This window comes from Fibrobacter sp. UWB2, from assembly GCF_002210425.1.
In the GTDB taxonomy this organism is placed as follows: domain Bacteria; phylum Fibrobacterota; class Fibrobacteria; order Fibrobacterales; family Fibrobacteraceae; genus Fibrobacter; species Fibrobacter elongatus.
The window spans coordinates 346,027-461,369 of record NZ_MWQK01000003.1; the positions used below are offsets into that span (position 1 = coordinate 346,027).

Sequence of the window (115,343 nt, forward strand, 5' to 3'; positions counted from 1 at the left end):
CAAATGGAAACTCGTCTTTAGAAGCACGACCAACGAAAAGGACAACATCCCGGTCATGGGCGATTCCATCAAGCTCGTCCCGAATGTCCACATGGACCTTCTCCACAGAAGCACAGACCCGAGAAATCCGTTTGTCCGAATTTCCGGTGAACAGAAGGTTGTCGTGACAAGCGCCCCAGTCGTGACCATCGGCGAATCCGATTCTTCTAGAGCCATCATCTCGAGCCCGACACCGACTGTCCCGAAGCTTGTACAAGACGACAAGCCGATGACAGCAAAGGAAGTCGCACAGAGCTATGGTTCCCAGGGCCACTACCTTGGCGATCTGAGCATCTCGAGCCTCGTAAAGGATGAAGTCACCGACCTCGGCGCGGCCATCAAGAATTTCAACGCAAAGAGCATTGAAACCGGCGGCCCGCATCTCGAAGAGGTCATTACGCTAGTCCAGACAGGACAAATGAGCATCGATCAGGCAAACAAGACGTATCACCTCGGTGATAACATCGTGAACGCCTACAAGAACGGCGTCATCACGGCAACTGACGTGACCGGCATCGCAAACGGTAACTCCTCGGTTATCGAAAAGGTGACCAGGGAACTTGCCGCCCAGACGACGCTCGAATACAAGACCCAATACTTTACAAGTCTTGGTATGTTCGTGAACAGCACCTCGGGGTCGTTCTCCTGCACAGACCAGTTCTACAACGGAAACTGCCTCGACACCCATAACGACGGCAAGATATTCCTCGCCTGGAACATGAAATCGAAAAACGGCCGACTGGTCGGAACGGGCGTCTATATTGCAAGATTGACGTACAAGATCAGGATCGGCAACAGAGTCATCGTCGACCGCACGCAAGACTTCCTCTGGGGTGTGCGTCACGGCAAGACCAAGGGATTCGAAATCGACCTGAATTACTAGGACTTCCTCCTCTCTCTAAAGACGCCTGCGTGGCAGGCGTCTTTTTTTGTATAAAATTTTAAGGATAAATGCTATAAAGGAGATTCCCGCTCGGAGGCGGGAATGACAATGCAAAAAAAATCCCGGCCAAGCCGGGACTTTTTGCGTTTAACGCGGGAATGTCTGCGCGAGAATCGCGGATGACAACTTATGCGAAGTTGTACAAATCCGTGATATCTTCGTTGTTCTTGTCGTACATCCAGAACTGGTTGATGTGGGCATATTCATCTTCCACGAGGGAAATCTTGATGTTATGCTTGTATTCCAGATAGTTGAACATACGGTTCAAGTCCTTGCAAAGCACATCGATGACCGGAGCGCTCACGACGAGAGTGACTTCGCGAAGACGGCCCTTGGTATGGGCGCGGGCGAGCCAGCGGTCGATCATGCCGAGCGTCGATTCGAGCGTTGCAATGCGGCCACTGCCGTTGCAAACCGGGCAGCATTCGGTCTTTTCGGTCATCAGGTTCACGCGGACGCGCTTACGGGTGACTTCCATGAGGCCGAACTGGCTGATCGGGGCCGGGCTAATCGGGGCCTTGTCGCGGCGGATAGCCTTGCGGAATTCCTGATAGACGGCTTCGCGGTCTTCATCGGTTTCCATATCAATGAAGTCGATGATGATGAGGCCGCCCACATCGCGGAGGCGCAGCTGCTTTGCGATTTCGTGGCAAGCATCGAGGTTTGTCTCGAGGATGATCTTGCCCTGGTCCTTGCCATGAACCTTCGGACCCGTGTTCACGTCGATAGAGACGAGAGCTTCGGTCTGTTCGATGACGAGGTTGCCACCGCGCGGAAGCGGTACCTGACGCTGCAAGGAGCGAGCGTAGTCGTTTTCAATCTTAAAGTATTCGAACAAGCTTTCGCTAGAGCTCCAGAGCTTGACCTTATCAAGCTTATCCGGAGAGAGAACCTTCAGGTAATCGCGGAGAGCAAAGTACTCGTCGCGGTTGTCGATATACACGTAGTCCGTGTTGTCGCCGAAGTATTCGCGAACCGTCTGTTCGATGGAATCGGATTCTTCGTAGATGCAGGTCTCGGGCGGCATGGTTTCGAAGTTGTACTTCGTCTGTTCCCACTTGCTTTCGAGTTCGCGCATCTGCTTATTGATTTCGAATTCGGATTCGTTGAGGCCGTTGGTGCGGACGATGTAGCCCACGTCGCGGCCCTTGAGGCGGCGTACGACCTTCTTGAACTCGCGGCGCTTGACCGGATCGCGTTCACGCTTCGAGACGCCGACGAAATTTGTACCCGGCATGCAGACCAGGAAGCGGCCAGCAAAGCTCAAGTGTGTCGTCAAACGAGCACCCTTGGTACTGATCGGTTCCTTGACCACCTGCACCATGATTTCTTGGCCTTCCTGGAGAATTTCGTCAATCGAAATTTCCTTAGAGGCATCGCCTTCATCATCATCGTCACCATATTCGCGGCGCAACAGTTCGTTGCGGTCCATGGCGTCTTCCTGATGCAAAAAGCCAGCCTTCTCAAGACCAATGTCAATGAATGCCGCCTTGAGTGCGGGGAGCACCTTCTGAACGACACCCTTATAAATATTGCCCAGAACTCGATTAGAGGAAACACCTTCAACAACCAATTCCGCAAGTTCGCCATCTTCCATGATAGCGATGCGCTTTTCGTACGGTGTTTTGCTAATCAAGATTCCGCGCTTACACTTATTTGCCATTAAAACTCCTAAAGGGTAAAGCAAAACTTGATAGAAATCCCCAAGACCAGTCCAAAAGTATGGACCGTGTCCGAGCTCCCGATGTTTCTTGACGGAAAGTACCGCCCGCCTGCAAAGCAGAGCCTGGGGACCTTAAATATAATAAGTGGTTGGTGGTTAGTGGTTAATGGCTAGTGGAAATACGGGGAGAAATAGCAAATGAAAGAAATTATATTTATTCGCAATGGGAAATTGCACCGAAAATCAAGCTGAAGAATCTCTAGAAGCGTTCAAGAAACGCATTCACAAACTTTCGTACGATGAGCTTTATGACGAGCTCGACGCCGCCGAAAAAGCAGAATCCGAAGAACGCATTGCAATCGTCGAAAAACGGATTGACGAACTTGAGCCTATTGAAAAAAAGAAAAAGGAGCTCCAAGAAGAAGAGGAAAAACTCAAAAGAGCCATTGGATTGTGGCCGCTATTCACTGTTTTTGGAGGCGCTTATGTGGCAAAACAAATTGCTTTTTTCTTGCAAAACAAGCAGTTTGGTTCATCAGAAGCTCTCAAAACAATCAGCAACCTCGAAGTCTTGCCATACGTTCCTTACGCAAGCGCAGTCGTCGGCATTATTATAGCTTACTCATGGAGCTATCTGCGCCAAAAGAAAAGAACTTTAGACTTGGGCATCACCGGATTTTGTTTATCTAAAGCATCAGCGGGCTTGTTCTTTGGGAGCTATCCTGGATTTTTCGTAACGCCGGGAGCCACTCTTTCTCGAGTTATCGCGGGTATCGTCATGACGCTTTCGCTGGTATTTATGTACAACATATTCACCAGAAAACACACTGGGCGTTTTTTCGATAACGCATGGCCATTGCTGTTGATAACTACCGCCGTTGAACAAATCGGCTGGTTGGAATATTTATAACCAATAGCTACAGACCATCAACTAACGGCTATTTTGTAATAAAGTAATCTTCCGGGTTGACAGGGGTACCGTTCACGCGGATTTCGTAATGCAGGCCGAGACTCGACTGGAGCCCGCTCTTGCCAATAAGCGCAATCGGATCGCCACGACGAACTTTAGCGCCTTGTTTCACAAGCGTTTCACCGAGATGCGCATAGAACGTCTTCACATGTTCCATATGCTCAATCTTCATCGAAAGTCCAAAGCCACGATGCTTGCGGACTTCGACAACAGTACCGGCACCTGGCGCATAGACCGTATCGCCTTCGGCAGCCAAGAAGTCCACACCTCTGTGCGGGAGCTCCTGATCCGTGAACGCATCGAAAACCATTTCAAAACGGCTCTTGATATCGTGATGGTTCTTGAGCGGATGTAAAACAGGAACGTGCGCCGCGAGCGCGGAATCCGCTTCAAGCTTGTTGAGTGTCTTACGGAACGTCGACCTCATCGCATGCAAATTCTTTTTCGGAGCTTCGTCGTCGGCGACGTTTTCGAGCGTAAAGCCGAGACCGCCCAATTTGAGGGTACTGTCGCGGACAATGCGCGTCTCTTCAATCTTTAAAATCGTCGTATCGACCACCGTGCGGATTTTCTTGATTTCGTTCTTGATGACCGAATTCTGGTGATAGACATCCATCAGGTTGCCGTTCGACAAGTTCTCCACAATTTGCACCGGCGAGAACATAATAAATCCAAGAATGGCGCAGACAGTTAAAACAAAGTAAATAATTACTTTCCGTACAGAGAAAGTAACGGTTTTCCCGCGCGATTCCTTGTTAGGATAAATGTGGACCTCAAGCTTTTTCACTTGGACCTTCAGCCTTGTTCAATTTCTGTTCGAGCTCGGCAACCTGTTTCTTGATTTCGAAGATGGCGCCCACGGTCTCGACAGCGGACGGGTCGTCCTTGATTTCGTCCAGACGGCCTTCCTGAATCGCTTCGTAGACCTTTTGTCCGAGCAGTTGGAACTTGTTTTTGAGCTTGCACTCTACCATCGACAATTCAACACGGGAAAGCACGTTTGCCGCGCAGTCCTTAGCCGTATTTTTCAGCTTATTTAGAGTATTTTCGTTCATAATATCTACCGACTAGCCTTTAAAATAGTAGATTTTTCGTTATAAAACAATGGAGAATTTTCTATGAGTCGCAGCGATCGCAGAAGAGCAAAGCAAAACGTCAAAAATTTCGTTCCAAAAAAGTCAAATGCGCTGGATAAACGAGTCATCGTGCTCCTCGCAATCATCGTCGTTGTATTTTTCGTAGGAACAATGATCATCCAGAGAGGCTAATTCATGAAGTTTACGATTCAAAAGAATGTGTTGCAGGACGCTCTGCAGGCAGCGATTAGCGCCGTCCCGAACAAGTCCACCATCCAGATTCTCAACAACTTTTCGCTCCGCCTCGAAGGAAACTTCCTCGAAGTGAGTGCCACCGACCTCGACCTCGGTATCAGGGTCAAGGTGGAAGTGCAGGGCGAACGTGATGGCGCAGTCGTCATCAACGCACGTAAGCTGTTCGATCAGGTGAAGAGCCTCGTGGACCCGAGCATCACGAACATCACTTTTGACGCACAGGATTACCTGGTCAAAATCCAGTGGAGCGAACGCGGTAAGGCAAGCATCATCGGCTTTGACGCAAACGACTTTCCGCCGTTCCCGGAAATCGAAAATGGCGAAACATTGAACATCGCCGCAAGCGAACTTGCATTCCTCGCCGAAAAGACATTGTTCGCCACTTCTACCGACTCCACGCGCTTGAGCTTGAACGGCGTGTTCCTCGAAGCAAAGGACGGCAAGATTTCCATGGTCGCAACAGACGGTCACCGTTTGGGCCGCGCAGCAATCGACCAGGAAGGCGCAGAACTTTCGAACGGCGTCATCATCCCGCACAAGGCTTTGCAGCACATCTTGCACATGGCTAAGGGCGATTCCACGGTTGAAGTCCGTACCTCTGCAACGCACATCCTCTTCAACACGGGTTCCATCCAGGTCATCTCGAAGCTTTACGAAGGACCGTATCCGAGCTACCGCTCTGTGATCCCGCAGCAGTTCGAACGTACCGCACAGGCCAACACCACGGAATTCCAGAACAAGATTCGCAGCGTGATTTCTATGGCTAACGCACGTACCCGCAAGATCCGCTTGCAGTTCGACGGCAACATCCTCGAACTCAGCGCCACGGACCCGGATGTCGGCGGCGATTCTCGCGAAGCACTCGCCATCACGCACAACGGCGAAGGCAGCTTCTGCATTGGCTTCAACGGCCAGTTCCTCGCAGAAATCCTTGGCATGTGCAAGAGCGAAGAAGTCATCATGAAAATGAACAACCCGCTTGGCGCTTGCATCATCGAACCGGTTGGCGAAAACATGAACTTCTCGTTCCTGTTGATGCCGACGCACCTCACCGACAACTAGTCGCGGTCGTGAAAAATTTAAAGGCTCTCGAGAGAGAGCCTTTTTTGTTGAAATGTATCTGCTATGGAACTGCGCCAAGTTTAATCGTGAACTGCCGCGAGAATTAATCAGGAACCGCCGCACACTTTGGATAAAGTAATTATGTCGAGTCAAATTCGCAAGAGAGTCAATAAGAAAATCACGAAAGCCATTCACGACTTCAATTTGATTGAAGACGGAGACCGCGTGCTCATCGCCACAAGCGGCGGCAAGGATTCTAGCGTGCTGTTGATGGAACTCGCCGCACGACTCGGCAAATTCGGGCCAAAATGCGAACTTGCCGCCATCCACATCCAAAGCGATTTTGCAGACAAGGCTCCCCGCGAATTTTTGCAACGAATGGCAGAAGAATACCCGCAAGTGCCGTTCTACTTTAAAGACGTCGCCGTAGAAGCACGTCTCAAGGAAGGTCGCAAGCTCAATTGCTACTGGTGCAGCACGCAGCGCCGCACGGAACTCATCAAGTTCGCAAGCGAAAACAACTTCAACAAGATCGCACTCGGCCACCACATGGACGACATCGTCGAAACGCTTTTGATGAACATGCTGTACAAAGGCGAGTTTAGCGGGATGCCGCCAATGGTGCCGTACGAAAAGTATCCGTGCAGCATTATCCGTCCGCTCTGCTACTGCGAAGAAAGCGAAATCATCGCTTACGCCGAAGACGCAGACATTCGCAAGTTCACCTGTACCTGCGAATTCTCGAAAGCAAGCCACCGCAAGACCATCCGCGAAGAAATCAAGAGCTTGACAAAAGGAAGCTCCACGCTCAAGGCAAACTTGTTCGAAAGCATGCGAAATATTAGAATGGATTATTTATTGTAAGACCGCTTTATTGCAAGGGGAACTGCGCATGGAAAGCAAAAAGAACCGCGCGCGCCCGACATTGTCATGCCCGCCTCCGAGCGGGCACCTCCTTTATGGCATTACACATCTTACGGATCGATAGTCAGCCTTCGCGAACGAATTTAAACTCGCCGCATCACTGCTGAACGACAAGAATAAATAGAATGCATTCGATTCTGGATTTTCAGAATCTTCGGTCGCGCTCCAGAAATACGCGTAACCGCCGATGCCATCGAACTTGCCGCCAGAAATTGTGCCGTCATCTGCTTTCGAGATTGCGCCGCGATAGCCCGCCGGGAGAGCATTGAATCCGAATTCATCCGTGCCGTTACCTTTTTTGAACCAGCCATCGCGAGATTTTAATTTTGCGCCAGTTTCATTCGAGACAACGCCGGGTTCGCCATCATGAGACTGCGCGAGGATTTGCGCAAAATCTTCATTCGTCGGGAGGCGCCAGCCATCAGGGCAAACTGTTTTCGCCTCCGCCCATGTATAAAGCCGCCCCAACCGTTTGCAATTGCGAGAATCACCATCCGGACAAGCACTCCCCTCTGTTGCATAATTCAAATTCTCCGCCATCCATGTCTGCTCGCCAATTTTCACGACACCATAAGACTGCCCGTCACGCGAATCCGTGAAAGACTCGGAACAAGCGGAGAAGAGAAAAGCAAACGCAGCAATAGCGAAAGAGGAATGGAGAGTGAAACGCATAGGGAGAATTTAAAAAAAATCATTGCGAGTTAGATATTTTTGCTTTTATCACTACGATGAACCATTTCAAATACATTGACAAACACTTTTGTAAGCGGTCCCATAATGCTATTTATCAAACAACCCGCTTAACAGTGTATGCCAAATTCAACAGATTCACGCCCACAACGCGCTCGTGCAAACTCTCATCCATTTCATTAAAACCGCGGTCTATGAATTCTTTTCGCCATTTCTGCAGACCATTGTACCATGATGGACGACAACACGAATTTTGCGATTTTTGAAGACAAAACAAAACCGCAATATCTAGAAGCCGCTTATTCTTATATCTTTTTACGCTTTCAATAAATTTTTGAACATTGGTATCGTTGTCCGCTGTATAAGTCAGAGCCCAAAAGCTTTTGTTATTGGCATCTATTCCCAAAGTCAATCCTATTAATGGAGCTATACTTTTCATATCTTCTTGAAACAGCACTATCTTTTTATCAATAGTATATGCAGGAACCCAACCTCCAGTACACATCACAGGAGCCATTACATCAAAGCTAAAAACAATAGCCTTGACATCTTTATTTGCGTTTTTCGTAGAAAACGCTTTCTCGCACACACTTATTTCTTTTTTCAAGTCGTTTAAGGCTATGACATCTCTTTCTTTCGTCGTCTCCACCATATCATATAAAAGATTTTTGTCAGCACCATCACTAGAAAGAATTTTCTCTAAAAATTCGATGGATGTCTTTTTATGAAAATATTCATAGCTCATCGCCCTATAATGCAACTGAAGAACCACTTCATCGTCAAAAATTGTTATCGGTTTATCGATTCTATTAAAAAGTTGCGTATCGTGGTGATTACAAAAGCCTTCAAACGTAGAAGCTTTTTTAATTGTCCATGGTTCAAAAGATGTTTTTACAGAGCCTTCACTTTCATCCATTAAATGAAAGCATTTAGAAATACTACCATTCCAAACACAGACTTTGTCACTTTCAGCTATAAGCTTTAACTGTTCCGACCTTGCAATAGAATGCGATGAAATTGGACCACCCGAACAATTTGCTGCATCAAAACTATGCGCAATACAGGTCTGGTTCGCCTTAATTTTCTGATCTAATTCTTCAAGTTCTTTTCTTGTCACTTTCTTTCCTTAAAATTCAACACAACTTTTTAATCATTTGGAAAAAAATCCCTCTTTAAACACAAGCGCAAATGAATATCCCAATCCAAAACCATATTTTTTATCTTCAATAAATTGAGGCCCAATCGAACAGCCTGTACCTAATTGCATTGTTGAATAACCATAAGGAACAGCCTCCATCCACCCCAGTCTCTTATAAACATCAAAAGCTAACACACTCAACGGATTCAGAACTATATATACGCATTGGTTTGGTTTTGGGTCTGAAGGGAAAGCCAATCCCGTAACCTCTTCAAATAGCATAACTAATTGCGCTCTAGTCGGACGCGTATCAAACAATGCGTCCCACAAACATTTAATCGCATCATCATGCTCTTTTAATACGGCATAAATTATTTCATCCAATTTTTCCTGTTTTTTTTCAGCATCCGCCGCAATTGCTGCGGATACGAACGGCACATAAGAACCAATTGCGTTACATATAAAATGAAGCGTAGTAACACTTTTTGCAGAAGTAAACGCATTTACAATTTGGTTTAATTTATCCGCTGTTTCATCGGCCATATTTTTCCTCATTTTGTATAAAATCACAATTCTCGTATTCAATAACACAGGTAAAATAACTTATTTTACCTGCATTTGCTACAAAGTAAGAAAAGAATAACTTTTTACTCCACGCCCAGAGCCTTAAACACGGCATCTTCGGCGGAGTTATAGAAAATGAGGTTGAAACTTCCGATGAGTTCAGACGGCACGCTTCCCAAGTCGGGTGCAGATGTAATTGGCAGCAGCACTTTTTTCGCTCCGCTGTCAAGGCATACCTGCAAGGCGTTCGCCAAGTTTTCAACTTTCATCAATGTACCGCTCATGCTGATGTCGCCAAGTACAGCGAGCAACCCCAGAGTCGGCTTATCCAAGGCAATGGAGCAGAGCGCAACCAATGACGGCAAAGCCAAAGTTGCCGTCATGCCGATACCCTGCAAATCTTGATAGTTGATAATGTAGTCCTTGGTCGTCGTGCTGATGGAACCGCTTATGCGATTTCCGTTAGCCTTCAAGAAATTGAAAGCCGCAGCCGACGATTCCTTGGCATCGCGATCGTTTCCAAGTCCTGTGCGGTCGAATTTTCCATTGCCGGGAAGCATCTGGCTTTCCAGGCGGAATACGCCAATCATTCCGGACTTTCCCGGGCTTATGGTATAGACCTGCCCTGGGCTGCATACGCCATCGGGAATGAGCTTGCCTCCGCCCTGTTCCGGGACTGAGACGTAATGCTCTTCAAATGTTTCGTTGTCGATGTACGAGAAATTCACGTCATAGAATTCCATGCCGCCCAATTTCTTGAGTTGTTCCTTGACGCGCCTACGCATTTCCAACGCGAACCTGAGAATTTCTTCGACATCGCTCTTTTCAAATTCGCCGTTCGGATAAACTAGCTTTATCAAGCCATCAACGGTTCTGCGGACAGCGATAGTATCGCGCTGGTTCAGATTTTTGCCTAGATGGAAATAACGGTCCAATGCATCGCCGTATTGTTCCTTGCGCAATTCACGCACAAATGCGGCGAGATAATCGGTAATAAAGCCGTAATCGCCAGTAAAATGCTCTGGACGGAACTTCGGAATTTCCCAGCCAGGAATATAACAGTGTATTCTGTCGAGGAATGCCGTATCTGTTCCCATTTCAGGTGGGAACGGATCGAACAGGCTCGATGTTTTCAGCAACACATCGACGCTTTGGTTGATGTTTCCCACAAACACCATGGACGCACTCGCAGCCTTTTCTTCCTTGCCGCGAGCGAAAGAACCCGATGCCATGTAGTCTTTCATTATCTGGACGCCGTCTTTATCCTTGAAGTTGATTCCGGCAACTTCATCAAAGGCGACGCAATCCCACAAGCCGACAAGCCCTACCGTCTTTCGGCCCATGTTGTAGAACAAATTTGCGACAGTCGTCTGGCCGCCAGAAACAAGAATACTGTTCGGCGAAATTTCTTTGTAGATATGGCTCTTGCCTGTGCTTCGCGGGCCCAATTCGCAAAGGTTGTAGTTGTTTTCGACAAGCGGAATCATTCGCGCCATCAGGAGCCACTTTTCACGCGGTTTCAATGAATCGGGTTCCATTCCGGTAGAACGGAGCATTACGTCTATCCACTCTTCCTTGGTAAACGCCTTGCGGCCGTTCTTGAGTTCGCCTATATCGACGCTCGGCATCTGGATAGGAGTCAGTTTACGGACATGAATGGGCGATTCTCCACGTTCTTCTTCAATAAATTCGTATTCAAGCTGGACAATGCACCAGATACCTCCGCAAAGCAGGCGGTCGTACTTTTGCGGATATTCGTCCGGCATTATGATGTCGCGCAATCCGAGGTTCGAAAATTCGGAATGGTAGCGGTCATCACGAGTATTCAACGCGACAGAAATCTTGTCGATGACGGTGTAGGACCCCTTTGTACGGAGAAGGGAAAGAATCTTCTGCGATTCGTCGGGACGAACAAAATTATCGGAGAGGATTTTCTTGACCTGCTGCACGCCCTGTTCAATCACCGATTCGTCATCGGAACTGCAGTACTGGCCCAGAAGAAATTCCAGCACGTAAACCGGAACGTTCGCACCTTCCTTTATTTTTTTTGTCAGGTCCTTGCGGACAATCTTCCCTGCGAAATTCTCGCGGAGTTTCGCCTTTATGGTTTCACGTTCGTCATTCATTTCGTTTTCCATACATCAGCCCGCTATGCAAAAAAGTTGAAGTCGTCCGTTGCAAAAGGAATGTCTATCTGGAATGAAATTTTATTGATTTCCAGTCCGCTATCGTCAGCAATGACCAAGTAATAAACATCCGTATTGCTGTATTTCCCCTGCTTCAGGTTGAACCTAATCTTGAACGGTTTCTGCTTGTCTTCTTCGGTCTTCTTGTCTGCAATAATGCGTCTCGGCTCACAAATCTTGTTGCCGATTTCATCGGTAAAATACACTTGGTATTCGGCCTTCTCGCGATTATCCGAAACAAGCGTTTCCTGGAAGAAGTCCAGATTGAAAATAAGGTTGCTCACCTTGCGGCCCGTGGAAAGCAATCCTATTGTCACGGGCTTTGTTTCGTACTTGGAGCGGTTCTGCAAGAGTTCCTTGTTGTCGCCACGGAGGAAATAGCATTCCACCACCGGCACGACCATTTCTTGCAGGCTTATGCCGCCATGGACAAAATTCCCGTCGTTGCCACGCATCTTGATTCGTGTATTTTCGCGCGGAGCAAACGCATCCATTTCATCGTTGTAAAGGAATTTCACCGGCATCAGGTATTCCGGCGTGGAACCCTTCTGCATAATGGCATAGCGGCGGCCATATTCAATATCTTGGGAACTGTCGGTGGTCTTGTCCACCTTTTCGTCTTCTGTCAGAGCGTCCCTTGTATAAAGGAAGCCGTGGTCCGCCGTGACATACACATTGGGCGCACGAAACATGTTAATTACACGCTTCATCAAGTCCATGATTTCGCGGACCGCAGTATCACAAGCCGTAAAGACATCGCCCTTATGCCCCGCTTCGTCTATGGTATCGTGATAGATATACACGACATCCATGCCATTTAATCTCGGAGTCAATTCTTCGCGCTTTAGGCTCTTGAATTCACTAGCCTTGATAGCTACGCTCTTCGGGTTCGTCGCCTTCAAGACGGCTTCCCTGTTCCCGGCATCTGTCGCCATGCCGTCGGCAAGCACGACCAACCGCTCGGTCTTGTCGTTTCCCTTGAGTTCTACAGAAAGCTTTTTATGCGGGAGCAATGCCGCCATACCGAACTTGGTAATGGTCGGGAATACCGCCTGCATACTGTGCAATTTCACTTGGCACAGCGCCTCCTTTTTCAAGGATTCTTCGAGAGAAGTCGCAACACCGTAACGGAGCGCATCAGAAACAATCACAAACACGCGATTCTTTGCCGGGGCGACATAGCGGTCGTAAAAATCGCTCTGCCTTTCGATACCGTCAATGTAGCCAAGCTTTTGCAGCTGTTCCGCCGCAGAATTGCTCCAGTTAGTCCCCAGCTCACCCAGGAACCAGTTCTTGTACAAGTTTTCGACAAGTGTCGCGACACGCTTGAACAAGTCATCCAATTCAGCGTTATAGGAATATTTCGCATAACTCGCCATGAATTGGCGGTAACACGCATCCATCTTATAGTATTCACTGGTATAGGCCTCCCAGATGGCCTTGGGCTCTACGACATGGAAACCGTCCGAACAGTGCGCCATGTAAAAGTCCTGCATATTCGCCACCTGGAACAGAGCTTCGTACATCGGTTCCCACTCGTCAAACCAGGTCAGTGTCCGCCTGGCTTCTACCGTGCGCCGAATAAGTTCAGAATCAATGTTGCTGTCAGCAATATCAGCCATCAGCTTGCCGAGGACAACCTCGTTTACGCATGGGAGGCACTCGACACGTTGCAAATCATTTATATCGAGTTTTCGGAGAACTTCGGTAAGTTGGACATCTTTTTCTATCTCGAAAGCGATATCCTTTAATGAATCGACATCGTCCGAATGCATCCATTCCGTCACAATCTCGTGGCAGAGCTGCTGGTGCGCCTCCGAAATATACTGCTCCAGCCCGGCCATATTTTCGGCCCTCAAAACGTGGCTTGCCGCAGTGAGCAACAGTTGCGTTGCCAGATGGCGTAAATCCATGTCCGTTTCGCCGTAGCCCGCACCATTTGCAATCCGCGCAAAGTCAGCTTCGGCACCAAACTTGACCAAATCCGCATAGAACGAATTGTTCTTGGTGTCAAGGCCCGCAATCAGGACCTTTCGGAAGATATTCTTGGCATTGCAGGAATCCATATTGCCTAAAGCGGCTATAATGGCAAGGATAATCTGCCCCGGAGAATTGAGCTTGACCTTGAGCCTAGACACTCGCTCGCGGCGTTCCTTGGCGGCAAAGAACTTGCGGTAACGCTTGACGATTTCGCGCAAGTTCGGCGAATCTTCGATATGCAGCTCTTCCATCCATATCGAAACCATGTCCGCACGGAATTCTTCGCTATAAAGCTCCACATCCATGAGCCAGTTGTCATCCGGGCGTTCATATGCAATCGGATTGTACAGCAGGATATCGCCTTCCGTATCATCGACGGCAATAATCTTCTTGACCTCGAAGTTGTTGCTGCCGGTAAGCTTGATTACGCGAACAGCATCCAGCGACAAGCCGTCAACATCATTTTCGAATTCACGGTCGGCATCGTACCACACGACAATACGGCGGCGGTAAAATTCCGGCAGAGGCTGGGCGAACTTCTTCTTCAGTTCCTGTACAATCTGTTCAATATCCATATTTAAACTCTAAATTTAACTTGGGACAAAACTTGGGACAAATCGGTCGAATTTAGCCTTCTATCAAATAACCATCAAATAAAAAAGTGCCGTTTTTATGCAAATTTCGCCGTTTTTCCATTTTCTTGAGCCTTTTTATCAAATAACCGTCAAATAAGATTAACTTGGGACACGACTTGGGACAGCTACTTATCAACCTTTTCAAAGCGAGCCAGCAATTCATAAGTTGAGTCCTTCACTTTGTACTGTTGATATCGGCTATTCGGCTTATCAGGAATAGTCATTTCAATCAAGCCCAAAGAGAGTAGCGGAGAAAGCAGTTTTTTTCTAAAACGGCTTCTGTTGGATTCGTGAGCGGCATGCATCAAATTTGATATCGGCTGAGGCCCTTCCATGGCATAAATCACATCAACCATACCAGCAATATCTTCTATGGAACCTTTATCACTCAAAATGTAATTTTTCAAGCACGTCTGCAAACGCTCGCGGGTAAAGCGATTCTTATCCAACAGATAGGCCTTATAAAACTCCGGATGACACGGAATGTCTATCAAGAAATAGGAACGTTCCTCATCCGTTTCTATTTTGGCTTTTGCCGAACCATTAACAGACAAAACCTTCTGTATCGTAGGAATTCCCGTGGCACGCCCTTCTGTCAAATCCAGTTCCTTGAGGAATTCACCGAGTCTTCGATTTCGATACCTTCTGGACCGGAGAACTTTGGCCTCAAGAATCGCTTCTTTTGAAATAGACCTATCCGGTCCAGAATGACTCAAAATACTGATTTTATCCGGCTCTATCGTAATTTCGACAGGTTCACGCTCTTGATAGTCTCGATGATAAAGAGCATTAACCACAGCTTCTTCCAAAGCCTGATAAGGATAATTAAAATACCGGAGAGAAAGTTCGCTATCTTTTTGTTTGACTACAGCCTCCTTGACCACATTTGTTTTGAGATAAGTCAAGGAGTCCTGAATCATCTTGGGTACAGGACCTTCAATCGGAGGGAGTTCAATGATAGTGTCGGGATCCTCTTCGCGACCATTAGGGAAAATCACTATTTCAACTCTTGAAACAGGGAAAAATTTCTGGGGGTTTTCACAAAACATCATGGCCGCAACATTTTTGATGGTTCGATTTTCTACAGGGCCATCAAAAAGGTTCATCTGTTCCAGAACCTCATTCATTTTGGCAGATTCGAAAGTAGCACCAAGTTTACTATTCACTTTGCGAAGATAGTCATATACAAGAACTGGCGAAATATCGGAAACAGTTATATTTGCATTACCCCGTTCGTCAAAGGGAATGCGACTGGCCATATCCCTTAGTTCTACTAGGACTTCACCTTTAGCCTCAATAGAACTTGTTCCTGTTCGAACATAAAATGCCTTTGGGCACCCTTTACTTACAGTTACATTCGTAGGAATTTCATACGGCCTATTTGCTCCCGATGGCACCCATATTGCAAGAACATATTTATCATCAACTTCTTCAACAGAAATGCGAGGCAAATAATAGGGATTAAATTTATTATTATAACCAACCATTTCCTTTTGAATAGAGTCCAATCTATCCCCGGAAATGCCCAATACAGGTCTCTTTGCAACGCCATTTTCCTCTTCAACGCCGACCAATATATATCCACCGCCAAGATTATCCAAATCATTGGCAAAGGCGCAAATAGAATGATAAATTGTATCAGGATTCCAACCCGCCTTAAATTCTACACGGGGGCCCTCAATTTTCCGACGGTTCAACAAATCTTCTACATCTATTGGTAATGCCATACAACAAACCTACTTAATTTTGGCCAGAACGTCCTTGAACTTGGCGTAGTTTACCTTTACTCCGTCATCGAGGTCGATGGGTATCATCTGGTCGGCGAGGTGGTGGATTTTTTCTTCGTAGGTGTGGAGTTCTTCTTTTTGGCCTGTCAGCTTGGCAAGTTGCTTTTTGAGGCGCACCTGTTCGTTAGAACTGATGACCTCGTTCAGGCGGGAATTGATACCGTCGATAGCGGTATCGTAGCGGCTCTGCTGTTCGTGAACATAGTCGGTGCGGATACGGGCGATGGTATCGGGCCTGTAGCGGTGCATATACACAAGACACTTGAAGCCGTTCTTTTTGCCGCTGTCGAACAGCCAGTAGATGGGGCGCTTGCCCGAACCCGTAACCTGGTAGGTGTTGCAGTGGTCCTTGAAAAAGTCGTCCAAAAAGTACTTGCGGATGATTTCACGGGAAGAACCCTTGCCGCCCAGAGCGTTCGCGATGAACTGCAAGTTGTCTTCTAGGGTAGATTCGCCATAGACGACCTTGACGAATTCAATGAAACGACCGACGATATCGTCTTCGAAGTATTCGTCGTCGCAAATCGGGATGATGTTGTCTGCATCAGCCTCGAAGGTCTTGTACTTGGAGGCGTCCCAGTCGCCGCCGGCGTAGGCAAGGCCAGGAACGTCGAGGCTGTAGCGGCCGAACATGCAACCCACGGCATAGCTGATAAGGCTCTTGATGTCGCGTTCAAGGTCCGCCTTGCGGACGGTCACGTCCTTGTCTTCGACATCGGGGGTAAGCTCGTCTTGCAAGCCGTAGATGTCGATAAAGATGCGGTTGAGTTCTTCTTCGTTGGCCTTGAGCGTGTTGAAACGAGTTTCGCATTCCTGCGCCCAGCGGTCATAACAATCCGCAATTAAAGCAGAAGGTGTTGAAGGTAACAGCGGATGCTTCGCGAAGTCCCAAGAGGTTTCAAAGGAGTCCCAGTCTGTTTTACATATTTGTATATTATTTTCAACCAAATTATCAACATTCTCTTTCTCATTCTTGTTCAATATCATCGGGACCCGAGACATTGGGCCCTCATGATAATCTAGTGTTGGCGAAAGAATCAACAACATACAGTCAATAACTTTAGTATTCGTCAAACCAAGTAAATATTTCAGATTGTTCGGATCCTTTAAAAAGCAGACTGACCCCTTACTTTCAAATAAAAAACCTTGCGGACTATACCGCATTGATAATGCTTGGCCACCAAGAGATGACCAAGTAATGCCTTCTTTAAAATAAAATTGTGGATTACGAATGACAGAGCCATTAAAACTTTTCATTTCAAGTCCGTCATTTGCCCAATTTGCCAAGTAGTTATTGTTTCCATACCATCGACGAAAACCACCTCCTTTATTGCAAGGAATCCACTTTGCCTTATCAGGATTTGGCTGATCTAACGAACTTTTCAATGAAATTTTTTTCCAATCAGGTTCAAACCATAGCCGCAAGAATCTTGGATTATTGCCTGTAGCAAAACCTTGTTTTGGATAACCATAATCACCTATTAGCAAATTATTAAAAGCCGATATAACTTTTTCAGAAGCCCAATATGCATATGGACTCCCTGGAATACGTGTGAAATTTTCTTGCTGAGCAACATACCGGCATTGACCAGACAAAAATAAATCTTCTTTACTCTGTTGCGAATTTGCATTTGTCAATCTCAAAAACAGAGCATTATAATTAGAACTTACACTTTTCTTCAAAACAAATGAAGTCGTTTGGACTACTTCACCACCAATTTCCTCAAAAGCTCGGACACCCAAATGAGCCATGTTTATAACATTACAATTCGATAACAGTAATTCTCTTAATTTCTTGAAACTTCCCAAAAACATCCATTGGTGTTGCGTTATCATCGCTTGCAAACCATCTTTTTTCAATAAATGTCCGCATTGTTCAATGAATACAGAAAATAAATCCGTTTTACTATTAGGGAAATTTTGAATAACATAATCAACAAGTTTTCCGCAGCAATCGCTAACGGCTCTATATGGCGGATTGGTCACAACCACATCGTATTTCTGCGCCATGGTCTGTGCAATCTGCACAAAGGGCAAAAGCGTGTTGATGGCAGGCAACTGGTAGATGCTCGCATCCGTTCTGATTTCTTCGAATCGGGCATAGAGAGCCTCAAAATCCACGTTGGTCACATTCAATATGGAACCGTATTCCTTGGCATCGTGCAACTCGCTTACCAAACGGTCCATCGCCTTCGTCAATTTTTCGTCGCCGTTCTCGAAATACTCCACCAGGTTACGGTCAAACCCGTTGCTCTCCATGATAGAATAGATATGGGGCTGGATTCCGCGATTCAGGAACCGGCTATCGTATTGCCTTGCCTTCATCATCACGGCAAAGTAGGCCAGCTGTGCCGCACGGTCATCGATATCCAAACCGTATAGGTTGTTCTTCACGATGCTTGCCACCGCATCGGTCGCCGTGTAGCCATACGCCATGTAAATCTGCACCAGCACATCGAACATATAAACGACAATGTGGCCGCTTCCCTCGCAAGGGTCAATGCAGCGTAAATCCTGCGGCTTTATCTTCGCGTATTCTACGCGTATTTTTGCAAGTTCCTCCTTTACGGAATCTTCCTGTTCGGCCTCGTCCAGGTAATACTTCCACTTGGGCTTGAGCAAGTCCGCATGCTGGGGGTGACCTTCGAGCCACAGGCGGCCAAGGCTGTTTTCCACCATGTATCGAACAATCCAGTCCGGAGTAAACAGCTGCGTTGCCGCAGGTATTTTTTCCTTGGTAATCTTGATGTTGTCGTCAAGGTCCTTGAAAACTTTCGCCTTGGGTTCCGTGTTGTAATACTGGTAAAGCCAACCAATAATCTGCACGGCGTCTTTCCAGTCCTCTTCGGGAATATCGTTCACGAGCCTGCCCACGGCACTGTTTGGCTCCAGCAGGTAATCCGGGAAAAGCAGTTCCGTGTAGTCCGCAATCCTCTGGAACATGCCCGGCAACAGCTTGTTCAGTGCGTTGCACTGCGTTATCACCAGGTACTTGAAGAGTTCGCCGTCCTGGTCGTTTTCCTTGAACGCATAGACCTTTTGCATGTCGAGCCCATCCATCTCCAAGTTGATGGCCTCGGCCATAATCTGCGGCTTGAAGGCCCCGGCATCGTCGCTGAACACGCGAACATGGCTCGGCAGATAGTCGTTCACCTCCATAAAGCGGAGCGCACAAAAGCGGTTGAACCAGGTGTAGGCCACTTCTTCTATCACCTGCTCAAAACTCTCGCTGCGGATTTTCTGAATCAAGGCAGAACGCTGCTGTTTTTCGACATTCGTAAGCACGCGCCCATTCACCGTACTCGCGTTCGGGTCGCCCACGGAACCTTTCTCGATGCCATACTGCAAAGCCTTCTGGCTCACGCGTGCAATCAGTTCGTTACGAGCCCAAATAGCGTAATTCTTAATAGCGTTCTTGTCCATAGTACAATCAAATCCTAGTTCAGTTCAATTCCGTCGTTACCTTTCAGCAAATCGAGCATCTGCTTGCGGATTTCGGCCACGTAGGCATCGATTTCGCTTTCGCTTTCGAGTCGCTTGGGGCGGAACACCTGCTGGCGAGACACGCGCACATATTTTTTTTCGGTTTTCGGCGGTTCGCCACCTTCCGTCGTGGGGGCTGCAGCGGGTTTCAAAGCCTCTTCAATCCGCAAACGATAATCATCCACACGAGACGTAATCTGGGGAATCAGGGAGTCAATCAAGGCGAGATTCTTGAGGGTTTCCACCTTTTGCTTGCGAGCATCCAGGAATATTTTCGCCTCGCTTACAAGGTGTGCCACCTTGCTATTGCCCTGGGCAGCGTCTTCAATCAGTTTCGCATTTTCGGCAATGGTGTTGAGCACGGCCATACGTTTTTCCTTGAGCATTTCGCTATGGGCCGTCTTTATGCGAGATATCAGTTCGTTCAGTTCGGGAATGCGCCCGTATGCATAGGGGCCGCTTGCCGGAATTTCAATAATAGACTTGAGTTCTTCCATGGCGTGGCGGGCATCCGCATTTTCGGCGATGTAGTCCGCATCGTCTTTCAGGTCATCTGCAACCTTGACCGCGGAATCGAACACCGACACCTGACTATTGAAGAAGTTGACGACCTTCTCCATGTTTTCGCGGGAGTCCAGCAACTCTTCCTGTTTTTTCAGGAGACAATCTACCAGCGCGATGTTGTCGGACTTTTGCGAAAGGATATCTTCCATCAAATCGCAAGCCTTGCTCACAACGCCCCGATCGGGGTAATTATGGCCGATGTAACGGTCTTTATAGCGGTCGTACAAATTTTTCTTGAGGTCGATATTGTCGATGATGAACTTCACGAGCCCATCTTCGTCGTTCGGGACCGACATGGCATGCATATAGTCGCGCAAGAACGCAACGGCATTCTTTATTTTCACGCCCGATACTGAAATGCGCTTGCTTACAACAGTCTTGCCTACTTCGCTCTTGCGGTGAAGCAGGTCCAGCTTTTGGGCAAGTTCGTCGGGCTGCACCGTGTTGCCCGCATATTTGATTGTCACCTTCTGCGCAGACACCAAAGTCGCAACAATCGCCGCGATGTCTATTTCGCGCCAACCGTAAGGCTTATCGCCATATTGACGCAAAATATCTGCCATGGAGACCGTCATCTTCTGGCGGTCCTTCATTTCGAGGAATTCCTCGACCTTCGCCACAGCCGCCGCGTTAGGGCAAGAACCTTCGAATGTCGGGTTTTCAAGAATAGAAAGCAAGTCCAAGTCGGAATCGTAATTGTGCTCAATCAGCCCAAGATGCCTATAGACATGGCCGACCAATACATCGAGCGCCTGGTTCAGTTTTTTCTTGGCATCTCCGGTGCATTCTATACGGTTGCCATCGACAAAGAAAACGGCCTTTTCAATCGCTTCCGAAATATACTCCATCGCCTCCTGCTCAAGGCTTGCGGCAATGTCGCTCTGGCTGCGGATAATATCCTGCATGGATTTTGGCAGCTGGGTCACGTTGCGCTGCTTTATGTACTTGCGGATTTTAATCGCATTTTCAAGGCGGTTGTAGTAGTCGATATCGGCAAGCACTACCACTGCCCTGCCGCTAGACGAGCTCATCAAAATGTTGTCACGCTTCTCAAGCACATCTGTTGCAGCCGTCAGAATCTGCAACACCATGCCGCCGGACCCGTTCGAAATCGCCTGGTTATCGACAAAGCGGTCGAAATCGAAATCGTATTTGCCATTACCGTAGCGGAACTTGCGGATGTCGTATATCTGGTCGAAAATAATGGAACCGATTTTGCCTACGACATCAGAAGTATCCACGGGTGTCATCTTGATTTCTCGCTGGATATCCTGTTCCTCGTTCGTGAGGAAGTTGTAGGTCTCGCCCGTGCGACCAATGTAGTTCTGCGAAAGCAGACGGTCAAGGCTCTTCTGCACCTCGTCACGCTTGGTAATTTTATCAAGCTGTATATTGTCCGCCATCAAGATGATGATGTTATCGAGGTTCGCCTTCACGTCATCTACATAACGGATAAGGTATAGCAACTTAAGAACGTCAACATCTTGCGCCTCAATTCCATTGCCTTTTTCGGATGCTTCCTGGCAACGTTCTATCACGCGACGGATATCGCTATTCAAGAAACTGCTAACCGTATCGTAGAACAGGTAGAACGGCGCAAGTGCAAATTCGTTTTCGTTCTGAATACGTTGAGCCGCCTCCTGGAACCCCGAAAGCATCGAACGTTCGCCACCCGCCAAGTGGGTGCCAGAATTTCCGTGCTTGCGAATTTCACCGAAGACCTTCTGCAAAAGCCTGAACTGGTATGGAACAAACGGGAAATTTCTTGCAAAATCTTCTGCCCCGGTGAATCCCTTGATATCAAGCACGCAATCCTTGAACGAGAACAGGTTTCGCAAAACAGAATCGTTCGTCTCGTAAATAGAGCGCAACGCTTCGGCTGCCTCGGGAGTCTTTTTCAGGATACGTTCCTGAATGACTTCGTCTGCCGCACTGGACGACAGTGAAAGACGGGTCTTGAAACGCGCCTGGATTCGGGAGAATTCGTTTTCGCGAGCCTTGATGATTTCGTCAATCGCCTCTTGCCCGGTGCATACCACCCAAACCTTGCCCTGACACTTGCTCCCGATTTCTTCGACAAGCGATTGCAAGTTCAAAAGCAAATCGGTATCCGCGCCCACATACTGGCCGACTTCATCGACCATAAAGAGCAGGCGGTAATCCTTGGGCTTTTGAGAAACATATTCCTGAATTTCTTTAACAAGTGCAGCGATGCTGAGCTCCGTTTCCGTCTTGTCGGTCACCCATTTTGACGCTTCGTCTTCGGACATGCCAAGAACCTGAGACATCGTTTGCACAACTGCCTTACGCTTGAACGCAAGAGCCGACTTACGTGCAGAAACCCAATCCTTGCCTGCAATCTTTTCAAATGCGTCCCGGAACTGCTGCGTCTTGCCTTCGGATTCTATGTATTGTTCCAAGCGGGCAACTTTCAAGTCTTCGCCATAAAAGCCCAAGAAACTGTAGAACATCTTGGCAAAAACGCGCAAGACGGCAGTCCTGTCCTTGTTCGTAAAGCCTTCGACATCGATGTTGAAAAGAATCGCGTCGGTAGGGGCCTTTGATGCCCTGTCCATATCCATGAACGACGCCGGATCTTCCCACTTGCTACGGAAAACATCTACAGCCTTCTTGCCGCCAAACTCGACATTCGAAAGAATGAACGAAAGTATTTTCAAGAAATGAGATTTACCGGAACCGAAAAAGCCCGATATCCAGACGCCGATATTATCGGTCGGTTCGTTAAACGCATCGGCATAGGCCCCAAAGAACTTGGCAAAATGCTTGCGGAGTTCGCGGGTCACGACGTATTCTTCCAGTTCTTGGGCAAGAACTGCATCCGTCTTTTCGCCAACCTTGACAACACCACCAATGATTCGGTTGATATTGTCCCTGAACATGTCCCTGATAATCATCGCCATAAATTTTTCCCAACTAAATGATATTGAACGCGCGGTAGTAGGAATTCGGTTCAAAACGGTTGAAAAGTTTCAAGTTGCGTCCGTCGAATTTTCCCGGATACATCACCACAACAGGAATGTCCGAAAATTTCGGCTGAATCGCTTCCAAAAGCGCATGCACCCGCATGAACGGATAAACTTCGCCTATACCCGTCAAGAGCAATACATCGCCTATCTTGTGATTATCGTATTGCATCTTTTGAACGAACATCTTGTTGTCAGCAGTACGTTGCAAGTTCTCGAGCATGTAATCGCGGCCATCTTCGGCTTCAATGCCTGCAATCTCATCCATAATTCCTTCGTCTTCACAAATAGAAAGGAATATGCGGTACAAGTTGCGTTCAATCAAGTTGCATTTTACCGATGAGTCGGCAACCGTCTGAGCAACAAAGTGGCGAACTACCATTTCGTCTTCGGGTTCGTAACAGAAAATACTGATATTCACTTCGTTGCCAAGACCGCGCCCATGCAGGAAATCGTCATCTTGCAATTTAGTGCGTAGCCGGTCAAGCCTTTGCAAAATATCGTTCATCTAATCACCTACGAAAAACAGTTGAATGCAGGAAGAATATTCTTTTCGTCATTTGCACGAATTACATTTTCCAAATTCGGATACAAATAAACCGGTTCGAGTTTGCCTGCCCGTGGATTTTTCAAATAGCCATTTTCGACCAAGAGCCCAACCAGTACTCCTCGGATTTTTTTTGTCGAGGAATCGCTCCAAGACGCCACCGATTCATTCTGTTCTTTAAGACGCATCAAATAATTCGCCGCAACTTTTGTATTCCACGAGAAATCCAAAGTCCTGAATTTTTCGCCAACAACAGTAACCATAAAATCCAGCACCAGCCGATGTTCCTTCATCAAAGCATACAGGCAAACCTGCTTAGCCTCTTCCACAGGGCCATGCGCCAATACTGAAACAAGATTAGAAGTTCCCAGACCGCCAGCACGGGCAACACAGGCCCGAGCCATACGCCGGACCGACTTTTCAGTCGGGTACTGGAACAAGTTCTTTTTTACGACAGAATCAACAACAGCAGTCTTTTCCATACCCTTCTCCAAGAGACGGCACACCGTGCGCATCTCGTAGAAAAGAAAGGGTTCCCTGGTCAAGGAAGCTTTGTAAAGAACTGGGGCCATAGGGTATCGTTTAAATTTCAAAAGAACTGTTTCCAAATCTATAAATATTCCATAGAGAATATAAGTTTTATACAACTGAGCATCAATAAACAATCGAAATCGAAGACTCTTTTACTTTTAAATCCTTTTTAATATCATTTTTTTCGCAAAATTTTTCCCATAACATTTTAACAGCCTTTTCCCTCAAGGCAAAATTTGACGATTTTGGAAGACAAATATTTTTTATGCATCTAATAGCATGATCTTTGAAAATGGGGACTTTTACAAAAGGGATAAGTCCATTGGCAGTTTCTTTAAAATCAAGAAAATCTGCATCAGGATTAAGAAAAATCATTCGCCACTCTTTTTCTTCTTTCCAACATTTCTCTTTTATAAAAAGCGATAAAATCAAAATGCCTACAAGAAAGTATCTTTTCATAATTTTTTCTATTTCCCCTTTTTGTTTAGGAAATCTTTTATACATTTCTTCAATCATTTCGTAATACCGCACTAAATACATCAGCATCATTTTCTTTTGCTCGTCCTCATCATAAATCACTTTACCTATAAAAGGTAATCCAAAATTATTTTCATCTGTTTTTAAATTAGCTACATCATAACCAACAACAACCGAATTATATTCATTACCATATCCACGCCATAAACTTAACTTGTCTTTTTCTTCAGAAAAACACAGCACATAAACATCTATGTTAAACGAAATATCATTATTTAACTTGGATACATATTTCTCCAAAACACTAAAATAATCAGCATTAGATGTAAACCTCTCTATCTGTTTTATCCTTGAAAAAACGATATGCGCAATTTCAATTCCCCTTTTTAGTTCTTTAGCATCATTCAGATACGCCCAATGCGTTGCCCACAGATTGTTACCTTCAACAACACCTTTAAATGCAGAGATCGAAGAATATCGGTAAAAAGTTCTTGGTCGCTTACACTTTATCAAAAAGATTCTTAACGCCCAACAAAAGCACTCGACACATTCTTTAGCAGCCACATTCTTATAATCGTCCATCATTTCCTAGACACCATTTATTAGAATAACAAGTTATCGTTTTTTATTTCAATGAACGCAAATTTTGGTTCCCAAGCAAAAACGGGCATCATTCCACTCAGAATGCCCCCCCTACCGACAATGTTTCTTTAGCGCTGCGATGTACGCTTCGGCATAGCGTGATTTGGTGACGCCTTTGCGCATCACGTAACCGACGGTCATCTTGTCGTGGACATCAAGGCGCTTTGCAATGATGTTCTTGCCGTTGAGTTTGTGGCTAATGACACCAGAGCAAATCGTGTAGCCGTCAAGGCCGATGAGCAAGTTGAAAAGTGTAGCGCGATCGCGGACTTTGATGTTTCGCGGGCAATCGAAATCGATAGCGGTGAGCGGTTCTTCGGCAAAGTAGAACGAGTTGAAATCGCCCTGTTCGTAGGTCAAGTACGGAAACGGTTTGAGATCCGCAAGTGTGATTTTTTCTTTTTTCGCAAGCGGATTCTTCGATGACATGAACACGTGAAGCGGTGTTGCAAAAAGCGGTTCAAACACAAGATTGTTCTTTTGAATGAGCTTGGTGATGACCTTTTCGTTTTTGTCACTGAGGTAAAGCACGCCCATTTCGCTTTTCATTTTGGCGACATCGTCAATGATTTCGTTAGTTTGCGTTTCGCGAAGCGTAAAATCGTAGCTCGGGCCGCCAAACTTGCGGATAACATCGACAAACGCATTCACGGCAAAAGAATAGTGCTGGCAACTGACGGAGAAAATCATATTGCCGCCCTTGCTGCCTTTATAGCGGTCTTCCAAGAGCGTCGCCTGTTCCAAAACCTGCCTTGCATACGAGAGGAATTCATCGCCTTCGTTTGTGATGGTCACGCCTTTGTTGGAGCGGTTGAAAATCGTGACACCCATTTCTTCTTCAAGTTCGTGGATAGCAGCGGTAAGGCTTGGCTGCGAAATAAACACTCGCTTAGACGCTTCGGTGATGTTTCGCGTGTCCGCAATAGCAATGGCGTATTTAAGTTGTTGTAGAGTCATAAGTTTTCCTTATCGCTAGTTATAAATCACCATAGGAAAAATCTATGGTGAACGCATAAAAAATAGTATTTTACCAATGATAAAAAGTGAGGTATATTTGGAGCGTTCAAAAAAAACAAAGTAAAAAGGTAGGTAAAACACTATGAGCATTAAAACATCTGTAATTGGTTTCCCGCGTATCGGTAAGAATCGTGAACTCAAGTTCGCTAGCGAAAAGTTCTTCAAGGGCGATATCTCCGAAGCTGAACTCCAGAAGGTCGCCGCAGAAATCCGCCAGTACGGTTGGCAGAAGCAGAAGGCCGCAGGCATCGACTTCATTCCGTCCAACGACTTCTCGTTCTACGATAACGTTCTCGACACTGCATTTTTGCTGAACGTCATTCCGGAACGCTACAGCAGCCTCGAATTGAGCACGCTCGAAAAGTATTTCGCCGCCGCCCACGGCTATCAGGGCGCAAAGGGCGATGTGAAGGCCCTCCCGATGAAGAAGTGGTTCAATACGAACTATCATTACATTGTTCCGGAAATCGATGACGCTACCGATCTCAAGCTCGTCGGCAAGAAGCCGGTTGAAGAATTCAACGAAGCCAAATCGGCCGGAATTGAATCCATTCCGACGCTTATCGGCGCATACACATTCCTCCGCCTCGCCCGCTACAACGGCAACAAGAAGGCCAAGGACTTCGCCGCAGCAGCTGTCAACGCTTACGCAGAACTCGCTGAAAAGCTCGCCGCCGCAGGCGCCAAGTGGATTTCTTTCGCAGAACCGGCTCTCGTCTTCGACGTGACTGCAGAAGAACGCGAACTCTTCAAGACGATTTACGCAGAACTCTTGAGAAAGATTGGCGAAAAGAAGAACCTCAAGATTGCATTGCAGACTTACTTCGGCGACATCCGCGATGTTTATCAGGATGTGGCCGCACTCGGCTTTGACGCTATCGGTTTGGATTTCGTCGAAGGGCTTAAGTCTCTTGAACTTTTGAAGACGGGTTTCCCAAAGAACACGCTCCTCTTAGCAGGCGTTGTAAACGGCAAGAACATCTGGCGCGCCGATTACGCACAGAAGAATGCAATTCTCGACGAAATCAAGAAGTATGTCGCTGCAGAAAACGTTGTTGTTGGCACTTCTTGCTCTCTCCTGCATGTGCCCTACACGGTTGCTGCAGAACAGAAGCTTTCAGCCGACATTCTCAAGCACTTCGCATTCGCCGAAGAAAAGCTCGTGGAACTTGCAGAACTCGCAAGCGCTGACGCAGATGCACTCGCCAAGAACAAGGCTTTGTTCGCAACCGCTCGCGTTCAAGCAAACGCAAAGGTTCAGGCAGAACTCGCAGCACTCACCGCTGCTGATTTCGAACGCAAGCCGAGCCGCCTCGATCGTCGCGAAGTGCAGAAGGCAGAATTCAAGTTGCCGGCATTCCCGACAACGACAATCGGTTCCTTCCCGCAGACTGCCGAAGTTCGCGCCAACCGTGCCGCATTCCGCAAGGGCGAAATTTCCAAGGAACAGTATGTGGAATTCAACCAGAAGAAGATTGCCGAATGCATCAAGTTGCAGGAAGAAATTGGCCTCGACGTGATTGTCCACGGTGAATTTGAACGTAATGACATGGTGGAATATTTCGGTTCCAAGATTGACGGCTTTGTGTTCACGCAGAACGCCTGGGTGCAGAGCTACGGTACCCGTTGCGTGAAGCCGCCTGTCGTTTGGGGTGACGTGAGCCGCAGCGCTCCGATTACGGTTGAATGGTCCGTTTTCGCACAAAGTTGCACCAAGAAGCCGGTGAAGGGCATGCTTACAGGCCCCGTCACAATTCTCAACTGGTCCTTCCCGCGCGAAGACATTTCGCTCAAGACGCAGGCTCAAGAAATCGGCCTTGCCATCCGTGACGAAGTTTTGGACCTCGAAAAGAACGGCATCAGAATCATCCAGATTGACGAAGCCGCTCTTCGCGAAAAGTTGCCGCTCCGCAAGAGCGACTGGCACAAGGAATACCTCGACTGGGCAATCCCTGCATTCCGCCTAGTTCACGCCAAGGTCAAGCCCGAAACGCAGATTCACACGCACATGTGCTATAGCGAATTCAACGACATCGTCCGCGACATCGACAACATGGACGCCGACGTAATCACATTCGAAGCCAGCCGTTCCGACCTCAAGCTGCTCGACGCCTTGAACGACGCCAAGTTCGAAACACAGGTGGGCCCGGGTGTTTACGATATCCACTCTCCGCGTGTGCCGTCGGAACAGGAAATCGTCGATGCTCTGCACAAGATCATCGCGAAAGTCCCGCAGCAGAATGTGTGGGTGAACCCGGATTGCGGTCTCAAGACTCGTGGCGAAACTGAAACGACGGCAAGCCTCAAGAACCTCGTCGCCGCCGCCAAGAAACTGCGCGAAGAAAAGTAAAGCTAGAACGCACTGGGATCCTATCGGCCTATGGCCTCCAGGATGACAGTGCGCCATTCGCAAAAAACTTACACCTCTACTGTCGTTGCAAGGAACACCTCTCTTTACTGATAGACAGATTCCAAGTTCGCTCTCGTCTATCCTTCCCCCTTGCGATGGCGGTAAACGAACTAATCCCCGCGTGCGTAATGCCGCGGGGATTTCCATTTATACACAAATTTCATCAAAAACAATCTCTAACCAAATTCTATCACCAAAGCGTCTCTATAGCAAAAATCTATAACAGAGCATAAAAAAGTAGTATATATAATAGGTCTTGCGACCACCCCACCCCATTGCTATCTTTGTGCCGCATTTGAAAGAAACATCAAAAAACAAATGCAAGAAATAATGGTTCCTATCGCCTTCGGCTTCAGGATGACGAAAGCGAAGCGACAAACGAAAGAGACAACAGGAGGTGCAACATGGAAAAACGCACAGGACTTTTTGCAAATGGAATTATATGGTTTGGCGTCGCCATTTCCGTCTCCGAAATTGAAGCCGGTATAGAAATTGGCGCTGCCGCAGCAAGGGATTCGCTCTGGCTCCCGCTCGTACTCGGACACATTCTGGGCGGCATTTTGCTCTTTTTCGTAGGCCTCATCGGAGCACGCGTTCGCTTGAACGCCATGGAAACAACAAAATCCTCATTCGGCAAATACGGTTCCAAGTTCTTCGCCGCGCTGAACACATTCCAGTTGCTCGCCTGGGTCGCCGTCTTGAACGCTCAGGGCGCTTCGGCCTTGGCAGGGCTCAACTTGCCGATTTCATTCCCCTTGACTTGCGTGATTCTCGCTGCTCTTATCGCCGCTTGGGTCTATGTGGGCATCCGCCGTTCTGCAAACGTGACGACCGTCGTGATGGCCGCTCTTACTATTTTGCTCGCCATTCTTTCTGTGAAGTTGTTCGGACTAGATAGTTCGTCTGCAACAACCGCCGGAAACGCAGCAACCGCTACCGCTCTCAAGTTCTGGAACATTTTCGAGATTTCAATCGCGATGCCGATTTCTTGGTTGCCCGTGATTTCGGACTACACGAAGGACGCCGAAAAGCCCGTAAAGGCAACAGCAATTTCTGCCATCGCTTACACATTCGCAAGTCTCTGGATGTACATTATCGGTATTGAAATTTCGGGCATTGGCGCAAGCAATAACATCGCGCAGGCCATTCTCCTCGCAGGTCTCGGCCTCCCCGGAATCATCATCGTAGTACTCTCGACAGTAACAACAAACTTCCTTGCGGCAAACTCCGCTGGCGAATCTTCCAAGGCGATTTACAGTAAAATAAATCCAAAAATTGCAGGTGTCGTCGTGAGTTTCTTGAGCGCAGCGCTCGCTATTTCGGGAATCATGGAGCACTACATCAGCTTCCTTTACTTGATTGCCTCAGTATTCGCCCCGATGGCCGCAGTCCTTTTGGTTTCGTTCTACTTCTCCAAAGATCGCACTGAATCGCTCGGCGTTTGGCTCTGGAACATTTTTGCTTGGCTCGCGGGCTTTATCGCTTACCAGGTAGCGGAACATTTCGATTCCGTTTTCCTCGGCCCCACGCTTCTTGCGGTGATTGTATCAGCGGCATTCGCGTCCGTGCGCGTACTCTCGGAGAATAAAGGAGATTCCCGATCAAGTCGGGAATGACACCTTCATTTTTAATTTTTAATTTTTACTCGTCATGGCTCAGAAGAAAATTGCGTTAATCAATGATATCACAGGATTCGGCCGTTGCTCAATTGCCGTCATGGCTCCGATTGTCTCGGCCATGAAAATCCAGGCCGTGGCAGTGCCCACCGCCATCCTTTCTACGCACACGCAATTTAGCGAATACTATTTCGACGACTACACGCCGAAAATGCGTGACTACATTCAGACGTATAAAAATCTGAACATGTCGTTCGATGCTATCGCCACAGGTTTTTTGGGTTCCGAAGAACAGGTTGATATCGTCATCGATTTCTTCAAGACATTCAAGAAAAAAGGCGTGTTTACCTTGGTGGACCCTGTGATGGGCGACTACGGCATTCTTTACGAGACCTATACGCCTACTTTGTGCGAAAAGATGAAAGCGCTTGTCCACTATGCCGACATCTTGACGCCGAACTTGACGGAACTTTGCACATTGACCGATACTGAATATCGTACAGAAGGTTTCACAGACGCACAACTCGGTGAAATGTGCAGCAAGCTCGCGGAACAAGGCCCGGAACACATCGTCGTCACGGGCATTCCGTACAACAGTAAGCAAATCATGAACTACGTCTACAGCAAGGGCGAAGAGCCTCGAATTGTGATGGTCGACCGCATCGGCGGTGACCGCAGCGGAACTGGAGACGTCATCAGTTCAATCATCGCGGGCATGTACATGAACGGCCACGACTTTTACGAATCAGTCAAAAAGGCCGCAGAATTTGTAACAAAGTGCATCCGCTACTGCGAAGACAATAACGTTCCCACGCATTGGGGACTTTGCTTCGAGATGTACCTTCGTGACTTGATGGAGGATTAAAATGGTTGTTTATACTGTAACAGGAAACGTTGGACAAGCAGGCTACCTCGACATCGCAGGTAGCGGCGACATCACCGGCAAGAATATTTATGTGAACATGACAAACCGCTGCCCGTGCAGTTGCGTTTTTTGCTTGCGCCAGACAAAGAAAATGATGGAAGGCAATTCGCTCTGGCTCAGAGGCGGCGAACCGAGTGTCAACGGCGTCATGAGCATTTTCGACAAGTACGACCTTTCCGTCATCAACGAACTCGTCTTTTGCGGCTACGGCGAGCCACTCGAACGTCTCCACGACGTGTGCAAAGTCATCGACCAACTGCACGGCAAATACCCGAAATTAAAAGTCCGCCTCAATACGAACGGACTTGCAAACCTGATCCACGGCAGAGACGTAACGCCCGATCTTGAAGGCCGTTTCAACACCGTTTCCATCTCGATGAACGCCCCGGATGCCGAAGAATTCCTGGAACTCACGCGCTCGAGATTCGGAATCCAGTCCTTCGACGCGCTGAAGGAATTCGCTGTGCTAGCGAAAGAGCACGTGCCAAACGTGGTCATGACCGTCGTCGAGAAAGTGATGCCCGAAGAAAAAATCGAACGCTGCCGCAAGATTTGCGAAGAGCTCGGCGTCACGCTGAGAGTTCGCCCCTTCGAAAGCTAAGGAATAAAGCTAAGAAATGCTGCCGCCGACAAGATCGGCGGCATTTTTTTTACTCTTTTTCTTAAAATTAGAGCTATATTAAAATTAAATCGGAGGGGCTAGAATGTTAATAGCATTATTATCAATTCTTCTCGTATGCTTTTTCACACTGATGGTTGTCATCGGTATCCACTGCAGAAAACACGCAACGGACGTAAACGGATTCGTGCTCGGCGGTAGAGATGTGGGGCCTTGGCTCACGGCATTCGCCTTTGGCACATCTTACTTCTCGGCGGTCATCTTCGTCGGGTACGCAGGGCAATTCGGCTGGAACTTCGGCCTAGCCTCGACTTGGATTGGCCTCGGGAACGCATTCGTCGGTTCACTGCTCGCCTGGGAAATTCTCGGGCGAAAGACCCGCGTGATGACACGCCATCTCGACACGAAAACCATGCCGGAGTTTTTCGAAAAGCGCTACCAGTCAAAAGCGTTGAAAATCATCGCATCGATTATCGTGTTCATCTTCCTCATTCCGTACACGGCATCTTTGTACAACGGACTTTCAAGTTTATTCAATATCGTATTTACAATCCCCTATTGGGCAGTTATCGTTGTTATGGCGACTCTGACTGCAGTCTACGTCATCATCGGCGGCTACAAGGCAACAGCCATTAACGATTTTTTCCAGGGGCTTATCATGCTCATCGGCATTGTCGCCGTAATCTTTTCGGTTCTCGCAAGCAAGGGTGGCTTTACCGAATCGTTTGCCAAGCTTTCGGCAGACAGCATTGTACTTGAAAGTGGAACAACGTTAAATGGCGCATATGCCTCGTTCTTCGGGCCACATCCGTTAGACCTTTTATTTGTCGTCTTGCTCACGTCCCTTGGAACTTGGGGACTCCCGCAGATGGTTGCCAAATTCTATTCCATTAAAAACGAAGACGCCATCAAAAAAGGAACGTACATTTCCACATTTTTTGCAATTGTTGTCGCAGGTGGATGTTACTTTATCGGCGGCTTCGGAAGGCTCTTCAGCGAATCAGAATTCATCAAGAGAATGCCAGATGGAAGAATCCTTTTCGATTCCATCATCCCCGCAATGCTCCGCGATTTACCGGATCTCATCGTCGCCATCGTCATTGTTCTTGTGCTTTCGGCATCGATGTCCACGCTTTCTTCACTCGTGCTTACCTCCAGTTCCACGCTGACACTCGACGTTGTTGCACCAACCGTAAAAAAAGGAATGGACGAAAAGAAAAAGGTGTTCACAATGCGCATCTTTATCGTATTCTTCGTGATTGTCTCTGCAGTCATTGCCGTACTGAAAGACCGCTATAACATCACATTTATCGCACAGATGATGGGTGTTTCGTGGGGCGCACTTGCCGGCGCATTCCTCGCGCCATTCCTTTACGGACTTTATTCCAAACGCGTCACAAAGGAATCCGTTGCAGTATGTTTCGTTTTTGCCACCTGCATTACCATTATCCAATTTTTACGCTCCTTTGGCGTAATCTCTTTCGATAACGAAGTGCTCGGCTACGTGTTCAAATCATCCATCAACTCAGGCGTTGTCTCGATGGTTGGCGGATTGATACTCGTTCCGGTTGTAAGCCTGTTTACACCGAAGCCCGACAAGAACTCGGTTGACCAAATCTTTGCATGCTACGAGCATACCTTTAAGGCTACGGTGAAACAGAAAGAAAGGCTAGAAGAAAACTAGCCTTACGGCGCTAAGCCAATTAATTTATGGACTTCGGGACGGATTTGCAAGCTGGGCTTGCCCAGCAACCGTTCCAGGACCAAAATGCGCAAATAAGCGTATACAAGCGCTTGTTCTTCAACTTCCTTGATGGAAACATCTTGGCCAAAGTAGTTCCTTACAAATTCATTCCAGAATGCAGTGGAGAGTTTTTTATCCATGTGATAAAGTTCCATCTCCATTTCTTCAGGAATTTGTCGAGTCTGGCGGTAGATAATGCCCATATCAAACCAAGGCGTTCCCGTGCAGAACTCGCTAAGGTCAATCAGGTACTTATGCCCATCTTCGGTAAAGATGATGTTGCCATGATGCAAGTCGCCATGAACAGCCGTAGAGGCATCAGGCAGGCTATAGATAAAGCGTTCTAGCGCATTTTTTTCTTCCGGCGTCAAGAACGGATCGTCCATAATTTCCTGAGTGTACTGGAATTTAGCCGTCGGGAATGTTCCCTCAGCAGGCGTTGTCGAATGGAGCAACTTGCACGTTTCGGCAAATTCAAAAGCGAGCTTTTCCAACATTTCGGGGCGTTCACTCAAGGCCCTAGCAAAAGATTTCTTGCCAATAATCCGTTTGAACAGGATGCCAAGAGAGCCATCCGATGTGCGTACCAACTCGCCCGGCTCTGGGCAAGGCAGCCCCGTTTTATAGACTTTCCAAGCCCTGTCGAACTCGTCAAGCCCCATTTGTTCCAGCTCTGTGGGATAAAGCTTCAGCAGAATGTTCGGGTTGTCACGCTTAATATAGCTTTCGCCAAACTTTCCTCCCCCAGAAAGTTCATAATCTTGAATATTGATAATTTTCTCTTCCATATTTTAAACATATATAAAAATAGGATGAGAGGTTCGTTTTCCTTTAAAAAAATCACGTCATCTCTTTCCACTTGACAAATAAACTTTTCACTTTTTGGAAATAATCACGAGTTTTCTCGGGTTCGATAAAGAATGTCGCTACGCAAACGACAAGGAACGTATTGAACATCAGTCCAACAAAAGCACTGGCAACATAATAGCCGCCATACATGTTTTCGCGCATATATCCTAGCGAGCCCCATAAAAGTTCGACAAATGCTATCACGGCATAAATTTTCAATATCAAAGAATTTCTTTTCACGATGGCGAACACGCCTAGAGCAATAGGCAACAAAGCCAACACTGCATTCACAATGGAAAATGATTCCGCACCTTTAAATAAACTCACAATAGATTGAATCATGTCATTTGCGCCATCGACCAAGAAAAATGCTGCGCAGAATTGAAACAAGCCAAATGACGTAGCCTTTTTTGGTTCAATGAAAAATACAGCAACAACAAAAACTATCATGGGATTCACAATTCGTTCAAGCAGACTGTTAAAGAGATGACTATAGCTAACACCAAGCGGCAAGCGATTAAAGTTCATGATGTCCATAATAGATCCGATCAAAATACAAATGGCTATCCACACAGCATAGACTTTCAGAATCCGTATGTTCTTTTTAACAAGCGCAACTATCCCATAAATCAAAAGAATTGCATACACAAAAACCAACGAAACATAGAACCCAGAAGAGCCGTCATCTGTCGTAGACATATTGAAAAATAGGCTCGCAATGTTATACAGCGCGTTCATAATCATGACGGCAGCACAAACTCTAAGCAATGCTAAATTCATAAATCATCCTTTAATTTTCTGTAAGAACGATTTCACCCATTCAGGTTTAATAAAGAATACCGCAATGGCAATCACGGTTGAAGTATGGAAAAGCGTATGGGCAACAAGCGAAACCGCAATATAAAGGTCTAATCCAGAGATGCGGATAAAATTGAATAAGTTCAACAAAATTTGAATAAATATCATAAAAGAGCCCACCATCAAGACTGGCACATTCTTTTTGACAAGCGCAAATACGCCTACTGCTAAATAAACAACACCAAAGAAAGCAAGCTGAAACACGGGAAGTTGCGTAAAGATAAAATGCGACAAGCTGTTCAATCCGCTTACAGCAAAGCAGATAGCGCAAAGCCGGAGCAAGAGATCCTGTTTTTCAGAAGTCACAAAAAACGCCGCCACGGCAACGACAACATTTATGTTAAAAATCAAGCTAATGAAGCTCTGGGCAAGATTCACTTCTCGCATTTCATTTCCCAACAAACCGCTTATAGGATTCATAGCGAATACACACAATACAACCCAGATAAAGAACAGCACCGCCAATATTTTTAGCGCCTTCACGCTCTTTTTGACAAGCGCAAATATCCCTAGCGCAAGTAAAACGGCAAAAGCCAAGACACCGAGCAGCACAACTAAGCCAACTCCCGAAGCCACCAACAGTCCGACCGTCGCAAGCAAATCTTCAAACGACGAATTCGTAAGTGCACTCCACAAAGAACTGAAAAATCCACCGTGCCCAGCCGAAATACACATATTGACGACAAAGTTCAACAGGTTCGCAATGAATACGATAACGCAAACCCTGAACAAAGCCAAGTTTCCGTTGAATTGATTTTTTTCTCCTTCGCTCATTTGTCCTCTCTATTAGATTAAATATTCTTCCAGTTCTGGAAACGCATCGGAAGTAAAGTACATCGAGTGCCCCCTATACATCAACCAGCCAGCCCATCCATTTTTAGGATTCTTCGCTCTAGACAATTTGAAAATTTCCTGCTTGATTGTAATGCTATTGCCAAGCAAAAAGGTAATCCGCACAAGTTCATTTTCAAGGAATTCGACTTTCTGCGGAGCTATATGTAGAGCAACAAAGCAAAAATAGAGCAAGAACAATTTATGGAAAACCCACATAAAGTTTATGGTATCATACGCACCGGAACGCACCATGACTACAAGGGAATACACAAACCAAAAGGCGCCAAAAAGGAACAACGCCACGGATGTCAAAGTGTCACCTTTGCTTTTCGTTACATATACTTTATTTTCATCCATTTGATTACCTCGTTCTAAAAATAAAAAAACGGCTCGGATTTTTCAGCTATTTATCCCTGCGCACTTTCCTATACCACACGGTAAACCACACGCAGGCCACGGCAAGGCAAACAAGGCCCAAAGGATAGCCAATGCAGTCGGGCAAATGAAGCGTCTGGCGCGAAACGAAGAAGTATGTCGTACAAACGGTGGTCATAAACAGGGCTGGAATAAGGGACACCCAAAAATTCTTCCGTTCCTGCACTAGATAGACTGTAATCGCCCATAGAGTAAATACAGAAAGCGTTTGGTTAAAAAATCCAAAGTATTGCCAAATAGTATTGAATCCATCGGGAACCTTGATTTGCCACACCAATATGGCGATAGACGTCGCAAACATGGGTACGCAAATGTAGAGACGATTGCGGATGGGACGCTGATCGATTTTCAGCCAATCCGCCACGATAAGGCGACCGGAGCGAAATGCCGTATCACCACTGCTAATGGGAGCCGCGACCACACCCAATACGGCAAGGACCGCCCCCACAACGCCTAACCAATCATTACACACCAAATGCACCACCATCGGGGCCGAGGTAAAGAAACCATCCTTTGCACCTGAAATCTGTTCGTAGCCCGGTGGGCCTGCATAGAAAAACCACATGGAAACGGTAGCGCAAACAAGAGCAACAACGCCTTCGGTAATCATCGCCCCATAGAACACACGACGGCCCATGCGCTCACTTGCGAGGCAACGCGCCATCATCGGTGTCTGCGTTCCATGAAAACCAGAAATAGCACCACAGGCAATAGTAATGAAAAGTGCAGGGAAAATATGGTCCGTAAATTTTCCTGGATTTGCACTAGCCCCCATATTGTGCAGGTTCGACCAAATTTCTGGCAGTTGCGGCATCTTGACAAAGAGCATCACCATCAACGCCCCAGCCGTAAGCAGGAGCGAAATAGCAAACAAAGGATAAACCTTCCCAATAATTTTGTCGATGGGTGTCATCGTGGCGATTACGTAATAGACAAAGATGATAGCCACCCACATCATCACGTCACCGCCCAGCGTATGCAAAATTACCGCTGGAGAATAGACAAACACCGTTCCCGCAATGACCAAAGGAAACACGGTCAGCAACAACATGACCTTCCTCGTCTTGTCGCCCAGATACTTGCCAATCAGTTCGGGCATTCCCGCACCGCCGTTACGCATAGACAACATTCCGTTCAAGTAGTCGTGAACTGCCCCCGCAAAAATACAGCCAAGCACAATCCAGAGATAAGCGACTGGACCGAATTTTGCCCCCATGATTCCACCGAAGATGGGGCCCGTGCCAGCAATATTCAGAAACTGAATCGTATAAACTTTCCAACCGGGAAGTGCGATATAGTCCAGCCCGTCTTTTTTAGAAACTGCGGGAGTCTCACGGTCATCGGGACCGAACACGCGTTCCACAAAGCGGCCATAGAAAAAGTAACCCAGGATTAGGGCGGCAAGGCTCAGGATAAAAGAAATCATATAATCAAATTATACAATTTAATAGACAAAAAACGGCTCGGATTTTATTCCGAGTCGTCTTTGAAATGTCGCGTAGGGAGGTGCCCGCTCGGTGGCGGGCATGACAATCGCGAATTACTTCACGAAGGCGGCGTAGATGGCCTTGATAGCCTTTTCAGTATCGGCTTCGTCAACACCAGTGATGATGTTGATCTGGGAAGAACCCTGGTCGATAATGCGGACGTTCACCTTGTTTTCTGCGAGAGCCGTAAAGAGCTTTGCAGCAACACCGATCTTGTTCGTCATGCCGTGACCCACGGTAGCGATAAGAGCGATGCCCGGGAAAATCTTGATACGGTCCGGACGCATCTGCTGCGTGATGTCTTCGAGAACAACGTCCTGAACGGCGTCGAGAGCCTTGGAATCCACGACGATGCTCATGGAGTCAATTGCGCTCGGGCAGAGTTCGTAGGAGAGTCCTTCGCTTTCGAGCACAGCGAGCACGCGGCGGCCAAAGCCAACTTCCTTGTTCATCATGGACTTTTCGATGTAGATCATCGAGAAGCCCTTGCGGCCTGCAACACCCGTAATCGGGAGCTTTGCGCTTTCCGGAGTCGGGCCAATGATGGTGCCGGCGTCTTCCGGGCGGTTCGTGTTGCGGATGTTGATAGGAATCTTCTTGGCGCGGCAGGGGGCGATGGATTCATCGTGGAGCACGCTTGCACCGGAGTAAGCAAGTTCGCGGATTTCGCGATAGCTCACGTATTCGATCGGGAGCGGGCTTTCGACGATGCGCGGGTCAGCCATGAGCATGCCCGAAACGTCGGTCCAGTTTTCGTACTTGGCAGCGTCAATGCCGTTAGCAAGGATAGCGCCAGTAATGTCGGAACCACCACGGCTGAAAGTCTTCACTTCGCCACGGAGGTTAGAGCCATAGAAGCCCGGCAAGACGTACAACTGATTTTCGTCGCCGAGAGCCTTTGCAATTTCTTCGTAAGTCTTCGGAGCGATGCGGTACTTGTCATCGAAAGTGATGAGCGGGTAGCTATCGACGAAGTTTGCACCGAGATACTTTGCCATGAGGCGTGCGCAGAGGAATTCGCCACGGCTCACGAGGAAGTCCGTGCTCACGGATTCCGGATGGTTCTTGAGCTTGTCTTCGAGACTGTCGAGGTCTTCGGTAAGCTTGTCTTCAAGACCGAGGTCCTTGCAGATTTCATCATAGCGCTGGCGGATGAGGTTCCACGGCGTGGAGAAATCGAGGCCCTTGGAGGCGAGATCATAGGTGCTGTAGAGGAGGTCGGTCAGTTTGGTTTCTTTCGGGTTACGCTTGCCCGGAGCAGAAACGACGATGACTTTGCGGTTCTTGTCGCTTTCGACAATGGCCTTGATTTTTTTGAACTGACCTGCGTCGGCGACAGAGGAGCCACCGAACTTACATACGATTCTAGACATGTTATTCCTTTGGGCCGCTGACCTCTCAGCTTCAAGCTTGACCGCTTTCCTCGCGATCATATCCCGTTCGGGATATTGCCCAAGCCTACCCATCGAGCCAGCCACTTGGTGTTTCACGACGGCATTTTACCGCCGCGCGGGCAAATATAGCTAAAGGCGAGAGTCGTGGCAATGGGGCTTGCACCAATTGACATGACCGAGCCGACTATATTCGCTCCGAAGGAGCGCCAATATAGTTAAAGACGAGTGTCGCGACAATAGTGCTCGTCCAAATAATTAACAAAAATTTACAGGACAAACGGGCGAAAAAAGCGTGTTTATATAGTAGAGCCACCTCAAATAAATCTTTGAAGGTCTATGAAGAAACACGAACAATTGATGCTTATCGCCGCAAAATCGAACATTCCCGTGCTACTGCAGGGGGAATCAGGAGTCGGCAAGGAAATCGCCGCCAAGTTTATTCACGAACACAGCAAACGAAGCGAAGGGCCATTCGTCGCCCTCAACTGCGGCGCCATCGCAAGGAATCTCGCCGAAAGCCTTTTGGAAGGCGCCAAGAAAGGTTCTTACACCGGGGCCGCAAGTGACCACCGAGGCATCGTGCAGGCGGCAAACGGCGGCACGCTATTCCTCGACGAAATTGGCGAAATGCCATTCGACATGCAGAGCAAGCTTTTACGCATCTTGCAGGAACATTCCGTGCTCCCGCTCGGGGCCACGCAAAACGAGCCAGTCGACTTCAGGCTTGTCTGCGCGACAAACCGAGACTTGCAAAACGAAGTCCACGATGGAAATTTCCGCAAGGACCTGTTCTTCAGGCTGAACGCCTTCCCTATCGTGATTCCGCCGCTCCGCAAAAGAGACGACTTCGCCGAAATCGCCGCCACGCTATGGAACGAAATCACGGAAAGGACTTTCGCCGAAAAGTTCCCGCTCCGCGACTGGGAAATCAAGGAACTATCCAAGTTCAAATGGCCAGGCAACATCCGCCAATTGAAAAACGTCCTCCAACGCTACGCGCTTTTAAAGCAGCACGAAATTTCGCTCGAAGAAATCCTGTCCGAAGAATTCTCGTACAAGACGATGAATGACGTCAAGGAAAATTACACATACCGAGCGCCAACAGCCATACGGGCATCAGCACCGAACTGGACGTTTATTCAAAAAGCGCTCAACGAAAACGACGGAAATAAAAGCAGGGCGGCAAAGGCGCTGAGAATCAGCCGAGGCTGCCTATGCTATCAAATAAAAAAGCACGAACTCCATGAATGGAACTCGTGCAAAAACTTAGCGGAATGCGCTGGAGCCTAGAACTTCACGCCAACGGCGATGTAATGGTTGCCGCCTTCGAATGCCGGGCGCGGGCTGTAAGCGTAGTCAAATACGACCATGCCAAACGTCACGCCGAGACCGCCACTGATAGCGTCTTCGGTATCCGGGCGAATTGCATAGCCCATGCGGAACGAGAGCATATCGAAGTAGACCACTTCGCCGCCAATCAAGACTTGAGCCTTTGTATCGGCACGGCGATACGCATCTACAGACAAATGCACCATCCAGCGGTCAAGAACCGGGATGAATCCCGTCACGCCCGCCTGGAGTGCAAGCGGGGACGCTTCTTTCCCAGATTCATACTTGCTTGCAAAGCCAAGATTTGTGAAGTTTGCGCCGAATGCAAAATAGTCATTCACGCGGAAAGAGCCGCCCGCATCGACCGAGAACAGAAATCCCGTTTCATCGTCAATCGTCTGCGTCGCAAAACGTGCCGAAGCGGCCCAGTTGAAAATCTTGGAACGGCTACCGAAACCTGCCAAAAGCGACCAGGCGTAAGAGCCGTATTCCGAAGTCTTGAGACCGTTCTCGTCACGGCCTTCAATATTGTCGTAACCCAAAAAGTCAACAGCGAGTCCAAGCGTGTACTTGTCACCAAGCGGGAGGCCATAGTACGCCGAAACGAAGTTATCGGCACCGCCATTGCCAAAAATCACCTGGCTGAGTCCAAATTCCGCCTCATTTGCAACGCTCATCGCAAGCGGATTGCGCGAAACTTCAGACACGCGGCCAGGATCGGCAACGCCAGCACCCGAGAGCGCAGCCGCACGCGGCGAAACCTGCATCGCAAGGAACTTCATCGTCACACCGCCCGGATCCAAATGCCAATACTCCCCTGCAAACGCGAGGGAACCAACAGTCAGTGCAAACGAAAGAAACTTTTTGAACATACGATTTATAAGATACAAAAAATTGGGAATTCAGATTTTGTCTAAACGCGCCAACCTTCCATAATCTTGAGGCAGTCCGCGAGGAGTTCTGCACTGCGTTCCTTGCCTTCGGTTTCCACATAGCAGCGGAATTCCGGAGCATTACCGCTCGGGCGCAAGTGGATGATGTCGCCAGAATCGAATTCCATGCGATAGCCATCAACTTCGTTCAAAGAAACCATCTTGCCCTGGAACGCCTTGTCCTTTGCAAACTTGGAGGGCTTTGCAGCGAGAGCGCCGAACAGCTTTTCGCCGAGATTCTTTTCGCGAATTTCAGCGAGCTTCGCCTTGGACTTTTCGGTCGGGAATTCCTTGAGGCGGTCGCTCACGGTAAAGCGCTTCGGCAACTTGCGGAGCAAATCCACAACGCACATGCGTTCTTTGCGGACCATTACCATTACGGCAATCATCGGGAGGAGGGCGTCACGTGTCGGGAGGGCCTTGAGTGTGCGGCCATCGAGCGTCAAATCCGTCTCGAGCAAGAAACCGCCATTGGCTTCGTAACCTGCAACCGTGAGGCTCTTGTCGTTTGCATCGACCAGGCTTTCCATGCCGGCAATCACATACGGACTACCAATGCGCGTACGGCAAATCTTTTCAAAGCTACCGGACTTTTCAAGCGAAGTGTTGCAGCTCACCGGAGTTGCAATGCGCTTGATGCCAAGAGACTGTGCAGCCAAAATGCCAAGCACATCGCCACGGAGCCACATGCCCACATCGTCTGCCAAAAGCGGGCGGTCAGAATCGCCGTCGGTGCTGAACACAGCATCCACGTAATCCTTGTGCGTAAATTCGCGAGCGAGTTCTTCATCTTCCTTGCGGATAGCTTCGGTATCGACCGGAACAAACACATCGCTACGGCCAAACGGCTTGACCGTCGCACCGAGGCTTTCGAGAACCTTCACCACGATGTCGCGGCCCACAGCGGAATGCTGGTAAACGCCAATTGTGAGTCCGTGCAAAGCATCGCTACCGAAAAAGTCCGGGTAACGCTTGCAATAATTCGTTTCGGCTTCCGCTTCGACCGCCGGGAGTTCAGGCGCAGCCTTCAGCATGCCCTTGTCGTCAAAAAGCGCTTCGTCGAAATCGACCGACTGCGAAACAATTCCCTGTTCGTCGGCTTTCGTGATTTCGCCATTCGGGTGGTTAAACTTGATACCGTTGCGGTCAGCCGGGATGTGGCTACCCGTCACCATGATGGTCGGCAAATGCTTATCGATGCCGTACATCGCAATAGCGGGGCTCGGGATGCGACCGCAGTAAATCACCTTCCAGTTTGCATCGGCGCCAGCCTGCACGAGAGACTTCAAAATGCGTTCCGTACTCGGACGCAAGTCGCCCGCAATCGCAATCGTATGTTCGCACTTGTAAGACGCTTCGCAGTACTTGATAAAGGAACGTGCATACACATAGCACACACGGTCAGTCATAGCGCTCACGAGACCGCGGGCACCGCTCGTACCAAACGCTACCCCGGACTGTTTCATCACATCTTGCATCGCAACGGACATATTAAACCTCTAAAATTGCCAATTGATTTTACAAAGGACAAGATAGAAAAAAGGACTCCCCCGAAAGTCCATCACTTCGCAAACGTAAACAGGATTGCGGTGATAATTATAGCAGCGATAAGAGTAAAACACGAACACATACTCAGAATGTACATTTTGATTTTGACACTTTACTGTCAAAAACTCAAATTTCTATATTCCCCGTTATGGATAGAGCACGCCGTCGCAAATTTGGACAGAACTTTTTGGATGTTGAAACCGCCACCGCCATCGCAGGCGATTTGCCCGCCGAAGCAGGCGAATTCGTCCTTGAGATTGGTCCCGGTCACGGCGCCCTCACGGAGCACTTGCTCAATCGCGGGCTAGAACTCACCGCCGTCGAAATTGACGAGCAGTGCGTTGACGTCTTGAACGAAAAATTCAAGAACTACAAGAACTTCAACATTGTTAACATCGACTTTTTGAAGTTTGACTTGCAGGCGTTTTTGGATGCACACGCAAAACCTTGGGTTACCGGCAACTTGCCGTACAACGTAAGTACAGCAATTATAGCAGGGCTTATGCCGCGTTTGCACTTGACCAAAGGCTTTATGGGAATGGTGCAGCTCGAAGTCGCCGAACGCATTTGCGCAGAACCTTGCTCCAGCAATTACGGGAGCCTTTCCGTGCTCGTTTCTGCATTTGCGAACACGCAGATTTTGCGCAAGATCGGGCCGGAACATTTCACGCCAAAGCCAAATGTCGATAGCGCGACGATGCTTTTGACACCGCGCGAAGATGCCCTCCAGGCGCCCGACGGATTCTTTGACTTTGTACGTACCGCATTCACGCAAAAGCGCAAGACGCTTGCGAATTCCTTTGGACGCAATTACGACAAGAAGAAAATCCAGGCGACCATTGAACTTTTGGATTGGCCTACGACCATCCGCGCCGAAGAACTCAGCCCCGAGCAGTTCCTGAATTTCTACAAGGCGTTTAAAGGTGAATAAGGAGATGCCCGCAAAAGGCACTGTCATCCTGGAGCCGAAGGCGATAGGAACCATAAGAGAAAATGAAAATTAAGATTCTCATAGACAACATCAGCGGTGCCGAAAAGCAATTAAAAGGTGAATGGGGACTTTGCGTCTACACCGAATTCAACGGCAAGCGCATTCTGCTCGACACGGGAGCCTCTGCGCAATTTGCGAAGAACGCCGCCATCATGGGAATCGACATTTCCAGAATTGACGCCGGCGTCTTGAGCCATGCGCATTACGATCACGCCGACGGCATGCAGGAATTCTTCGACAAGAACGACCACGCCAAATTCTACTTGCGTGATGCCGCCCGCGAAAACTGCTACCACACGCACAAATTCTTAAAGTTTTTCACATACCAAGAATACATCGGCATCCGCAAAGGAACTCTCAAGCGCAATGCCGACCGAATCGTATTTGCAAAAGGCGACTGTGAAATTTTTCCGGGAGTCACCCTCGTCGGCCACAAGACTCCGAACCTCGATGAAATTGGCAAGCGCGCCCACATGAGCGTCAAGGAAAACGGAAAGTACCGCCCCGACAGTTTCAACCACGAACAAAGTCTAGTCTTCGACACACCCAAGGGATTGTTCATCATGAACAGCTGTAGCCACGGTGGCGCGGACAACATCATCAAGGAAATCGAAGCGACATTCCCCGGCAAACAGATTTACGCCATTCTCGGCGGGTTCCATTTATTCCGCACACCCGATGACCGCGTAAAAGCATTCGCCGAACGCCTCCGCGATTTGAACGTTCAAAAAATCTACACAGGGCATTGCACCGGGCAACGCGCCTACGAGATTTTGCACGATGTGCTCGGCGACAAAGTCGAACAGATGCACACCGGCATGGAAATTGAGGTGTAGAGTTCCTAAGCGGGATCGTTCACCGGTTTGCTGTAATCGCGTTCGCCAAACAAGGCCGTTCCCACGCGAATCATCGTAGAGCCTTCTTCAATCGCGACTTCCAAATCAAGCGTCATACCCATCGAAAGCTGATCGAACTTTGCGAAGGCGCCACCTTTCGCAAGGAACTTCTGCTGCAAATTACGCAAAAACGCAAAGCATTCGCGGCTGTCTTCAGGAACGCCCGTATTCTTGCCAATCGTCATGAGACCGCGGAAACGCAAATGCGGGAAGTTTTCGCTCTTGCCGTCGACAGCTGCGCCCGCGCGGGCCTCAAGGTCGTTCAAAAATGCTTCAGCTTCGTGAACATCCAGGCCGCTCTTCGTTTCTTCTTCGCCAGCATTCACCTGGAACAAAATATCGAGAACTTTGCCCTGACCATTTGCAGCTGCCGCACAGACCTTTTCCAACTTTTCCACCGCTTCGATACTTGCAATGGAATGGATGCAGTCGGCCACGAGCGCCGCCTTCTTGAGCTTGTTACTTTGCACAGGACCAATCACATGGCAACGCACGCGGCTTCCGTCCTTTGCCGTGCGCGGTTCAGAAAATTTGAGTTCCGCTTCTTGCACACGGTTCTCGCCAAAATCGGTGGCGCCCAAAGCAATCGCATTTTCCACAGCTTCTGCCGGGTGGAACTTGCTCACCCACACAAGCTTAACCGAATCACGGCTACGGCCCGCAATCTTGCAAGCCTCGCCAATCCTTGCTTCGAGAGCTGCAAGGTGCTCGCGCATTTCATCAAGAGTGAATTCCATAATAACAGTAAAATCAGTCGCGCCGACGGCGCTTTGAGGTTAATTATCAAGCAGAAATTAGAAATTTTTCAACCCATCATAAAAACCAAGGCAATGCAATCAACGTACCAATCGCAAATACGACTGTATAACCGACTAGTAAAAATTTAGGCGATTTTTTCTTAAGTCCATCACCGCAACAATAAGTCAAAAGTTCCATATTTAAAAATGCGTACGCCACAATTGCCATATTCAATATAATCAAAGGAATCAGTATAATCCACACTATATTTCCCAATACGGCTGTAACTACTAATGGCCAAAAAGGTGTTGTCGCCAAAAAACATATCATAGATTTACTTTTCTGACGCTTCAAACAAAACAAATACAACAATGACAGTGGAATTCCAGCAAGGAATGGAAGATATAAGCTCGCAGCAAACTCGCCTATATAATTAAAACTATCCATGTTCTCTCTGCCATAGGCATCATTAATGGCAACTTCTTTTTGATACCAAAACCACGGCAAACTAAATAAAACCATATTCATCAACATACAAATGATGACTGGCCATTTCTTTACTACAAATTGTTCTTGATTTTCAGGAGTTCCCACATCAATCATTTCATTCCCCATCCATCGTTAAATCATCCTTGACTTCAATCGCACAATCAGATATTTCATTTTGCTTATCGGACGTTTCCAAAGTCTGCGATAGAAAAGCACCAATGGCGCCCCAAACGATATCGGTAAAAAAGGAGCCAATATAATCGCTATAAAAAAATCAGGTCCAATATCAGATTGACTTGGATCTTCTAAACCCATAAATCTTATATAACTATACGCAAAAGCAATTGCAAATATAATTGCGGGCAAAAGTAAACAAAAAGCCTCCACTATCATAATGTGAATAACTTTCTTTTTTTCAAAAACATATAAAGGCTTAGATTTTTGCATATTTTCCAAAATACAAAAATTACAACCCCCATTTCATCTAATTTGATTATATTACTTGTATAAAGTATAATTGCTTTTTAAGAAGGACCTAAACCATGCGAAAGATTTTTTTGCTCCTACTGTTTTTCGCCTCGTTCGCCTCAGCAGGCTTTTATTTTGACTTTACATTATCGCCAGTTATTCGGCATCTAGAAGCAACCCACACAACGCCAGAATCGTTGTACCAAGAATACAAAGAAGAATACCTTGGATACAATGGCGTAGGTGGACTTGTTTCAACGCGTTTCGGCGGTTTAATCAAGGGCGTTGTCGCCATTTACGGAAATATGGAACTTGAATTAACTAGAGGTCAGGCCAACGGCTGGAACAAGAAAAATCGCGAACGTTCAGCGTCCATCTTCTACGGAGTGGGTCCAGGAGTAACCGTTTATCCATTTTTCAAATCATCCGGAAGTCTTCAAAACCTTTATTTATCGACCCTAATGAATATCCAAATCGGCGGTGGCGGCGGAATCGGTCTTTTAGGTGGCAACTATAGATTTGAAACGGGCTATCTGTGGCAATCATCCGAACGATTCTATTCAGGCATCGCCATAGGCGCCGACGTTCTCGCCACAGGAGGTTTTGACAGTCATATAAAAGACGAAAAAGGCTATTCCATCTGGATTGGATTTAAACTTATTCGTAAATAGCAAAAAAGGCCCGCGCACATCACTGTGGCGGGCACTTTTTTTGCACAATTAATTACGCTTTCTTCGCGCTTTTTGCGACCTTCGGCACTTTGAACAAAATCTTCACGATTTCGTCAATATGCTTGTGCGGGTAAATCTTGAGGCCCTTCTTCGCCGGGTCCGGAAGTTCCGCCACATCCTTCTTGTTGCCTTCCGGCAAGTGGAGCGTCTTCACGCCAGCAGCGAGTGCAGCAAGCGCCTTCTCGTTCAAGCCGCCAATCGGGAGGCAGGCGCCCGTAAGACTCACTTCGCCCGTAAACGCAATGTCCGGTGAAATCGGCTGCTTCGTAAACGCACTCAAGAGGCAGAGCGTAAGCGCAATACCTGCAGAAGGTCCATCCTTCGGCACAGCACCTTCCGGCACGTGAATGTGGATGTCCGTCTTACGCACAATCGCAGGGTCAATGCCAAAGCGTTGCAAGCGTTCACGAACAAGCGAAACAGCAATCTGTGCCGATTCCTTCATCACGTCGCCAAGCTTACCCGTCAAAATCAGCTGACCCTTGCCGCTCAAGAGCATGCATTCAATAGGCAAAATTTCGCCACCGACACTTGTCCAGGCAAGGCCTGTCACAACGCCCGGGCGGCCCGGTTCCGGCAGCTGGTTGTCCAAGAATCTCGGAGCGCCGAGGTAATCCTGAAGCACCTTCGCCGTCACTTCCGGCTTGATTTTTTTGCCCATCACAATGTCTTTTGCACGATGGCGCACCGCACTTTCAAGCACGCGTTCGAGTTCACGGACGCCCGCTTCGCGCGTCCAGCCACGCATCACGGCGTTAATCATCTCGTCACTGAAGCTCACCTGTTCGCCAAGCTTCACACCCGTGCGTTCACAGATGCGCGGGAGCAAATACTTACCCGCAATCTGCAACTTTTCATGCGGATAGTAGCCCGGCAAGCGCACCACTTCCATACGGTCGCGCAGAGCTTCCGGAATTTCGCCTTCACTGTTTGCCGTCGCAATAAAGAGCACACGGGAGAGGTCGAGCCCCACTTCCATAAAGTGGTCGGTAAAGTCATGGTTCTGTTCCGGGTCCAAAACTTCGAGCATAGCGCTTGCAGGGTCACCTCTAAAATCGCTTGCCATCTTGTCGATTTCATCGAGCAAAATGACCGGGTTCATGCACTTTGCACGGCGCAAAGCGTGAATAAATCTACCCGGCATCGCACCAATGTAAGTGCGGCGGTGACCACGGATTTCAGCTTCGTCACGCACGCCACCAAGCGTAATGCGGACAAAGTTACGCTGCATCGCCGTTGCAATCGATTCCACGAGAGTCGTCTTGCCAACGCCCGGAGGGCCCACAAGGCAAAGGATCGGAGCGCGGCGTTCCGTACCGGTAAGCTTCAGCACGGCCACGTATTCCATGATGCGTTCCTTGACCTTGTCGAGGCCAAAGTGCTTGGAATCGAGTTCCGCCTTCACCTTCTTCATGTTAAGAACAGTATCGGTATAAACGCCATACGGGAGTGCCAAAAACCAGTCCACGTAATTGCGGCTCACCGCGTATTCCGGGGAGGTCGGCTGCATCATGCGCATGCGACCGATTTCTTCTTCGAGCTTTTCTTCAATCGCCTTGCTAAACTTCTTGGCCTTGATTTTCTTGAGCAACTGGTCCGGTTCCGAAGCACCGCCATTTTCGCCGTCCAGTTCATCCTGCAACTGGCGAATCTGCTCCGAGATAAACCATTCCTTCTGCTGCTGAGCCATCTTCTGGCGCACGTTCTGCTGAACGCGAATCATCACGTTCTCGTTTTCCTGCGCAACCTGCATCAGGCTAATCAAACGATCCGCAAGAGCGTCAATCGTTTCCATTTCCAGAAGTGCCTGCTTCTCGGAAAGCGAAATCGAGAGGAACGGAATCATCCCGTAAAATGCGTTGATGTGGCTATCCATCGTAAAGAGCGCTTCGACCATGCCTTCGGCGATGTTCCTGTGCATGGCATACTCGCGGAACATGTTCAGCACATCTTCAAACTTTTCGCTCTTGTCTTCGGCCTTGATAAAATGTTCTCTCGGCGAGACCGTCACCTGCAAAAAATTATCACGCAAAGCAATCGAACGGAGATCCACAATGGAATCGCCTTCCAGCACGACCTTCACACAGCCATTCGGGAACGGCGTCACATTCGCCACGCGGGCAACCACGCCCACCGAGTAAAGGTCGAGCATCGGGTTGTCGAGCGTTTCCTGTTCCACATTCTTCTGTGCAACCAAGATAATTTCGTTGTTATGATTCTCAGCAAATTCCAGAGCACGCAAGGACATCTCGCGGCCCACCAAAATGCGTCTAGTCGTCAGCGGAAATACAACAGCATCCCTCAGAGGGAGCAACGGATACGTTTTATTAAAGTCAAAAGCCATACACTATAAAGATAGTATTTTGAAAGGTCAGGGAACAAAAAAGCAGTCACCGTTTTTCGGCAACTGCTAAGATTTACATTCGTGAAGTCGCAGCATCTAGGAATCCGCAACCCTCTACAACAACTAGGACTTTTTCTTGTTGTGCGTGAGGCCTTCCTTCACCATTTCGACAGTCACAGTGAACTTCTTTTCGCCAGAGCCTGGCATCTTGAACATAGCCTGCTGCAGCACGCGTTCCATCACGGAGCGGAGCCCACGTGCACCCGTCTTGCGGGTCATCGTTTCGCGGACGATTTCCTTGAGGGCATCGTCTTCGAATTCGAGCTTGATGTTGTCCATTGCAAACAAGCTCTTATACTGCTTCACGAGAGCGTTCTTTGGCTTCGTCAAGATGTTGAGGAGAGCCGTCTCGTCGAGTTCTTCGAGAGCAACCGCAATCGGCAAACGTCCGACAATTTCCGGGATGAGGCCGAACTTGATCAAGTCTTCCGGCTCGAGCTGCTTGAAGAGTTCGCTCAAGCTGTTTTCGCTTGCAGTGTGGATATCGGCACCAAAGCCCATACCACCCTGGTTCACGCGCTGGGAGATAATCTTGTCCAAGGTTTCAAAGGCGCCACCGCAAATGAACAGGATGTTTCTCGTGTTCACCTGCACAAGCGGCTGTTCCGGATGCTTACGGCCACCCTTCGGCGGGACCGATGCAACCGTACCTTCCAAGAGCTTGAGGAGCCCCTGCTGCACGCCTTCACCGCTCACGTCTCGCGTGATGGAGGGGTTAGCGGTCTTCCTTGCAATCTTATCGATTTCGTCGATAAAGATAATGCCACGTTCAGCTTTGGCCACATCGTAATCGGCAGCCTGCAACAGGCGCACGATAATGCTATCGACGTCTTCGCCCACGTAACCAGCTTCAGTCAAGACCGTCGCATCAGCAATCGTGAACGGCACGTCCAAAAAACGGGCCATCGTCTGCGCCAAGAGCGTCTTACCCGAACCGGTCGGGCCGACCAGGAGCAAGTTCGACTTTTCGACATCGACATCGTCCTTGGACTTGTGCGTCTGCTTGTAGCGCAAGCGTTTGTAATGGTTGTAAACCGCCACAGAGAGCGCCATCTTTGCACGGTCCTGCCCAATGACAAAATCGTCCAAGTGCGCCTTGATTTCGGTCGGGAGCGGGAGCGGCTTTGAAGAAATTTCCTTCGCTTCCTGTTCCTGTTTCGTACGTGCCAAGTCTTCTTCAAGAATGCGGCTGCACATGCGTATGCAATCACTGCAAATATACGCACCGGCACCGGTGATCATCTTTTCGACTTGTTCTGCCGGCTTTCCGCAAAAACTGCAGCTTACAGCCGGGTGGTTCTTGCCACTACGGTACATTAAATTCCCTCTTTACGCGGCACAAAAATTTCATCGATGACGCCAAAGGCCTTAGCTTCTTCCGGGCTCATGTAAAAGTCGCGGTCCGTCTTTTCGCGGACTTCGTCGACAGGCTTTCCGGTATGCTTAGCGACAATTTCGGTAAGCGTATCCTTCGTGCGGATAATTTCCTTGGCGGTAATCTGAATATCTGTAGATTGTCCAGTAGCGGCACCCGACGGCTGGTGCAACATGATGCGGGAATGCGGGAGCGCATAGCGCTTGCCCTTTGTACCTGCAGCAAGGAGCACGGCGGCCATCGAAGCACAACTACCAATGCAGATCGTAGCGATATTCGGGCGTACGTGCTGCATGGTATCATAAATGGCAAGCCCTGCCGACACGTAACCGCCCGGGCTGTTGATATACAGCGTGATATCCTTTTCCGGATTCTCGTATTCAAGGAAAATCAACTGGGCCATGACGTTGTTTGCCACTTCGTCGTTAATCGGCGTGCCCAAAAAGATGATACGTTCCTTGAGAAGTCTGGAATAGATATCGTAAGCGCGTTCACCGCGCCCGGTTGTTTCAATGACGGTAGGGATGATCATTTATTCCTCTTATTACTTTGTTTCTTCAGCAGCCGGACGGATACCGACGATGAAGTCAGCAGCCATCTGGAAGCGAAGTTCATCGCGCAGCTGGTTGATACGGCCAGACTGGCGGAAGTGGTTCTTCAGATTTTCGAATTCCACGTGGTAAGCGTTAGCCATCTGCTGGAGGCGTTCGTCAACGAGAGCCTGCGTCGGCTTGATCTTTTCCTGCGTAGCAACGAATTCGAGAATGCGGTGCTTCTTGATTTCACGGATAGCTTCACCGGAGAGTTCATTTATCTGTTCTTCGGTCGGTTCCACAACGTCCTTTTCGCTCTGGGCATTGCGGTTGAGCGTCCACTTGATGAGGTCGTAGATGCGAGCCTTCGGCACTTCGAACGGGTTAGCTTCGATGAGCTTGTCGATAGCTTCGTTGATAGCCTTGTTCTTAGCAGCGTCCTTCTTCTGGGCGGCGAGGCTTTCAGCGAGGTTGTTTCTCAAGTCAGCTTCGTCCTTGACGCCAATCTGCTTGCAGAAATCTTCGTCCAAAGTCGGCGGAACGATTTCGCGGACGTCCTTGATTTCGACGTTGAACTGAGCAGTCTTGCCGCGGTAGCGTTCGTCCTTGTGGTCATCCGGATACTTGAAGTTGATTTCCTTCTTGTCGCCGGCCTTAGAGCCCATGAGGCCTTCGTCGAATCCCGGAGAAGCGGATTCACCGAGGAGGGAGCGGAATTCCTTGTTTTCCGGAAGTTCCTGCTTTTCACCGTCGATAACAACTTCGATATAGTCGCCAACGACAACGTCACCCTTCTTGGCTTCGCGGTCAACGTGTTCGTCCTTGCTCCACATCTGCATGAGGCGGTCGAATTCGGCCTGGACTTCTTCTTCGTGGACGGCGGTAGCCGGAACGGTGATGCCCGTGTCAGCGTAGCCCTTGATGTCGATTTCCGGATCAACTTCGACTTCGACCTTAAGTGTGATGTCGCTCTTTTCGTCGTCGTTGAAATCCTTCACGAGCATCTTGCCGACCGGGATGATGTTCGCCTTCTTGAGTTCTTCCTGAACGATAGAGTTCACGACTTCATCGACAGCTTCGTGACGGATGGACGGTCCGAACTGCTTCAAGATCATGGACTTCGGCACTTGACCCTGGCGGAAGCCCTTCAAGGCGACCTGCTTCTTGTACTGAGAAAGCTTCTTTTCGAACGGAACCTTGAGATCACCCTGCGGGATTGTAATTTCAAGGGTGCGCACGGTTGCGCTTGTTTCTTTGATTTCAGCGGACATATATACTCCGGTATACGGTTGTTAAAAAGGTGATAAAAAAGAACTGCGAGGGGTGGGAGTCGAACCCACACACCGAAGTACCAGATCCTAAGTCTGGCGCGTCTGCCAATTCCGCCACTCTCGCGATTTCAAGACCAAAGATACAAAAAATTGCCTAAAAACGAATCACCTTTTTTCGATGATACCGTAAAAACGGGAAGGGTAACGCTTTGGAATCAGGCCAAGCTTGTTCAGTACGCGGAACGGGAGCATCAAAAGGCCAAGCGGCCCTCTGAAACAGTCGCGCAAGAGCCTGATACCAGCCCCCGGGAACAAGTAGTCGCCCATCGTGAGGCGATACTCCACACCAAGGGAATCAAGCATCTGCTTCATCTCGTCGTACGAAAAATGCCACAAGTGGTCGGATACCGCAATATGCGCATACGTGAGCCCGCATTCAAACAAAGTGTTAAAATCGTCCGTACACGGGAGCGAAAACACCACGCGCTTTTTGGCAGCCCCGATGGCAGACTTCAAGAAGTCCACCGGATTTGGCACATGTTCCAAGACCTCGATCATCATGACCGTATCGGCAAGGTTTTCGCCAAGCGGTTCGCCCGGTTCAAGCAATTTAGTCTTGAGTCCGTTCTTCTCGGCAACTGCAAGCGACTTCTCGTTGATATCGGCGACAGTCGTGTCAAAGCCCGCCTTCTTCATCTCGAGCGAATAGGCGCCCGCTCCACCACCGAGATCGAGAACAGTCTCCCCGCGAACTTCGCGAAGCAAGAACTCGACCAGTGGCCTGTGGGCCTCACCCGGCTTTGCCGGCGGACCCGGAACGAAGAAAGAACTTTGACCTTGCAATTTTCCCATAGCACAAATATATAAATTATCTTTACCTCCATGTTTCAAGCTTTCCGCAATATAAGAATCGGTGTTTTCATCGCATTTGTAAACCTCCTTATCCAAGGAATTTCATTTTTTGTCCAGAATTTTATTGCGCGTAACCTTGGAACCGCCTCTTACGGGCATTTCGGGCTGCTCCAGACCGACTACTCCATCTTCTGCGCCATCGCCGATTTCGGCATGACGACCCTCATCCTCGCCTTTTTCGGGAGCCGTGCCACAAAAGGTTCTCTTTTCAGGAGCATCCTCCAGCTTAGACTTTTCTCCGCCGTGGTTGCCGCACTTCTCATGGTCGCCTTCGCGTTCGCATTCCGCTACAACCACCCGATTTTCTACGGCGAACTGATTTTCACATTCGGGCTCGTGTTCCAGCATGCGTTTTTCGACTGGTACTTCATCTGCGGAAAATTCTGGAAGCGTCTCTTCGTCTCGAAGCTACTGCACACGATTTCGTATTCCGCGGTCATGGGAGCGGCCCTACTCTACTTCAAGATTGAACGCATCGAGTTCATTGCGCTTGCGATGGTGCTTGCCGCCCTCCCCGCATTCTTCTATGGCGTCACGCAGGCGTTCCACGCACACCTCTTAAAAATCACGCGCCGCACGTTCCACTTTATCGCGCTCATGGTCAAGGCGGGCATCCCGTACGCCATTTCGAGCTTTGCCGCCTTTGCCTACCTCCCCATCGGGCTTTACGTCGCAGATAAATTCGCAAGCGCCGAATTCCTCGGCTGCTATAACTTCGGGCATAAAATTCTCGTGCTCTGCTCGGGCATCATGGTTCACTTCATCTCGTCGAACCTCATCACGCTCCATTCCACGCACGACAAAAACCTCCACCTGAAAGACATCGCGGTATTCACGCTGTTCATTGCGATTTGCTCATCGCCCCTGTGGTTATTCCCCTCATGGATTTTAAAAATTCTCTTCTTTGCAGCCCCGTGGACTGACGCTACGTTACAGACAAGCGCAAATATTTTACAGATACTTTCGTTCTCGCTCATTTTCCAGGCCGCACGCACCACGCTCATCTCGACACTCCTCAAGGAGCACGCTACACGCGCCTACGCCGTCATGGTAAGCATCGGCGGAGCCTCGAACGTCATCGCCTGCATGCTCGCAGGCCTCTATCTCGAAAATGCAATGATACCGCTATTTGCACTCACAGGCGATCTCGTGATCACCGCAATCCTGTTCGGGTATTTCACCCACCACGGCAGGGTCCGCTGGTAAAATCGAGCGCTTGCCGCTGCTCACCGTGCAGACAAAGAAGAAGAACGACATCCACACCCAGTACATACTTTGCTTGTAACCGGTCGTGAAGTTCCACAGGATAATCCACATCATGAACGTCGCAGTGAGCAAAAGCATAAACGGATTTTTCGCAACCGCCATCCGGTGGTAGCAGAACGTAAAGAGCACGCCAAAGAAAAACGGCAACAAGAAGATTCCGGGGAGACCGAAGTCCTTGTACGCATCCCACAAGTACGGAATCGTATTTAAGCCTGTGTACTTCACCACGCTTTCGTTAAACGGCGTATCCCACCCAAAGTTCGTCTGGAGCCCATCACCAATGTGCAACAGGTGCGTCACGCCAAAGAACGCGTCAATGCCGTACGTCCAGTCGTGCTCAGGGATATCGCTATATCGGTTGAAGGCGTAATCCAGGTTCCAGTAGTTATTCGCCACGTACTTGTACGGGAGCAGAGCCACTTCCTTTGCAATCTTACTGTCAGTCACATCGGAATTGCCATACTGCCCCTTGAGCGATGCCACCGCTACAAAGAAGATGCAGACAAACACCGTCACCACCGCAAGCGAGCGCCATGAAAAACGCCCGCGCAAGTAGTTGAACAAAATCATGAACATGCCAAGGCAAAGCATGTTGATACCGCGGCTCGGGTACGTCGCAAACGAAAGGAGAATCGTAAACACCACCATGCAGCGCGATGCATAGCGCACCCAGCGCACCGGGTTCATTGACTTAAACGATGCGACTGCAAAAAGGCCAACCACCATTGCGCCCGACGTAAAGAAGTCTGCGTACTTGAGCACGTCGTTATCCTTACCCGTGAGCCACTGCGACGGATTATCCGTCAACAGTACCAGGTTCCCCGCCACCGAGATGACGCCGAGCACGCCCACAAAGAAATACGCAAACGCCGAAAAGCTGAGGAAGAAATGGCAGACCCAGTTGTACTCGCCATGAACCTCAAGCTTCTTCTGCAGTGGCGGACCACCAGACGATTTCCACGCGAAATCCGTCACATAGCAACCGACCAAAAAGCAGAACATGCCGCCGCCCCACACGAGCCACGTCGAATAGTTGAAGTCCGACATCATCGGCAAGAACTGCAAATAGGAGACGCCAAGCATCACCATCTGCACCAAGAAGTACAGAGTCGACGGGCGGAAAAAATCTTCCTTGAAAATAGAGACAAGCACCAAGGCAACGAGAGCAAGCGTAAACATCACGCTTGATTCTGGATGAGCAAACAACGCCTCCATCATGCCTTGACGCCCCAGAAATTACTTATGCCAGAAGCAGACTTTCTTGACGAAGAAATCCCACTCGGCAGCGGTCTTAGAGTTCGTGCGGCTTTCAGAGCGCATGTACTCGACAAGGTTGCTGAGAAGTGTTGCCAAGAAGAACGAGAAGAACACCGTGAACGCGAGGATAAGTCCACGCTTCGGAGAAATCTTCTTGTCGTTTTCCCATGGCGGTTCAAGCACATGCAGGTTCGTGAGCGTCTTCGCTTCTTCCAGGCGCATCTGTTCGCTCTGCTGGCGCAGCACCTTGTACATCGCTTCCTGGATGCGGATTTCCGCTTCGCGCCTCAGGTATTCCGCATAAAGTTCCGGGGACTTCTTGAGCTCGATCATACCGATGTTGCTATGCTTGCCCTTGAGCGCTCCGCCGAGTGCGGAATTCATTCCCTTCATGCGCTTCGAAAGTTCCTGGTAACGCTTGCTGTTCTCGCCGCGGTCAAGCTTTTCGAAGTTCATCTCCATGTTCACTTCTTCGCGCATCGCCTGCAACTCGCTCAGGTACTTGATAGTCGCCTCGAGCTGCACGTTCGGTTCGTACACATTGTTCTTCACCTGGAAATCGACAAAGTCCTTGAGCAGGGAATCCAGCGCATGTTCGCAGGAATCAAGCCTTGACTGGAAATACTCCCTGGACTGGCGGGCCTGCTTCGTCTTGAACGCATTGAACGAGGAATCCGCCTTGTCGAGCATGAAGTTCAGGACCTCGACAGCAAGCTTTGCATCCGTATCCTTGTAATAGATAGAAAGCATGTCTTCCTTGTTCAGCTCGAGACCGAAGTTCTTGCGGAACTCCTTCAGCAAGTCGGCATGGAACTTTCCCTTGAACTTGTAGTGCTTTGCAAGATTAAACTTGTCGATGACCATGTTGTGCAATTCCCAGGAATTGAGAATCGTCCAAACGGCATTCACGTCCTCGTTGTCCATGGAAATTCCAAGGAGCGAACTCATGCCCGAAGAACCCATGAGCCCGCTGAGCATCCCCGACATCGGCTGCGTCGAGGCCGGCGGAGTGACAATCGCCGAGGCGGCGTACTTCGGCTTCACGACCCACATGACCATCACAAAGGCAATAATTGTCGGGATAAGGACTACCGCGGTAACAAACTTGAAATGCTTCAAGTCGTTATTCAAAATCCGCAGACAGATTTCAACAAAACCAATAGACTCTTGCTTTTCCATAAGCTACTTGTTGGTGGTATAAATGATGAACACGGTCGAAATCACGCTCAGGAGGGACGCCATGAAAATGGTAAAGTCCTTGAACGATTCATAATGGCTCTTCGGGAGTTCAATAAAGTCGCCCGGCAAAATCGGATCAGAGGCCACGTTGATGGAGGTCGCCTCCGGCTTTTTGCCGCGCCAGACCTTGACCTGGTTCCAGTTACCCGTTACCGTATTTACACCGCTCGAAGCGATGTAGTCGATTGCATGCCAAGTCGGATTGTAGTTGTAGCGGCCGATAAAGTTCAACGCCCCGCCAACATACACGAACAGCTCCTTCACAAAGAACTCGATTTCAGTATTCGGCTCGACCGTCGTCGTCTTCATTTCGGCAAGCGTAATCCAGCGCGGATCCTTGTCCGGTTCACGCACGCACACCGACTTGTAACCAAAGTTGTGCATCCTGTTTGCACCGGCAAGGTCAAAGTAATCGGCAAGTGTCCTTTCCGGACGGTAAGCAACGCTCGTCCTGTATCCGGGGAACAACAACGTAACGTTATCGCCCATCGGCACGAACGGCACAAAAATCTTGTCGCCCTGTTCAAGCATCACATCATTTTCGAATTCGCCATTCGTCGTCATCGTGGTATAATTCACATGAATCGTGTCCTTGCCGCGAATCACCTGGACATCTTCCGTATTCGCATTAGCAAGCGGATTTCCGATCGCACGGATAAACTGGCTAAGTCTCGTCTGCGGATCGACAATATGCTGGCCCACAAGGCCTACGGCACCCATCGCATTCACGCGGAACTTCTTCAAGGCCGCAAGCTGCACAAAGCAGAACTCGCGCTTGTAGCGCTTGGAAACGAGGTCGAGAATCATCTTCTGCGCTTCGCCAAATGTCTTGCCGCCCACATGCACGGCACCGCATTCCTCGACAGCCACATTCCCGTCCGGATACACCTGAATAGAGAGGTACTTATCTTCAAGCATCAAGTCCAGAAAGTCGCCCGGACCGAGCACGTAATTGGAATCCACGGCCATTTCTGCATACATCGGCGTAAGCGATGCGGCACCACGCGTAGACGTCCCTTCGCCAAGGACAAGGCTCTTGGTCCCAGAATTGCCAAACATCGATTCCGATGCAAAGGCACACACACACGCCAAAAGAAGATAGACAATAAAAGATCGCATAATGCTTTTCTACAGTTGAGAAAAAGGATGACAAGTTACCTAATTATACAAAAATTAAAATGAAGAGTAGAACCAAATCATCAGTTATTGGTCATTAGTCATTGGTTATTTGTCAATGGCTATGGATGCAAAAAGGGGACACGGTATAAAAACCATGTCCCTTTTTAAAAGCGGTTGACCGTTTTTGATCTTAGTTAGCGGACTTGCCTTCGCCTTCGACCATGTCAACAGCAGCGTCAGCCTTAGCAGGTTCAGCAGCCTTCTTAGCCTTAGCAACGATTTCGTCTTCGACGAGACCGATAAGAGCCATTTCAGCAGCGTCGCCGGCGCGGTTCGGGCCGAGCTTCAGCACGCGAGTGTAACCGCCGTTGCGGTTAGCATAACGCGGACCGATCGTGTTGAACAAATCCTGGAGAACCTTCGGGTCCATCACGAAGCGAGCAGCTTCACGACGTGCAGAAAGGTCACCCTTCTTTGCGTAGGTAATCATGCGTTCAACAGCACCACGGACAAGCTTTGCCTTGTGGAGAGTGGTACGCACATAGCGCTTGTTCTGATCCGTTTCCATGCCCTTCTCGAGAATAGAAGTCGTGAGGGCGCGGAGGATGGCACGCTTGTGTTGGGCGTTAACACCCAGTTTCTTGTTTTTTACACCGTGTCTCATGTTTAATCCTTCAAGTAATCATCGACGTCCATGCCAAAAGAAAGGCCCATCGACGTCAACACCTCGTTAAGTTCAACCAAGGACTTCCTACCGAAGTTCTTGTATTTGAGCATATCGTTTTCCTTGTTGCGAACAAGCTCGCCAATGGTATGGATGTTTGCCATACGGAGGCAGTTGCTGGAGCGAACGGAAAGTTCCAGATCGTCCACGCGCATACGGAGGAGGTTAGCGATACGCTGACGTTCTTCATCCATTTCGAGTTCTTCAGGAGATTCGAGATCGCCTTCGAAGTTGATGAAGATTTCCAAGTGATCCACAAGAAGCTTTGCAGCGTATGCAAGAGCGTCTTCCGGGTCAATGGAACCGTCTGTTGTAATTTCAAGTTCCAGACGGTTGTAGTCCGTCTTCTGACCAACGCGGGTATCGCTGATGTGCATTGCGACTTTCTGAACCGGGTTGAAGTTCGCATCCATGGCGATAACGCCAATCGGAGCGTCCTTGTCCTTAAGTTCGTCGGCAACAACATAACCACGACCGCAGGAGATCTTCACGTCCATCGACAGAGAAGCGTTGCCGTTCAATGTCGCAATGTGAACATCCGGAGTCAGGATAGTGACATTTGGATTGTCCATAAAGTCCTTGGCCGTGACTTCGCCATCACCGGACATGTCCAGGTGAAGGGTTTCATCATGATCAGACAGGAGCTTTACACGGATGCTCTTGAGGTTGAGGATAATGTCAGTGACATCTTCCTTAACACCCGGAATCGTCGAAAATTCCTTGTCAACGCCTTCGATTTTCACGGAGACAATAGCCGCACCCTGCAGAGAGGAGAGGAGCACGCGACGGAGAGCGTTACCGAGGGTGATACCCCAGCCACGTTCCAAGGCTTCTACGACAAACTTGGCGTAGCGGCCATCTTCGCCGGTTTCCACTTTCTGGAAGCTGCGCGGCATCTGAAGTGATTTCCACATCATTGGCGATACCTCTTTGGATTAAATTCTTCTCTTCTTTTTAGGACGGCAACCATTGTGCGGAATGCCCGTCACGTCTCGAATAGAGAGAACTTCGAGGCCCGCATTCTTGAGAGCGCGGACGGCAGATTCACGGCCACCACCAGCACCCTTAACGCGAACGTCCACCTTGCGCATGCCGAGATCGAATGCCTTGTGGGCAGCGGTTTCAGCGGCGAGCTGGGCTGCAAACGGAGTGCTCTTGCGGGAGCCCTTGAAACCGGAGTTACCCGGAGAACCCCAAGCGACAACGTTGCCACGAGCGTCGGTGATAGAAACGATTGTATTGTTGAAGGAAGCGAACACGCAGGCGATACCCTGGATGTCAATGCGCTTCTTGCCCTTCTTGATCTTGACTTCTTCAGCAGCAGCCGGAGCTTCAGCAGCGGCAGCAGCAGTTTCCTTGATTTCTTCTTCAGCCACGATGATACTCCTTACTTCTTCTTGTTAGCCACAGTCTTCTTGGGGCCCTTACGTGTGCGGGCGTTGGTGCGGGAACGCTGACCGCGGACCGGGAGGCCCTTGCGGTGGCGGATGCCGCGATAGCAGCCAATGTCCTGCAAACGCTTGATGTTCAAGGTAACTTCTGCGCGGAGCTGACCTTCCACAGAGTATTCATCTTCCAAAAGATGACGAATCTTACCTTGTTCTTCTTCAGTCAGGTCGTCACACTTCTTGTTCTTGTCAATGCCCAACTGAGCACAGACCTTGTTAGCGGTGAACAGACCGACACCATAGATTGCCGTCAGACCGTATTCAACAGTCTTGTTTTTCGGTAAATCGACACCAGCGATACGTGCCATACGATCTCCTTATCCCTGCTTCTGCTTGTGACGGGGGTTCTTCGAACAGATGATGCGCAATACACCCTTACGACGGATGATCTTGCAGTTTTCACATCTGGGTTTAATGGAGGCTTTGATTTTCATAGGTTTGACCTTCTTTTGTAATACCTATTACTTGTAACGGTAAGTAATTCGCCCGCGATTTAAATCGTACGGGGAAATCTCGACCAACACTTTGTCGTCCGGCAAGATTCTAATGAAATGCCGGCGCATTTTTCCTGAAACATGCGCGAGGATCTCGTGACCATTTCCGAGTTGAACACGGAAGAAAGCGTTGGGCAGAGCTTCCAACACAACGCCTTCTACTTGTATACCTTCTTCTTTAGCCACTAGGATGCCATCCTGCCGCGAATGCGGCCACGTTTCAAGAAACCTTCATAATTCTTGGTATGCAACTGGGCTTCGAGCTGACGAAGAGTATCCAGAGCAACACCTACCACGATCAAGACCGAGGTACCCCCAATATAGAAACTCATATTGAGAGCGTCTTTCAAATGCAGGGGAACGACGCTGATTAAAGCGAGGTAAAGAGACCCAGGCAATGAAATTCTGGTCAAAACGTGGTCAATGTATTCTGCTGTCTGCTTACCCGGACGGACTCCCGGAATAAACCCACCACTTCTCTTGAGGTTTTCGGCAATGTCGTTCGGGTTGTACTGGATTGCCGTGTAGAAGTAGGTGAAGAATATGATGAGGAGGGCATCTACTACGCTGTAGGAGATGTGTCCCGGAATAAATGCAGAAGCAAAAGCCTGCATCGCAGATACGTTCGGGAACCAAGATGCAACCATGGCCGGAATGAACATGATGCAAGATGCGAAGATCACGGGAATCACGTTAGCGGTGTTCACCTTGAAAGGCAAATAGCTAGCCTGACCACCCAAGACCTTGTTTCCGACGGTCCTGCGAGGACTTTGGAGTGGAATGCGACGGGTCGCCTGCTCAACGAAAACGATGAAGCCGACAATGACAACCACGAGCGCCAAGATGAAAAACTCGATCGCAAGCGGCTGGATGCCTTCAACAAACATTTCCCCTTCAGCCATAATGGCCCGCGGAAGGCCACCGACGATACCGGCGAAAATGATAAGAGAAATACCGTTACCCACACCGTGCGAGGTAATCTGCTCGCCAAGGTACATCAAGAAGATGGTACCTACGGTGAAGGTTAACGTAGCAAGGAGACGAAAGCCTACGTTGCCGAGACCAGACGAGAAATTGTCGGAAAGGACCGAGATTCCCGTACCGGCGGCCGTCGTCACCTTGAGGTTCGAAAGCCACATAGAAATGCCCCATCCCTGCAAGGCGGAAAGGACCACCGTGAAGTATCGGGTATACTGATTCAGCTTAGCGCGACCTTCCTGACCCTCCTTCTGGAGCATCTGGATGGCCGGAATGACCGAGCCCATCAACTGGAGGATGATGCTTGCGCTGATGTACGGCATGATACCGAGGGCAAATACAGTCGCCTTAGCGAATGCACCGCCGGTAAACGAATCGTACAGGCCAAACAGGTTATTCGAATTTTTGAAGTATTCTGCGAGAACCGCAGCATTTACTCCGGGGATGGAGATGTGAGCGCCAATACGATAAACAATCAAAAGACCAAGCGTAAAAAGAATCTTTTTACGCAGGTCTGCGATTTTGAACGCATTGACGAACGCACCGATGGCTTTCGTAACTGCTTCCATTAGATGATCTCAACTTTGCCGCCAGCAGCTTCAATGGCAGCCTTTGCCTTTTCGCTGATAGCGTTAACCTTTACGTTGATAGCCTTGTCGATAGAACCAAAAGCGAGGACCTTGACCGGCAGTTCGGCGTTCTTGATGAAGCCCTGGTCGAAGAGGACCTTGGCATCGAAATCAGTAACGCTGACACCAGCGAGGCGCTTCAGGTTCACGATCTGGAATTCAACACCAGCGTGCTTGAAGCCGCGCTTCGGGATACGACGGTGAATCGGCATCTGGCCGCCTTCGAAAGCGACGCGACCGGCCTTAGCGCTCTTACGAGCACCAGCACCCTTCTGACCACGACCGGCAGTCGTGCCCCAGCCAGAGCCCGGACCACGACCAATGCGCTTGCGGCTCTTGCCCTTGGCAGCCTTGCCAGGATTGAGAGTATTGAGTTCCATCTTAGATCTCCTCGACCTTGACCATGTCCTTCACGGCATTGATCATGCCCTGGATGGACGGAGTCAGATTGTGTTCAACAGTTTGTCCGATCTTGCGGAGGCCGAGTGCAGCCACGTTAGCGCGGTGCACCGGAAGGCGACGGACGATACCCTTGATCAAAGTAATACGAACTTTCTTCATTAGGTATTACTCCTTAGGCTTCAAAACCACGCAACTTGGCGCAGTCCTGTTTGTTCTTCTGAGAAAGCAGGCCTTCCAAGCAAGCGCTGACGACAGTGCTCGGGTTGGAGGAACCGTGAATCTTCGTGAGGATGTTGCGGACACCGGCGAGTTCGAGAACTGCACGGGCAGCAGCACCGGCGATAACACCAGTACCCGGAGCAGCCGGCATGAGGAGGATGCGGGTAGAACCGCTCTTCACTTCGATGTCGTGCGGGATGGTGCCATCGAGGAGCTGAACTTCCACGATGTTTCTCTGGGCAGCTTCGGTACCCTTACGGATAGCTTCGGAAACTTCCTTAGCCTTGCCGAGACCGACACCGACCTTGCCGTTCTTGTTGCCGACGACAACGAGAGCGGAGAAGGACATGCGACGGCCGCCCTTGACGGTCTTAGCGCAACGGTTGATGTGTACAACCTTGTCTTCAAATTCAGAAACTTGAGCTTCGCGTTCCAAAGTGTACCTCACTAGAATTTGAGTCCGCCTTCACGAGCTCCCTCAGCGAGAGCCTGAACGCGACCGTGATAGATGTAACCGCCGCGGTCGAAGACCACGGATTCAATGCCCTTGGACTTGGCGAGTTCAGCAATCTGGAGACCGAGCTGCTTAGCCTGTTCGGTCTTCGTCATTTCACCAAACTTACCCTGGAATTCCTTGGAAGCTGTGGTGACCTGAGCGACAGACTTGTTGTTTTCGTCATCAAAGATCTGGGCAATCATGTGAGACAAGGAACGGCGAACAGCCAAACGAGGGCATTCTGCAGTTCCGACAACAGACTTGCGTACGCGTTCGTGGCGTGCGATTCTGGACTGGATTCTTTTTTTAGCAATTGCAGTCATAGTTTACCCTTATTTACCTGTCTTCTTACCTTGCTTGCGACGCACAATTTCGCCAGCGTACTTGATGCCCTTGCCCTTATACGGTTCAGGCTTACGGTACTTGCGAATTTCTGCGGCAGCCTGGCCAACCTTCTGCTTGTCGATGCCGGAGATCGTAATCTTCAGCGGATCAACAGCCTTCAGTTCAACGCCTTCCGGAGCCTTGAAGATCACCGGATGAGAGAAGCCGAGAACCAAGTTGAGGTCCTTGCCCTTCTGTTCGACGCGGTAGCCAACGCCAACGATTTCGAGAGTCTTCTGGAAACCCTTGGTCACGCCTTCGACCATGTTATTGACGAGAGCGCGAGTGGTGCCGTGCATAGCGCGGGTGAACTTTTCATCATTCGGGCGGGTGAAGGAGAGCTTGTCGCCATCGAGCTTGATGGAGATGAGTTCGTGAACGTTCGTTTCGAGCTTGCCCTTCGGGCCTTCGACCTTGATGTTCTGACCGTTGACGTTAACCTTAACGCCAGCCGGGATAGTGATAATAGCTTTACCGATACGGGACATCTTTACCATACCTTTGCGATGACTTCGCCACCCACCTTGAGTTCGCGGGCTTCGTGGTCAGTCATGACACCTTTAGATGTGGAGATGATAGCATAGCCGAGGCCGTTGCGAACGCGCGGAAGCTTGGCCACGTCAACGTAGTGACGGAGACCCGGCGTAGAAACGCGCTGGAGGCCCTGGATAGCGGATTCGCCCTTCGTGTAACGGAGGAGGACCTTGAGGATGCCCTGCTTACCGTCATCGACGACGACGAACTTCTTAATGAAACCTTTTTCCTGCAACACACGTGCAATATCACGCTTCAGATTGCTGGCAGGAATGTCCACCACGGGGAGCTTTGCCGTAGAGGCATTGCGGATACGGGTGAGCATATCGGCGATAGTATCTGTCATTGCCATTTTATACTCTCCTTACCAAGACGACTTTGTGATACCGGGGATTTCGCCGGCGAGTGCCATTTCGCGGAAGCAAATACGGCAAAGGCCAAAGCGGCGCATAAAGGCGTGCGGCCTACCGCAACGCTTGCAACGGTTGTACCCACGAACGGTATACTTCGGAGTACGCTTGCATTTTTCAATCATTCTTCTGCTTGCCATGGTATTACCTTACTTCCTGAAGGGGAGTCCAAGTTCTTCGAGGAGGGCACGGCCTTCGTCGTCCGTCTTAGCGGAAGTGACGAAAGAAATGTCCATACCGAAGGTACGGGAAATCTTGTCAATGTCGATTTCAACAAAGATCGTCTGTTCCTTGATGCCGAGGGTGAAGTTACCCATGCCATCAAAGCCACGGCGTGCGAGACCACGGAAGTCACGGACACGCGGAAGGTCGATGTTGATGAAACGATAGAGGAAGTCCCACATGTTGTCGCCATGAAGTGTGACCTTAGCACCGATGCCGATACCTTCACGGAGGTGGAAGTTAGCGACAGCCTTCTTAGCGTTAGTGACAATAGCCTTCTGACCGGTGATAGCAGTGAGAGTGTCAGCAGCTTCGTCAAGAATCTTGCGGTTCTGGGAAGCGGCGCCCACGCCCATGTTGAGCACGATCTTTTCGAGACGCGGAATCTGCATCACGTTCTTGTAGGCAAACTTTTGCTGCAAGGCCGGAACGACCTTTTCGAGATAGAATTGCTTCATCTGGTTCATTGCGTTACCTTACACAGCCTTTCCAGTTTTAACACTGGTACGAACGCCCTTCTTACCCTTTTCGCGAACGATGCGGGTACGAACGGGAGTGTTGCCTTCGAGAAGCATCACGTTGGAAATGTCAATCGGCAATTCCTTTTCAACGATGCCACCAGTCTGATTGGTCTGAGACGGCTTTTCGTGACGCTTGCGGACGTTGACGCCCGAAACGGTCACCTTGCCATCCTTGACGCTGATGACTTGACCGGTCTTGCCCTTGTCAACACCGGAAATCACCTTGACGTTATCATTCTTCTTGATGTTAGCCATTAGAGAACCTCAGGTGCGAGGGAGATGATCTTCATGTATTTCTTGTCGCGGAGCTCACGAGCCACCGGTCCAAAAATACGGGTTCCACGCGGTTCGCCATCCTTGTTGATGAGAACCACTGCGTTGTCGGAGAAACGAATGAACGTTCCGTCCGGACGTGCGATTTCTTTAGCTGTGCGGACGACGACGGCGTCGGCCACGGAACCCTTCTTCACCTTGCTCTGGGGGATAGCGTCCTTAACGGCTACCTTGATGACATCACCGATGCTAGCATAGCGACGGTTTGTGCCACCCAAAACACGGATGCAGGCGACTTCCTTGGCACCACTGTTATCGGCCACGACGAGTCTGGTTTCTTCTTGAATCATATTCGCCTTACTCCAGGAGTTTACTTCTTCTTTTCCACAATGCGGACGAGGCGCCAGCGCTTCGTTGCAGAGAGGGGACGAGTTTCCATGATTTCGACCAAGTCGCCTTCTTCGGCTTCATTCTTTTCATCGTGAGCCTTGAGCTTGCTGGTCGTAGTCATGATCTTGTTGTACATCGGGTGACGCTTGCGGTTTTCGACCACAACCGTAATCGTCTTGTCCATCTTGTCGGAGGAGACGATACCCTGCTTGACTTTACGAAGGTTTCTTTCCATTTCCTGCTCCTGCCGGCTTATGCCTTGGCCTTTTCGCTGAGGATGGTCTTGATTCTGGCGATGTCCTTGCGGGCAGCTTGAATCACAGAGGGTTTTTCCAAATTACCGAGCTTCGCAGTCATGCGGTAATTGAACAAATCGAGATTCAACTGAGCCAGTTTTTCCTTGAGCTGGTCAACGCCCAGTTCTTTCAATTCACGTGCTTTCATTAGATCTCCGATTCTTCGATGATTTTGCACTTAAGGGGGAGCTTCTGAATTGCGACATGGAGAGCTTCCATGGCAAGTTCACGTTCAACACCACCCATTTCAAAAAGGATGCGACCCGGGAGGATTACGGCTGCCCAGAATTCGACTGCGCCCTTACCCTTACCCATACGGGCTTCTGCAGGGTGACGGGTAATCGGCTTATCGGGGAAGACGCGAATCCACACGCGACCACCACGCTTGATCTTACGAGTCATGGCGATACGAGCAGCTTCGATCTGGCGAGCGGTGAGCCAGCACTTTTCAAGAGCCTGGATACCGAATTCGCCAAAGGCGATATAGTTGCCACGAGAGGCGACGCCCTTCATGCGCCCTTTCATTTGCTTACGATGCAATGTTCTTTTCGGACTCAGCATAATTACTTCTCTCTCTTGTTGTCGTTCATGACGTCCTTACCGATCTTTTCACCGTGCATGATCCACACCTTGATACCGATGGCACCATAAACGGTCTTAGCGATGGCAGTTGCGTAGTCGATGTCAGCACGAAGAGTGTGCAGAGGCACGCGGCCTTCGGCATACTTTTCAACGCGGGCAATTTCGGCACCACCGAGGCGGCCGCCGCACTGCACCTTGATACCTTCCACACCCATGCGCATAGCGGACTGGATAGCACGCTTCATGGCACGGCGGAAAGAAATACGCTTTTCGAGCTGGCGAGCAATGTTTTCAGCCACGAGCTTGGCATCAGTTTCCGGACGCTTGATTTCGTGGACTGCAATATAGATTTCTTTACCGGTGAGGAACTGGAGTTCGCCCTTCAAACGTTCCAATTCTTCGCCCTTTTTACCGATAACGATACCCGGGCGAGCGGTATAGAGGTTAACGTTCACCTTCTTGACGGTACGTTCGATGCCAACCTTGGAGAGGGAGGCATGTTCGAAACGCTTCATCAAGTAGCGACGGAGCACGATATCTTCATAGAGAAGATCGGCAAACTTGTCTTCGGCATACCACTTGGATTCCCAACCGCGGATAACGCCAAGACGAAGACCATTAGGATGAGTTTTGTGACCCATTGTTAATTCTCCTTGTCTGCGACAACGACGGTGATGTGGGAGAGCGGCTTTTCGATACGGAAAGCACGGCCCTGGGAACGCGGGTGAATGCGCTTCATGATCGTACCACCATCAGCGGTGATGGTCTTGATCACGATTTCTTCGGCGGAAACCGGAGCGGCGGACTTCTGCTTCAAGTTAGCGACAGCGGACTTGAGAGCATTTTCAACCAGCGGAGCACCCTTGGTCTGCGTACGGAGGATGGAGAGCATCGCGAAGGCTTCGCTGACGGACTTGCCACGAACGAGGTCGACTACGCGACGGAGCTTGCGAACGCCGTAACGGACGTTTTTAACTTTAGCAACAGCTTGCATTATTTCTTGCCTCCAGCAGTTTCAGTCTTGCGGTGACCGCGGAAAGTACGGGTCATGGAGAATTCGCCGAGCTTATGGCCAACCATGTTTTCGGTGACATAAACCGGAAGGAACTGCTTGCCGTTATAGACGGAGAACGTGAGTCCGACCATATCCGGGACGATTGTGGAACGACGGGACCAGGTCTTGATAGCCTGTTTCTTGTCGGAACCGGCCATCGCCTGGGCCTTGCTGAGAACGTGGGAATCCACGAACGCACCTTTCTTAAGGGATCTAGACATGAATTAGGCCCTCTTCTGACGATGACGTACGATGAACTTATCAGTACGCTTGTTGTTACGAGTTTTTGCACCCTTAGAGTTCTTACCCCAAGGAGAGCACGGATGACGACCACCAGAGGTACGACCTTCACCACCACCAAGGGGGTGATCGACCGGGTTCATAACGACACCACGGACGGCCGGGCGCTTGCCGAGCCAGCGAGAGCGGCCTGCAGAACCCGAGGATTCATTCATGTGATCGATATTGGAAACCTGGCCAACGGTAGCGAGGCAGTCTTCCGGGATGTAGCGGACTTCGCCACTCGGAAGCTTGACCTGGCAGAGCTTGCCGTCCTTAGCAACCAGTTCTGCACCGGCACCAGCGGAACGAGCAATCTGGGCACCCTTGCCCGGCTTCATTTCGATGTTGTGGATAATGGTGTTGAGCGGAATGTCGCGGAGAGGAATTGCGTTACCTACGCGGAATTCAGCACCTTCACCAGCGTTCAGCACATCGCCAACCTTGATTTCGGCCGGAGCGATGATGTATGCGCGCTTGCCGTTTTCGTACTTGACGAGAGCGATGCGAGCGGTACGGTTCGGATCGTATTCGATCGTTTCGACAGTGCAGGAGAGACCGGCAAACTGACGCTTGAAGTCGATGATACGATACAGTTTCTTGTGACCACCACCACGACGACGGGAGGTAATTTCACCAGCATTGTTACGGCCGGAGCTACGCTTGATACCTTCGGTAAGCGGCTTGTACGGCTTTACAGCAGAGAGTTCCTTGCGGTCACCAATCTGCTTGTAACGCAGTGTCGGGGTAATCGGGCGATAAGATTTCAGACCCATGGTTATACTCCTTCAAACTCGGCAATCTTTTGCCCGGCCTTCAATGTGATGTAGGCCTTCTTCCAGTTCGGTTTCTTGCCAGCGACCATACGGACGCGCTTGATCTTGCCGCGGTTGATCAAAGTGTTGACCTTAGCGACCTTGACTTCAAAGCGCTTTTCGATAGCAGCCTTGATGTCTTCCTTAGAAGCGTCCATGGCGACCTTGAACACGTACTTGTGCACGTCGTTACGCTTGTTCACCATGTTCTTCATGGTTTCTTCGGTAACGTGCGGAGCAACGAGGATTTCGCGAATTTCTTTCATTAGCGGCCTCCTTCAAGTTCTGCGAGAGCAGCCTGAGAGATGACAACGTTATTTGCACGAACAACATCGTAAGTGTTGACGTCAGCTACGCGAGCGCAGCGGCACCAAGGAATGTTGTTAGAGGAAAGATAGAGGTTCTGATCCTTTTCGCTAACGATGAAGAGAACGTTGCGCTGTTCGATGCCGGACTTGGCGAGAACAGAGAGGAGATCCTTGGTCTTCGGAGCGCTGAAGCTGAGAGCTTCGAACACGGAGACCTTTCCTTCGCTAGCCTTGGAGGCGAGAGCGGAGTAGAAAGCGATCTTCTTGACCTTCTTGTTCACCTTTTCGAAGTAGTCATGAGACTTCGGACCGTGTGCCTTAGCACCACGAACCCAAACTGCAGAGGTGTTCTGACCGGAACGAGCGCGGCCGGTACCCTTCTGCTTCCACGGCTTCTGGCCACCGCCACTGACTTCGCCCTTGGACTTAGTCTGAGCAGTACCCTGACGATTGTTATTCAGGATAGCCTTGATGTGGAGGTACATGCAGACCTTGTTGACTTCCTGGTCGAAGAGAGCCGGGAGCTGGATATCATTCTTAAAATCGCCAGTAGCGGCGAAAAGCTTTGCACTAGCCATTAGTCTTTCCTCACCACGATGATGCTGTTCTTCGGGCCCGGGACAGCGCCACGGACGAAGATCAGGTTGCGGTCGCCATCAACTTTGACGACCTGGAGGTGCTTCACGGTCACTTTCTTGTTGCCGTATTGACCAGCCATACGCTTACCCGGGAAAACACGACCCGGATAGGAGTGAGCGGACGTACCACCCGGTTCGCGCATATTGTGCGTACCATGGGAACGAGGACCGCTATGGAAACCGTGGCGCTTGATAGTGCCAGAGAAACCATGACCCTTGGAGATGCCAGAGACGTTCACAGTCTTTGCATCAGCGAAGTCGGCAGCGCCGAATTCCTTGCCAACCGGCCAGGATTCGAGATCAGCGACATCAAATTCAGCGAGGTGTTCACGAACAGCCACGTCAGCCTTCTTGAAATGGCCGACTTCTGCCTTATTGGCGCGCTGTTCCTTCTTGAGACCAAAGCCGATCTGGACAGCAGTGTAGCCGTCCTTCTCTTCTGTCTTATGGCAAACGACCACGCACGGACCGGCTTCGAGAACCGTGACAGGGACGCATTCGCCCTGTTCCGTGAACACTTGGGTCATTCCCAATTTCTTTGCGAGAATACCGTTCATTGTTATTAGACCTTAATTTCGACTTCAACGCCTGCCGGCAAGTCAAGTTTCATGAGGGAATCTACAGTTTGCGGCGTAGCATCAAGGATGTCGATAAGACGCTTGTGCGTACGGGATTCGAACTGTTCACGAGAAGTCTTGTCAATATGCGGAGAGCGGAGCACCGTATACTTCTGGATCTTCGTCGGGAGAGGGATGGGGCCTGCAATACGAGCCCCAGTGTTCTTAGCTGTATTCACGATATCTTGAGCAGAGCGGTCGATCATACGATGATCGAAGCTCTTCAAGCGAATACGGATGCGTTCACCAGCCATGATTATTCCTTACTTGATGATTTCGGTAACAGAGCCAGCACCAACAGTACGTCCACCTTCGCGGATAGCGAAGCGGAGCTGCTTTTCCATGGCGATCGGAGCGATGAGGTTCACGTGGATCGTGACCGTATCACCCGGGGTAACCATTTCGACGCCTTCCGGGAGCTGAATCGTGCCGGTAACGTCGGTGGTGCGGAAGTAGAACTGAGGACGGTAGCCGTTCATGAACGGCGTGTGGCGGCCACCTTCGTCCTTAGTGAGAACGTAGATTTCAGCCTTGAATTCGGTGTGCGGAGTGACAGACTTCGGAGCGGCGAGAACCATGCCACGGACGATGTCCTTCTTTTCAGCGCCACGGAGGAGGAGACCAACGTTGTCACCTGCCTGAGCGTCGTCGAGAAGCTTGCGGAACATTTCAACACCGGTGATGACGTATTCGGTGGTTTCACCGAGACCGATACGTTCAACCTTGTCGTTCAAGCGAACGACACCGCGTTCGATACGGCCAGTAGCGACAGTGCCGCGGCCAGTAATCGTGAACACGTCTTCGATCGGCATGAGGAACGGCTTGTCGGTATCGCGCTGCGGGAGCGGGATGTATTCGTCGCAAGCGTTCATGAGTTCCATGACCTTGTCCTGGTATTCCGGATCGCCTTCAAGAGCCTTGAGTGCAGAACCGCGGATAATCGGGGTGTTGTCACCGTCAAAGTCATACTTGGACAGAAGTTCGCGAACTTCCATTTCGACGAGGTCGAGAATTTCGGCATCGTCAACCATGTCGCACTTGTTCATGAACACGACGATCTTCGGCACGCCAACCTGGTGAGCGAGAAGGATGTGTTCGCGAGTCTGCGGCATCGGGCCGTCAGTAGCAGCAACGACGAGGATAGCGCCGTCCATCTGAGCAGCACCAGTCACCATGTTCTTCACATAGTCAGCATGCCCCGGGCAGTCGACGTGTGCGTAGTGACGGTTTGCAGTGGTGTATTCCACGTGAGAGGTGTTAATCGTGATACCACGAGCCTTTTCTTCCGGAGCGTTGTCGATTTCGTCGAAACGCTTTGCAGCGGCAAGACCCTTAGCAGCAAGGGTGGTGCAGATTGCAGCGGTCAAAGTGGTTTTACCGTGGTCAACGTGGCCGATGGTGCCAATGTTGCAGTGCGGCTTGCTTCTGTCAAAATGTTCTTTTGCCATTTTTTCCTCTTCTTCAGCAGAAGGTTTATCGCTTCAAGTTCAAGAGAACTACACGAGTTCTCCGTATTTTCGCAAAGCATAGGAAGCGGTACTCTGCGAAATTGGAACACAAATTTAATAATTTCTAGATTATTTGCAAGATTTTTTCTTTTGAAATTTCGCCAAAAATGCGGATTTTCGGACTTATCCACAGTTTTTCGGCCGTTTTTTGGCTGTTGAAAAAGCCCATTTTTCGTGGGCAAAAAATGCCTTTTTTTGCTCAAATTTCAAAGGTTCAATATTTTATTTCAACTATAAAACCAAGTTTCCAACATTTTATCAACATTTTCAACAAAGCACAGTTTTTCTAGTTCACATTCCATATTTCAGTATGCAAAAAGATTTTTACATTACAAAATTTTACAAAGTTTTACCTTTCCAGGCTCCCCAACCCATTGACTTTCAATATTTTGAGATTTTCCGTCCCACCAAGAAAACCAAATTACGTTTTCTGAAATCTCCCCTATCGACTGTCGACAAACTATCACAAACGGAAAATTGATCACCGACCAACAACCAGGCTCCAAGTTGTCCTAAATCACGATAACGACCTGAAAAGATTTTTTACAAGACATTATATATAATATTTCTATCTTTTAATAAAGGTGTTTGGGGATAATTTCGAGGAACTTCTATGAAATACCCCCTTTTGAGGTCCCTGCTTACGCTTGGGGCACTCGCTTTGGCTTGTTCGTGTTCAGATGACAAATCGCCCAACAGTGGTGAGTCTTCTTTTGTACCCTGTGAAGACGCCTGGTACCTGAAAGATTACGGTCTTTTGATGTATCAGGATTTGAAAGTCACTGATCTTAGCGGAAATGAAGTCGGTAAGCTAGTCCCTGTTCAGGGAACTCTGGTTGCCATCGTCAAGGACTTGTCCGGCAACACCATCATCCCCCAAGTTGATCTTGCTACAACTCCGGTCCTCACGGGTGACCCGACAAAGTGCAACGCCAACCCTAAGCCGCAGCCAAGCACAGCCATTTCGTCCTGCATTGACGCTTGGTACTTAGCGGCCACCAAGAACTATCTCCTTTATGCAGACCTCACGGTGACCGATGAAGCCGGCACGCAGGTCGGCACAATCGTCGCATCCACGGGTTCTTCCCTCGTCAATATAGTTGACCTGTCCGGCAAGCCGATTATCAACAACATCGACCTCAATTCGCTCACGCTTATCCACGGCGACAATGTCCGCTACAAGATTTTGGAACCGGCCTTCCACCTGAAGGATGCAACCGGCGACTATGTGATTTACCAGAACACGGTCGTCACCATGCCGGACGGCACCCCCATTGGCTACGCCGACTTTGCAACAAACTCCATCAAGTACATCGACCAGGTCACAGTTCTCACTACGACCTCGAACATCCTTACGCTCCCGATCCTCACGCCGGGCGGAAAATGCGTAGACTACGCCGGTGTAGTCGCCTCCTCGTCGAGCACCAACCCGGTTTACAGCAGCTCTTCTGTATATAACCCGCCTAACCCGAACAGCAGCAGTGCAACACCGAAGAGCAGTTCTTCCAAGCCGAAGAGCAGCAGCTCCGCTCCTCCTCCGAGCAGCAGTTCCGCTCCTGTCACGAACCAGTGCCCGACTATCAAGACTAAGGGCGGTGGCGGTTCTGGTTGGGCTACCCGTTACTGGGACTGCTGCAAGCCTCACTGCTCCTGGCCAGAACACGCACACGGCAACTACTCCAAGCAGTGCACCAACAAGGGCAAGACCGAAAACACAAACTGGGGCGACGGTAGTATCTGCAGCGGCGGTTCCCAGATGACCTGCACAAGCCAGATTCCGTTCACGATTGACGGTTGCACCGAAATGGCATTCGCATTCGCGGCAGTTCCGGCAGCAAACGGCGGTCAGTGCGGTAAGTGCTTCCAGCTCACCTTCACCGGTACCGGCAAGTATTCTAACGACGCAAACATCAAGAGACTCAAAGGCAAGAAGCTCATCATCATGGCAACAAACGTTGGTGGCGACGTTCAGCAGGGACAGTTCGACATCATGATCCCGGGTGGTGGCGTCGGTATATTCAACGGATGCTCTAGCATGGGCTGGGGCAGCCAGGGCGCTCAATACGGCGGTCTCCTTTCTGATTGCGAAACCGAAACGAAGTACGCCGCAGGCAAATACAAGAGCTGCCTCACCGAAAAGTGCAACAAGTCCTTCGCCAACGACGAACAGGCAAGAAAGGGATGCCTCTTCCTCGCCGACTGGATGGGCGCAGCAGGCAACCCGGAACACAACTACGTCGAAGTGGAATGCCCGCAGGTCCTCAAGGACAAGTACTAATAAAAAAGTCTAAATCGGAACTAAACGCCCCGCACAGGGGCGTTTTTCTTTTTTGTAAGTCTTTGATAATAAATAAGTTGTGCGTAACTTCACATAATTACATTGTATAGTTCTTTTTACTCTTATTTACGAGCATTTTAGAGGATAAGATTTTATCTTTTACCGCGGATGATTGGAATACAGGGTGTGATATATTTACAAGGGCTTATTATATCATGAAGAATAGACTGTTCAAAACCCTCACAATTTTCGGACTTTCCCTGCTCGCTTGGAACTGCTCCGAAGATCTCTCCTCTGCCACACAAGCTGCAGCTTCGAACCTTCCGTTTACACAGGCAAAGCCTGCTTTGGAAGTCGATCAGACTTGCTGGATGCTTACTACTGGCTCACAGATTTTCCTTATCGTGCCTAATGGTACCAGCACGTACCTCGTCACCAACGAAGCTAGCGTTGCTGTAGGCACTTTCGATGTCGCTACTGGCACTATCGTTGATGCAAGCGGCTCCGCCGTTGTCACAAACGTAAAGCTTGAAACACTCCCTGTCGTGAACCCGGACAAGACCATTACTTATACCGATGGTTCCAAGGCCACCATTTACGGTGAAACGATTCTCCTTCCGGGCGGAATCGACCCGAACGCCTCCACGACGACTCCGGGCACAAGCGTCACTGCAAGCAGCTCCTCTGTCTACAATCCGGGCACGACGCTCCCCACGGTAAGCTCGAGCTCTGCCAAGACACAGACCCCGACCCCAGTCGCTTCTTCCTCTTCGCAGAAGACCCAGCAGCCTGTAGCAAGCTCTTCTTCGCAGCAGCAGCCGAAGTCCTCCGCAACCACATCGAACAAGCAGTGCAATGGCCAGTGCTATGACAGTGCTTCGGGCAAATGCGTTGCCTATTACGATCAGCTGACCGGCTCCAAGGGCGAAAAATACGCCTACGACAATGATTGCAAGGTAAACTGCTACTACGATCCTGAAAATAAGAATTGCCAGAACATGACCGGCTCTACACCTTCTCAGCAGCCGAAATCCAGCTCTAGCGTGAAGTCTTCTTCTTCACAGCAACAGCAGCAGGCAAAATCCTCTTCGTCTCAGCAGCAGCAACAGCCGAAGTCCTCCAGCAGCCAGCCGAAATCTTCGTCTAGCCAGCAGCAACAGCAGAACAACCCCAACGCTTCCGCCGAAGAAGCCAAGTACCTCAATGCAGGCGCCGGTGGACAGCAGGGCTTTGCCACCCGTTACTGGGACTGCTGCATGCCTCACTGCTCCTGGCCAGAACATGGTGGCGCCGCCAAGACTTGCGACGCCAAGGGCAAGACCCCGATCGGCAACACTAACGGCAGTATCTGCTCCGGCGGCCAGGGCACCACTTGCACAAGCCAGATTCCTATAATCGTGAGCGACAAGCTCGCCTACGCATTCGCAGCAACTCCGGGTAATGACGCCACATGCGGCAAGTGCTTCGCCCTCACCTTTACTGGTACCGGCAAGTACGAAACCAAGGCAAACCACCAGGCTCTCAAGGGCAAGACTCTCGTCGTGATGGCATCCAATATCGGTTATGACGTGCAAGGCGGTCAGTTCGACATCATGATCCCGGGCGGCGGTTTCGGTGCTTTCAATGGTTGCAGCCAGATGGGCTGGAACATCCCGAGCAACTCCACGACTTACGGCGGTCTCCTCTCCGACTGCGAAAAGGAAGTCGGATACAATGGCGACCTTTTGAACAAACGCAAGCAGTGCCTCACCGAAAAGTGCAACAGCGCATTTGCAAGCGACACCCAGGCCAAGGAAGGGTGCCTCTTCCTCGCCACATGGATGGAAGCAGCAGGCAACCCGAACCACACTTATAAAGAAGTTGAATGCCCGGCTGCTTTGAAGGCCAAATTCTAATCAAAAACGGCCAAAAGCGCTAAGCGTCATAGTCAAAACTTATAGAAGCACCCTCTCAAAGGGTGCTTTTTTGATTATGTCTTGAAATTATGGAAACTATTGTTTGCACACATTTTATGGCATATTCATAAAATTAAAGAATGCGTTATGACATTGACGTCATCCGAAAAGCTGAAATAGAACTTTTAGCACAGATGCAGGGAGCGACTTCCTTAACAAAGAAAAAACTCGCTTTAGACAGCGGGATTAGTCGTCAGCACCTTGGACTCGTCGCAAAGGGCAAGCGCAATCTTTCCGTCAAATCTTTTTGCGACCTCGCAGACGCTTTCGGCTGTACAGCCACCGAACTGATGTCCAAGCTAGAAGCTTTAATGTTGGAGCAAATCCAGCTCCAGACGCCTGCCGCAGCCGACAAGGCTAAGGGCATAAACTATATCAATAAAGCTATTCTGGACAAAAACAATCCAGGAAAAAAGCCTAAACTATAATCACAATCGCCTTTAGAATTGCTCAAGCAGCTGGATGCGTTCGGGCGTATCCGGGTGCGTGCAGAACAAGATGTTCGCCTTTGCAACCCAGCCCTTGAGTCCCATATTGTTATCGAATTCCTCGTCCGGATGGATGACGTAAAGCTGAGCAATGTCATTGCGCTGCACCGACATTAGCCCAGGATCATTGGAAATCTTACGTAGCGCAGAAGCAAGCGCCAAGGGGTCGCCACAAAGCTCGGCACCGCCGGCATCGGCTACGTACTCGCGCTTACGCGAAATTGCAAGGCGCGTAAACCAGGTGAAAACATAGCCGATAGAGCTCCAGATAAACACAAGCAGCAAAATAAGGATAAGATACGCATCAGCCCTTCCACTATTGCGGCTACGCTTAGATGAACTCCGCGGAGTATGGATCATGGCACTCATAAGCTTCAAGGAAACCGTCTGAATCGTCGCAAAAATTCCAACGAACACAATGCACACCACCATCAGGCGCGTATCGCGATTCTTGATGTGCGTAAGCTCATGGCCAACAACCGCCGAAAGTTCCCGATCGTCCAGCTTTTCAATAAGACCTGTCGTGAGCGTTATCGTGAATGAAGGAATATCGATGCCACTTGCAAAAGCGTTCATTCCAGAATCTTTAATAATGTTGATTTGTGGCATCTCGATGCCACCTGCAATGCAGAGATTCTCGACAATGTTGTAGACACGCAAGTTATCCTTGCGTTCAACAGGTTTTGCATGAGTGGCATGACGGATAATTGCAGTATTGGCACAATAAGCAATAATAAACCACACACCTACAATTTGCAGCGTGTATGGAATTACGGCCTTGAAGCAATGCCATATTTCGGGCCAGTGAAAAGTCCCATAATTTGTTTGCGATGCATGATTCGCAAGGCACCCCCCTTCAACAATGTTACAAAGCGCCCCAAAAAAGTCAAGACCCAGAATAACCAGAAGAATCATTCCCAGCAAAATCACTGGGAACATGAAAAGCAGAATCACCGTATTGCGGTTATTCCGCCAAATCTGGGTTTGAAGACCGACGTATTTCATTGAGGAAAATTAGAACTTCACCTCAGGGGCCTTTTCAAGCGTTGCCCTATTCTCCATTGCCTCGTACATGGCGGCACGCTTAAAGTTGAACATGCCCGCAATGATATTGCTCGGGAATGTTTCACAAGCGTTGTTGAATTCGCGAGTCGTAGAATTGAAGAAGCGGCGTGCAGCGGCAAGCTTGTTCTCAATGTCGGCAAGTTCCGTCTGCAACTGCAAGAAGTTCTGGTTCGCCTTGAGTTCCGGATAAGCTTCGAGTGAAACGCGGAGCCCGGCAAGCGCACCGGACAGAGCCTTGTCAGCGGCAACCTTTTCGTCGATAGTCGTTGCGCTCATGGCGGCCGCACGAGCGGCAGTCACCCTTTCGAGCACATCCTTTTCGTGAGTGGCATACCCCTTGACCGTCGAGACCAACTGCGGAACAAGATCAAAACGCTGCTTGAGCTGCACATCGATATTCGCAAACGCATTTTCGCGATTGTTGCGAAGCTTCACAAGCCCATTGTACATGGAAATGAAAACGGCGATGACGATGAAAATGACTGCGACTACGATAACTACGGTCATATAATCTCCTTTCTTCTTGTGGAAATAATATACATAAAAACAAGAAGAAAAAGAAAGCCCACGGAAGATATCCATGGACTTTAAATTCGTGATTTAATTTAAGTTATTTGCCTTGGGCGCGAACGGCTTCCGGCAGCGGCTTAGTATCTTCGAGCAGGCGATCGGCCCATTCGTCCCAGAACTTGCAGCGTTCGCCCTCGAGCTTCATCTTCGCAAATTTCACCGGTTCCGTTTCGACGGCGAGCGTTACCACAGATTCCTTGTAAGCCTGCGGGAGCCCTGCGACATGTGCCATGCGCTTCTTGAGTTCCGCGACGGTCGCATCGAGAATATCGACTTCAAAGCGGCGCTCGATGTAGCGGCGGGTAATGAATCCAAGCGACATAAAGTAATCGCCTTGGTTTCCTTCGGCAAGGTAATTCTTGTTGCGCAAATTCTTGAGAGCAAGTACAGCTTCTTCGTACGGCGGGAGCTGCGGAGCTTCACCGCGCTTTGCAAATTTCTTGTGCAAGAACCAGCCAAGGAATACGAGCAATGCAACACCAAGCACAGCGAGCAATACATAAAGCCACTGCGGGAGTCTCGGGTCGCTCAGCGGGTCTTCCACTTCGAGAATATCAGCTTCTTCGCCAGTCGTACGATTAGAAACCTTGACCGCGACCGGGTCCGTATGCGTCTTGACTGTATCCGTTCCGACAACGGCATTCACTTCTTGCGGGGCAATCAAAAAGTCGCCGCTTACAAATGTATTGAGCGTTGCAAGCCAAGTGAACTTCGCAGTGCCTTTGGGCATGCCCTCGGTAATTTTTTCATTCTTCATTTCCTTGACTTCAAAGCTGCCAAGGTTACCGACAAAACTCGGCAAATCGACAATCGCATTTTCAGGCGCCGTGACCTGGATTTCGTAATTAAACTTGTCGCCGATAAAGACCTGTGCGTTATCGACATTTGCCTTGACCGTCAAGTCAAAAGCATGGGCAGAAACAACTAAAAGTACCGCAAGCGAAAAAAGGAATTTAAAATTTTTCATTGAAATAAAACGAGACATTTTAAACCTCAAAAAGGAATATACAAAAAAATAAAATCTTAAACAAATCGCAACCGCTACACATCGCGGCACTTCTCCTACCGCTTACCAATCACTTTCTTCAGTATTCTCTGGCTGCGTAGCGCAACAGTCGGGTGTTCCCTGTAAATCGATGCAAAAAGTTTCGTGTACGGGATTTCGCATTCGGCAAGTTCCTGCATGGCAGCTTTCGCCTTCTGCTTCCCTACTTCCTTAAACGCATATGCATCTGCTTCGAATTCCTGATTCCAGCAATACCAATTGAAAAAGTAGCGGAACGGGATTGCCACCAAATGGAGCCACAGAATCGCTTCGAAAAAGCTCCAATTCCAGCGAGTGACCATCGCCGCCAAGAACCAGACGGCAACCATCAAAAACGCCACCTTCATCAGGTTACGTAAAATCGAGTGGCGCAAAACGCGATGACCTTCTTCATGCTTTTCCACGAACAAACTAGTCGGAGGATCGCTGCGATTCTCAGGCAAAGGTACAATGTCATTTACTAGCGGGATCAATCGCAACACGGCAAAAAAGCCACCGCGCAACTGCGTGAGCCTGCGTTCACGAATTTCAAGAAGCGTCCGTAAAACAACTTCTAGACAAAGTAATACATATAACAACATAACAGAAATACGCGCAGTTCAATCTATGCTTAAGCAAGATTTTTCACGAATGCACTCAAACGCTTTGCCGATTCTTCGAGACGCGTCCTCTCCCATTCCATGAATCCCTTGTCCACCGGATGGGCACTGTCGTAATCATCGAAAATCTTGCGGCCGCGTTCGTTATCGCGATCCAGGCCATGGCTCACATTATCGAACCATTCCTTGTCGAGCTGTCTGTAACGTTTGACCAAGTCATCCATCGTTTCGGGGAGCGTCACGACTCGTGCAATTTCCTTGTTCGTATCGCCAAGCAGCTTGCGCAATTCACGCGGAGACTGCTTCGAGAGTGATTCGTCGCCTTCCACAAGCGTAAGCATCAAGTCGAGTACATAGCGTTCAAGGTATTCACCATACGTCTTGATGGCGCTCTGGCGCACGCGCTCGCGCATAAAGTTTTCACCGAGCCCGTCAATATCAGATTTCGTATAAACGTCCTTGACATTTGATACTTGCAAGCGGTTGTATGCATCAAACACCAAGCGAGCCGTTTCAGGATTGTAAATCGAGTAGAACGTTGAGGGTACAAGGCCCTTGCCACGGATAGCATACTTATACGCATTGCGGTCAAGCGCATACGCATTCTTTGCATAGTTCCAGCCCGGCACAATTTCGTTTAAACGCGGAGCCACACCCACCAGCTGCGGGTCGCCCGCATGAATCAGCGAGAACGGGAACTTGAGACGCTGCGGCAAAGTCGTGAGCCCACTTGCAATCAAAGTAAACGGAGACTCGCGGAAATTCGACGGGAACTTGATGTTCACGCCAAGACCAAAGAACATGCCCTGGCCCGGCATTACTTCCTGGTCTGGCATGCGGCCCGTGTGATTGCTACCGACGTTTGCACCATAGCCCAAGTTACCACAGCCTTCCGGCCAGAGCGCCGCAATCAAAAGCGAATGGTGGTGCATCTGCGTCATCGGTCCCATGTAAGAACTGTTGACTTCACCTTCTTCGATATGGCAGCACGGCGCAATGATAGACGACTTCACAATCGCCTTGCAGCCGACCTTGCAACGGCTCATCAGCACAGAGCTCTGGACCTCGGCACCCGTGTGTACCTTCACCCCCATCTGCACATTCGTATTTTCGAGAATCACGGAATCGTAGACATGGCTCGATTCTTCGAGCGAACTCATGATGATGGAATTGCGAATCTTTGCAGCACCTTCGATGCGGGCATGCGCACCAATCCAGCTATTGCGGATAATGTTCGTATTCGAGACGACCGCGCCCTTGCCCACAATTCCAAACGGGAGCGCAAGTTCAGACCTGTAGGTACTGAGCATTTCGACAAACGAATCCTGGACACCCTGTTCTGCCTTGTGGAACAATTGCAAGTCGACAAGCTCCGTCGTGAGTTCCGGGAACACCAGCACCTCACGGCCGCCCATCTCGTTACCCACGTTAATCGACGAACCGACCATGTAATTAATCTTGCCGCTGCTCACAAGCGTGCCTACGTTATGCACAACTGAACTGCTGCGCACAAGCACATTGCTAAGCATCGAGACCTTATAAATCAAGGCATTCTCGATAATGCAGTTGTGGACCATGCAGTCATAGATACCTGTAGCGACTGAAACATCGCCCGGCAAAAGGAGCGTGCCGAAGAACTTCGGGAGGCGCACATCACCCATAAAGCTCGAACGGAAAATACGGTTCGGGTCAAAGTCCGGCTCGACCAAAACCTTAGTCCAGTCATCGCAACTGTTCCCGTTTTTCTCCAAAATCTGGATTTCGAAAGCCGTCATCGGACGGTACTTGCCAGTCGCTGACTTAATGACCTTAAAATTCTCGACCGAAGTAGCCAAAACACTGCTCTTCAGCGCTTTTTTCAATTTTAACAATCGCTGCATGGTTAAAAAATAGACTAAATTAGGGGCGATGATGAAGGAATACCTCTTCAACTTGATTAAAAAACATCAATACAATATCTCCATCTATACGGAAGATATTTTTGAGAGACGTTGTCAGGAAGAAATTATCCGCAGCGACGAGGATAAGAGTTCCTTCGTGTACATTGAATTTGATTTTGACTCCATCGACAATACCCTCGGGAATGAGAGCAATTCCCAGCTGTTCTGGAACATCTTTCTAGAGACGCTCTCCAAGAACAAGCGCGGGAACGACATCCTTGGATTCCTCGAACACGAAAGTGGAATCGGGCTTTTGCTTCTGGATTCAAAAATTGATGGCTGGACACGCCTTATCGGTCGCTTTATCCGCACTGCAAGCAAGCACAACTTCGATATCATGAACCTCGTGTTTGAGAAAAACGTGAAGCCCATCGTCTACCCAAGCTGCATCCAGGATATCCAGGCACAGCAAGCCGCAAAGCAGGAACAATGAAAGTCCTTGTCATAGGCTCCGTTTATCCGAGATTTCAAGAAGACGCCGAAGTTCCCTGGCTGCGCACTTCCATCGCGCACCTCAAAAAGGCAGGCGTTGAAATCCAGGTACTCGCCCCTGCGTACAAAGGACTCAAGAGCCACGACATCGATGGCACGCATGTGAACCGCTTCCGCTATGCGCCCGCCTCTTGGGAAATCCTCACGCACGAAGAAGGCGCTCCAAGCAAAATAGCCTCCAAGCCGTGGTTGCAGCTGCTTGCTATTCCCTATATCATTAACGGATTTTTCCAGTGCATCAGGATTTGCCGCAAGTGGCGCCCTGACGTGATTCACGCACATTGGCCGTTCCCGCACGCCTACATCGCTCTCGGCGCAGCAAAGCTTTTTAAAATTCCGCTTGTGCTAAATTTCCACGGTGCAGAGCTCTTGCTCATCCGCAAAAAGAAGTGGGTCAAGCCGCTTTTGAAATTTGCCATCGGACAGGCTCAGGCAATCTTTGCAAACTCGAGTTTCACCGCCGGGAAAATCAAGGCGCTCCGCAATGTGGACGTCGAATGGAGCCCGTACGGAACGACTCTCGAAGGGGCAAGTCTTCCCCTCGCTTCTGCTGCAGATGCAGCATCCGCTACCCCTTCTAGCGGGGGCACCCCGCAACGCCCCGAACCGCATGCAATAAACAACAAGTTCAAGATTCTCTTTGTCGGTCGACACATCGAACGCAAGGGAATCTGCTACCTCATCGAAGCCGCAAAGTACTTGCCCAGAGACAAGTTCGAAATCCGCATCGTCGGTGTCGGAGACTTGACCGAACAGCTTAAGCAGCAAGCAGCCGCAGTAAACGACGGCGCCGAAATCATTTTCACGGGCAAGCTCTCGCCCGAGGATCTCGCAAACGAATACAAGACGGCAAACGTCTTTACGCTCCCTGCCATCGTCGACCACAAGGGCGACACCGAAGGACTCGGAGTCGTGCTCATCGAAGCGATGGAACTTGGACTGCCGATTGTTGCAAGCAATGTCGGCGGCATCCCGGATGTCGTTGTCGACGGAGAGTCCGGAATTCTCGTTCCCGAGAAAGACCCTGCTGCGCTTGCCGACGCCTTCAAGCGTCTCGAAGCAGACCCGACATTGATTCAAAAACTTCTTGCCGGCGCCCGCAACCGCATTGACAAGTGCTTCACCTGGGATGGCATCATCGAACGCCAGGTTGAAGTCTACAAGCGCCTTCAGCAATAAACAAAAAAACCGCGATTCTTCGCGGCATTTTTTTTCAATATTTCTAATAACTAGTAACTTGGAACTATTAACTAATTAAATTACTTGATCTTAAATCCGGCCTTTTCGAAAGCGAGCTTGTTTTCCGGATTCTTCAAGGCAACATTCGTAATCCAGTCATATTCTGCAATGCCGCCCTGCAGGCCTACACGAGCGCAGAGCTGGTCACGGGCAACGTTATATGCATTGAGAATCTGGATCTTTTCAAAATCCTTGGCATTGTCGATTTTTTCGGACCACTTCACGCCAAGTTCAACAAGCCCATTGCTTGCCTTAGCATAAACGATAGCCTTTTCAACAGTGATGACGGATTTTGCAGGAGCCGTAAACGGAAGCACAGGAACAATCGGCTGCGACTGCGGCAACACGACCTGATTTGCAGTTGTTGCTTCCGGCTGCTTGTCAGAACAAGAAACAAAAAAAGAGGCGATTGCCAAAAGTGAAATTACTAGAATTTTTTTTGACATGCTCGCCTCTTTTTTTTGTAATAGCGGTTCAGGGATTTGAACCCCGGACCAATGGATTATGATTCCAGTGCTCTACCGCTGAGCTAAACCGCCATTGACCCAAATTTAACAAAAGGTTTTAAAATTTTCAAGGGGTCTTTGAAAAATAAACCTTAGTTTCTAAAAAATTTTCGCCCCATTCAATCACGCGCCAACCCGGTGCAGCGGAGCTCAGACAAAATACCGAAATATTCGGATCAATCTGCATCTGCGTCGATGGAGTCACGTAAACTGTCTTGTCACCAAAATGCTCAAGCATCTCGCTGTGATAATGTCCCACAAAAATATGCTTGAGATTCTTTATCTTCAAAAGCGTCGCCTGGACTTCGTCAATATTCTTCATCGCATACCGCAAGTCCATAAACTTGTGGTCGCAATGGCAAGGAGGATGGTGGAGGAACAGCAAAACCTCGCCATCCACTTTTGCAGTTTCCTGTTCAAGCCATGTCAGCTGTTCACTGGAAACTGTACCGTCCGCGCTGTCCAAGAAAAAGATGGAACGACCGTCGATATCGTAACGGTAATAGCATTTTCCATTGTGAACCTTGCCCTTCAAGTCAAAATACTTCTCCATGACTTCAAGGTCATCGTGGTTCCCCGGAATAACGCACACCGGTACTTTGCAATCTTTCAGCACCTGGGCGACAAACTCGTAGGCACCCGGCGTCGCATTATCGGCCAGGTCACCAGAAATAACCAGAAGGTCCAAGCCTTTCATGGTTTCGGAATTGTATGCAGTCAGGAAATTCTTACGGACATCGATATCCTGCACAGGACTCGCATTTTCACCAATGTGAGTATCAGATATCTGACCTATCTTAAGAACTCTTCTTTCCATACATCTACGTAGAATATACTAGAATATAGCTTTTGAGACTAAAAAATGAAAACTTTATTCGCTTTTTTGTGCTTTTTATGATAAAGTGCGTGCAATTGTGAACTTCATCACAGAATCTTCAACATACTTTCGTGACCATTTCGTGAATTAGCATTGAAAACTCAGGTTCAACATCTATCAACGTTGAAGAAAGTGAATAGATTTTAAATTTTCAACATTAATCCACATTTTCTTTATCTCTATAAGTCATTGAATATCATCAAGTTACGTTTTAACCTTAAATTTTTTATCCACTATTCACTACATTAAATACTAAATATCATATATAAATATATCTAGTATTATTTAATATAGTCGGTTGATTACTTTTCTTTTTTGCTTGCGGGCGTTTCGTTCATATCGCAGGAACCCTGAAATACAGCTCCTTCGTTAATGACGAGCTGATCGGCCTTTACGTTTCCGATTATTTTGGCATTATCCTGGAGGATAAGTTTAGTTTTGCAGTCCACATTTCCCTTGATGACACCTGCAAGAATAGCGGCGCCACATTTGACGTCGCCATCAATAATGGCAAGCTTTTCAAGAATCAGTTCACCGTCGATGGTTACATTTCCGTAAACCTTCCCGGCAATGCGCAAATCCGTTTTTCCGGCTATGTCGCCATTGACCTGGACGTTTCTCCCAACTTGAGTAAATTCCTGTTCGTTCTTGCTTGCCATAATTTTCCCCTAATTTATTGCGCTAATAATTCGCTAGTAAGTAAATATCGTTTCTGGATCTTGCGGAACGTTATTCTTGGTAATGGAATAATGCACGTGCGGACCACTCGTATTTCCGGTATCGCCTACGTAGCCTATGACATCGCCTTTTGTGACATTCGCACCCCTTCGGGTCCTGATGCTCTTGAGATGTGAATAAGACGACTTGTAACCATTCTGGTGGTCGATGACAACTGTGTTTCCGAGGTCGCCACTGTTACCTGCGAATGTGACTTTGCCGCTGCCCGATGCAAAGACCGGGTTCCCCTTGCGTGCCGAGATGTCGATACCCAGGTGCTTGTTTTCGTACGAGAATTTTTTACTGATGATGCCCACAGCCGGAATCACGTTCGGGATTCGTTCCAGTCGGATTTTTTCGTCGGTCGTAAGCCAGTTGTGGATACCTTCGAAATCGATCTGGTTTTTCGCAGACGGCACATGCGCAAAGCGGTTGCGTTCAATGATGCTGTTGATTTTGTTGGAGTCGTTTTCGAGGAACGTCTCGAAAATATTCTGGATTCGGTTTTCCATGATCCACAGCGAATCAAGTCTCGAGAAAAGTTCTTCGTAGTTCGCGTTCTGCTTTACGAGCTGTGCATTGTGCACGCGCATCTTTTCGTAAGAGATGAGAGTCTTGTTGATCTTTGCAATGTGGACTATGAACAAAATAAGAATAATAGCGACCAGGACAAGCCCGATATGGAACAAGACAAACTGCTTGCTCGATATGCGGTACTTCCTTGAACCGGTCGTGTTTTCCGGAATAATCTGGATGGTGTAATACTTACGACTCACGATTTTACCGTTAGCGGTTGTCCATTATTTCCTGAATTCGAGTCAGGTCGTCCATGGAATAGTAGTTGATGACGATAGTGCCCTTGGTCTGATCCTTGGCGCTCGGATTGAGTGCGACCTTTGTACCGAAGAACGTTTCGAGCCTGTTCTCGAAATTCTTGAGGTCGGCGCTGAGTTCCGGCTTCGGTCTCGGTTCGCTGCCGTGGACTTCCGGCATTTCATCTTCTTCGGGAGCTTGGGGAGCGTCGGCCGGATTGGTTGTAGAATCTTCTGCAGCTTCAGCAGATTTTTCAAACGGGTCTTCACCGCGGGCGATCGCTTCGATCTGGCGGACGTTCAATCCTTCTTCGATGACGCGTTTTGCAAGAGCTTCCGGATCTGCAATTTTTTCACTGCAGAGAGCACGGGCGGCACCGCCTGCAAGTTTGCCTTCCTGAATCCAGGCCTGGACCTGGTTTGGGAGCTTCAAAAGACGAAGTGCGTTTGTGATGGCGGAACGGGACTTGCCGACCGTCTTGGCCAAGTCGTCGTGCGTATAGTTGTGGTTGTCGATCAACTGCTGGTAAGACTGTGCCACTTCAATCGGGTTCAAGTCCACACGCTGGATGTTCTCGATGAGAGCCCATTCGCTCATGGTCTTGTCGTCGAGATTTTCGTAAACCTGAGCCTTGATGGTTCTGCAGTTGGCAAGTTTCGATGCACGGGTACGGCGTTCACCACTGATAATCTGGTAACGGTCGCCTACCTTGCGGACAGCAATCGGCTGGATAAGTCCGTGCTTTTCGATGGTTTCAGCAAGTTCGACAAGTTCATCATCGTCGAAGAACTTACGCGGCTGGAACGGGTTCGGGTCAATCAAGTCGATGTTGATTTCGACGATTTTCTGATTGTCCGGATTTACGTTTTCGGTAGCTCCGGTATTGTTGATAGCGTTATCGACAGAGTTGCCGAGAACATCGTGTGCCTTAAAAATTGCAGAGAGACCGCGACCAAGTGCTTGTTTACCCATTTTTTAGTTCCTAGTTATTAGTTACTAGTTAATAGTTAGTAGTCAATGGTTATTAATTAAAAGTTTATGCAAGTGTCATTCTGAGCGAAGCCGTTAGGCGAAGTCGAAGAATCCAGTGAAGTTGTTGCCTGGATCCTTCCCCTATCACTTCGTTCTAGGGTCAGGATGACTTCGTCACTTTTCTTTGTTCAGTATTTCTTCGGCGAGCTTCATGTACGACTGCGAACCAGTGCTCTGCACATCGTAAAGGATGACCGGCTTGCCGTGGGACGGAGCTTCGGAGAGTTTCACGTTGCGCGGAATCATCGTCTGGAAAACGGTGTCGCTCAGGTTTTCGCGAACTTCTTCGGCAACCTGCTTCGAAAGGCTCAGACGGGAATCGTACATCGTGAGGAGGGCGCCTTCGATTTTCAAGTTGGAGTTCAGATTCTTCTGGACTTCACGGATAGTCTTGAAAAGTTCAGTCATACCCTGCAATGCATAATATTCACACTGCACCGGAATGAGCACGCTCGTTGCGGCCGTCAGTGTATTAATTGTGAGTAAGTTCAGGCTCGGAGGAGCGTCGATGATGATGAAATCGAACTCCTGCTTGAGAACGTTCATCACACGTTCGAGTCTGCGTTCGCGGCTCATGGCGTTGACAAGTTCAATTTCCATGACGGCGAGGTCCGGTCCAGAAGTGATGACCTTGAGGTATTCAAGCGACGTGTCCAAGATGGCGGGCTTGATATTTTCGAGCGTGAGATTGTCCGGATTACCAGCCATGTCCAGGATTTCGTGGATATCCATATCTTGGGATTCCATGAAACCGAGACCTTGAGAGGCATTACCCTGCGGGTCCATGTCTAAAAGAAGTGTCTTCTTTTCAAGGGCTGCAAAACTCGCGGCCAAGTTTACGGCCGTAGTAGTTTTACCGACACCACCTTTTTGGTTGCATATGGCGATAATTTTACTCATTATTACCTCGGGTGACTAGAGCGTACACCTGTTCTTCTTCTGGAAGTTCGTACTTCTGGATATGCACTTTCGGATCGTTTTCCAAATGGGCAATATTGTTGAAGCTCTTCAGCGTGACAAAAGTTCCGCCGTGCTTGAGACCTGCCTGGGCACGTTCCCAGTCGTTTTCGAAAGTCGAGAGGGCGCGGCAGCTGATAAAGTCAAGGTCTGTGAGGCCGGAAGTTTCAAAGCGCTTGCCGACGACGGTCAAGTTGTCCAGGTGAAGTTTTTCCTTGACCATCTGCATAAAGTTCACGCGCATGTGGCGTGGTTCAACAGCATAGAACTGCACGTTCGGCATAGCAATTGCAAGCGGGAAAACTGGGCAACCTGCACCAGCACCCATATCGGCCCAACGGAGTTTGCCACCCTGAGCGGAAATTTCCTTTCCTAAAAACACAAAGGGAACGAGCGAGTCGGCAATGTGCCTGCTCAAAAACTTTTCAGAATCCTTTGCTGAAATCAAGTTACCATATTCCTTGGTGTCCACCACCAAGTCTGCAAACTGGTAAAGCTTGTCGAGAGTTTCATCGGACAGCTGTACACCATGTCCCGAAAGGAACTGGTTCAAAAGATCTTGCTGCGCTTTGTTAGTTTTATAACTCAAGTTTTCTCTTTTTGTGATATGGAAAAGTGTTTGGACACTTCGTGTCCAACATGCTCATGCTCGGTCATGCCGGTGTACAAGCACCCCGTCGCGACACTCGCTATCGCATGTTTGCTCCATCGAAGCCAACTTGCTGCACCTCGGAAATGTCGGTAAACGAGTTTCCCGCCGCTTCCTCGGTTTGCAAGTGTTTCACGTGGAACATTTTTGACTATCATATTCCGATTTGAAATTTAGTATAACTTTTTTAGAAAACAATTAACAAACTCCCCCGCTCCCTAAAATTCATAAAATATATGTTGATAACATTTTGATAAATGTTGAGAAACTGTTAAGCCGAATGCTGCGAAATGTATGCTTGCATACATTTCATAGCTGAGGCGCCAGTTTCGCGCTTGCGCAAATGTTGTTAAGGTGAGAATCGCTTTGTTTTTTGTTTGGACTATGTTTGCTCCTTCGGAGCCAACTTGCTGCACCTCGAAAATGTCGGTAAACAAGTTTCCCGCCGCTTCCTCGGTTTGCAATTGTTAGGACACTTTGTGTCCTACCTCTTGGGGCTCAGTAATGCCCATACAAGTATGGGCGCTACATTCGCCCTGTAGAGGTTTCACGTGAAACACAGCCGAGGTCAGAAAGCGAAAAAATGCTTGCATTTTTTTATTTGCTGACCGATGGGTGTTGGACTATGGCTTTGCTATAGTCCAAACATATAAAAAATCCTCCCGATTCTGGGAGGATGTTCAAGAAGTTTAAAGCTAAATGTTAGCGGTATAAAAAGAAGTAAGTTCCGGTCTTGCGGTCTTCCCCATCTTCCGTATGTGTATCGGTCAGTATGACCATCCCGTCTTTAACACCAGTTTCGTAACGATTCCAGGTGTACCAAATGTCGCCACGATGTTCTTTCCTATAGCAGGTATTTTTATCGTTCTCGTCCATGACAATGATTTCATTATAATCAATTCTGAAAATGGTATCTGTTTTTATGACGTAAGTGATGGTAAATTCGCCGTCTTCGTCGGAGGATGTGGTGGCCAGGGAATCCCCATCGAAATAGATGGTCATTGTGTTGCTTACATCGCCAACTGTTTCAGTTATTGTCCAAATGTTGCCTTCGTGTACAACTGTAGGTTCTTGGGTTCTTACAGTGGTCTGGTATGTCCATTCACCATTGCGGAGGTTTGCTTCGTAAACGCTGTCGAGGTGTGTGCCGTTCCAATAGTCTTTGTAAATGTAGATGGATTTGCCTCTATTACTAGCGCTACCCTTGTCCATGTAAAGACTGTCTGGTACTAAACCATGATAATCCTTGTCGTAGAGAGAAAGAACTGACCTCTTGTAATCGAATACTGTTTGGAGACAGTTGGTGTAGGTATATCCTATAGTATTATTAATGGGTGGATTGTTGACGGGTGCTGTGCTTGAAGAATCGTCGCTACAGGCAATAAATAGTGCTGCTGCTAAAAGAAAAATTTTAGAGTTCATAACTCCCCCATGATATATTTGAAAAGATTAAATAGATAATTAAGTTGTGTGTAAATCTAATCAAATGGATGAGAAAATGCAAGGATATTTGTTAGTGAGCTGGTTTTTGTTCATGTCGCGAAAAGCTTTCCACGAAGAAAGGAATTGCGATTATCTTAAAGAACCACCCGATGTTGCGTTGCTTGTTGGTTATTTCAAAAGATGCGCCTGCCGTTACCTGAGCTAAGAAAATCCCGAATTGTATTCCTACTTCTTCGATGAATCCGAACTCTTTAGCGGAATAATGGTATTTGTTGTCTTTTCCTTCAGATCTAAGGAACCATTCTATGGCATGACTTTCGGCCAGTGCAACTCCGGAAAGATTGTTCCCATGCAATATGTACTTTGTTGTTCCGGATGCAAGCCACGCTCCTCCCAATGCTATTTTCTGTAAAGTGCTTTCTTCTGGAGCTGCCATTCCGAGAAAAGCAAACCCTATTAAAGATACTGCACTTCCGATTGATAAGTCATCGATTTTCTTGTCACCTTCGGTCCTTTCTAGCCTGCGATCAAATCGTAGAAATGTATAGTCTGTAAGAAGTCGGTCGATGCCGAAAAGTTTGCTCCCCATGTCTTGGGCGCTCATGCAAAATATATCCACTTCAAATCTTTTAGTGGATGTATATCCTATCCCCCCTAGGAATATTACCTGGAAAGGGTTGTATTTGTTTTCGTAGATGTTGCTTAGGTCTATAGAAAAAGTGGAATCCTGTACTGGATTTTCCAATGCAGATATCTTTGCAAAAGCAAAAGATATAGAGATGAGGAATATGGTAAAGGTCTTTTTAATCATATAGTAATTTCTATTCTGTTGCCTTCGGGGTCGAGGACAACACTTTCGTAATACCCGTCGCCGGTAGTTCGAGGTTGACCTACAACGGGTACACCTTCGGAAGACATTTGTTGGGTCAGATGGTCTACCTCTTCTTTTGAACCAACGGAAAAGGAAAGATGGGTAAATCCGAGATGTTGGGACACTTCGTGTCCAACATGCTCATGCTCGGTCATGCCGGTGTGCGAGCACCCCGTCGCGACGCTCGCTATCGCATGTTTCACGTGAAACACGGCCGAGGTCAGAAAGCGAAAAAATGCTCGTATTTTTTCATTTGCTGACCGATGGGTGTTGGACTGTAACTTCGTTACAGTCCAAACATTTTCTATCCCAACGTCTATATCAGGGCGATGCATGACTTCCAGACGGGCACCATCTTCGAAGGTGATGAACCGGCTGGTAAATTGTTTTGCTGGGTTATGGTAAATCGGGTGGACTACCCCGCCGAAATATTTCCGGTAGAACTCGCATACCTTGTCGATATCTTTAACCCAGATGGCAATATGTTCAATCTTCATAAAAACTCTATAAACAATATACCTAATTCGAATAGAAAAAATTCTATAAACATATCATGTTTCACGTGAAACATGCGATAGCGAGTGTCGCAAAAATATGCTTGCATATTTTTATGACCGAGCATGAGCATGTAGGACACGAAGTGTCCAAACACAATCAAGAATACCAAGCAAAAACATACTCGTATGTTTTTATTTGGTATTCGCAGAGTGTAGGACTACGATGTAATCGTAGTCCCAACACATGAGCCGAGAGTCGCAGATTTCTATTATATATTAGTATATTTATCGCATGAAACTTTATCGATTCTTTCTCCCCTATCTAATAGTCCTTTTCATGGCGAGTGCATCCTTTGCCGATGATGCCCCAAAAATGGAAAATGCCGCAGTTAACTCGAACGGATCCGGCCTTGCACTGATTTCTTGGGATCTATTTATTGGCGGAATGAATAGTTTTACTGTGGGTGCCGACTGGATATTTGGCGATTACAATATTCTTTATGCTTCGACCTCCCGAGTAAAAGAGATTCCGAAACATTCGTGGGTGTGGACTCTTAGAACACAGGCTCTTTGGGCACCGAAATTTGGTGTTTACTTGCAACCCACAATACAGTATATGTTTTTTGATGGGTTCTTGGCAATGTGCAAGATTTCGGTCGGGCCAGAAATCGGTTATAAAAGAAAAACCGGATTTGAATATGGTGGGTCTGTCCGTGTAGGTGCATTCATTGATTTATTGAATTTTGAAATGGGATATTTGGTAAATTCAAAACGAACCTATATGAACATCATTCTCAACCTGCCTTCGGGTCTCGGAATCTGGGTTTAAATACGGAGGTCCCATGATCGATATTGAAATTATCCAGGGGGATATCACCAAGCTCAAAGTGGATGCCATTGTGAATGCGGCGAATTGTTCGCTGTTGGGTGGTGGTGGTGTTGATGGGGCGATTCACCGTGCAGCGGGACCGGAACTTTTGCAGGCATGTATTCCCCTAAAAGGTTGTGAGACGGGTCAGGCCAAAATCACTCCCGGGTTTAAGCTCCCGGCGAAGTTTGTGATCCATACCCCGGGGCCGGTTTATCGCGACGGCCTGCATGGTGAACCTGAACTTTTGGAATCGTGCTACAAGAACTGTCTCGCCCTTGCCGAACAGAACGGTTGTGAGTCTGTCGTCTTCCCCGCTATTTCATGTGGGGTCTACGGATATCCCTGGGAGTCTGCAACTGAAATTGCCGTGAAAACGGTCCGTGAATATCCCGCACAGAATGTCAAGAAGGTCATCTTCTGTTGTTTCAGTGCAGAGATGGAAAGGATCTACCAAGATGTATCGCAGCGTATTTAGTAGTGAAAAACTGTGCGTCAAAAGTGCGGTAAAAACAACACTTCGTCGGCAAATCCAAATATCCTCCCTTTAATACCCTATTCTTTTTGTATATTAGATGGAAAACAATTGGAGAATTAAAATGGAAGAAGTTGAAAAATTCATCAAGGAAGCTGGCGCCTATTTCCTCGCAACAGTTGACGGTGACGAACCGAAAGTGCGCCCGTTCGGGACCATCGAGATTTTCGAAGGCAAGCTCTACATCCAGACCGGCAAGTCCAAGAATGTTTCGAAGCAGATTCAGAAAAACGGCAAGGTTCAGCTTTGCGCCATGAACAAGGCTTGCAATAAGTGGCTCCGTTTGAGCGGAACGCTCGTCCGCGATGATCGTCGTGAACCGAAGGTCCACATGCTCGAAGCCTACCCTGAACTCAAGCGTATGTATTCCCCGGATGACGAAAACACCGAAGTCCTCTACTTCAAGGATGCAACCGCCACGTTCTGCAGCTTCACCGAAGCACCGCGTACTGTGAAATTCTAGTTTCCTTGTCATCCCGGACTTCGTTCCGGGATTTTTTCTAGACGCCGAGTTCCCCGCGAGCTCGGCTTTTTTATTGTTCGCTTTATAAAATTCGAAAAAAGTTTCACATGAAACATGCGATAGTGAGTGTCGCAAAAATATGCTTGCATATTTTTCCCAAAAGAGGATAACTCAACTACGAAACTAAAGTTTCAAGTTTCGTATATATGGCCGAGCGTGAGTATGTAGGACACGAAGTGTTCAAACAATGGATTGCTGTTTTTATACAACATATATTATATAGTTGATAAATTGATTTGATTTTATTAACTAATGAATTTGTAAATCGAAAGAATTGCAAAAACTCACTTTTATTGTTAATAGATAATGAACAATTTTTCCCACAGTAATCGTGTTTCACGTGAAACAATTTTGGATTTGGTGGATAATATGTCAAATAGTGAGATAAATGGTGGATTACTGCTAGTTAAATGATAACATTATATCAACAATCGTTTTTGTGGATATGCACCGAAAAAATTAGTCTTTCGTTCATTTATTTGATGTACATATATTATATTTCATTGTGGAGGCTATATGCAGGACAATACCAAACGCGGTGAACGAGCTCTTTTTTGGATGAAGGCAATCTTTATAATTTTCATCCTGTACTTTTTTTGGAGCGCACCGATTAACGCAATTTTCCCTGGCGCAGAAGATAATACGCTGGCCCCCTCGGTTTTGGTGCGCATTGGCTTTGGCTTCCTGGTCAGCATTGGGATGCTTTTTTCGCTGATTGCATTTTTGGTCTACTTTCTGTCGTGGTTGCATCGTGCGGTTGCAAATCTGCAAATTGTTTCTGTGACCGATTTTTCTCCGATGGGTGCAGTCCTTCTTACCTGTATCCCCTTGGTCGGTTTTGCTTTGCACTTCTGGATTTTTAACGACATGGTCGCCCGCCAGCACGACTGCATGCATGAACGTGGAATTTTGAAGGAACGCTTCCCGAAAAAATTCTTGATTGCGTGGTTCCTTGTTTCGCTCGGAATTTTGGCCTTGATGTTTACGGGTACGGGCAATACGTCTGGTCAGTCAATCAAAGGTTTGATTGAAAATATTCTCACCGTCGTAAGCATCGGCCTTTACATCAAGTGCTTCACATTTTATATCGCGCGCGAACGTGAACTTTATAACGTTCACACGGAGACACTTTTCCGCAAGCGTGTCGATGAAATTATCCGCGAGCGCGAAATCGAACGTGCCGCCGACCAGCTCCGCGACAAAGAGTAATTTTTGAGTGCGCGGCTTTTAAGAATGCCGCGACTAAAAATACGTCGCGACGTATTTTTTCTGGAATTCCGGATCTTCGTGCGCCCAGTGCTTTTCTTCCATCGCCTGGTATTGCCAGTTGAGCGCCTGCATAAATTTTTCCGGCTCGCAGAGATTCCTGAAAATCGTATCGAGGTCGTCGACCGTCGTACCTGAACCGACCAGCTGTTCCTTCGGAATGTAGCTGTACGGAGAACTTGCGAAATCGCTCCCGATGAAGACTGCTCCGAGTGCGGCCGCTTCCTTGAGTTTCAAGTCGCTCTTTGCGCGGTTGAAATTATTGGCGGCGAGCGGTGCCAGGAAAAAGTCGGGCTTGTGGCTCGCGACCGTCTGTGCGAACGGCAAAAAACTCGTGTACGGAATCTTCGTGAATTTTCCGTCGAGGTCCTTCAGAAAATCCGGCTCGCCAAAAATCTGGAAGTCGATGCTCCCGTCTTCGATGTGTTTGCGGATCCATGGAATCCATGCGCCCTCGAGGTCGCCCGGAATTTCGGCAGTGAAATGCCCGAGACTGCCGGCGTACATCACCTTCGGTTTTCCTGTGAAGGCGGACGTCCTCTGTGACATCCCGAACAGCGACTTGGAAATCCCGTTCGGCATCACGACCGCGTTTACGCCGAGGTCGGACTTGATGCGGCTCGCGAGGTAGCGCGTCGAGCAGACTACCACGTCAAAAAGCGGCAACACCTGCTTGAGACTCGTGAGCATCATCTGGTCGTGATTCGGAATGTTCTTTGCGTACGATGCGATGACCGGCGACAAATCCCACTGCAAGTCGTCCAGGTCGGTCACGAGCTTGAACCCGCATTCCTTCTTGAGCTTCGCATAGAACAACGCAAGCTGCGCGCGCCCCGGCGCCGTCGGCTTCTGCAGAATCACCGCCCGCGTCTGCTTGAGTGCGTCTTTGTTCGCACAGACAATCTGGGTGACAGACGGCACGACCTGAAAATCGTTAGGCCCCATGAACTGGGTGCAAGGCAAAATGCAGCGAACCCAGTCGGATTGCGCCATGTCATAAGGATGCACGATAACTTGCGTTCTGATCATGGAAGGAAAGGTAGTAAAAAGTTTTGAGGAACGCAAAAGTGTTTTGCGAAAGAAATAAGCGCGAGCTGCTGGATGGAACTGCGCGAAACGCTGAATAGAACCGCGCGCGAGATGTCATCCCGGACTCCGTTCCGGGAGCACCTTTTATAGTAAGTGGAAACCGCGTTCGAAATGCGAATGGAAACTGCGCCGGACATTGCCCCGCCTCACCCTCCCTTTCGCACTGTCATTCTGACCCTGTAAGGGGAAGAATCTAGTGACATTCCTTTAACATTGACATTCCTCTTCGAGGCGTGACACTTGGCTTCGGTCATGCTAGAATAAATTCTGTCGCGACACTCAGCCTTCGTGTCATTCCGACCAGAGCTAGCCCTGAGCGCAGTCGAATGGGTGCCGGAATCACCTTCTTGCACCGTCATCTTGAGCATCGCGAAAGAACCAGTTACATTTTCATGAATCGTCGAACTCGTGAGTCGAGATCTTTTCACTTTTTTGGGAACAAATGTTCCGCATTATTACATGATTTATCTGTTGTTTATAACAGATAAAAGTAATGAGTTTATAAAAAACTTACTTTATGAAAGTTTGTTGGCTATTTGTTAGTATTAGTATAAATTTGATGAGAAAATTTTTTTAGGAATCAAAAATATAAATAAGACAATTTGAAAAGAATATTGTTAAGAAAAAATGTCTAGCATATTGAAGTTTTAAAAAAAAACAGAGAGGAAAAAATGATAAGAAAAGTAAACTTAAAGTGTGCAAGTTACAAGCAAATAGCTACATTAGAAACGGACAAAAAAATCAATTTACTATATGGTTTGAACGGAAGTGGCAAAAGTACATTTTCTGAATTTTTGCGAAAAATAGATTTTGGCGATGATAGATTTGCAGAATGTTCGATTGAAACAGATAATGTTCAAAATAAAAAGAAACTAGCTTCTGACGAGAAAATTCTTGTTTATAATCAAAAATGGGTGAACGAAGCTTTTTATGAAAGTCCCACATTAAAAGGAATCTTTTCTTTATCTAAAGAAAATACAGAGGCAAAAAAGAAAATTGATTCTGCAAATCAAAAAAAAGAAGAACTAGAAAAGATAAAAAACGAAAGAGATGTGGATAAGGAAAAATCGAAGGGATTATTTGATAGCAAGAAATTAAAGGTTATTAATTCTATTTGGAAAATAAAAACTGATTATACAGGTGGAGAGCGAAAAACTGATCAATTCTTTAAAGGTTTAAAAAGTGATAAAAACGAACTCTTTAATCGCCTTTTTAAAATTTCAAAACCTACTGTTAATCCTTTAAAAAATATTGATGAGATAAAAAAAGAGCTAGATATATTAACAAATAAAAATGTAACGAAAATAAGCCCCTTAAATCTTCTTCAAATCAATGGATTGTCGGACATTGACATTACTCTTTTGAAAAAAGAAATTACAGGTAGCAAAAATTCAACATTTTCATCTTTGCTTGATCAACTTCAAAATAGCGACTGGGTAGATGCGGGTTTAAAATATGTAGAAAATCAAAACGAGCCTGCATTTTGTCCGTTTTGTCAGAAAAAAATAGACAAAACTCATCTTTTAGCCGAACTGAAATCTTGTTTTGATAAATCGTACGAGCAAGAGAAACAGAAACTTCAAAACATATATGATAGTTATAAAAGCCAAATAGAAAGTATTGTTTCAGAACCAGCTTTTAAACAAAATGATTTACTGAAAGAACTTTATACAACTTATGAAGCTGCTTTGGAAAAGTTAAAAACCGAATTAAACAAAAATTTGGATATCATAAAAGGAAAACTTTCTACGCCAAGCAAGCCTGTCATCTTAAATTCAGTCGATGTAGAATTATCAGGTTTGAATGAGATAATAAAATCGGCAAATATCAGGATTGAAGAATTTAATGCAAAAATTGACCAAAAGGATAAAACATTAAAAGATCTGGAAAATTTGTTTTGGCAAAATATTAGATTGCAATATGACATAATCATCTCCAATTATGAAGCCGACAAAGCAACCTATGAAAAAGAGCAAAAAGATCTTGATAATAAAATTGCAGAAATTACTACAAAGATAAAGGAACAAGATAGCATTATCGCCGACCAAACAAAACTGGTTTCAAATATTGATGTAGCCGTAACGAACATAAACAATCGCCTTGTTGATCTTGGAATAGATAGTTTTCAAATAGTAAAATATGATAATGACAAGGCGGAATATAAACTCACTCGCACAGGAGAAGATGATGATAATATTTTTGAATCTTTAAGTGAAGGTGAGAAAATGATAATTAGTTTTCTCTATTTCATTGAAGAATGTAGAGGTAAAGAAGATTCTAAGACGACGGAAAAAAAGAAAATTATTGTCATTGATGACCCAATTTCGAGTTTGTCGCATATCTATGTTTTTAATGTAGGTTCTTTAATTAAAACAGAATTCTTTGGATCATCAAATATTTATGAGCAGATTTTTGTATTAACTCACAATTTGTATTTTTTCTATGAATTAGCCAAAGCTCCTTATCGTGATATGAAAAGGCTCAAAGATGAAGAACAAGAAAAAGAACGTAAAAAAGAATTCAATTTATTCCGAATTGTAAAATCTGCAAATGGTAGTTCTCTCATTCCAATGAAATATAGTGAAATTCAGAATGACTATCAAATGTATTGGTCGGTAGTAAATGATGAGAATACTCAACCAGCGTTAATTGCAAACTGTATGAGGAATATAATTGACTATTTCTTTGGATTTATAGAAAAAAATGCCTTGGATGGTGTATTCAAGAAGAAGGAGTTTAAAGATAATATAAAATATCAAGCCTTCTATAGATACATTAATCGAGAATCACATTCTGATAATGTAAATATATATGACATGAAGGAGTTTAATTATTCCGATTTTCAGGAAGCTTTTCATGAAGTATTTACATTAGCTGGTTACGAAGAACATTATAATAGAATGAAAAAAATAGGAACAGCCAAATAGTAGAGAGCATTAAATGCTTAAAATTATAGCCGATTATCGTGAAACGGTAATCGGCTTGATTTTTTATTGAAAATCTTTCTCAATGTTTTTTAATTTCTTGTCAGTGAGTTTCTTTTTATTAATAAGTAGAGCAATTGAGCTTAATGGTTGAATAAAGTCCATTCCGTTTATTATCATGTAATTTTCAAAAGTTGGTTCCAATTTTATACGATAATTAGGTATGGTGAAATATTGACGGATTGATCTAATTAAATCGCTTTTGCTACCTTGAACTGCAAGAATACCTGTGTCGGAAGTATTTTGGGGCTTAGTAAGGAGTTCAACTCCAAAGCACGTAATGGAATTGATTTCTATTTCGTTCTCTATAATATTTCCATTGATTTTAAAGATTATATCTGGGTCTCCTGGAATATAAATAACTCGGTTATTGAATAGTTTTAAGCATTCTTTTATGAAATCAAGGCTTTTTGAACCTTTATAAAATTCTAGGTGTTCCACGAGTTGATCGAAGAACATTTTTTTTGATTCGCTTTTTAGTTTTCCTTTTTGATCAAAATAAGCTTCGAAAATTAGTCCACAAAGAATAGGGTTTAGTTGGAATTTTTTGGAAAAATTTAATAATGTAGTATTTTTTTCAGAAAAGAAGTCATCAACGTAAATTTTACCATTTTCCATTGCATCATAGAAATATCGTCCAAGAACAAATAAATTGTTAATCATTTTTTGATTGTCGAAACTTATATAGTGTGATATTTTCTGGGCGCTATTTTTTATTTTTTCCCAATGAATATTAAAATCTTTTTGAAGGTGGGCGATTATTTCTTTAAAATATGAATCAGAATAATTGTAATCAATAATGGAGTATGATGCTATTTCATATTTTTGTGCAATTTGATTGATTTGAGATATGTTTTCTTTGTCGATAAGACTGATTAATTTATATTCCGTTTCGTAATCTAAATAATTTTTAATTGAATTAATGAAATTTAGTATTGTATTTTTTTCAAATTTACTCAACCATGTGTTAATACATTTTTCGTTTAAAAGACCATCAATTATCTTCGATGTGTTGTAAATGCCTATATTATAACTCCATTCTTTTATTATTTCATTTAAGTCACCGAATGAAATAATGCTTATTATAGAGTTTAGATGTTCTTGCTCAAGGATTTCGAATTCGTTTTTTAGAAGAATGGACAAATTTAATACCCAACAGTGATTAGATGTGTAATCAACAGTTTTGTTATTGAAATCTTTAAGATGAATGTGTGTATAACAATTAGTTCTTATTCTATTGAAGTTATTATAAAAGTAATGAAAATTTTCTTTTATAATTGTAAGGAATGTTTTGCTAGAGTTGTTGTATAGATTGGTTCTTTTAAAAGCTAATTCTACCAACATTTGCATTTTGTTTGTTGTAACAGCTTTTTTTTCTTTGATTATTGAATCAATTAAATCTAGAAAATCAACATTTTGTAATATTAAAAATTCAGATTCCTTTTCAAATAAATCTAAACTTACTTTTTGTTCTGTTAGAAGAAAACTATAGAAAGAAGATAAAAAATGGTTTTTAGCGAATGTATCTATATTATATAAAGATATATTTTGTACTTGCTTATTTATTTGTTTTTGAGCAAATAAAATTGTATCTTCAGCGGTACAACTAGAAGATAAATATAGGACGTTATTAAAGTCTATTTTTATTTTGTTCTGTTCGATTAAAATGTGGAATAAACTTGTATTAAGCGCTAAAATAGCTATTGTACCGTCTTTACGTAATTTTGGTAAGTATGTTAAATCTATAAATTCATTACTTAATTTTGCTGTAACTTTTTCAGCAATGTCATCTAAAATTAACGTTGTAAAGAGAAGATCTACAATCCCTTCTGGTGTTATGTTAATTATCTTTTCAGTCAAAAGAATTTCATTTACAAATTTTTCAATGTCAGCTGATTCAAATATTTTGTTTTTCAGTTTTTTTTTATTTCTGATGAAGTCATAGTAATAATGAGGAGGAATTTCTTTTTGTTTTGCAATAAGATAGTCTAAATTAGCTTTTGATAATTGGAACATTGCGCTATTTACTAATAATTGCTGAGTAGCGTCACTAAAAATTGAAATTTTTTCGATTTCAAGTTTGGAAGCAGATAATTTCTTTTTTAAATCCTCATTTTTTATGGCTTCATTTAATGTATAGACTAAGACAGATTGCCTGTCTTCAAAAAAACTATTAAGCGGTTTTGTGATAATATCATCATAATTGGTGTTGGTGTAGAGCAATTGGCAAAATAGGGGACCTGAATTATTGCTAAAAAAAGATAATAGGAGCGATTTTTTTATTTCTATAGGAATATCTGATTGTAATTTTTTTAATAGTTCATTAAGTAAGACATTTATGATATTTTGGTTATCATTTGGCCAATTTATAGATTCAACATACTGATCAATAAAATCATTTTTTGTGTATTTTTCATAATAATTTAAAATTGCAATTATGAAACTCTCTAGCTTAGATGATTGTGATTTATTTATTAAATCAGTTAATATATTGTTATTTAAAATAGAAGGATGCGACCATTGATATGATTTGATTTTATTTTCAACAGATTGTGTATTAATTATTGTTAGTTTAAAATCGGGTTCATTATTTTCTTTTAAATTATTTAAAAATGCATATTCATCTTTTTCAAATAATTCTTCATAAGATGTAGAGAGAAAATCACTATAATTTTCATCAATATATCCTTTAGATAACATGGTAAAAAGAAAGTCTTCGTTGACTTTTTCTTGATCATTATATTCACGTTCTATTATATTTTTGGAACTTTGTATAATTTTAATTAATGATTGATTGTCTTTAAGCAGATCTTTTAATGATTTAGAATCTTCTGATGGATTAATCATTTTAATTTCCCTTGTCTTTTTTTTCATCCAACTTTTTAAAGTAATCTATTTTTGCTTTATGGATGCAATAATAAAGTAATCCTTCATGTTGTAACAATTTTTGAAAATCTTTGGGATATAAGTTCTTGTATAAAATCATTGAAAAAATCCATTGACACGTTGATTGTTTCAATGTTTTATTATCATTTTCTAGTTTTGATCTTAGAAATGATTCATTAACTGATTTGTATATTTTGTATTCGTTTTCGCAATTTTTTAATAGCCGTAAATCGCCTAAAAATGGAGAAATATCTTCAATATATTGCCTACCACAATCTTTTTCAATCTCTTTCATTTCTTTTAGTATAAATCCGGTTGCATTGTCTTTAGTTAATACGGGCACTATGGGTATAATGAAGTCAAAAAATTTTGTTCGTTCATATTTTGAAAAAATATCATCTCTTATCATGTAGATGAAAATAATTTGATTTGATTTTATACTTGGAACATTATTTAATATGTGATTTAATTCTCGTAGTTTTGAAAATATTGTAGAAGATTTAAATCTATCAAGATCTTCAAAAACAACTATTCTTTTATTTTTCAATTTTTCAAAAAAATAAACAAGTTCCGTTATATTTTGACTGAATAAACCGCCTTTGTTATCTTCGAAATGAATATCAAATTGGTGGCAAGAAATTTTTGATAAGTGTATGGGACTTATGTGTAGTAGGAATGTATATAGACAGATAAATATGAAAATAAAAGATAAAAGAAATAAAGCTAGATGATTACAAGCTAAATTTATGAATTTATCAGAGTTGGTGAGAAAAAAAATACAAGTGATAAATATTAAGATTAAAAAAGTTTTGCACAATAACTCCCTATCAGATATATCATTTATTTTTTTGAATCGGGATGCTGGTATTTCATCGTTTTCAACTGAGTATAAAATTTGTTCAAGTATTCCACGCTCAATTTCTATTTCTAGCTCTTCTTCTTTCTTTTTCTGCTCCTGATAAATTCTCCATTGGTCATAATCGGAAATTTCCTCACCAGAGAAAACTTTATATCCAGAATCTGAAGGTTTTACATCGTACTTACTTTTTTCAGAAGGATTTTCATCGCTTTTAAAATTTTTGTCGCATTTGCATGAAAATTTTGCTAGTGAAATATTTATAATTTCACGATTATCAAGCTTCTTTTCTTTAATTTGTTTTATGTAACTTTCCCAAAAAGAACTTTTTCCTGATCCGAAATATCCAGTAATAGCAATGTTATTAACATTAGGTTCTGCTAAAGCCCAATGTAGTGCATCAAAAGTTTTATCCCATTTTATGCCGTTATAGGGAAGTAATGATTGAAAATCATAAAATAGGCCATATTCTTTAGGGCATTTTTCATATCGAATCAACCAAGAAAAATAAAAAAACTTTATTAAAGTAATTATTGCTGAATATTTGGTTTTAATAAAATTTGTCATCTTATTTATAGTTTTATATTTATTTAATGTAAATGCAATAAATGTAATAGACATGATTGTAATAATCATCCAAAATATCGGTATTAATAACCCATATATCATGAATGAGATATCTTTAATGTTCATAAGAAATTTTTTTTGATTATTTTATTTTGCCAAATATATTTTATTCTAATTAAAATAACAGAATAAAAATATGAAGTCATAATAATGTAAGATTTATGTTTGTTTTTGTTTACATATAAGTGCGTAAAAAATAGAAAAAAGTCATCGTTCTTCACGATGACCGATTTTAAATGCTTTAGATCCTTCGACTTCGCTCAGGATGACACTGTCTTTTATGGATTCTCTTCCGCGTTACACTTGGTCGAGAAAGACGCTTTGCGTATGGTGTCCTTGGCATGGTGAATTAGATTGACTGCGTAGATTTTTTCTAGTAAAATTTTCCGCCAAGACGGCAAAAAGCATAAATAGATCTGATAAATGAAAATACCATAATGAAAACAAAAGGGGATATTTTTATCGCAAATCCAATAAAGAAGAATGGTATCCAAACTCTTTTTTTAACTATTGCCATTTCCAAGTTCAAGAAATCAAGTATCAACAAAATAGCAGCGACAAAATAGAGGACCGATGCAAAGCCGCTTAGAACGGATAAAAAATGTACTTTGCCATGGATAAAATCCATAATTCCAGATAACGAGAACAGGAGTAAAAGCAAAGAAGAGGTCAAGGATAAAAAACGGTTGATTAACGGGCTACTGATTTTCATAACACACCTTCTATTTTAGATTTTTCATGTCTTGCTTTTCAATCACAAAGCTCTTTGAAAAAGGATTATTTTCAACAATAAATCCACCTATAGGCTCCGGATCATAAAAGATTTTAACTGAATCAGCTGTTTCTTTTATCCAAAAACGGATAGGATGTGGTTCTTGCATACCCCAAACATAGTCTTCCTTATAAGTTAATATAGTTACATCTTCTCCATTCTTATTTACGCACTTCAGGTGGTGCGTTTCGTATATTCCATAGGAGTCAAAGACAAACAAATGCAAAAAGGGAACATCCAACGGATCCATTTCAGTATATAGCACATTTCCATTTATTCTACATGCACCAAAATAGTCGAGATATGATTTTTTATAAGGTGATTTACAAAAAATAGGATATCTATCTTTAATACGGTCTTCATGTCCACCTCCACAAACAAAATAATAACCAAGCAATAAGAAAGCGAAAAAGACTGTAATAAACGTTTTGATTTTTATTTCTTTTTTTGGAATGTTCTGTTCAAATGAATCTTTCTTTCTTTTCAAAAAAGCTTTTAAGTTTTGATTTAGCGACTCGAATTTGTTGCCTTTTTTTATAAAGGCTATTAATTTTTTTGTTAAAGAAAATAACAGATAGCATGCACCAAGACATAATACAGCTATAAGAACATACATTTGGACCTTAGCAACTTTTTCATCATTAATCATTTCCGGGCTTCTACACGCTCTATAGCTTTCACTAACAGCACCTTTTTTCCGATAATTTCGTATTTCTCCGTGTACGCACTGTTGTTTTTTATTGACAATAACAATCGTTACATTTGAATCATTTTTTTCTGAATTATCAGGCATGTAAAAAGGCACAAAGGCGATAGAATTATTAGTAAGAAAAATTTGTCTGCAATAAGAATCTTTATCTCTTAAGCAAAGTTTTTCAAGAGAATCAACATTATACATAGTGGTAAAATCTTCAATTTTGCCACCGGCGGAGTCTCTTGCTATATAATCGTAAAACGGCAGATATTTTTCCTCATACAATACGATTTTTCCAGTTGCATTTTTTGAGAGATGGTTACGAGCAAGCCATTCAGGGGAACGATTCTCACTATTCTTATTCGTTGAACAAGCTACAAATGAAAGCAGAATTACGCTACACAGAACAAACAATGAAAATTTTATACGCATTTTTATTCTTCCCAAAATTCACATCAATTTATTTATAAGATAAAATAAAAAAAGACCCGCTTGTGGCGGGCCTGATAGGTTTTTGGCGAGGCGTTTTCCGCGCGTTTATTTTATATCAAACTGCACTTTGGGTGCTGTACTTGCTCCAGCGTCAGCGGAGAAGAGGGCTTTCGGGGAGGCGCCTGCGAAACCTGCGACGAGGTTTGTCGGGAACTGGCGAATGGTGGTGTTGTAGGCCTGCACGGTTTCGTTGTAGCGCTTGCGTTCCACGGCGATGCGGTTTTCGGCACCTTCGAGCTGTACGCGGAGTTCCTGAAAGCTCTTGTTGCTCTTGAGATCCGGGTAGTTTTCGGAGACGGCCATGAGGCGCTGGAGGGCTCCGCTGAGGGTGCCTTGCATTTCCTGGAAGCGCTTGAGGGCCGCTTCGTCGTTCATGAGGCTTTCGTCGAGCTTGATGGTTCCGCCCATGCGGCTACGCATGTCCATGACTTCGGTGAGGGTGCTCTTTTCGAAGTTGGCTTCGCCTTGCACGGTACTGACGAGATTCGGGATGAGGTCAAAACGGCGCTGGTAGGTGTTTTCGACTTGAGCCCACTGGGTCTTGACGCCTTCTTCGAGGGCGATGATGTTGTTGTAAGTGCCGATGCCCTTCCCAACGATGATGAGCAGGATGACGACGACAACGATGACGGCGATTAAAGCTTTTTTCATGATTTCTCCGGTTTTTACGGTGTCAATATACAAATTTTGCGTTTATTCCTTGCGGCGGTAAATGTTCGCGAGTATCGCACCGGAAATGTTGTGCCATACGGAGAAAATTGCGCCGGGGACGGTCGCCATCGCAAGTGACGAAAATGCGGTGCCTGCAAGGCTTGTGGCAAGTCCGGAATTCTGCATGCCGATTTCGATGGAGAGCGCTTTGGTCTTGGAGGTGGAAAAGTGCAATAGCTTGCCGAGTCCAAATCCGCAGCCGTAACCGAGGAGGTTGTGGAGAATCACCACGGCAAAAACAATGGCGCCTGTCGAGATGATTTTTGCGGCATTGTGCGAGACGACGGCGGCTACGATCATCGCGATGGCAATTACGGAAACGAGCGGAAGCACTTTCACGGCGCGAGCGGTCCACTTGCCAAAAAACTTGTTGATGACGAACCCGAGCGCAATCGGGACAATCACGACTTTCACGATAGAAAGGAACATCGCCATCACGTCTACATTCACGGTCGTGCGGAGCAACAGGTAGGTAATTGCCGGTGTCAAAATCGGGGCAAGCAAGGTGTTTACGCTGGTCATGCCGACGGAAAGTGCGACATCGCCTTTCGAGAGGTAAGTGATGACATTGCTCGCGGTGCCGCCCGGGCAAGTACCCACGAGAACCACGCCTGCCATCAGCGCGGCATCGAGTCCGAAAGCTTTCGAAAGCAAAAACGCGAGCGCGGGCATCACGATAAACTGTGCTGCACAGCCGATGGTGATTTCTTTCGGTCGCGCAAATACGAGTGCAAAGTCGCTGAGTTTGAGCGTGAGACCCATGCCAAACATTACGACCATCAGGAGGTAATTCACCCAGGAAAGTTCAATCCAGAGTGTTGATTTGGGGACGAACAGCGAGAGCGCTGCAATCGCGAGCACGACAATTGCCATCCACTTGCCAACAAATTCGCTAATCTTTTCAAGAATACGCATTGGACTTCCCTACTCTACAATCAGAGATTTATCGTAGATGAATTCGACTTCTTTGGGGGTAATGCCGCCGGGAACGAGGTCGAGTTTGGAACGGTTCACTTTCATCGCGGCAGCGAACTGGTCACGCAATTCGCGGGTGACGGTGCATGTGCCGATGAGCTTGCGGAGCATTTCTGCAAATTCTTCAACGCTTTGCAATCCCAAAAGCGAGAGGATTTTTTCAACATCGGTTGGAACTTTCTTTTGGCAGATTTCGACGTAGGCGGCGAGGAAGTAGCCGACGGCGGGGCCGTGCGGCGTGCCTTTGCTGAGCGTGAGATCGTAACTCATGCCGTGCGGTACGGCGGTGCTTGTCATGGCGATGGACATGCCTGCGATTGTGGAGGTGTACATCAGTTTTTCGTACAAGCTTGCATCGACGGTCGCGACATCTAGTGCGGCATTTCCCGAGGCATTATTCGCGGCGGTATTGTTCGCAGCGACCGAGGCAATAAGCGCTTCCTTGCACTCTCCCCAGAGCTTGAGGCCGTATTCCGGACACATGCGGTTGAGTATGTTCGAGTGAACGTTCAAGATGCTTTCGACCATGTGCGCGAGCGCATCGACAGCGGTGTTTACAATCAGTTGCTTTTTGGCGGAGGCGAGATACTTTCCGTCAACGAGCGCAAGCACGGGGAAAATTCGGTGCGGGATGCTCTTCTTTAAATTGATTTTGTGGTTTGTAATGATGGCGACCGGCGTTGCTTCGGAGCCTGTTCCGCAAGTGGTCGGTACGGCGACAACGGGCGCGTGGCCTAGCGGTTTTGCAGGTGTTTTGTGCAGTTCATCTGCGATTACGCTTGGATTCACGAGGAGGATTGCCATGGCTTTGGCGGCATCGATAGCGGAACCTCCCCCAATGCCGATGATAAAATCAGCGCCGAAATCCCTTGCAATTTGTGCGCCCTTCCCTACCGTATCGGTAGACGGGTTTTCTTCGACTTCATCAAAAATCTGGTAGGCGACTCCCCCATTGTTCAAAACTTCGGTCACGTCATTTAGGGAGCCGTTTGCTTTGGCGGAGCTATGCCCGGTCACAATGAGTGCGCGCTTCCCAATGGCGAGCAATTCTTTCGCGTGGTTCTTCACGCAATCCTTTTCAACGTAAATGTCCGTAGGTACGTAAAATCGCATGATGTCTCCTTACAGCATCAGCCATTCTTTGTTGAACCACTGGTAAAGTCGTGCTTGTTCCGTGCGGTTCTTGATGAGCCACTGCGCAAATGTCGGGCGGTCAATCGGTTCGCAAAGGGAATAGATGAACGCTTCCACGAGACTTTCGCGGATAAGTCCCTGATAAAATCTTTGGATCGGGTCGTTGATTTCGTCGGTGAAGGCAACGAGTTTGATTGTTTTTTCGAGGATGTGGATCAGGAATTCCGTTTGCTGTGCGGAAGTGGAATCCGGGTCGTAAAGCTTGCGTTTGCCGAGTGTGTCCGTGACGAGCATGGTTTGGATGGCGAGCAGAAATTCGTTGTTGACGGTGGAATCGCTGTCGGTCTGCTTGATTTTGGGCGTGTTCATCTCGACTTTTTTGTCTTTCACGAAAACGAATGATTTTGTACGGCCGTAAAGTCTCGAAAGGTTGTCGCGGATGATTTCGGCTTTTTTGCTAATGAACGTGGAGTACATGGTGTACGCATAGAATTGCGGCCATTTGCCCATTTGACTTGCCAAGAATCCCATATAATAATGGCTACCTTCATGGACGCGCGAGTTATTGATGCTACGCTTGATCCAGGCGTAGGCGCTGTCTGCGTTGTTCATGCGCATGTACGTGATGCTTGCGTTGTACGGGATGTTGAACGAATTTGGCACTTTGGCAAATGCTTCACGGTAGACGGCGAGCGCGGAATCCGGCATGCCCTTGTCATCGTAAACGGTGCCGAGCAGACTGTAGAGATTTTCTTCGATGCCATCGGTTTTGAGCTTTGTTGCGGCTCTAGCGTAAGTGAGCGATTTGTCCAGGTCGCGCTTGGCATGGTACGTGAAAGCCATCTCGTATTTGACGAGTGCGCTTTTCGGATCCTTCTTCTCGGCTTCCTTGTACTTGGCGATGGCTTCATCGTATTGGCCTTGTTCGTGGAATTGCACGCCTTGATCGACGAGCTTTTTGACGGCTTCGGCTTTTGAGGTCTTGGTCGCTGCTTTAGAAGTTGCGTTTGGCGCAGCAAAAAGCGTGGCGGCGAGAGCAAAAATGAGGGCAATGGATTTTTTCATGATAAATTAGTTCTTGAGAAGGGCGCTATAGAAGTTACGGACATCATCCCAGCGGTAGTACGGGGCGGCGGGGCATTTGTCCGCAGCCTTGCATTCGATAGGTAACGTCTGTTCAATTTCATTGTACAAAATCTTGACGAGGATAGGCTTGTTGTTTGATTTGTAGAAGACTATCTGCAAGTTTGCCGCCATTGGGATGATTCTAAAGTCGTTCCACTGTTCGTGCAATTTGGAGAGGTCCGAAACCTTGGCGTTTGCGACGGGCAACTGCATGAGGGCTGTGAGCGGGAGGAGTGTGGCATCGTGGCCAAAGCGGAGCGTGGCTGCAATCGGCGCTTGGGCTGCGCGCGCATTTATCGATGTATCAATGGCAATCGCTTCGTCGGCTTCTTCCAAAATGTTCTGGAGCGTGGGCTTTGCAAAGTTGAGGCCATCGGGGCGGTTGATGAGCGGGCTTGTACCTTCGAGGCTATACCACCAGGCGTTTTGCGCTTTCCAACGTGCAATTTTTTCTTCAGTTGTGAACAAGTTTACAAAAGTATCGGCGGGCACTTTGGCGGCTTGGGCAATTTCGTCGAGGAGCGGTTTATCCATCCCCTGGAGCGATGTCGCAATTTCAAAGAAATGGTTGTAGAACCCGTTGGTGTCTACGTTATTTGCAACGTATTTGTAGTCATTGAATAGCTTTTCTAGGAACGATTGCGGATTCACGTTTTTCCAGAGCTTGTCGCTTTCGTCCGTGTACGTCTTGACTTTGGAATAGTCGAGCTTGCCCCAGTCAAAGGCGCTGATGAACTTCATATAGCTTTTGCCGGAGATGAGTTCGGAATGGATTTTCGGATTCAGCGAACGGAGTTCCCCGATGAATGCGGCCATGCTCACGATGCAGCGGCCGCTCGTGCTCGCATATGACCTGACATACGGCGTGACCTTTTTTCCGCCGACGTTCCAGTCCTTGAAAACGTCCCCAAAATTCTTGGACATGCGGTTTGCAATCCCTTCGTGCTGCTTGACGCCCACTTGCGTGAGGTCTCCTTTGCGCGGGGCTGCCTTGTCTACGAGGACTTTTGTGTAGGCGAGTGTCTGTTTGCCAAGTTCGGTGAGTTTTTGGGCGGAATCTGCCTTGGCGAGTGTTTCAAAAAGGTAGGTGTACTCTTCGGCGCTGTGGTGGTAGCGGCTGCCGTGACGCCCATAATGGCTGATATAGAACGGCTTGTAGCCGGCGGGTGCCTTGGTATATTTAATATTTACGGGTTCCGGGTACACTAAATAGCCGCTAGAAGTAAATTCGGGGTGCTTTGCGAGTTCTTCGTCGCTAACTTGCGCGTTCACGGGTGCAGTGAGGAAAAATCCCGTCGCGAGTATAAAAATGCCCTTGGCAAAATCCAACTTTTTCATGTCCCCAATATAATATATTGGTGTTGGGGTGCGAGTAAACTAAATCGTCAAAGCCTGTAATCCCCGTAAAAACGCACTTTAAAGGGGCTTTTCAATATGAAACGAAAATATATTTGGCACATCTTTTGCTACTTTTAACCACGTTTAATTTTTAATCAAGGACAACCATGAGCATTGTAGATACAGTACTCCATAAGATTTTTGGTACACCTCATGAACGTAAGGTGAAACAGCTCCGCCCGGTGATTGCAAAGATTCACGAAGCCTGCAAGGCTCTCGCAACGCTTGATGACGCGGAACTTGCTGCAAAGAGCGCTGAATTCCGTGAAAAGCTGAATAATGGAGCTACCCTCGACGATATCAAGGTTGATGCCTTTGCCGTTTGCCGCGAAGCTTGCGACCGCCGTCTCGGTATCTTCAACATCTTCAAGCCGGAATTTGGCTTTGACTTTAGCCGCCTCGGCCCGGAACTTCAGGAAGCTGTGAACAAGGCCAAGGCTGAACTCGAAAGCGGAAAGAACGAATGGGAAGTCTACCTCCCGGCTGCCCTCTACGCCAAGGTTCGCGAACTCTATCCGGATTCCGTGAAGCCGTTCCGCATGTTGCCTTTCGACGTGCAGATGATCGGTGGCCTCGTGCTCCACGAAGGTGCCATCGCCGAAATGGCAACCGGTGAAGGTAAGACGCTTGCCGCTGCTCTCCCGGTTTACTTGAACGGTCTTTCTGGCCACGGCGTGCATGTGGTGACGGTGAACGATTACCTCGCTGGCCGTGACGCTAAGCAGATGGGCATGGTCTATAAGTTCCTCGGTCTTACGGTCGGTCTCATTGTGAATGGCCTCAATCCGGAACAGCGCCGCGAAAGCTACAACTCCGACGTGACTTACGGTACCAACAACGAATTCGGTTTCGACTACCTCCGCGACAACATGGCCGTGGAACCGAACCAGCTCGTGCAGCGCGAACTCAACTTCTGTATCGTTGACGAAGTCGACTCCATCTTGATCGACGAAGCCCGTACGCCGCTCATCATCAGTGGTCCGGCCGAAGACGCTACTGAAAAGTACGCCAAGGCAAACGAAATTTCGAAGCAGCTCGTCAAGAACAAGGACTTCTCTGTCGACGAAAAGGACAAGAACATCCAGTTTACCGAAAAGGGCGTGCTCCACATCCAGGACTTGATGCACATTACGAACCTCTATGGCGAACATGCCGACTGGGTTCACTTCCTCGATAACGCTCTCCGCGCCTGGTACCTCTTTGAAAAGGATGTCGACTACATCGTTCGTGACGGCGAAATCATCATCGTCGACGAAAACACGGGCCGCTTGATGGAAGGCCGCCGCTATTCCAATGGTATCCACCAGGCTATCGAAGCCAAGGAAGGCGTGCAGATCCGTCGCGAAAACCAGACGCTTGCAACGATTACGTTCCAGAACTACTTCCGTATGTACAAGAAGCTCTCCGGTATGACCGGTACGGCTGAAACCGAAGCAACGGAATTCATCAAGATTTACAACATGAACACGTGGGTCATTCCGACGAACAAGCCGTGCATCCGTAAGGACTTGCAGGACCTCGTTTATAAGTCCGAAGATGCCAAGTGGCGCGCCATTGTTGCAGAAATCAAGGAACGCCATGCAAAGGGCCAGCCGCTCCTCGTGGGTACGGCATCCATTGAAAAGTCCGAAATCCTCCACGGCATGCTCGAAAAGGAAGGCATCCCGCACGAAGTCTTGAACGCCAAGAACCATGGCCGCGAAGCTGAAATCATCCAGTACGCAGGTCACAAGGACAAGGTGACGATTGCAACGAACATGGCTGGTCGTGGTACTGACATTGCTCTTGGACCGGGAGTGACTGAACTCGGCGGTTTGCATGTGCTCGGTACGGAACGCCATGAATCTCGCCGTATCGACAACCAGTTGCGCGGTCGTTCCGGCCGTCAGGGTGACCCGGGTTCTAGCCAGTACTTCCTCTCCCTCGATGATAACCTGATGCGTATCTTCGGTGGCGACAACGTCAAGAACCTCATGAACCGTTTTGGCGTGGGCGAAGACGAAGTGATTACCCATCCGATCGTTTCCCGCTCCATCCGTGGTGCTCAGCGCCGCGTCGAAAGCCAGAGCTTCGATATCCGTAAGCACTTGCTCGACTACGATAACGTGATGAACGAACAGCGCAAGGTGATTTACGGGCTTCGCCGCCGCATCTTGAACGGTGAAGATATCCGTGACGAAATCATGAACCGCATCGAAGACGCTTGCGATATCAAGGTTTCCAACTACATTCCAGAAAAGAGCTATGCGGAACAGTGGAACCTCGAAGGCTTGCACGAAGACCTGCAGCGCACGCTCGGCATGGAATACAACCTCTCGCTTGAAGATGCTGTCTCGAAGACGCCGGAACAGGTGCTCGATGAAATCATCGACCTCTGCAAGGTTCGTTACGACAAGCTCACGAAGATTATTCCGGATGCCGACTTCCGCAATATCGAACGCCGCTTCCTCCTCATGACGATTGACCAGGTGTGGAAGGAACACTTGTATGCTATGGACCAGCTGAAGGATGCTATCCGCTTCCACGGATACGCCCAGAAGGATCCGCTGATGGTCTACAAGAACGACGGCTTCAAGATGTTCGAAAGCTGCATGGAAAAGATTGCAACGCTTACGGCTCTCCGCATTTTGAACATTCGCATCACGCTCCCGAACGGTGTGACGGTCTCTCCGGACCAGCTCCAGCTCAAGAGCCAGGAACAGATTGATGCCGAACGTAAGGCTGCTGAAGAAGCCGCCGCTGCCGCAGGTAACGCTGGCGAAGTCAATGCTTCCGAATCCGCTGATGCACAGCCGTCTCAGGAATCTGCTGAACAGCTGAGTGCCGAAGGCGCAAAGGCCGCAGGTCTTGCCGGTCAGGCAGCTTCGTCCGAGACGAACGCCCTTTCTGAAGATCAGCAGGCTCAGCCGATGCCGCAGAGCGCACTCCCGGGCACTCGCCCGAATCGTGCTGCCGCTAACGCCGCCCTTGCTGCCGCTGTGAAGCGTGCCCAGCAGCAGGCTGGTGCAAAGCTTGGTCGTAATGACCTTTGCTGGTGCGGTTCTGGCCTCAAGTACAAGAAGTGCCACGGCAAGGACGTCGAATAATTCGACCAAGAATCGCGAGCACTCTCGCACAAAACGTAATTGAAAAATCCTCGGCTTCCCCGCCGAGGATTTTTTATTTATGTTGTCATGCCCGACTTGGTCGGGCATCTCCTTTTTAAAGCGTGCGGACCACCCAAAAATTTTTGCATATTTGTTCTTATGAAAACTGCGAAGAAATTTTTCAGCCTCGAAGGCATTGACGGTTCCGGAAAGTCTACACAAATCGACATGCTCGTCCGCGT

General features: G+C 47.5%; 116 protein-coding genes and 2 tRNA genes (2 of these 118 only partly in view). 27 read left to right on the forward strand and 91 right to left on the reverse strand.

Features of this window, described 5'->3' with window-relative positions:
• Positions 1–922: the end of a fibro-slime domain-containing protein gene (locus tag B7982_RS07560; RefSeq protein WP_088660214.1), read on the forward strand. Its footprint begins 2,876 nt before the window's first position; the window shows 922 of its 3,798 coding nt (coding positions 2,877–3,798); its start codon lies off the left edge, out of view; its stop codon occupies positions 920–922.
• Positions 923–1,109: 187 nt separating this feature from the next.
• Here B7982_RS07560 and B7982_RS07565 read toward each other — a convergent pair whose 3' ends face one another.
• On the reverse strand, positions 1,110–2,645 hold the full coding sequence (locus B7982_RS07565; protein ID WP_085491757.1) for an Rne/Rng family ribonuclease: 1,536 nt from the start codon (positions 2,643–2,645) through the stop codon (positions 1,110–1,112).
• A 223-nt stretch (positions 2,646–2,868) separates the two neighbouring features.
• On the opposite strand from B7982_RS07565, the gene B7982_RS07570 reads away from it, so the two are divergent.
• On the forward strand, positions 2,869–3,555 hold the full coding sequence (locus B7982_RS07570) for a hypothetical protein (protein WP_088660215.1): 687 nt from the start codon (positions 2,869–2,871) through the stop codon (positions 3,553–3,555).
• 28 nt (positions 3,556–3,583) lie between these two features.
• Here the strand turns inward: B7982_RS07570 and B7982_RS07575 are convergent, their stop codons facing one another.
• Together B7982_RS07575 and B7982_RS07580 are read right to left on the reverse strand one after the other, a co-directional pair.
• Positions 3,584–4,402, reverse strand: coding sequence for a M23 family metallopeptidase (locus tag B7982_RS07575; RefSeq protein ID WP_088660216.1), 819 nt, complete (start codon positions 4,400–4,402; stop codon positions 3,584–3,586).
• A complete protein-coding gene (locus tag B7982_RS07580; protein WP_088660217.1) occupies positions 4,389–4,670 on the reverse strand; it encodes a hypothetical protein in 282 nt (93 codons plus the stop codon). Before B7982_RS07580 ends, B7982_RS07575 begins: the two co-directional genes overlap by 14 nt.
• Before the next feature lie 63 nt (positions 4,671–4,733).
• Between B7982_RS07580 and B7982_RS14900 the strand changes: the two genes are divergently transcribed.
• The 3 genes from B7982_RS14900 (at position 4,734) to B7982_RS07590 (ending at position 6,872) form a co-directional block, all read left to right on the forward strand.
• The gene (locus tag B7982_RS14900; protein WP_015731989.1) at positions 4,734–4,883 is read left to right on the forward strand and encodes a hypothetical protein; all 150 of its coding nucleotides are present in this window, start codon (positions 4,734–4,736) and stop codon (positions 4,881–4,883) included.
• A gap of 3 nt (positions 4,884–4,886) precedes the next feature.
• On the forward strand, positions 4,887–6,008 hold the full coding sequence (gene dnaN / locus B7982_RS07585) for a DNA polymerase III subunit beta (protein WP_014546038.1): 1,122 nt from the start codon (positions 4,887–4,889) through the stop codon (positions 6,006–6,008).
• Positions 6,009–6,149: 141 nt separating this feature from the next.
• Positions 6,150–6,872, forward strand: a complete 723-nt coding sequence (locus B7982_RS07590; protein WP_041260116.1) for a tRNA 2-thiocytidine biosynthesis TtcA family protein — start codon at positions 6,150–6,152, stop codon at positions 6,870–6,872.
• Between the two features lie 93 nt (positions 6,873–6,965).
• Here the strand turns inward: B7982_RS07590 and B7982_RS07595 are convergent, their stop codons facing one another.
• The 12 genes from B7982_RS07595 to B7982_RS07650 form a co-directional block, all read right to left on the reverse strand.
• On the reverse strand, positions 6,966–7,604 hold the full coding sequence (locus tag B7982_RS07595; protein ID WP_088660219.1) for a fibrobacter succinogenes major paralogous domain-containing protein: 639 nt from the start codon (positions 7,602–7,604) through the stop codon (positions 6,966–6,968).
• Between the two features lie 115 nt (positions 7,605–7,719).
• The gene (locus B7982_RS07600; protein WP_088660220.1) at positions 7,720–8,739 is read right to left on the reverse strand and encodes a hypothetical protein; all 1,020 of its coding nucleotides are present in this window, start codon (positions 8,737–8,739) and stop codon (positions 7,720–7,722) included.
• Between the two features lie 33 nt (positions 8,740–8,772).
• Entirely contained in the window at positions 8,773–9,303 is a 531-nt protein-coding gene (locus B7982_RS07605) for a hypothetical protein (RefSeq protein WP_088660221.1), read from the reverse strand.
• A 104-nt stretch (positions 9,304–9,407) separates the two neighbouring features.
• Positions 9,408–11,462 (reverse strand): protease Lon-related BREX system protein BrxL, encoded by a 2,055-nt coding sequence (brxL, locus tag B7982_RS07610; RefSeq protein ID WP_088660222.1) that lies wholly within the window; start codon positions 11,460–11,462, stop codon positions 9,408–9,410.
• An 11-nt stretch (positions 11,463–11,473) separates the two neighbouring features.
• Positions 11,474–14,065: a BREX-1 system phosphatase PglZ type A gene (gene pglZ / locus B7982_RS07615; protein ID WP_088660223.1), complete on the reverse strand. Its 2,592-nt coding sequence runs from the start codon at positions 14,063–14,065 to the stop codon at positions 11,474–11,476.
• A 185-nt stretch (positions 14,066–14,250) separates the two neighbouring features.
• Positions 14,251–15,852: a helix-turn-helix domain-containing protein gene (locus B7982_RS07620; RefSeq protein ID WP_088660224.1), complete on the reverse strand. Its 1,602-nt coding sequence runs from the start codon at positions 15,850–15,852 to the stop codon at positions 14,251–14,253.
• Between the two features lie 9 nt (positions 15,853–15,861).
• A complete protein-coding gene (gene pglX, locus B7982_RS07625) occupies positions 15,862–19,335 on the reverse strand; it encodes a BREX-1 system adenine-specific DNA-methyltransferase PglX (RefSeq protein WP_088660225.1) in 3,474 nt (1,157 codons plus the stop codon).
• A 14-nt stretch (positions 19,336–19,349) separates the two neighbouring features.
• Positions 19,350–22,880, reverse strand: a complete 3,531-nt coding sequence (gene brxC, locus B7982_RS07630) for a BREX system P-loop protein BrxC (RefSeq protein ID WP_198953245.1) — start codon at positions 22,878–22,880, stop codon at positions 19,350–19,352.
• A gap of 13 nt (positions 22,881–22,893) precedes the next feature.
• Entirely contained in the window at positions 22,894–23,451 is a 558-nt protein-coding gene (locus tag B7982_RS07635; protein WP_088660226.1) for a DUF1788 domain-containing protein, read from the reverse strand.
• 8 nt (positions 23,452–23,459) lie between these two features.
• A complete protein-coding gene (locus B7982_RS07640) occupies positions 23,460–24,062 on the reverse strand; it encodes a DUF1819 family protein (RefSeq protein ID WP_088660320.1) in 603 nt (200 codons plus the stop codon).
• An 82-nt stretch (positions 24,063–24,144) separates the two neighbouring features.
• Entirely contained in the window at positions 24,145–25,083 is a 939-nt protein-coding gene (locus B7982_RS07645; protein WP_088660227.1) for a DUF2971 domain-containing protein, read from the reverse strand.
• Positions 25,084–25,191: 108 nt separating this feature from the next.
• Positions 25,192–26,097, reverse strand: a complete 906-nt coding sequence (locus B7982_RS07650) for a LysR family transcriptional regulator (protein ID WP_088660228.1) — start codon at positions 26,095–26,097, stop codon at positions 25,192–25,194.
• A gap of 142 nt (positions 26,098–26,239) precedes the next feature.
• Here B7982_RS07650 and metE point away from each other — a divergent pair, with 142 nt between their 5' ends.
• The 5 genes from metE to B7982_RS07675 all read left to right on the forward strand — a co-directional run bounded on the left by metE (position 26,240) and on the right by B7982_RS07675 (position 33,411).
• Positions 26,240–28,507: a 5-methyltetrahydropteroyltriglutamate--homocysteine S-methyltransferase gene (gene metE, locus B7982_RS07655; protein ID WP_198953247.1), complete on the forward strand. Its 2,268-nt coding sequence runs from the start codon at positions 26,240–26,242 to the stop codon at positions 28,505–28,507.
• A 464-nt stretch (positions 28,508–28,971) separates the two neighbouring features.
• The gene (locus tag B7982_RS07660; RefSeq protein ID WP_088660229.1) at positions 28,972–30,183 is read left to right on the forward strand and encodes a cytosine permease; all 1,212 of its coding nucleotides are present in this window, start codon (positions 28,972–28,974) and stop codon (positions 30,181–30,183) included.
• Positions 30,184–30,217: 34 nt separating this feature from the next.
• Positions 30,218–31,048, forward strand: coding sequence for a pyridoxamine kinase (locus B7982_RS07665; RefSeq protein WP_088660230.1), 831 nt, complete (start codon positions 30,218–30,220; stop codon positions 31,046–31,048).
• 1 nt (position 31,049) lies between these two features.
• Entirely contained in the window at positions 31,050–31,709 is a 660-nt protein-coding gene (locus tag B7982_RS07670) for a TatD family nuclease-associated radical SAM protein (protein ID WP_088660231.1), read from the forward strand.
• A 103-nt stretch (positions 31,710–31,812) separates the two neighbouring features.
• The gene (locus B7982_RS07675; protein ID WP_088660232.1) at positions 31,813–33,411 is read left to right on the forward strand and encodes a sodium:solute symporter; all 1,599 of its coding nucleotides are present in this window, start codon (positions 31,813–31,815) and stop codon (positions 33,409–33,411) included.
• A gap of 2 nt (positions 33,412–33,413) precedes the next feature.
• Here the strand turns inward: B7982_RS07675 and B7982_RS07680 are convergent, their stop codons facing one another.
• The 6 genes from B7982_RS07680 to B7982_RS07705 all read right to left on the reverse strand — a co-directional run bounded on the left by B7982_RS07680 (position 33,414) and on the right by B7982_RS07705 (position 39,307).
• Positions 33,414–34,259 (reverse strand): aminoglycoside phosphotransferase family protein, encoded by an 846-nt coding sequence (locus B7982_RS07680; protein WP_088660233.1) that lies wholly within the window; start codon positions 34,257–34,259, stop codon positions 33,414–33,416.
• Positions 34,260–34,311: 52 nt separating this feature from the next.
• Entirely contained in the window at positions 34,312–35,100 is a 789-nt protein-coding gene (locus tag B7982_RS07685) for a hypothetical protein (RefSeq protein ID WP_088660234.1), read from the reverse strand.
• A gap of 3 nt (positions 35,101–35,103) precedes the next feature.
• Positions 35,104–35,952, reverse strand: a complete 849-nt coding sequence (locus tag B7982_RS07690; RefSeq protein WP_088660235.1) for a hypothetical protein — start codon at positions 35,950–35,952, stop codon at positions 35,104–35,106.
• A gap of 12 nt (positions 35,953–35,964) precedes the next feature.
• The gene (locus B7982_RS07695) at positions 35,965–36,369 is read right to left on the reverse strand and encodes a hypothetical protein (RefSeq protein WP_088660236.1); all 405 of its coding nucleotides are present in this window, start codon (positions 36,367–36,369) and stop codon (positions 35,965–35,967) included.
• A gap of 46 nt (positions 36,370–36,415) precedes the next feature.
• A complete protein-coding gene (locus tag B7982_RS07700) occupies positions 36,416–37,873 on the reverse strand; it encodes a carbon starvation protein A (RefSeq protein WP_088660237.1) in 1,458 nt (485 codons plus the stop codon).
• A gap of 114 nt (positions 37,874–37,987) precedes the next feature.
• A complete protein-coding gene (locus B7982_RS07705) occupies positions 37,988–39,307 on the reverse strand; it encodes an aspartate kinase (RefSeq protein WP_088630034.1) in 1,320 nt (439 codons plus the stop codon).
• Between the two features lie 357 nt (positions 39,308–39,664).
• Between B7982_RS07705 and B7982_RS07710 the strand changes: the two genes are divergently transcribed.
• Entirely contained in the window at positions 39,665–40,618 is a 954-nt protein-coding gene (locus B7982_RS07710) for a sigma 54-interacting transcriptional regulator (RefSeq protein ID WP_088660238.1), read from the forward strand.
• Here B7982_RS07710 and B7982_RS07715 read toward each other — a convergent pair.
• Both B7982_RS07715 and B7982_RS07720 read right to left on the reverse strand, forming a co-directional pair.
• Positions 40,615–41,529, reverse strand: a complete 915-nt coding sequence (locus B7982_RS07715; RefSeq protein ID WP_088660239.1) for a hypothetical protein — start codon at positions 41,527–41,529, stop codon at positions 40,615–40,617. The genes B7982_RS07710 and B7982_RS07715 overlap by 4 nt on opposite strands.
• A 41-nt stretch (positions 41,530–41,570) precedes the next feature.
• On the reverse strand, positions 41,571–43,079 hold the full coding sequence (locus B7982_RS07720; RefSeq protein WP_088660240.1) for a phosphomannomutase: 1,509 nt from the start codon (positions 43,077–43,079) through the stop codon (positions 41,571–41,573).
• A 206-nt stretch (positions 43,080–43,285) separates the two neighbouring features.
• Here B7982_RS07720 and rsmA point away from each other — a divergent pair, with 206 nt between their 5' ends.
• Both rsmA and B7982_RS07730 read left to right on the forward strand, forming a co-directional pair.
• Positions 43,286–44,068 carry a 16S rRNA (adenine(1518)-N(6)/adenine(1519)-N(6))-dimethyltransferase RsmA gene (rsmA, locus tag B7982_RS07725; RefSeq protein WP_088660241.1) on the forward strand — a complete coding sequence of 261 codons (783 nt, stop codon included), beginning with the start codon at positions 43,286–43,288 and terminating at the stop codon, positions 44,066–44,068.
• A 62-nt stretch (positions 44,069–44,130) separates the two neighbouring features.
• Positions 44,131–44,964 carry an MBL fold metallo-hydrolase gene (locus tag B7982_RS07730; protein WP_088660242.1) on the forward strand — a complete coding sequence of 278 codons (834 nt, stop codon included), beginning with the start codon at positions 44,131–44,133 and terminating at the stop codon, positions 44,962–44,964.
• Positions 44,965–44,969: 5 nt separating this feature from the next.
• On the opposite strand, the gene B7982_RS07735 is transcribed toward B7982_RS07730, so the two are convergent.
• The 3 genes from B7982_RS07735 to B7982_RS07745 all read right to left on the reverse strand — a co-directional run bounded on the left by B7982_RS07735 (position 44,970) and on the right by B7982_RS07745 (position 46,698).
• Positions 44,970–45,761 (reverse strand): YggS family pyridoxal phosphate-dependent enzyme, encoded by a 792-nt coding sequence (locus tag B7982_RS07735; protein ID WP_088660243.1) that lies wholly within the window; start codon positions 45,759–45,761, stop codon positions 44,970–44,972.
• 76 nt (positions 45,762–45,837) lie between these two features.
• Positions 45,838–46,365: a hypothetical protein gene (locus B7982_RS07740; protein WP_144065934.1), complete on the reverse strand. Its 528-nt coding sequence runs from the start codon at positions 46,363–46,365 to the stop codon at positions 45,838–45,840.
• Between the two features lie 18 nt (positions 46,366–46,383).
• A complete protein-coding gene (locus B7982_RS07745; protein WP_088660245.1) occupies positions 46,384–46,698 on the reverse strand; it encodes a hypothetical protein in 315 nt (104 codons plus the stop codon).
• 95 nt (positions 46,699–46,793) lie between these two features.
• Between B7982_RS07745 and B7982_RS07750 the strand changes: the two genes are divergently transcribed.
• A complete protein-coding gene (locus tag B7982_RS07750) occupies positions 46,794–47,390 on the forward strand; it encodes a hypothetical protein (RefSeq protein ID WP_088660246.1) in 597 nt (198 codons plus the stop codon).
• A gap of 52 nt (positions 47,391–47,442) precedes the next feature.
• Here the strand turns inward: B7982_RS07750 and lon are convergent, their stop codons facing one another.
• From lon to B7982_RS07780, 6 genes are all read right to left on the reverse strand, one after another.
• Complete coding sequence (gene lon / locus B7982_RS07755; protein WP_088660247.1) at positions 47,443–49,794, reverse strand: endopeptidase La; 2,352 nt, start codon at positions 49,792–49,794, stop codon at positions 47,443–47,445.
• 123 nt (positions 49,795–49,917) lie between these two features.
• Positions 49,918–51,171 (reverse strand): ATP-dependent Clp protease ATP-binding subunit ClpX, encoded by a 1,254-nt coding sequence (gene clpX, locus B7982_RS07760; protein WP_014546087.1) that lies wholly within the window; start codon positions 51,169–51,171, stop codon positions 49,918–49,920.
• Positions 51,171–51,761 carry an ATP-dependent Clp protease proteolytic subunit gene (locus tag B7982_RS07765; RefSeq protein WP_014546088.1) on the reverse strand — a complete coding sequence of 197 codons (591 nt, stop codon included), beginning with the start codon at positions 51,759–51,761 and terminating at the stop codon, positions 51,171–51,173. Before B7982_RS07765 ends, clpX begins: the two co-directional genes overlap by 1 nt.
• A 12-nt stretch (positions 51,762–51,773) precedes the next feature.
• On the reverse strand, positions 51,774–53,033 hold the full coding sequence (gene tig / locus B7982_RS07770; protein ID WP_088660248.1) for a trigger factor: 1,260 nt from the start codon (positions 53,031–53,033) through the stop codon (positions 51,774–51,776).
• Positions 53,034–53,077: 44 nt separating this feature from the next.
• A tRNA-Leu gene (locus B7982_RS07775) sits at positions 53,078–53,157 on the reverse strand.
• A 41-nt stretch (positions 53,158–53,198) separates the two neighbouring features.
• A complete protein-coding gene (locus tag B7982_RS07780; protein WP_088660249.1) occupies positions 53,199–53,885 on the reverse strand; it encodes a bifunctional 2-polyprenyl-6-hydroxyphenol methylase/3-demethylubiquinol 3-O-methyltransferase UbiG in 687 nt (228 codons plus the stop codon).
• Between the two features lie 30 nt (positions 53,886–53,915).
• Between B7982_RS07780 and B7982_RS07785 the strand changes: the two genes are divergently transcribed.
• The gene (locus tag B7982_RS07785; protein ID WP_088660250.1) at positions 53,916–55,151 is read left to right on the forward strand and encodes an oligosaccharide flippase family protein; all 1,236 of its coding nucleotides are present in this window, start codon (positions 53,916–53,918) and stop codon (positions 55,149–55,151) included.
• On the opposite strand, the gene B7982_RS07790 is transcribed toward B7982_RS07785, so the two are convergent.
• The 32 genes from B7982_RS07790 to tuf form a co-directional block, all read right to left on the reverse strand.
• On the reverse strand, positions 55,071–56,429 hold the full coding sequence (locus B7982_RS07790) for an O-antigen polymerase (protein WP_088660251.1): 1,359 nt from the start codon (positions 56,427–56,429) through the stop codon (positions 55,071–55,073). The genes B7982_RS07785 and B7982_RS07790 overlap by 81 nt on opposite strands.
• A gap of 18 nt (positions 56,430–56,447) precedes the next feature.
• Positions 56,448–57,647: a Wzz/FepE/Etk N-terminal domain-containing protein gene (locus tag B7982_RS07795; RefSeq protein WP_088660252.1), complete on the reverse strand. Its 1,200-nt coding sequence runs from the start codon at positions 57,645–57,647 to the stop codon at positions 56,448–56,450.
• Positions 57,648–57,650: 3 nt separating this feature from the next.
• Complete coding sequence (locus tag B7982_RS07800) at positions 57,651–58,826, reverse strand: polysaccharide biosynthesis/export family protein (protein WP_088660253.1); 1,176 nt, start codon at positions 58,824–58,826, stop codon at positions 57,651–57,653.
• 190 nt (positions 58,827–59,016) lie between these two features.
• Positions 59,017–59,490 (reverse strand): 50S ribosomal protein L17, encoded by a 474-nt coding sequence (rplQ, locus tag B7982_RS07805; RefSeq protein ID WP_088641426.1) that lies wholly within the window; start codon positions 59,488–59,490, stop codon positions 59,017–59,019.
• Between the two features lie 2 nt (positions 59,491–59,492).
• Positions 59,493–60,467, reverse strand: coding sequence for a DNA-directed RNA polymerase subunit alpha (locus tag B7982_RS07810; RefSeq protein ID WP_015732009.1), 975 nt, complete (start codon positions 60,465–60,467; stop codon positions 59,493–59,495).
• Between the two features lie 18 nt (positions 60,468–60,485).
• Positions 60,486–60,911: a 30S ribosomal protein S11 gene (gene rpsK, locus B7982_RS07815; protein WP_049858437.1), complete on the reverse strand. Its 426-nt coding sequence runs from the start codon at positions 60,909–60,911 to the stop codon at positions 60,486–60,488.
• A 26-nt stretch (positions 60,912–60,937) separates the two neighbouring features.
• On the reverse strand, positions 60,938–61,306 hold the full coding sequence (rpsM, locus tag B7982_RS07820; protein ID WP_014546096.1) for a 30S ribosomal protein S13: 369 nt from the start codon (positions 61,304–61,306) through the stop codon (positions 60,938–60,940).
• A gap of 9 nt (positions 61,307–61,315) precedes the next feature.
• Positions 61,316–61,432 (reverse strand): 50S ribosomal protein L36, encoded by a 117-nt coding sequence (gene rpmJ / locus B7982_RS07825; RefSeq protein WP_014546097.1) that lies wholly within the window; start codon positions 61,430–61,432, stop codon positions 61,316–61,318.
• A gap of 27 nt (positions 61,433–61,459) precedes the next feature.
• Complete coding sequence (gene infA, locus B7982_RS07830) at positions 61,460–61,678, reverse strand: translation initiation factor IF-1 (protein WP_014546098.1); 219 nt, start codon at positions 61,676–61,678, stop codon at positions 61,460–61,462.
• The gene (gene secY, locus B7982_RS07835; protein WP_088660254.1) at positions 61,678–63,039 is read right to left on the reverse strand and encodes a preprotein translocase subunit SecY; all 1,362 of its coding nucleotides are present in this window, start codon (positions 63,037–63,039) and stop codon (positions 61,678–61,680) included. The genes infA and secY overlap by 1 nt, the downstream gene beginning before the upstream one ends.
• Complete coding sequence (rplO, locus tag B7982_RS07840) at positions 63,039–63,479, reverse strand: 50S ribosomal protein L15 (RefSeq protein WP_088660255.1); 441 nt, start codon at positions 63,477–63,479, stop codon at positions 63,039–63,041. Before rplO ends, secY begins: the two co-directional genes overlap by 1 nt.
• Position 63,480: 1 nt before the next feature.
• Positions 63,481–63,660, reverse strand: a complete 180-nt coding sequence (rpmD, locus tag B7982_RS07845) for a 50S ribosomal protein L30 (protein ID WP_014546101.1) — start codon at positions 63,658–63,660, stop codon at positions 63,481–63,483.
• Positions 63,661–63,673: 13 nt separating this feature from the next.
• The gene (gene rpsE, locus B7982_RS07850; protein WP_015732010.1) at positions 63,674–64,156 is read right to left on the reverse strand and encodes a 30S ribosomal protein S5; all 483 of its coding nucleotides are present in this window, start codon (positions 64,154–64,156) and stop codon (positions 63,674–63,676) included.
• Between the two features lie 11 nt (positions 64,157–64,167).
• The gene (gene rplR, locus B7982_RS07855; RefSeq protein ID WP_014546103.1) at positions 64,168–64,539 is read right to left on the reverse strand and encodes a 50S ribosomal protein L18; all 372 of its coding nucleotides are present in this window, start codon (positions 64,537–64,539) and stop codon (positions 64,168–64,170) included.
• A gap of 9 nt (positions 64,540–64,548) precedes the next feature.
• A complete protein-coding gene (rplF, locus tag B7982_RS07860) occupies positions 64,549–65,088 on the reverse strand; it encodes a 50S ribosomal protein L6 (protein ID WP_088630198.1) in 540 nt (179 codons plus the stop codon).
• A 2-nt stretch (positions 65,089–65,090) separates the two neighbouring features.
• On the reverse strand, positions 65,091–65,486 hold the full coding sequence (rpsH, locus tag B7982_RS07865; protein ID WP_014546105.1) for a 30S ribosomal protein S8: 396 nt from the start codon (positions 65,484–65,486) through the stop codon (positions 65,091–65,093).
• 12 nt (positions 65,487–65,498) lie between these two features.
• Positions 65,499–65,684 carry a type Z 30S ribosomal protein S14 gene (locus B7982_RS07870; RefSeq protein WP_014546106.1) on the reverse strand — a complete coding sequence of 62 codons (186 nt, stop codon included), beginning with the start codon at positions 65,682–65,684 and terminating at the stop codon, positions 65,499–65,501.
• 9 nt (positions 65,685–65,693) lie between these two features.
• Positions 65,694–66,233: a 50S ribosomal protein L5 gene (gene rplE, locus B7982_RS07875; protein ID WP_014546107.1), complete on the reverse strand. Its 540-nt coding sequence runs from the start codon at positions 66,231–66,233 to the stop codon at positions 65,694–65,696.
• Positions 66,234–66,242: 9 nt separating this feature from the next.
• Positions 66,243–66,542, reverse strand: a complete 300-nt coding sequence (gene rplX / locus B7982_RS07880) for a 50S ribosomal protein L24 (RefSeq protein ID WP_088660256.1) — start codon at positions 66,540–66,542, stop codon at positions 66,243–66,245.
• Positions 66,542–66,910: a 50S ribosomal protein L14 gene (gene rplN, locus B7982_RS07885; RefSeq protein WP_015732011.1), complete on the reverse strand. Its 369-nt coding sequence runs from the start codon at positions 66,908–66,910 to the stop codon at positions 66,542–66,544. Before rplN ends, rplX begins: the two co-directional genes overlap by 1 nt.
• A 20-nt stretch (positions 66,911–66,930) precedes the next feature.
• Positions 66,931–67,185 carry a 30S ribosomal protein S17 gene (gene rpsQ, locus B7982_RS07890; protein WP_015732012.1) on the reverse strand — a complete coding sequence of 85 codons (255 nt, stop codon included), beginning with the start codon at positions 67,183–67,185 and terminating at the stop codon, positions 66,931–66,933.
• Positions 67,186–67,202: 17 nt separating this feature from the next.
• Positions 67,203–67,394, reverse strand: a complete 192-nt coding sequence (gene rpmC / locus B7982_RS07895; protein ID WP_014546109.1) for a 50S ribosomal protein L29 — start codon at positions 67,392–67,394, stop codon at positions 67,203–67,205.
• Positions 67,394–67,807, reverse strand: a complete 414-nt coding sequence (gene rplP / locus B7982_RS07900) for a 50S ribosomal protein L16 (RefSeq protein ID WP_014546110.1) — start codon at positions 67,805–67,807, stop codon at positions 67,394–67,396. Before rplP ends, rpmC begins: the two co-directional genes overlap by 1 nt.
• Positions 67,808–67,809: 2 nt before the next feature.
• Positions 67,810–68,469 (reverse strand): 30S ribosomal protein S3, encoded by a 660-nt coding sequence (gene rpsC / locus B7982_RS07905; RefSeq protein WP_014546111.1) that lies wholly within the window; start codon positions 68,467–68,469, stop codon positions 67,810–67,812.
• A 2-nt stretch (positions 68,470–68,471) separates the two neighbouring features.
• The gene (gene rplV, locus B7982_RS07910; RefSeq protein ID WP_014546112.1) at positions 68,472–68,822 is read right to left on the reverse strand and encodes a 50S ribosomal protein L22; all 351 of its coding nucleotides are present in this window, start codon (positions 68,820–68,822) and stop codon (positions 68,472–68,474) included.
• Positions 68,822–69,103: a 30S ribosomal protein S19 gene (gene rpsS / locus B7982_RS07915; protein ID WP_014546113.1), complete on the reverse strand. Its 282-nt coding sequence runs from the start codon at positions 69,101–69,103 to the stop codon at positions 68,822–68,824. The genes rplV and rpsS overlap by 1 nt, the downstream gene beginning before the upstream one ends.
• 3 nt (positions 69,104–69,106) lie before the next feature.
• On the reverse strand, positions 69,107–69,937 hold the full coding sequence (rplB, locus tag B7982_RS07920; RefSeq protein WP_014546114.1) for a 50S ribosomal protein L2: 831 nt from the start codon (positions 69,935–69,937) through the stop codon (positions 69,107–69,109).
• A gap of 2 nt (positions 69,938–69,939) precedes the next feature.
• Positions 69,940–70,242 (reverse strand): 50S ribosomal protein L23, encoded by a 303-nt coding sequence (rplW, locus tag B7982_RS07925; RefSeq protein ID WP_015732013.1) that lies wholly within the window; start codon positions 70,240–70,242, stop codon positions 69,940–69,942.
• The gene (gene rplD / locus B7982_RS07930; protein WP_088660257.1) at positions 70,242–70,862 is read right to left on the reverse strand and encodes a 50S ribosomal protein L4; all 621 of its coding nucleotides are present in this window, start codon (positions 70,860–70,862) and stop codon (positions 70,242–70,244) included. The genes rplW and rplD overlap by 1 nt, the downstream gene beginning before the upstream one ends.
• Positions 70,862–71,479 (reverse strand): 50S ribosomal protein L3, encoded by a 618-nt coding sequence (gene rplC / locus B7982_RS07935; protein WP_014546116.1) that lies wholly within the window; start codon positions 71,477–71,479, stop codon positions 70,862–70,864. The genes rplD and rplC overlap by 1 nt, the downstream gene beginning before the upstream one ends.
• A 5-nt stretch (positions 71,480–71,484) precedes the next feature.
• On the reverse strand, positions 71,485–71,793 hold the full coding sequence (gene rpsJ / locus B7982_RS07940; RefSeq protein WP_014546117.1) for a 30S ribosomal protein S10: 309 nt from the start codon (positions 71,791–71,793) through the stop codon (positions 71,485–71,487).
• A gap of 9 nt (positions 71,794–71,802) precedes the next feature.
• Positions 71,803–72,987: an elongation factor Tu gene (tuf, locus tag B7982_RS07945; RefSeq protein ID WP_014545994.1), complete on the reverse strand. Its 1,185-nt coding sequence runs from the start codon at positions 72,985–72,987 to the stop codon at positions 71,803–71,805.
• A gap of 673 nt (positions 72,988–73,660) precedes the next feature.
• Here tuf and B7982_RS07950 point away from each other — a divergent pair.
• The 3 genes from B7982_RS07950 to B7982_RS07960 all read left to right on the forward strand — a co-directional run bounded on the left by B7982_RS07950 (position 73,661) and on the right by B7982_RS07960 (position 77,708).
• Positions 73,661–75,325: a glycosyl hydrolase family 5 gene (locus tag B7982_RS07950; protein WP_088660258.1), complete on the forward strand. Its 1,665-nt coding sequence runs from the start codon at positions 73,661–73,663 to the stop codon at positions 75,323–75,325.
• A 215-nt stretch (positions 75,326–75,540) separates the two neighbouring features.
• Positions 75,541–77,220 (forward strand): glycosyl hydrolase family 5, encoded by a 1,680-nt coding sequence (locus B7982_RS07955; protein ID WP_088660259.1) that lies wholly within the window; start codon positions 75,541–75,543, stop codon positions 77,218–77,220.
• A gap of 140 nt (positions 77,221–77,360) precedes the next feature.
• Positions 77,361–77,708, forward strand: coding sequence for a helix-turn-helix domain-containing protein (locus tag B7982_RS07960; protein ID WP_088660260.1), 348 nt, complete (start codon positions 77,361–77,363; stop codon positions 77,706–77,708).
• A 12-nt stretch (positions 77,709–77,720) separates the two neighbouring features.
• Here the strand turns inward: B7982_RS07960 and B7982_RS07965 are convergent, their stop codons facing one another.
• From B7982_RS07965 to B7982_RS07985, 5 genes are all read right to left on the reverse strand, one after another.
• Positions 77,721–78,773: a M48 family metallopeptidase gene (locus tag B7982_RS07965; RefSeq protein ID WP_088660261.1), complete on the reverse strand. Its 1,053-nt coding sequence runs from the start codon at positions 78,771–78,773 to the stop codon at positions 77,721–77,723.
• Positions 78,774–78,782: 9 nt separating this feature from the next.
• Positions 78,783–79,340 carry a LemA family protein gene (locus B7982_RS07970; protein ID WP_088660322.1) on the reverse strand — a complete coding sequence of 186 codons (558 nt, stop codon included), beginning with the start codon at positions 79,338–79,340 and terminating at the stop codon, positions 78,783–78,785.
• Between the two features lie 103 nt (positions 79,341–79,443).
• Positions 79,444–80,370, reverse strand: coding sequence for a hypothetical protein (locus tag B7982_RS07975; protein ID WP_233138435.1), 927 nt, complete (start codon positions 80,368–80,370; stop codon positions 79,444–79,446).
• A 95-nt stretch (positions 80,371–80,465) separates the two neighbouring features.
• Positions 80,466–81,029, reverse strand: coding sequence for a M48 family metalloprotease (locus B7982_RS07980; protein ID WP_088660263.1), 564 nt, complete (start codon positions 81,027–81,029; stop codon positions 80,466–80,468).
• Between the two features lie 29 nt (positions 81,030–81,058).
• Positions 81,059–82,927: a DUF4954 family protein gene (locus tag B7982_RS07985; protein ID WP_088660323.1), complete on the reverse strand. Its 1,869-nt coding sequence runs from the start codon at positions 82,925–82,927 to the stop codon at positions 81,059–81,061.
• Positions 82,928–82,955: 28 nt separating this feature from the next.
• On the opposite strand from B7982_RS07985, the gene B7982_RS07990 reads away from it, so the two are divergent.
• Positions 82,956–83,420, forward strand: a complete 465-nt coding sequence (locus B7982_RS07990; RefSeq protein ID WP_088660264.1) for a hypothetical protein — start codon at positions 82,956–82,958, stop codon at positions 83,418–83,420.
• Positions 83,417–84,658: a glycosyltransferase gene (locus tag B7982_RS07995; RefSeq protein ID WP_088660265.1), complete on the forward strand. Its 1,242-nt coding sequence runs from the start codon at positions 83,417–83,419 to the stop codon at positions 84,656–84,658. Before B7982_RS07990 ends, B7982_RS07995 begins: the two co-directional genes overlap by 4 nt.
• An 80-nt stretch (positions 84,659–84,738) precedes the next feature.
• Here B7982_RS07995 and B7982_RS08000 read toward each other — a convergent pair whose 3' ends face one another.
• The 11 genes from B7982_RS08000 to B7982_RS08055 form a co-directional block, all read right to left on the reverse strand.
• On the reverse strand, positions 84,739–85,164 hold the full coding sequence (locus tag B7982_RS08000; RefSeq protein WP_088660266.1) for a hypothetical protein: 426 nt from the start codon (positions 85,162–85,164) through the stop codon (positions 84,739–84,741).
• Positions 85,165–85,185: 21 nt separating this feature from the next.
• Positions 85,186–85,257: transfer RNA gene (locus tag B7982_RS08005), tRNA-Met, on the reverse strand.
• Between the two features lie 34 nt (positions 85,258–85,291).
• A complete protein-coding gene (locus B7982_RS08010; protein ID WP_088660267.1) occupies positions 85,292–86,041 on the reverse strand; it encodes a metallophosphoesterase in 750 nt (249 codons plus the stop codon).
• A 362-nt stretch (positions 86,042–86,403) separates the two neighbouring features.
• On the reverse strand, positions 86,404–86,760 hold the full coding sequence (locus tag B7982_RS08015; RefSeq protein WP_088660268.1) for a polymer-forming cytoskeletal protein: 357 nt from the start codon (positions 86,758–86,760) through the stop codon (positions 86,404–86,406).
• A 33-nt stretch (positions 86,761–86,793) separates the two neighbouring features.
• Positions 86,794–87,594, reverse strand: coding sequence for a M23 family metallopeptidase (locus B7982_RS08020; protein WP_088660269.1), 801 nt, complete (start codon positions 87,592–87,594; stop codon positions 86,794–86,796).
• Between the two features lie 10 nt (positions 87,595–87,604).
• Positions 87,605–88,603: a ParB/RepB/Spo0J family partition protein gene (locus B7982_RS08025; protein WP_088660270.1), complete on the reverse strand. Its 999-nt coding sequence runs from the start codon at positions 88,601–88,603 to the stop codon at positions 87,605–87,607.
• A gap of 174 nt (positions 88,604–88,777) precedes the next feature.
• The gene (locus B7982_RS08030; RefSeq protein ID WP_014546136.1) at positions 88,778–89,563 is read right to left on the reverse strand and encodes a ParA family protein; all 786 of its coding nucleotides are present in this window, start codon (positions 89,561–89,563) and stop codon (positions 88,778–88,780) included.
• Complete coding sequence (locus B7982_RS08035) at positions 89,556–90,209, reverse strand: 16S rRNA (guanine(527)-N(7))-methyltransferase RsmG (protein WP_158212983.1); 654 nt, start codon at positions 90,207–90,209, stop codon at positions 89,556–89,558. Before B7982_RS08035 ends, B7982_RS08030 begins: the two co-directional genes overlap by 8 nt.
• 762 nt (positions 90,210–90,971) lie before the next feature.
• Positions 90,972–91,481: a hypothetical protein gene (locus tag B7982_RS08045; protein WP_233138436.1), complete on the reverse strand. Its 510-nt coding sequence runs from the start codon at positions 91,479–91,481 to the stop codon at positions 90,972–90,974.
• 301 nt (positions 91,482–91,782) lie between these two features.
• Positions 91,783–92,523 (reverse strand): hypothetical protein, encoded by a 741-nt coding sequence (locus tag B7982_RS08050; protein ID WP_088660274.1) that lies wholly within the window; start codon positions 92,521–92,523, stop codon positions 91,783–91,785.
• The gene (locus B7982_RS08055; protein ID WP_088660275.1) at positions 92,520–93,080 is read right to left on the reverse strand and encodes a VOC family protein; all 561 of its coding nucleotides are present in this window, start codon (positions 93,078–93,080) and stop codon (positions 92,520–92,522) included. Before B7982_RS08055 ends, B7982_RS08050 begins: the two co-directional genes overlap by 4 nt.
• Positions 93,081–93,372: 292 nt before the next feature.
• On the opposite strand from B7982_RS08055, the gene B7982_RS08060 reads away from it, so the two are divergent.
• The 4 genes from B7982_RS08060 (at position 93,373) to B7982_RS08075 (ending at position 96,215) form a co-directional block, all read left to right on the forward strand.
• Positions 93,373–93,909, forward strand: coding sequence for a hypothetical protein (locus B7982_RS08060; RefSeq protein ID WP_088660276.1), 537 nt, complete (start codon positions 93,373–93,375; stop codon positions 93,907–93,909).
• A 13-nt stretch (positions 93,910–93,922) separates the two neighbouring features.
• A complete protein-coding gene (locus tag B7982_RS08065; RefSeq protein ID WP_088660277.1) occupies positions 93,923–94,426 on the forward strand; it encodes an O-acetyl-ADP-ribose deacetylase in 504 nt (167 codons plus the stop codon).
• A 121-nt stretch (positions 94,427–94,547) separates the two neighbouring features.
• On the forward strand, positions 94,548–94,946 hold the full coding sequence (locus tag B7982_RS08070) for a pyridoxamine 5'-phosphate oxidase family protein (RefSeq protein WP_088660278.1): 399 nt from the start codon (positions 94,548–94,550) through the stop codon (positions 94,944–94,946).
• Positions 94,947–95,522: 576 nt separating this feature from the next.
• The gene (locus B7982_RS08075; protein ID WP_088660279.1) at positions 95,523–96,215 is read left to right on the forward strand and encodes a hypothetical protein; all 693 of its coding nucleotides are present in this window, start codon (positions 95,523–95,525) and stop codon (positions 96,213–96,215) included.
• 33 nt (positions 96,216–96,248) lie between these two features.
• Here the strand turns inward: B7982_RS08075 and B7982_RS08080 are convergent, their stop codons facing one another.
• Positions 96,249–97,301, reverse strand: a complete 1,053-nt coding sequence (locus B7982_RS08080; RefSeq protein ID WP_088660280.1) for a hypothetical protein — start codon at positions 97,299–97,301, stop codon at positions 96,249–96,251.
• A 206-nt stretch (positions 97,302–97,507) separates the two neighbouring features.
• On the reverse strand, positions 97,508–97,789 hold the full coding sequence (locus tag B7982_RS14905; protein ID WP_158212984.1) for a hypothetical protein: 282 nt from the start codon (positions 97,787–97,789) through the stop codon (positions 97,508–97,510).
• A 243-nt stretch (positions 97,790–98,032) separates the two neighbouring features.
• Here B7982_RS14905 and B7982_RS08085 point away from each other — a divergent pair, with 243 nt between their 5' ends.
• Positions 98,033–100,288: an AAA family ATPase gene (locus B7982_RS08085; protein ID WP_088660281.1), complete on the forward strand. Its 2,256-nt coding sequence runs from the start codon at positions 98,033–98,035 to the stop codon at positions 100,286–100,288.
• 63 nt (positions 100,289–100,351) lie between these two features.
• On the opposite strand, the gene B7982_RS08090 is transcribed toward B7982_RS08085, so the two are convergent.
• The 9 genes from B7982_RS08090 to B7982_RS08130 form a co-directional block, all read right to left on the reverse strand.
• Complete coding sequence (locus B7982_RS08090; RefSeq protein ID WP_088660282.1) at positions 100,352–103,219, reverse strand: hypothetical protein; 2,868 nt, start codon at positions 103,217–103,219, stop codon at positions 100,352–100,354.
• Positions 103,194–104,708: a hypothetical protein gene (locus tag B7982_RS08095; protein WP_144065936.1), complete on the reverse strand. Its 1,515-nt coding sequence runs from the start codon at positions 104,706–104,708 to the stop codon at positions 103,194–103,196. The genes B7982_RS08090 and B7982_RS08095 overlap by 26 nt, the downstream gene beginning before the upstream one ends.
• A 379-nt stretch (positions 104,709–105,087) precedes the next feature.
• Positions 105,088–105,426 (reverse strand): hypothetical protein, encoded by a 339-nt coding sequence (locus tag B7982_RS08100; RefSeq protein WP_088660284.1) that lies wholly within the window; start codon positions 105,424–105,426, stop codon positions 105,088–105,090.
• A 10-nt stretch (positions 105,427–105,436) separates the two neighbouring features.
• Positions 105,437–106,612 (reverse strand): hypothetical protein, encoded by a 1,176-nt coding sequence (locus B7982_RS08105; RefSeq protein ID WP_144065937.1) that lies wholly within the window; start codon positions 106,610–106,612, stop codon positions 105,437–105,439.
• A gap of 105 nt (positions 106,613–106,717) precedes the next feature.
• Positions 106,718–107,323 (reverse strand): LemA family protein, encoded by a 606-nt coding sequence (locus tag B7982_RS08110; RefSeq protein WP_088660324.1) that lies wholly within the window; start codon positions 107,321–107,323, stop codon positions 106,718–106,720.
• A gap of 42 nt (positions 107,324–107,365) precedes the next feature.
• The gene (locus B7982_RS08115; RefSeq protein WP_088660286.1) at positions 107,366–108,298 is read right to left on the reverse strand and encodes a bile acid:sodium symporter family protein; all 933 of its coding nucleotides are present in this window, start codon (positions 108,296–108,298) and stop codon (positions 107,366–107,368) included.
• A gap of 9 nt (positions 108,299–108,307) precedes the next feature.
• Positions 108,308–109,471, reverse strand: coding sequence for an iron-containing alcohol dehydrogenase family protein (locus tag B7982_RS08120; RefSeq protein ID WP_088660287.1), 1,164 nt, complete (start codon positions 109,469–109,471; stop codon positions 108,308–108,310).
• Between the two features lie 9 nt (positions 109,472–109,480).
• Entirely contained in the window at positions 109,481–110,557 is a 1,077-nt protein-coding gene (locus tag B7982_RS08125; RefSeq protein WP_088660288.1) for a tetratricopeptide repeat protein, read from the reverse strand.
• Between the two features lie 6 nt (positions 110,558–110,563).
• Positions 110,564–111,955, reverse strand: coding sequence for a histidine-type phosphatase (locus B7982_RS08130; protein ID WP_088660289.1), 1,392 nt, complete (start codon positions 111,953–111,955; stop codon positions 110,564–110,566).
• Positions 111,956–112,122: 167 nt separating this feature from the next.
• Between B7982_RS08130 and secA the strand changes: the two genes are divergently transcribed.
• Both secA and tmk read left to right on the forward strand, forming a co-directional pair.
• Complete coding sequence (gene secA / locus B7982_RS08135) at positions 112,123–115,101, forward strand: preprotein translocase subunit SecA (RefSeq protein WP_088660290.1); 2,979 nt, start codon at positions 112,123–112,125, stop codon at positions 115,099–115,101.
• A gap of 159 nt (positions 115,102–115,260) precedes the next feature.
• A protein-coding gene (gene tmk / locus B7982_RS08140) for a dTMP kinase (RefSeq protein ID WP_088660291.1) crosses the window boundary here: on the forward strand, positions 115,261–115,343 show its 5' portion. Its footprint extends 550 nt past the window's final position; the window shows 83 of its 633 coding nt (coding positions 1–83); the start codon lies at positions 115,261–115,263; its stop codon lies beyond the right edge, outside the window.

Excerpts from the sequence above, each read along its gene's own strand:
- B7982_RS07565 (WP_085491757.1), bottom strand. The coding sequence starts at position 2,645 with ATGGCAAATAAGTGTAAGCGCGGAATCTTGATTAGCAAAACACCGTAC.
- B7982_RS07570 (WP_088660215.1), top strand. The coding sequence starts at position 2,869 with ATGGGAAATTGCACCGAAAATCAAGCTGAAGAATCTCTAGAAGCGTTC.
- B7982_RS07580 (WP_088660217.1), bottom strand. The coding sequence starts at position 4,670 with ATGAACGAAAATACTCTAAATAAGCTGAAAAATACGGCTAAGGACTGC.
- B7982_RS14900 (WP_015731989.1), top strand. The coding sequence starts at position 4,734 with ATGAGTCGCAGCGATCGCAGAAGAGCAAAGCAAAACGTCAAAAATTTC.
- dnaN (WP_014546038.1), top strand. The coding sequence starts at position 4,887 with ATGAAGTTTACGATTCAAAAGAATGTGTTGCAGGACGCTCTGCAGGCA.
- B7982_RS07590 (WP_041260116.1), top strand. The coding sequence starts at position 6,150 with ATGTCGAGTCAAATTCGCAAGAGAGTCAATAAGAAAATCACGAAAGCC.
- B7982_RS07595 (WP_088660219.1), bottom strand. The coding sequence starts at position 7,604 with ATGCGTTTCACTCTCCATTCCTCTTTCGCTATTGCTGCGTTTGCTTTT.
- B7982_RS07605 (WP_088660221.1), bottom strand. The coding sequence starts at position 9,303 with ATGGCCGATGAAACAGCGGATAAATTAAACCAAATTGTAAATGCGTTT.
- brxL (WP_088660222.1), bottom strand. The coding sequence starts at position 11,462 with ATGGAAAACGAAATGAATGACGAACGTGAAACCATAAAGGCGAAACTC.
- pglZ (WP_088660223.1), bottom strand. The coding sequence starts at position 14,065 with ATGGATATTGAACAGATTGTACAGGAACTGAAGAAGAAGTTCGCCCAG.
- B7982_RS07620 (WP_088660224.1), bottom strand. The coding sequence starts at position 15,852 with ATGGCATTACCAATAGATGTAGAAGATTTGTTGAACCGTCGGAAAATT.
- pglX (WP_088660225.1), bottom strand. The coding sequence starts at position 19,335 with ATGGACAAGAACGCTATTAAGAATTACGCTATTTGGGCTCGTAACGAA.
- brxC (WP_198953245.1), bottom strand. The coding sequence starts at position 22,880 with ATGGCGATGATTATCAGGGACATGTTCAGGGACAATATCAACCGAATC.
- B7982_RS07635 (WP_088660226.1), bottom strand. The coding sequence starts at position 23,451 with ATGAACGATATTTTGCAAAGGCTTGACCGGCTACGCACTAAATTGCAA.
- B7982_RS07640 (WP_088660320.1), bottom strand. The coding sequence starts at position 24,062 with ATGGCCCCAGTTCTTTACAAAGCTTCCTTGACCAGGGAACCCTTTCTT.
- B7982_RS07645 (WP_088660227.1), bottom strand. The coding sequence starts at position 25,083 with ATGATGGACGATTATAAGAATGTGGCTGCTAAAGAATGTGTCGAGTGC.
- B7982_RS07650 (WP_088660228.1), bottom strand. The coding sequence starts at position 26,097 with ATGACTCTACAACAACTTAAATACGCCATTGCTATTGCGGACACGCGA.
- metE (WP_198953247.1), top strand. The coding sequence starts at position 26,240 with ATGAGCATTAAAACATCTGTAATTGGTTTCCCGCGTATCGGTAAGAAT.
- B7982_RS07660 (WP_088660229.1), top strand. The coding sequence starts at position 28,972 with ATGGAAAAACGCACAGGACTTTTTGCAAATGGAATTATATGGTTTGGC.
- B7982_RS07665 (WP_088660230.1), top strand. The coding sequence starts at position 30,218 with ATGGCTCAGAAGAAAATTGCGTTAATCAATGATATCACAGGATTCGGC.
- B7982_RS07670 (WP_088660231.1), top strand. The coding sequence starts at position 31,050 with ATGGTTGTTTATACTGTAACAGGAAACGTTGGACAAGCAGGCTACCTC.
- B7982_RS07675 (WP_088660232.1), top strand. The coding sequence starts at position 31,813 with ATGTTAATAGCATTATTATCAATTCTTCTCGTATGCTTTTTCACACTG.
- B7982_RS07680 (WP_088660233.1), bottom strand. The coding sequence starts at position 34,259 with ATGGAAGAGAAAATTATCAATATTCAAGATTATGAACTTTCTGGGGGA.
- B7982_RS07685 (WP_088660234.1), bottom strand. The coding sequence starts at position 35,100 with ATGAATTTAGCATTGCTTAGAGTTTGTGCTGCCGTCATGATTATGAAC.
- B7982_RS07690 (WP_088660235.1), bottom strand. The coding sequence starts at position 35,952 with ATGAGCGAAGGAGAAAAAAATCAATTCAACGGAAACTTGGCTTTGTTC.
- B7982_RS07695 (WP_088660236.1), bottom strand. The coding sequence starts at position 36,369 with ATGGATGAAAATAAAGTATATGTAACGAAAAGCAAAGGTGACACTTTG.
- B7982_RS07700 (WP_088660237.1), bottom strand. The coding sequence starts at position 37,873 with ATGATTTCTTTTATCCTGAGCCTTGCCGCCCTAATCCTGGGTTACTTT.
- B7982_RS07705 (WP_088630034.1), bottom strand. The coding sequence starts at position 39,307 with ATGTCTAGAATCGTATGTAAGTTCGGTGGCTCCTCTGTCGCCGACGCA.
- B7982_RS07710 (WP_088660238.1), top strand. The coding sequence starts at position 39,665 with ATGAAGAAACACGAACAATTGATGCTTATCGCCGCAAAATCGAACATT.
- B7982_RS07715 (WP_088660239.1), bottom strand. The coding sequence starts at position 41,529 with ATGTTCAAAAAGTTTCTTTCGTTTGCACTGACTGTTGGTTCCCTCGCG.
- B7982_RS07720 (WP_088660240.1), bottom strand. The coding sequence starts at position 43,079 with ATGTCCGTTGCGATGCAAGATGTGATGAAACAGTCCGGGGTAGCGTTT.
- rsmA (WP_088660241.1), top strand. The coding sequence starts at position 43,286 with ATGGATAGAGCACGCCGTCGCAAATTTGGACAGAACTTTTTGGATGTT.
- B7982_RS07730 (WP_088660242.1), top strand. The coding sequence starts at position 44,131 with ATGAAAATTAAGATTCTCATAGACAACATCAGCGGTGCCGAAAAGCAA.
- B7982_RS07735 (WP_088660243.1), bottom strand. The coding sequence starts at position 45,761 with ATGGAATTCACTCTTGATGAAATGCGCGAGCACCTTGCAGCTCTCGAA.
- B7982_RS07740 (WP_144065934.1), bottom strand. The coding sequence starts at position 46,365 with ATGATTGATGTGGGAACTCCTGAAAATCAAGAACAATTTGTAGTAAAG.
- B7982_RS07745 (WP_088660245.1), bottom strand. The coding sequence starts at position 46,698 with ATGCAAAAATCTAAGCCTTTATATGTTTTTGAAAAAAAGAAAGTTATT.
- B7982_RS07750 (WP_088660246.1), top strand. The coding sequence starts at position 46,794 with ATGCGAAAGATTTTTTTGCTCCTACTGTTTTTCGCCTCGTTCGCCTCA.
- lon (WP_088660247.1), bottom strand. The coding sequence starts at position 49,794 with ATGGCTTTTGACTTTAATAAAACGTATCCGTTGCTCCCTCTGAGGGAT.
- clpX (WP_014546087.1), bottom strand. The coding sequence starts at position 51,171 with ATGTACCGTAGTGGCAAGAACCACCCGGCTGTAAGCTGCAGTTTTTGC.
- B7982_RS07765 (WP_014546088.1), bottom strand. The coding sequence starts at position 51,761 with ATGATCATCCCTACCGTCATTGAAACAACCGGGCGCGGTGAACGCGCT.
- tig (WP_088660248.1), bottom strand. The coding sequence starts at position 53,033 with ATGTCCGCTGAAATCAAAGAAACAAGCGCAACCGTGCGCACCCTTGAA.
- B7982_RS07780 (WP_088660249.1), bottom strand. The coding sequence starts at position 53,885 with ATGGGAAAATTGCAAGGTCAAAGTTCTTTCTTCGTTCCGGGTCCGCCG.
- B7982_RS07785 (WP_088660250.1), top strand. The coding sequence starts at position 53,916 with ATGTTTCAAGCTTTCCGCAATATAAGAATCGGTGTTTTCATCGCATTT.
- B7982_RS07790 (WP_088660251.1), bottom strand. The coding sequence starts at position 56,429 with ATGATGGAGGCGTTGTTTGCTCATCCAGAATCAAGCGTGATGTTTACG.
- B7982_RS07795 (WP_088660252.1), bottom strand. The coding sequence starts at position 57,647 with ATGGAAAAGCAAGAGTCTATTGGTTTTGTTGAAATCTGTCTGCGGATT.
- B7982_RS07800 (WP_088660253.1), bottom strand. The coding sequence starts at position 58,826 with ATGCGATCTTTTATTGTCTATCTTCTTTTGGCGTGTGTGTGTGCCTTT.
- rplQ (WP_088641426.1), bottom strand. The coding sequence starts at position 59,490 with ATGAGACACGGTGTAAAAAACAAGAAACTGGGTGTTAACGCCCAACAC.
- B7982_RS07810 (WP_015732009.1), bottom strand. The coding sequence starts at position 60,467 with ATGATGTGGAAATCACTTCAGATGCCGCGCAGCTTCCAGAAAGTGGAA.
- rpsM (WP_014546096.1), bottom strand. The coding sequence starts at position 61,306 with ATGGCACGTATCGCTGGTGTCGATTTACCGAAAAACAAGACTGTTGAA.
- rpmJ (WP_014546097.1), bottom strand. The coding sequence starts at position 61,432 with ATGAAAATCAAAGCCTCCATTAAACCCAGATGTGAAAACTGCAAGATC.
- secY (WP_088660254.1), bottom strand. The coding sequence starts at position 63,039 with ATGGAAGCAGTTACGAAAGCCATCGGTGCGTTCGTCAATGCGTTCAAA.
- rplO (WP_088660255.1), bottom strand. The coding sequence starts at position 63,479 with ATGGAACTCAATACTCTCAATCCTGGCAAGGCTGCCAAGGGCAAGAGC.
- rpmD (WP_014546101.1), bottom strand. The coding sequence starts at position 63,660 with ATGAAGAAAGTTCGTATTACTTTGATCAAGGGTATCGTCCGTCGCCTT.
- rplR (WP_014546103.1), bottom strand. The coding sequence starts at position 64,539 with ATGACTGCAATTGCTAAAAAAAGAATCCAGTCCAGAATCGCACGCCAC.
- rplF (WP_088630198.1), bottom strand. The coding sequence starts at position 65,088 with ATGTCCCGTATCGGTAAAGCTATTATCACTATCCCGGCTGGCGTTAAG.
- rpsH (WP_014546105.1), bottom strand. The coding sequence starts at position 65,486 with ATGGCAATGACAGATACTATCGCCGATATGCTCACCCGTATCCGCAAT.
- B7982_RS07870 (WP_014546106.1), bottom strand. The coding sequence starts at position 65,684 with ATGGCAAGCAGAAGAATGATTGAAAAATGCAAGCGTACTCCGAAGTAT.
- rplE (WP_014546107.1), bottom strand. The coding sequence starts at position 66,233 with ATGAACCAGATGAAGCAATTCTATCTCGAAAAGGTCGTTCCGGCCTTG.
- rplX (WP_088660256.1), bottom strand. The coding sequence starts at position 66,542 with ATGGCTAACATCAAGAAGAATGATAACGTCAAGGTGATTTCCGGTGTT.
- rplN (WP_015732011.1), bottom strand. The coding sequence starts at position 66,910 with ATGATTCAAGAAGAAACCAGACTCGTCGTGGCCGATAACAGTGGTGCC.
- rpsQ (WP_015732012.1), bottom strand. The coding sequence starts at position 67,185 with ATGGAAAGAAACCTTCGTAAAGTCAAGCAGGGTATCGTCTCCTCCGAC.
- rpmC (WP_014546109.1), bottom strand. The coding sequence starts at position 67,394 with ATGAAAGCACGTGAATTGAAAGAACTGGGCGTTGACCAGCTCAAGGAA.
- rplP (WP_014546110.1), bottom strand. The coding sequence starts at position 67,807 with ATGCTGAGTCCGAAAAGAACATTGCATCGTAAGCAAATGAAAGGGCGC.
- rpsC (WP_014546111.1), bottom strand. The coding sequence starts at position 68,469 with ATGGGTCACAAAACTCATCCTAATGGTCTTCGTCTTGGCGTTATCCGC.
- rplV (WP_014546112.1), bottom strand. The coding sequence starts at position 68,822 with ATGCAAGCTGTTGCTAAAGTTAAAAACGTCCGTTACGGCGTTCGCAAG.
- rpsS (WP_014546113.1), bottom strand. The coding sequence starts at position 69,103 with ATGTCTAGATCCCTTAAGAAAGGTGCGTTCGTGGATTCCCACGTTCTC.
- rplB (WP_014546114.1), bottom strand. The coding sequence starts at position 69,937 with ATGGGTCTGAAATCTTATCGCCCGATTACCCCGACACTGCGTTACAAG.
- rplW (WP_015732013.1), bottom strand. The coding sequence starts at position 70,242 with ATGAAAGAAATTCGCGAAATCCTCGTTGCTCCGCACGTTACCGAAGAA.
- rplD (WP_088660257.1), bottom strand. The coding sequence starts at position 70,862 with ATGGCTAGTGCAAAGCTTTTCGCCGCTACTGGCGATTTTAAGAATGAT.
- rplC (WP_014546116.1), bottom strand. The coding sequence starts at position 71,479 with ATGAACGGTATTCTCGCAAAGAAATTGGGAATGACCCAAGTGTTCACG.
- rpsJ (WP_014546117.1), bottom strand. The coding sequence starts at position 71,793 with ATGGCTGGTGAACGCATCCGTATTCGCTTGAAGAGCTTCGATCATCGT.
- tuf (WP_014545994.1), bottom strand. The coding sequence starts at position 72,987 with ATGGCAAAAGAACATTTTGACAGAAGCAAGCCGCACTGCAACATTGGC.
- B7982_RS07950 (WP_088660258.1), top strand. The coding sequence starts at position 73,661 with ATGAAATACCCCCTTTTGAGGTCCCTGCTTACGCTTGGGGCACTCGCT.
- B7982_RS07955 (WP_088660259.1), top strand. The coding sequence starts at position 75,541 with ATGAAGAATAGACTGTTCAAAACCCTCACAATTTTCGGACTTTCCCTG.
- B7982_RS07960 (WP_088660260.1), top strand. The coding sequence starts at position 77,361 with ATGCGTTATGACATTGACGTCATCCGAAAAGCTGAAATAGAACTTTTA.
- B7982_RS07965 (WP_088660261.1), bottom strand. The coding sequence starts at position 78,773 with ATGAAATACGTCGGTCTTCAAACCCAGATTTGGCGGAATAACCGCAAT.
- B7982_RS07970 (WP_088660322.1), bottom strand. The coding sequence starts at position 79,340 with ATGACCGTAGTTATCGTAGTCGCAGTCATTTTCATCGTCATCGCCGTT.
- B7982_RS07975 (WP_233138435.1), bottom strand. The coding sequence starts at position 80,370 with ATGAAAAATTTTAAATTCCTTTTTTCGCTTGCGGTACTTTTAGTTGTT.
- B7982_RS07980 (WP_088660263.1), bottom strand. The coding sequence starts at position 81,029 with ATGTTGTTATATGTATTACTTTGTCTAGAAGTTGTTTTACGGACGCTT.
- B7982_RS07985 (WP_088660323.1), bottom strand. The coding sequence starts at position 82,927 with ATGCAGCGATTGTTAAAATTGAAAAAAGCGCTGAAGAGCAGTGTTTTG.
- B7982_RS07990 (WP_088660264.1), top strand. The coding sequence starts at position 82,956 with ATGATGAAGGAATACCTCTTCAACTTGATTAAAAAACATCAATACAAT.
- B7982_RS07995 (WP_088660265.1), top strand. The coding sequence starts at position 83,417 with ATGAAAGTCCTTGTCATAGGCTCCGTTTATCCGAGATTTCAAGAAGAC.
- B7982_RS08000 (WP_088660266.1), bottom strand. The coding sequence starts at position 85,164 with ATGTCAAAAAAAATTCTAGTAATTTCACTTTTGGCAATCGCCTCTTTT.
- B7982_RS08010 (WP_088660267.1), bottom strand. The coding sequence starts at position 86,041 with ATGGAAAGAAGAGTTCTTAAGATAGGTCAGATATCTGATACTCACATT.
- B7982_RS08015 (WP_088660268.1), bottom strand. The coding sequence starts at position 86,760 with ATGGCAAGCAAGAACGAACAGGAATTTACTCAAGTTGGGAGAAACGTC.
- B7982_RS08025 (WP_088660270.1), bottom strand. The coding sequence starts at position 88,603 with ATGGGTAAACAAGCACTTGGTCGCGGTCTCTCTGCAATTTTTAAGGCA.
- B7982_RS08030 (WP_014546136.1), bottom strand. The coding sequence starts at position 89,563 with ATGAGTAAAATTATCGCCATATGCAACCAAAAAGGTGGTGTCGGTAAA.
- B7982_RS08045 (WP_233138436.1), bottom strand. The coding sequence starts at position 91,481 with ATGGACAAGGGTAGCGCTAGTAATAGAGGCAAATCCATCTACATTTAC.
- B7982_RS08050 (WP_088660274.1), bottom strand. The coding sequence starts at position 92,523 with ATGATTAAAAAGACCTTTACCATATTCCTCATCTCTATATCTTTTGCT.
- B7982_RS08055 (WP_088660275.1), bottom strand. The coding sequence starts at position 93,080 with ATGAAGATTGAACATATTGCCATCTGGGTTAAAGATATCGACAAGGTA.
- B7982_RS08060 (WP_088660276.1), top strand. The coding sequence starts at position 93,373 with ATGAAACTTTATCGATTCTTTCTCCCCTATCTAATAGTCCTTTTCATG.
- B7982_RS08065 (WP_088660277.1), top strand. The coding sequence starts at position 93,923 with ATGATCGATATTGAAATTATCCAGGGGGATATCACCAAGCTCAAAGTG.
- B7982_RS08070 (WP_088660278.1), top strand. The coding sequence starts at position 94,548 with ATGGAAGAAGTTGAAAAATTCATCAAGGAAGCTGGCGCCTATTTCCTC.
- B7982_RS08075 (WP_088660279.1), top strand. The coding sequence starts at position 95,523 with ATGCAGGACAATACCAAACGCGGTGAACGAGCTCTTTTTTGGATGAAG.
- B7982_RS08080 (WP_088660280.1), bottom strand. The coding sequence starts at position 97,301 with ATGATCAGAACGCAAGTTATCGTGCATCCTTATGACATGGCGCAATCC.
- B7982_RS08085 (WP_088660281.1), top strand. The coding sequence starts at position 98,033 with ATGATAAGAAAAGTAAACTTAAAGTGTGCAAGTTACAAGCAAATAGCT.
- B7982_RS08090 (WP_088660282.1), bottom strand. The coding sequence starts at position 103,219 with ATGAAAAAAAAGACAAGGGAAATTAAAATGATTAATCCATCAGAAGAT.
- B7982_RS08095 (WP_144065936.1), bottom strand. The coding sequence starts at position 104,708 with ATGTCTATTACATTTATTGCATTTACATTAAATAAATATAAAACTATA.
- B7982_RS08100 (WP_088660284.1), bottom strand. The coding sequence starts at position 105,426 with ATGAAAATCAGTAGCCCGTTAATCAACCGTTTTTTATCCTTGACCTCT.
- B7982_RS08105 (WP_144065937.1), bottom strand. The coding sequence starts at position 106,612 with ATGCGTATAAAATTTTCATTGTTTGTTCTGTGTAGCGTAATTCTGCTT.
- B7982_RS08110 (WP_088660324.1), bottom strand. The coding sequence starts at position 107,323 with ATGAAAAAAGCTTTAATCGCCGTCATCGTTGTCGTCGTCATCCTGCTC.
- B7982_RS08115 (WP_088660286.1), bottom strand. The coding sequence starts at position 108,298 with ATGCGTATTCTTGAAAAGATTAGCGAATTTGTTGGCAAGTGGATGGCA.
- B7982_RS08120 (WP_088660287.1), bottom strand. The coding sequence starts at position 109,471 with ATGCGATTTTACGTACCTACGGACATTTACGTTGAAAAGGATTGCGTG.
- B7982_RS08125 (WP_088660288.1), bottom strand. The coding sequence starts at position 110,557 with ATGAAAAAATCCATTGCCCTCATTTTTGCTCTCGCCGCCACGCTTTTT.
- B7982_RS08130 (WP_088660289.1), bottom strand. The coding sequence starts at position 111,955 with ATGAAAAAGTTGGATTTTGCCAAGGGCATTTTTATACTCGCGACGGGA.
- secA (WP_088660290.1), top strand. The coding sequence starts at position 112,123 with ATGAGCATTGTAGATACAGTACTCCATAAGATTTTTGGTACACCTCAT.